This is a genomic window from Pandoraea nosoerga (assembly GCF_902459585.1).
Classification (GTDB): domain Bacteria; phylum Pseudomonadota; class Gammaproteobacteria; order Burkholderiales; family Burkholderiaceae; genus Pandoraea; species Pandoraea nosoerga.
Map to the genome: position 1 here is coordinate 113,730 of NZ_CABPSC010000009.1, position 102,084 is coordinate 215,813.

At 66.0% G+C, this 102,084-nt stretch carries 88 protein-coding genes and 3 tRNA genes (1 of these 91 cut by a window edge); 45 read left to right on the forward strand and 46 right to left on the reverse strand.

The genetic code is table 11. The features are described from left to right. From PNO31109_RS13005 to PNO31109_RS13050, 10 genes are all read left to right on the forward strand, one after another. Window positions 1-463, forward strand: the 3' end of a protein-coding gene (locus PNO31109_RS13005; protein WP_150555928.1) for an ArnT family glycosyltransferase. 1,238 nt of this gene lie to the left of the window's left edge; the window shows 463 of its 1,701 coding nt (coding positions 1,239-1,701); its start codon lies off the left edge, out of view; it ends in the stop codon at window positions 461-463. A 386-nt stretch (window positions 464-849) separates the two neighbouring features. Beyond that, a complete protein-coding gene (locus PNO31109_RS13010) occupies window positions 850-1,221 on the forward strand; it encodes an SMR family transporter (protein WP_150555929.1) in 372 nt (123 codons plus the stop codon). Between the two features lie 101 nt (window positions 1,222-1,322). Then, complete coding sequence (locus PNO31109_RS13015) at window positions 1,323-2,489, forward strand: DegT/DnrJ/EryC1/StrS family aminotransferase (protein ID WP_150555930.1); 1,167 nt, start codon at window positions 1,323-1,325, stop codon at window positions 2,487-2,489. Beyond that, the gene (locus PNO31109_RS13020) at window positions 2,486-3,505 is read left to right on the forward strand and encodes a glycosyltransferase (protein ID WP_241013944.1); all 1,020 of its coding nucleotides are present in this window, start codon (window positions 2,486-2,488) and stop codon (window positions 3,503-3,505) included. The genes PNO31109_RS13015 and PNO31109_RS13020 overlap by 4 nt, the downstream gene beginning before the upstream one ends. Beyond that, the gene (locus PNO31109_RS13025; protein WP_150555931.1) at window positions 3,502-4,407 is read left to right on the forward strand and encodes a formyltransferase; all 906 of its coding nucleotides are present in this window, start codon (window positions 3,502-3,504) and stop codon (window positions 4,405-4,407) included. Before PNO31109_RS13020 ends, PNO31109_RS13025 begins: the two co-directional genes overlap by 4 nt. 7 nt (window positions 4,408-4,414) lie before the next feature. Further along, window positions 4,415-5,458, forward strand: coding sequence for a bifunctional UDP-4-keto-pentose/UDP-xylose synthase (locus tag PNO31109_RS13030; protein WP_150555932.1), 1,044 nt, complete (start codon window positions 4,415-4,417; stop codon window positions 5,456-5,458). A 139-nt stretch (window positions 5,459-5,597) separates the two neighbouring features. Further along, window positions 5,598-6,512 carry a polysaccharide deacetylase family protein gene (locus PNO31109_RS13035; protein WP_150555933.1) on the forward strand — a complete coding sequence of 305 codons (915 nt, stop codon included), beginning with the start codon at window positions 5,598-5,600 and terminating at the stop codon, window positions 6,510-6,512. A 79-nt stretch (window positions 6,513-6,591) separates the two neighbouring features. Then, a complete protein-coding gene (locus PNO31109_RS13040; protein WP_150555934.1) occupies window positions 6,592-7,053 on the forward strand; it encodes a peroxiredoxin in 462 nt (153 codons plus the stop codon). A 311-nt stretch (window positions 7,054-7,364) separates the two neighbouring features. After that, window positions 7,365-9,101, forward strand: coding sequence for a PhoH family protein (locus PNO31109_RS13045; protein WP_150555935.1), 1,737 nt, complete (start codon window positions 7,365-7,367; stop codon window positions 9,099-9,101). A gap of 226 nt (window positions 9,102-9,327) precedes the next feature. After that, on the forward strand, window positions 9,328-10,227 hold the full coding sequence (locus PNO31109_RS13050) for a C40 family peptidase (RefSeq protein ID WP_244958168.1): 900 nt from the start codon (window positions 9,328-9,330) through the stop codon (window positions 10,225-10,227). 475 nt (window positions 10,228-10,702) lie between these two features. Here PNO31109_RS13050 and PNO31109_RS13055 read toward each other — a convergent pair whose 3' ends face one another. The 8 genes from PNO31109_RS13055 to PNO31109_RS13090 form a co-directional block, all read right to left on the reverse strand. Continuing rightward, window positions 10,703-11,713 (reverse strand): inorganic phosphate transporter, encoded by a 1,011-nt coding sequence (locus PNO31109_RS13055; RefSeq protein WP_150555936.1) that lies wholly within the window; start codon window positions 11,711-11,713, stop codon window positions 10,703-10,705. Between the two features lie 21 nt (window positions 11,714-11,734). Then, window positions 11,735-12,361, reverse strand: coding sequence for a DUF47 domain-containing protein (locus tag PNO31109_RS13060; RefSeq protein WP_150555937.1), 627 nt, complete (start codon window positions 12,359-12,361; stop codon window positions 11,735-11,737). A gap of 112 nt (window positions 12,362-12,473) precedes the next feature. Further along, window positions 12,474-13,841, reverse strand: coding sequence for a replicative DNA helicase (locus tag PNO31109_RS13065; protein WP_150556016.1), 1,368 nt, complete (start codon window positions 13,839-13,841; stop codon window positions 12,474-12,476). 306 nt (window positions 13,842-14,147) lie between these two features. Next, window positions 14,148-14,600 carry a 50S ribosomal protein L9 gene (gene rplI, locus PNO31109_RS13070; protein ID WP_150555938.1) on the reverse strand — a complete coding sequence of 151 codons (453 nt, stop codon included), beginning with the start codon at window positions 14,598-14,600 and terminating at the stop codon, window positions 14,148-14,150. A gap of 27 nt (window positions 14,601-14,627) precedes the next feature. Beyond that, on the reverse strand, window positions 14,628-14,909 hold the full coding sequence (rpsR, locus tag PNO31109_RS13075; protein WP_010803800.1) for a 30S ribosomal protein S18: 282 nt from the start codon (window positions 14,907-14,909) through the stop codon (window positions 14,628-14,630). A gap of 2 nt (window positions 14,910-14,911) precedes the next feature. Continuing rightward, window positions 14,912-15,214 carry a primosomal replication protein N gene (gene priB / locus PNO31109_RS13080; protein ID WP_150555939.1) on the reverse strand — a complete coding sequence of 101 codons (303 nt, stop codon included), beginning with the start codon at window positions 15,212-15,214 and terminating at the stop codon, window positions 14,912-14,914. Between the two features lie 46 nt (window positions 15,215-15,260). Continuing rightward, a complete protein-coding gene (gene rpsF / locus PNO31109_RS13085) occupies window positions 15,261-15,638 on the reverse strand; it encodes a 30S ribosomal protein S6 (protein WP_150555940.1) in 378 nt (125 codons plus the stop codon). A gap of 184 nt (window positions 15,639-15,822) precedes the next feature. After that, window positions 15,823-16,734: a LysR family transcriptional regulator gene (locus PNO31109_RS13090; RefSeq protein WP_150555941.1), complete on the reverse strand. Its 912-nt coding sequence runs from the start codon at window positions 16,732-16,734 to the stop codon at window positions 15,823-15,825. A gap of 135 nt (window positions 16,735-16,869) precedes the next feature. On the opposite strand from PNO31109_RS13090, the gene gcl reads away from it, so the two are divergent. From gcl to glxR, 3 genes are all read left to right on the forward strand, one after another. After that, window positions 16,870-18,636: a glyoxylate carboligase gene (gene gcl, locus PNO31109_RS13095; RefSeq protein ID WP_150555942.1), complete on the forward strand. Its 1,767-nt coding sequence runs from the start codon at window positions 16,870-16,872 to the stop codon at window positions 18,634-18,636. Window positions 18,637-18,825: 189 nt separating this feature from the next. Next, a complete protein-coding gene (gene hyi / locus PNO31109_RS13100) occupies window positions 18,826-19,617 on the forward strand; it encodes a hydroxypyruvate isomerase (RefSeq protein WP_150555943.1) in 792 nt (263 codons plus the stop codon). A 228-nt stretch (window positions 19,618-19,845) separates the two neighbouring features. Next, entirely contained in the window at window positions 19,846-20,814 is a 969-nt protein-coding gene (glxR, locus tag PNO31109_RS13105) for a 2-hydroxy-3-oxopropionate reductase (protein WP_277396696.1), read from the forward strand. Window positions 20,815-21,094: 280 nt separating this feature from the next. Here glxR and PNO31109_RS13110 read toward each other — a convergent pair whose 3' ends face one another. The 6 genes from PNO31109_RS13110 to PNO31109_RS13135 form a co-directional block, all read right to left on the reverse strand. After that, the gene (locus PNO31109_RS13110) at window positions 21,095-22,135 is read right to left on the reverse strand and encodes an asparaginase (RefSeq protein ID WP_150555945.1); all 1,041 of its coding nucleotides are present in this window, start codon (window positions 22,133-22,135) and stop codon (window positions 21,095-21,097) included. 238 nt (window positions 22,136-22,373) lie between these two features. Then, window positions 22,374-23,312 carry a CysB family HTH-type transcriptional regulator gene (locus tag PNO31109_RS13115; protein WP_039410720.1) on the reverse strand — a complete coding sequence of 313 codons (939 nt, stop codon included), beginning with the start codon at window positions 23,310-23,312 and terminating at the stop codon, window positions 22,374-22,376. A 145-nt stretch (window positions 23,313-23,457) separates the two neighbouring features. Beyond that, window positions 23,458-24,534 (reverse strand): sulfate/molybdate ABC transporter ATP-binding protein, encoded by a 1,077-nt coding sequence (locus tag PNO31109_RS13120; protein ID WP_150555946.1) that lies wholly within the window; start codon window positions 24,532-24,534, stop codon window positions 23,458-23,460. 57 nt (window positions 24,535-24,591) lie between these two features. Next, window positions 24,592-25,497: a sulfate ABC transporter permease subunit CysW gene (gene cysW / locus PNO31109_RS13125; protein ID WP_241013946.1), complete on the reverse strand. Its 906-nt coding sequence runs from the start codon at window positions 25,495-25,497 to the stop codon at window positions 24,592-24,594. Window positions 25,498-25,517: 20 nt separating this feature from the next. Next, entirely contained in the window at window positions 25,518-26,381 is an 864-nt protein-coding gene (gene cysT / locus PNO31109_RS13130) for a sulfate ABC transporter permease subunit CysT (RefSeq protein ID WP_150555948.1), read from the reverse strand. Between the two features lie 24 nt (window positions 26,382-26,405). Beyond that, window positions 26,406-27,446: a sulfate ABC transporter substrate-binding protein gene (locus tag PNO31109_RS13135; protein WP_150555949.1), complete on the reverse strand. Its 1,041-nt coding sequence runs from the start codon at window positions 27,444-27,446 to the stop codon at window positions 26,406-26,408. A 248-nt stretch (window positions 27,447-27,694) separates the two neighbouring features. Between PNO31109_RS13135 and lexA the strand changes: the two genes are divergently transcribed. Continuing rightward, window positions 27,695-28,348, forward strand: coding sequence for a transcriptional repressor LexA (gene lexA / locus PNO31109_RS13140; RefSeq protein ID WP_150555950.1), 654 nt, complete (start codon window positions 27,695-27,697; stop codon window positions 28,346-28,348). A 233-nt stretch (window positions 28,349-28,581) separates the two neighbouring features. Then, window positions 28,582-29,010 carry a hypothetical protein gene (locus PNO31109_RS13145; protein WP_150555951.1) on the forward strand — a complete coding sequence of 143 codons (429 nt, stop codon included), beginning with the start codon at window positions 28,582-28,584 and terminating at the stop codon, window positions 29,008-29,010. Window positions 29,011-29,168: 158 nt separating this feature from the next. Here PNO31109_RS13145 and PNO31109_RS13150 read toward each other — a convergent pair whose 3' ends face one another. Continuing rightward, window positions 29,169-30,281 carry an enoyl-CoA hydratase/isomerase family protein gene (locus PNO31109_RS13150; RefSeq protein ID WP_150555952.1) on the reverse strand — a complete coding sequence of 371 codons (1,113 nt, stop codon included), beginning with the start codon at window positions 30,279-30,281 and terminating at the stop codon, window positions 29,169-29,171. 253 nt (window positions 30,282-30,534) lie between these two features. Continuing rightward, a complete protein-coding gene (gene typA / locus PNO31109_RS13155; RefSeq protein ID WP_150555953.1) occupies window positions 30,535-32,355 on the reverse strand; it encodes a translational GTPase TypA in 1,821 nt (606 codons plus the stop codon). A 278-nt stretch (window positions 32,356-32,633) separates the two neighbouring features. Between typA and PNO31109_RS13160 the strand changes: the two genes are divergently transcribed. From PNO31109_RS13160 to PNO31109_RS13180, 5 genes are all read left to right on the forward strand, one after another. After that, on the forward strand, window positions 32,634-33,164 hold the full coding sequence (locus PNO31109_RS13160) for a MarR family winged helix-turn-helix transcriptional regulator (protein WP_150555954.1): 531 nt from the start codon (window positions 32,634-32,636) through the stop codon (window positions 33,162-33,164). Between the two features lie 116 nt (window positions 33,165-33,280). After that, window positions 33,281-34,798, forward strand: coding sequence for an efflux transporter outer membrane subunit (locus tag PNO31109_RS13165; protein ID WP_150555955.1), 1,518 nt, complete (start codon window positions 33,281-33,283; stop codon window positions 34,796-34,798). Window positions 34,799-34,890: 92 nt separating this feature from the next. Beyond that, window positions 34,891-36,123 (forward strand): HlyD family secretion protein, encoded by a 1,233-nt coding sequence (locus PNO31109_RS13170; protein ID WP_150555956.1) that lies wholly within the window; start codon window positions 34,891-34,893, stop codon window positions 36,121-36,123. 37 nt (window positions 36,124-36,160) lie between these two features. After that, window positions 36,161-37,711, forward strand: coding sequence for a DHA2 family efflux MFS transporter permease subunit (locus PNO31109_RS13175; protein WP_150555957.1), 1,551 nt, complete (start codon window positions 36,161-36,163; stop codon window positions 37,709-37,711). A gap of 532 nt (window positions 37,712-38,243) precedes the next feature. After that, complete coding sequence (locus tag PNO31109_RS13180) at window positions 38,244-38,738, forward strand: acyl-CoA thioesterase (protein WP_150555958.1); 495 nt, start codon at window positions 38,244-38,246, stop codon at window positions 38,736-38,738. A 224-nt stretch (window positions 38,739-38,962) separates the two neighbouring features. Here the strand turns inward: PNO31109_RS13180 and truB are convergent, their stop codons facing one another. The 7 genes from truB to scpB all read right to left on the reverse strand — a co-directional run bounded on the left by truB (window position 38,963) and on the right by scpB (window position 49,210). Next, window positions 38,963-39,949, reverse strand: coding sequence for a tRNA pseudouridine(55) synthase TruB (truB, locus tag PNO31109_RS13185; RefSeq protein ID WP_150555959.1), 987 nt, complete (start codon window positions 39,947-39,949; stop codon window positions 38,963-38,965). Window positions 39,950-40,187: 238 nt separating this feature from the next. Further along, on the reverse strand, window positions 40,188-40,613 hold the full coding sequence (rbfA, locus tag PNO31109_RS13190) for a 30S ribosome-binding factor RbfA (RefSeq protein WP_150555960.1): 426 nt from the start codon (window positions 40,611-40,613) through the stop codon (window positions 40,188-40,190). An 83-nt stretch (window positions 40,614-40,696) separates the two neighbouring features. Beyond that, window positions 40,697-43,648 (reverse strand): translation initiation factor IF-2, encoded by a 2,952-nt coding sequence (gene infB, locus PNO31109_RS13195; protein ID WP_150555961.1) that lies wholly within the window; start codon window positions 43,646-43,648, stop codon window positions 40,697-40,699. Between the two features lie 80 nt (window positions 43,649-43,728). Then, on the reverse strand, window positions 43,729-45,204 hold the full coding sequence (gene nusA / locus PNO31109_RS13200; RefSeq protein WP_150555962.1) for a transcription termination factor NusA: 1,476 nt from the start codon (window positions 45,202-45,204) through the stop codon (window positions 43,729-43,731). Beyond that, window positions 45,201-45,659, reverse strand: coding sequence for a ribosome maturation factor RimP (gene rimP, locus PNO31109_RS13205; RefSeq protein ID WP_039410682.1), 459 nt, complete (start codon window positions 45,657-45,659; stop codon window positions 45,201-45,203). The genes nusA and rimP overlap by 4 nt, the downstream gene beginning before the upstream one ends. A 369-nt stretch (window positions 45,660-46,028) precedes the next feature. Further along, entirely contained in the window at window positions 46,029-47,789 is a 1,761-nt protein-coding gene (locus PNO31109_RS13210) for a pseudouridine synthase (RefSeq protein WP_370750228.1), read from the reverse strand. A gap of 155 nt (window positions 47,790-47,944) precedes the next feature. After that, window positions 47,945-49,210, reverse strand: coding sequence for an SMC-Scp complex subunit ScpB (scpB, locus tag PNO31109_RS13215; RefSeq protein ID WP_150555964.1), 1,266 nt, complete (start codon window positions 49,208-49,210; stop codon window positions 47,945-47,947). A gap of 542 nt (window positions 49,211-49,752) precedes the next feature. On the opposite strand from scpB, the gene fnr reads away from it, so the two are divergent. Next, window positions 49,753-50,481 carry a fumarate/nitrate reduction transcriptional regulator Fnr gene (gene fnr / locus PNO31109_RS13220; protein WP_150555965.1) on the forward strand — a complete coding sequence of 243 codons (729 nt, stop codon included), beginning with the start codon at window positions 49,753-49,755 and terminating at the stop codon, window positions 50,479-50,481. A gap of 367 nt (window positions 50,482-50,848) precedes the next feature. Next, a complete protein-coding gene (locus PNO31109_RS13225) occupies window positions 50,849-51,283 on the forward strand; it encodes a YybH family protein (RefSeq protein WP_150555966.1) in 435 nt (144 codons plus the stop codon). A gap of 65 nt (window positions 51,284-51,348) precedes the next feature. Here the strand turns inward: PNO31109_RS13225 and PNO31109_RS13230 are convergent, their stop codons facing one another. Then, window positions 51,349-52,296, reverse strand: coding sequence for a LysR family transcriptional regulator (locus PNO31109_RS13230; protein WP_150555967.1), 948 nt, complete (start codon window positions 52,294-52,296; stop codon window positions 51,349-51,351). Window positions 52,297-52,443: 147 nt separating this feature from the next. Here PNO31109_RS13230 and PNO31109_RS13235 point away from each other — a divergent pair, with 147 nt between their 5' ends. Continuing rightward, the gene (locus PNO31109_RS13235) at window positions 52,444-53,460 is read left to right on the forward strand and encodes a zinc-binding alcohol dehydrogenase family protein (RefSeq protein WP_150555968.1); all 1,017 of its coding nucleotides are present in this window, start codon (window positions 52,444-52,446) and stop codon (window positions 53,458-53,460) included. A 220-nt stretch (window positions 53,461-53,680) separates the two neighbouring features. On the opposite strand, the gene PNO31109_RS13240 is transcribed toward PNO31109_RS13235, so the two are convergent. The 5 genes from PNO31109_RS13240 to hrpA form a co-directional block, all read right to left on the reverse strand. Next, the gene (locus tag PNO31109_RS13240) at window positions 53,681-54,520 is read right to left on the reverse strand and encodes a competence/damage-inducible protein A (protein ID WP_150555969.1); all 840 of its coding nucleotides are present in this window, start codon (window positions 54,518-54,520) and stop codon (window positions 53,681-53,683) included. Window positions 54,521-54,667: 147 nt separating this feature from the next. Beyond that, entirely contained in the window at window positions 54,668-55,609 is a 942-nt protein-coding gene (locus PNO31109_RS13245; RefSeq protein WP_150555970.1) for an EI24 domain-containing protein, read from the reverse strand. After that, window positions 55,606-56,643 (reverse strand): sterol desaturase family protein, encoded by a 1,038-nt coding sequence (locus tag PNO31109_RS13250; protein WP_150555971.1) that lies wholly within the window; start codon window positions 56,641-56,643, stop codon window positions 55,606-55,608. The genes PNO31109_RS13245 and PNO31109_RS13250 overlap by 4 nt, the downstream gene beginning before the upstream one ends. 63 nt (window positions 56,644-56,706) lie before the next feature. Continuing rightward, window positions 56,707-57,705, reverse strand: a complete 999-nt coding sequence (locus tag PNO31109_RS13255) for a YVTN family beta-propeller repeat protein (RefSeq protein WP_150555972.1) — start codon at window positions 57,703-57,705, stop codon at window positions 56,707-56,709. 325 nt (window positions 57,706-58,030) lie between these two features. Continuing rightward, window positions 58,031-62,116: an ATP-dependent RNA helicase HrpA gene (gene hrpA, locus PNO31109_RS13260; protein ID WP_150555973.1), complete on the reverse strand. Its 4,086-nt coding sequence runs from the start codon at window positions 62,114-62,116 to the stop codon at window positions 58,031-58,033. A 44-nt stretch (window positions 62,117-62,160) separates the two neighbouring features. Between hrpA and argA the strand changes: the two genes are divergently transcribed. Together argA and PNO31109_RS13270 are read left to right on the forward strand one after the other, a co-directional pair. Continuing rightward, window positions 62,161-63,510, forward strand: a complete 1,350-nt coding sequence (gene argA, locus PNO31109_RS13265; protein WP_150555974.1) for an amino-acid N-acetyltransferase — start codon at window positions 62,161-62,163, stop codon at window positions 63,508-63,510. A gap of 221 nt (window positions 63,511-63,731) precedes the next feature. Next, on the forward strand, window positions 63,732-64,007 hold the full coding sequence (locus PNO31109_RS13270; RefSeq protein ID WP_039410655.1) for an oxidative damage protection protein: 276 nt from the start codon (window positions 63,732-63,734) through the stop codon (window positions 64,005-64,007). Between the two features lie 270 nt (window positions 64,008-64,277). Here the strand turns inward: PNO31109_RS13270 and PNO31109_RS13275 are convergent, their stop codons facing one another. Together PNO31109_RS13275 and rpiA are read right to left on the reverse strand one after the other, a co-directional pair. Beyond that, on the reverse strand, window positions 64,278-65,345 hold the full coding sequence (locus PNO31109_RS13275) for a serine endopeptidase (protein WP_150555975.1): 1,068 nt from the start codon (window positions 65,343-65,345) through the stop codon (window positions 64,278-64,280). 15 nt (window positions 65,346-65,360) lie between these two features. After that, on the reverse strand, window positions 65,361-66,053 hold the full coding sequence (gene rpiA / locus PNO31109_RS13280) for a ribose-5-phosphate isomerase RpiA (protein ID WP_150555976.1): 693 nt from the start codon (window positions 66,051-66,053) through the stop codon (window positions 65,361-65,363). Between the two features lie 228 nt (window positions 66,054-66,281). On the opposite strand from rpiA, the gene tal reads away from it, so the two are divergent. Next, window positions 66,282-67,232, forward strand: coding sequence for a transaldolase (gene tal, locus PNO31109_RS13285; RefSeq protein WP_150555977.1), 951 nt, complete (start codon window positions 66,282-66,284; stop codon window positions 67,230-67,232). Between the two features lie 36 nt (window positions 67,233-67,268). Here tal and rlmB read toward each other — a convergent pair whose 3' ends face one another. Further along, window positions 67,269-68,060 (reverse strand): 23S rRNA (guanosine(2251)-2'-O)-methyltransferase RlmB, encoded by a 792-nt coding sequence (gene rlmB / locus PNO31109_RS13290; protein ID WP_150555978.1) that lies wholly within the window; start codon window positions 68,058-68,060, stop codon window positions 67,269-67,271. A 182-nt stretch (window positions 68,061-68,242) separates the two neighbouring features. Next, window positions 68,243-70,792 (reverse strand): ribonuclease R, encoded by a 2,550-nt coding sequence (gene rnr / locus PNO31109_RS13295; protein WP_150555979.1) that lies wholly within the window; start codon window positions 70,790-70,792, stop codon window positions 68,243-68,245. Between the two features lie 285 nt (window positions 70,793-71,077). Here rnr and PNO31109_RS13300 point away from each other — a divergent pair. The 10 genes from PNO31109_RS13300 to PNO31109_RS13345 all read left to right on the forward strand — a co-directional run bounded on the left by PNO31109_RS13300 (window position 71,078) and on the right by PNO31109_RS13345 (window position 79,669). Then, a tRNA-Leu gene (locus tag PNO31109_RS13300) sits at window positions 71,078-71,162 on the forward strand. 347 nt (window positions 71,163-71,509) lie between these two features. Beyond that, a complete protein-coding gene (locus PNO31109_RS13305) occupies window positions 71,510-72,424 on the forward strand; it encodes a LysR family transcriptional regulator (RefSeq protein WP_150555980.1) in 915 nt (304 codons plus the stop codon). A 115-nt stretch (window positions 72,425-72,539) separates the two neighbouring features. Next, a tRNA-Leu gene (locus PNO31109_RS13310) sits at window positions 72,540-72,624 on the forward strand. A 287-nt stretch (window positions 72,625-72,911) separates the two neighbouring features. After that, window positions 72,912-73,994 (forward strand): AraC family transcriptional regulator, encoded by a 1,083-nt coding sequence (locus tag PNO31109_RS13315; RefSeq protein ID WP_150555981.1) that lies wholly within the window; start codon window positions 72,912-72,914, stop codon window positions 73,992-73,994. Between the two features lie 189 nt (window positions 73,995-74,183). Then, on the forward strand, window positions 74,184-74,750 hold the full coding sequence (locus tag PNO31109_RS13320) for a carboxymuconolactone decarboxylase family protein (protein ID WP_150555982.1): 567 nt from the start codon (window positions 74,184-74,186) through the stop codon (window positions 74,748-74,750). Next, window positions 74,747-75,886 (forward strand): acyl-CoA dehydrogenase family protein, encoded by a 1,140-nt coding sequence (locus PNO31109_RS13325; protein WP_150555983.1) that lies wholly within the window; start codon window positions 74,747-74,749, stop codon window positions 75,884-75,886. The genes PNO31109_RS13320 and PNO31109_RS13325 overlap by 4 nt, the downstream gene beginning before the upstream one ends. 80 nt (window positions 75,887-75,966) lie before the next feature. Next, window positions 75,967-76,737, forward strand: a complete 771-nt coding sequence (locus PNO31109_RS13330) for an ABC transporter ATP-binding protein (RefSeq protein WP_370750244.1) — start codon at window positions 75,967-75,969, stop codon at window positions 76,735-76,737. 72 nt (window positions 76,738-76,809) lie between these two features. Continuing rightward, window positions 76,810-77,994 (forward strand): ABC transporter substrate-binding protein, encoded by a 1,185-nt coding sequence (locus tag PNO31109_RS13335; RefSeq protein WP_150555985.1) that lies wholly within the window; start codon window positions 76,810-76,812, stop codon window positions 77,992-77,994. Window positions 77,995-78,076: 82 nt separating this feature from the next. Then, entirely contained in the window at window positions 78,077-78,847 is a 771-nt protein-coding gene (locus tag PNO31109_RS13340) for an ABC transporter permease (RefSeq protein WP_150556017.1), read from the forward strand. A gap of 102 nt (window positions 78,848-78,949) precedes the next feature. Continuing rightward, window positions 78,950-79,669 (forward strand): pseudouridine synthase, encoded by a 720-nt coding sequence (locus PNO31109_RS13345; protein ID WP_150556018.1) that lies wholly within the window; start codon window positions 78,950-78,952, stop codon window positions 79,667-79,669. 132 nt (window positions 79,670-79,801) lie between these two features. Here the strand turns inward: PNO31109_RS13345 and PNO31109_RS13350 are convergent, their stop codons facing one another. The 6 genes from PNO31109_RS13350 to PNO31109_RS13375 form a co-directional block, all read right to left on the reverse strand. Next, window positions 79,802-80,674 (reverse strand): 23S rRNA (adenine(2030)-N(6))-methyltransferase RlmJ, encoded by an 873-nt coding sequence (locus tag PNO31109_RS13350; protein WP_150555986.1) that lies wholly within the window; start codon window positions 80,672-80,674, stop codon window positions 79,802-79,804. Next, window positions 80,674-81,327 carry a DNA-3-methyladenine glycosylase I gene (locus tag PNO31109_RS13355; protein ID WP_150555987.1) on the reverse strand — a complete coding sequence of 218 codons (654 nt, stop codon included), beginning with the start codon at window positions 81,325-81,327 and terminating at the stop codon, window positions 80,674-80,676. The genes PNO31109_RS13350 and PNO31109_RS13355 overlap by 1 nt, the downstream gene beginning before the upstream one ends. A 303-nt stretch (window positions 81,328-81,630) precedes the next feature. Then, window positions 81,631-82,392: an SDR family NAD(P)-dependent oxidoreductase gene (locus tag PNO31109_RS13360; protein WP_150555988.1), complete on the reverse strand. Its 762-nt coding sequence runs from the start codon at window positions 82,390-82,392 to the stop codon at window positions 81,631-81,633. 95 nt (window positions 82,393-82,487) lie between these two features. Then, entirely contained in the window at window positions 82,488-83,348 is an 861-nt protein-coding gene (locus tag PNO31109_RS13365) for a fumarylacetoacetate hydrolase family protein (protein ID WP_150555989.1), read from the reverse strand. A 46-nt stretch (window positions 83,349-83,394) separates the two neighbouring features. Then, complete coding sequence (locus PNO31109_RS13370; protein WP_150555990.1) at window positions 83,395-84,150, reverse strand: SDR family oxidoreductase; 756 nt, start codon at window positions 84,148-84,150, stop codon at window positions 83,395-83,397. A 54-nt stretch (window positions 84,151-84,204) separates the two neighbouring features. Next, window positions 84,205-84,939 (reverse strand): FadR/GntR family transcriptional regulator, encoded by a 735-nt coding sequence (locus tag PNO31109_RS13375; RefSeq protein ID WP_150555991.1) that lies wholly within the window; start codon window positions 84,937-84,939, stop codon window positions 84,205-84,207. 429 nt (window positions 84,940-85,368) lie between these two features. On the opposite strand from PNO31109_RS13375, the gene PNO31109_RS13380 reads away from it, so the two are divergent. Continuing rightward, window positions 85,369-86,451, forward strand: a complete 1,083-nt coding sequence (locus tag PNO31109_RS13380; protein ID WP_150555992.1) for a calcium:cation antiporter — start codon at window positions 85,369-85,371, stop codon at window positions 86,449-86,451. A gap of 27 nt (window positions 86,452-86,478) precedes the next feature. Here the strand turns inward: PNO31109_RS13380 and PNO31109_RS13385 are convergent, their stop codons facing one another. After that, window positions 86,479-86,706: a hypothetical protein gene (locus tag PNO31109_RS13385; RefSeq protein ID WP_150555993.1), complete on the reverse strand. Its 228-nt coding sequence runs from the start codon at window positions 86,704-86,706 to the stop codon at window positions 86,479-86,481. A 237-nt stretch (window positions 86,707-86,943) separates the two neighbouring features. On the opposite strand from PNO31109_RS13385, the gene PNO31109_RS13390 reads away from it, so the two are divergent. Both PNO31109_RS13390 and xth read left to right on the forward strand, forming a co-directional pair. Further along, window positions 86,944-87,693 carry a riboflavin synthase subunit alpha gene (locus tag PNO31109_RS13390; protein ID WP_150555994.1) on the forward strand — a complete coding sequence of 250 codons (750 nt, stop codon included), beginning with the start codon at window positions 86,944-86,946 and terminating at the stop codon, window positions 87,691-87,693. A gap of 97 nt (window positions 87,694-87,790) precedes the next feature. Further along, window positions 87,791-88,570 (forward strand): exodeoxyribonuclease III, encoded by a 780-nt coding sequence (gene xth, locus PNO31109_RS13395; protein WP_150555995.1) that lies wholly within the window; start codon window positions 87,791-87,793, stop codon window positions 88,568-88,570. A gap of 97 nt (window positions 88,571-88,667) precedes the next feature. Here xth and PNO31109_RS13400 read toward each other — a convergent pair whose 3' ends face one another. The 6 genes from PNO31109_RS13400 to glnA all read right to left on the reverse strand — a co-directional run bounded on the left by PNO31109_RS13400 (window position 88,668) and on the right by glnA (window position 98,276). Further along, a complete protein-coding gene (locus PNO31109_RS13400; protein ID WP_150555996.1) occupies window positions 88,668-89,651 on the reverse strand; it encodes a flagellar brake protein in 984 nt (327 codons plus the stop codon). A 285-nt stretch (window positions 89,652-89,936) separates the two neighbouring features. Further along, a complete protein-coding gene (locus PNO31109_RS13405; RefSeq protein ID WP_150555997.1) occupies window positions 89,937-92,789 on the reverse strand; it encodes a pentapeptide repeat-containing protein in 2,853 nt (950 codons plus the stop codon). Between the two features lie 120 nt (window positions 92,790-92,909). After that, window positions 92,910-93,791 carry a dTDP-4-dehydrorhamnose reductase gene (gene rfbD / locus PNO31109_RS13410; protein ID WP_150555998.1) on the reverse strand — a complete coding sequence of 294 codons (882 nt, stop codon included), beginning with the start codon at window positions 93,789-93,791 and terminating at the stop codon, window positions 92,910-92,912. A 55-nt stretch (window positions 93,792-93,846) separates the two neighbouring features. Then, entirely contained in the window at window positions 93,847-95,421 is a 1,575-nt protein-coding gene (ntrC, locus tag PNO31109_RS13415; protein WP_150555999.1) for a nitrogen regulation protein NR(I), read from the reverse strand. Window positions 95,422-95,483: 62 nt separating this feature from the next. Next, complete coding sequence (gene glnL / locus PNO31109_RS13420; RefSeq protein WP_150556019.1) at window positions 95,484-96,590, reverse strand: nitrogen regulation protein NR(II); 1,107 nt, start codon at window positions 96,588-96,590, stop codon at window positions 95,484-95,486. 270 nt (window positions 96,591-96,860) lie between these two features. Further along, window positions 96,861-98,276: a type I glutamate--ammonia ligase gene (gene glnA / locus PNO31109_RS13425; protein ID WP_150556000.1), complete on the reverse strand. Its 1,416-nt coding sequence runs from the start codon at window positions 98,274-98,276 to the stop codon at window positions 96,861-96,863. Window positions 98,277-98,874: 598 nt separating this feature from the next. Between glnA and PNO31109_RS13430 the strand changes: the two genes are divergently transcribed. The 6 genes from PNO31109_RS13430 to PNO31109_RS13455 all read left to right on the forward strand — a co-directional run bounded on the left by PNO31109_RS13430 (window position 98,875) and on the right by PNO31109_RS13455 (window position 102,083). Further along, entirely contained in the window at window positions 98,875-99,342 is a 468-nt protein-coding gene (locus PNO31109_RS13430) for a rhodanese-like domain-containing protein (protein WP_150556001.1), read from the forward strand. Between the two features lie 89 nt (window positions 99,343-99,431). Beyond that, entirely contained in the window at window positions 99,432-100,049 is a 618-nt protein-coding gene (locus tag PNO31109_RS13435; RefSeq protein ID WP_150556002.1) for a LysE family translocator, read from the forward strand. 380 nt (window positions 100,050-100,429) lie between these two features. Then, the gene (locus PNO31109_RS13440) at window positions 100,430-100,759 is read left to right on the forward strand and encodes a DUF4148 domain-containing protein (protein ID WP_174966382.1); all 330 of its coding nucleotides are present in this window, start codon (window positions 100,430-100,432) and stop codon (window positions 100,757-100,759) included. Window positions 100,760-101,293: 534 nt separating this feature from the next. After that, complete coding sequence (locus PNO31109_RS13445) at window positions 101,294-101,533, forward strand: hypothetical protein (protein WP_039410578.1); 240 nt, start codon at window positions 101,294-101,296, stop codon at window positions 101,531-101,533. Window positions 101,534-101,749: 216 nt separating this feature from the next. Beyond that, window positions 101,750-101,935 (forward strand): hypothetical protein, encoded by a 186-nt coding sequence (locus PNO31109_RS13450; protein ID WP_150556004.1) that lies wholly within the window; start codon window positions 101,750-101,752, stop codon window positions 101,933-101,935. Between the two features lie 72 nt (window positions 101,936-102,007). Next, window positions 102,008-102,083 (forward strand) — tRNA-Lys (locus tag PNO31109_RS13455). Window position 102,084: the final 1 nt, after the last annotated feature.

Consider the following 102,084-nt stretch of genomic DNA (forward strand, 5'->3'; position numbering starts at 1 on the left):
CATGGCGCGGCACAGCGCACGCCGGGCGCTCCTCACGTTCGCCGGCGCGATGCTGCTGCTCGCGACCATCGGCGGACTGGGGCACGAGGTGTTCGGGCGCCAGAGCAGCGGTGTGCTGCTGGTGCCGGCCGTCAAGGCGCAAATGCAGCGCCTCGGGCCGGACGTTCCGTTCTATTCGGTAAACGTGCTCGATCACACCATGCCCTACTACCTCGGGCACACGATGATCATGGTGCAGCATCCGGACGAACTCGAGTTCGGCGTGAAGCAGGAACCGCAAAAGTGGCTGCCGACGCTCGACGCGTTCTACGCGCGCTGGCGGGCCGATCCGAGAGCGCTGGCGCTGGTCGATCCGGACACGTTTGCCAAGCTCGAGGCCCAACATTTGCCAATGCAAATCATTGCGCGCGACGCCCGACGCGTCGTGATCTCGAAACCATCGCCCGAAGACAACGTAAAATAGCGCTTTTATCGTTCGTCGGTTCGTTTCAATCGCCAGTTCTCGAGGGTCGAGCGGCGACCCGCGGCGCACGGACAGAGCCACGCGAAGACAGACAGGCAGATGGCAGGGAGGCAAGATGGGTGGCGCGGCGCGCACGCACGGGGAACGCGGCGCAGCATGCCAGACGACCGGGCCGGGCGGCTCGATCGTGCCGTTGCGGATGGCGGCATGCCGGCGCGCCGGCGCGCCGGCGCGCCGCAGGCGTATCACGGCGAGCGCCGCTGCCTGCGGTTTCGGCAAGGTGCCGAGCGCCGCATCGGTCCGCCCCCCGGCCAAGTGACGTCCATCGCTAATCGCCAGCCAATGGACGGCGTCCATAATTATTCACAAACGTTCACAAACGTTCCATGAATCTCGCTACGTTTTCACTTATTCTCACGGGCGTGCTGCTCAACGCCTGCGCGCAGTTGTTGCTCAAGGCTGGCGCGGGCTCCATCGGCGCACTGGAATTCACGCGCGCCAACATCGTGCCCATTGGCATCAAGCTTGCTACGCAGTTGCCGATCATGGGCGGACTGGTCTGCTATGCCATCAGCGTGGTCGTCTGGATCCTCGCGCTCTCGCGCGTCGAGGTCTCCATTGCCTATCCGATGCTCTCGCTGGGCTACGTCGTGAACGCGATTGCCGCGTGGTACCTGTTCGGCGAAACACTGTCGATGCAGCGGGTCGTGGCCATCGGCATCATCCTTGTCGGCGTCTATATTCTTGCGCGCAGCTAACCCGCGTCGGGGCCTTCGCGCCCGATGCGACCGAATCGAAGAACGCGCGGCGACTCGCGCCGGCGCGTTCGTAACGCTTACCTGAGGCTTCGACCAACATCATGAGCGACTCGGCAACCTCCCAACCGACTCAACCGTTCCTGCCGTTCACGCGGCCGAGCATCGACGACGCGACGATCGCCGGCGTGGTCGACGTGCTGCGCTCGGGCTGGATCACTTCCGGGCCGCAAGTGCAGGCCTTCGAGAAAGCCCTGTCGGAATACTTCGGCGGGCGTCCGGTGCGCGCCTTCAATTCGGGTACCGCCACGCTGGAAATCGGCCTGCGCCTGGCCGGCGTGCAGGCGGGCGACGAAGTCATCACCACCCCGCTGTCGTGGGTGGCCACCGCCAACGTGATCCTCGAAGTGGGCGCCACGCCCGTGTTCGTCGACGTCGATCCGGCCACGCGCAACCTCGACCTCGACCTGCTCGAGAAGGCGATCACGCCCAAGACGCGCGCGATCATCCCGGTCTATCTCGCCGGGCTGCCGCTCGACATGGACCGCCTCTACGACATCGCCCGCCGCCATCGGCTGCGCGTGATCGAAGACGCGGCGCAGGCCATGGGCTCGAGCTGGGGCGGCAAGCGCATCGGGTCGTTCGGCGACCTCGTGTCGTTTAGCTTTCACGCCAACAAGAACCTCACGTCCATCGAAGGCGGTGCGCTCGTGCTCAACAACGAGGACGAGGCACGTCTGGCGGAGAAGTACCGGCTGCAGGGCGTCACTCGCACCGGCTTTGACGGCATGGACGTGGATGTGCTCGGCGGCAAGTACAACCTGACCGACGTGGCCGCACGCGTTGGCCTCGGGCAGATGCCGCACCTGGCCGAATTCAACGCGCGCCGCACCGAACTCGCGCGCCTGTATTTCGATACGTTCGCCGGCGGCCCTGCCGTCGCGCTGGGGCTCGGTCTGCCGCGCGCCGACTTCACGAACTCGAACTGGCACATGTTTCAGGTCGAGCTGCCGCTCGAGCGCCTGACGATCGATCGCGCCGGCTTCATGGAAAGGCTGAAGGCCCGCAACATTGGCAGCGGTGTGCATTACCCGGCCATTCACCTGTTTACAATGTATCGCGCGCTCGGCTTCCGGGAAGGTCAGTTCCCGCACACGGAACGGTTGGGCCGCGCGATTCTCACGCTTCCCCTATTCCCCGCCATGACGAATGCCGACGTCGCGCGCGTTTGCGAAGCCGTCAATGCCATTTGCGCTGAACATCAAAAATGACTTCTCCCCAACTCTCCGTCGTCATCCCGGTCTATAACGAAGAGGCCGGACTCGCCGCGCTCTTCGCTCGCCTGTACCCGGCACTCGACAAGCTGGGCGTGACTTACGAAGTGGTGTTCGTCAACGACGGCAGCCGCGACCGCTCCGCCGCGATCCTGGCCGAGCAGCAGCGCCAGCGTCCGGACGTGACGCGCGTGGTGCTGTTCAACGGCAACTACGGCCAGCACATGGCCATCCTCGCGGGTTTCGAACACACCCGCGGAGAATGGGTCGTCACGCTCGACGCCGACCTGCAGAACCCGCCCGAGGAAATCGGCAAGCTCGTCGACCAGCTCGCCGCCGGTCACGACTACGTGGGCACCGTGCGCATGAACCGCCAGGACACCTGGTTCCGCCGCAACGCGTCGCGCGCGATGAACCGCTTGCGCGAGCGCATCACGCGCATTCGCATGACCGACCAGGGCTGCATGCTGCGCGGCTACAGCCGCCACATCGTGGATACGGTCAACCAGTGCCGCGAAATCAACACGTTCATTCCGGCGCTCGCCTACACGTTCGCGCAGAACCCTACGGAAGTGGACGTCGCGCACGAAGAGCGCTTCGCCGGCGAGTCGAAATACTCGCTCTACAGCCTGATTCGCCTCAATTTCGATCTGGTCACCGGCTTCTCGGTGGTGCCGCTCCAATGGCTCTCGGGAGTGGGCATTACGCTCTCGGCCGCCTCGGGCGTGCTGTTCGTCGTGCTCATGGCCCGGCGCTTCATCTTCGGTTCGGAGGTTCAAGGCGTGTTTACGTTGTTTGCCGTCACGTTCTGCCTGCTCGGCGTGATCCTGTTCGGCATGGGGCTGCTCGGTGAGTACATCGGCCGCATCTACCAGCAGGTGCGTCAGCGCCCGCGCTATCTGGTGCAAGCCGTGCTCGAGAATCAGCCCGCACCGGCCGGCCACGGCGAGAAAGCCGCCGGCGGCGCAAGCCACACGGCCGGCGCGAAGGAACTGGGATCGCACACCTCATGAGCGCCAAAGCCGTCGTCTTCGCTTATCACAACGTTGGCGTGCGCTGCCTGCAGGTGCTGCTCGCGCGCGGCGTCGACGTTGCCCTCGTGGTTACCCACCAGGACAACCCGAACGAGAACATCTGGTTCGGCAGTGTCGCCGGCGTGGCCGCCGAGCATGGCATTCCGGTCATCACCCCCGACGATCCGGCCGACCCGGCACTCGCCGAGCGCATTCGCGCCGTGGCGCCGGACTTCATCTTCTCGTTCTATTACCGTCACATGATTCCGGTGCCGGTGCTGGAAATCGCGCCGCGTGGCGCCTTCAACATGCACGGTTCGCTGCTGCCGAAGTATCGCGGCCGCGTGCCGGTGAACTGGGCCGTGCTGAATGGCGAAACGGAGACCGGCGCCACGCTGCACGAAATGGCCCTCAAGCCGGACGCCGGCGCGATCATCGATCAGACGCCGGTGCCGATCCTGCCCGACGACACCGCCGGCGAAGTGTTCGAGAAGGTTACCGTCGCTGCCGAGCAGACGCTCTGGCGCTGCCTGCCGGGGCTGCTGGCCGGGACGGCCGGGCGGCGCATCAACGATCTGTCGGCCGGCAGCTATTTCGGCGGCCGCAAGCCGGAGGACGGCCGCATCGACTGGTCGAAACCCGCGCGCGACGTCTACAACCTGATTCGCGCCGTCGCGCCGCCCTATCCGGGGGCGTTTACGGAAGTCGCCGGCCATCGCTGGGTGGTGAGCCGCGCGCGCCTTGCCCGCTCGCCGGCCCCCGCCGGTTTGCCCTGCGGACTGCAAGTAGTGGATAATGCGTTCCTTGGCGTTTGCGGGGACGCAAACGCCGTCGTCATTCATGAACTATTACTGGACGGCAAGCCTGTCACGCCGGACCGGTTTTCCCAGCTAAATCACTGACCGCAATATGAAAAAAGTCCTGATTCTCGGTGTCAACGGGTTCATCGGCCACCATCTGTCGAAGCGCATCCTGGAGACGACCGACTGGGAAGTTTATGGCATGGACATGCTCACCGATCGCCTTGGCGATCTGGTCAATCACGAGCGCATGCACTTCTTCGAAGGCGACATCACGATCAACAAGGAGTGGGTCGAGTACCACATCCGCAAGTGCGACGTGATCCTGCCGCTGGTGGCCATCGCCACGCCGGCCACCTACGTGAAGGCGCCGCTGCGCGTGTTCGAGCTCGACTTCGAAGCGAACCTGCCGATCGTGCGTTCGGCGGCGAAGTACGGCAAGCATCTGGTGTTTCCGTCGACCTCCGAGGTCTACGGCATGTGCACGGACAGCGAGTTCGATCCGGAAAACTCGCCGCTGATCTACGGCCCGATCAACAAGCCGCGCTGGATCTACGCCTGCTCGAAGCAGCTCATGGATCGTGTGATCTGGGGCTACGGCATGCAGGAAGGACTGAATTTCTCGCTGTTCCGCCCGTTCAACTGGATCGGCGCCGGCCTGGACTCGATCTACACGCCGAAGGAAGGTTCGTCGCGCGTGGTCACGCAGTTCCTGGGCCACATCGCCCGCGGCGAGAACATCAGCCTGGTCGACGGCGGCTCGCAAAAGCGCGCGTTTACCGACATCGACGACGGCATCGACGCACTCGTGCGCATCATCGACAACAAGAACAACGTTGCCAGCGGCAAGATCTACAACATTGGCAACCCGAAAAACAATTACTCGGTGCGTGAGCTGGCCAACATGATGCTCAAGCTGGCAGCCGAATTCCCCGAGTATGCCGAGACGGCCAAGAAGGTCCAGCTCGTCGAGACGTCGTCGGGCGCCTACTACGGCAACGGCTACCAGGACGTGCAAAACCGCGTGCCGAAGATCGAGAACACGATGCAGGAGCTCGGTTGGGCGCCGAGCACGTCGATGGACGAAGCGCTGCGCAAGATTTTCGAAGCGTACCGCGGCCACGTGGCCGAAGCTCGCCGCCTGGTCGAGTAACGTCCGGGCCCGCCGCTTCCATGCCGCGGGCCGCACATCGCACGGCACGCCCGGTGCGCCCTCGGCGCATCGGGCGTTTTTGACTCGGAAACGAAGGTATCGGACAACGCATCGCCGATACCCGCCATCAAGGACGGCCATGGCCAAGATTGTCCTGAAGATCGACGTCGACACGCTGCGCGGCACGCGCGAAGGCGTGCCCAATCTGCTCGCCGCGCTCGCCGAGCATGAGGCGCAGGCGACGTTCCTGTTCAGCCTCGGACCGGATCACACCGGCTGGGCGCTCAAGCGCGTCTTCCGGCCCGGCTTTCTGAAGAAGGTCTCGCGCACGTCGGTGGTCGAGCACTACGGCTTCAAGACGCTCATGTACGGCACGCTGCTGCCCGGCCCGGACATTGGCCGGCGCGCCGCGGACGTCATGCGCACCGTGCAGGCCGCCGGTCACGAGACCGGCATCCACACGTGGGATCACACCTACTGGCAGGACAACGTGCGCACGCGCGACGCGGCGTGGACGCAACGCCAGATGTCGCAGGCGCACGCCCGCTTCACGCAGATTTTCGGCGCACCGCCGCTCACGCATGGCGCCGCCGGCTGGCAGATGAACAACGACGCATTCCGCCAGATCGACGCGTGGGGCATGAAGTACGCCTCGGACGGACGCGGCACGGCGCCGCATTACCCGATCGTCGACGGCGTGCGTCTGCAACACGTGCAGATGCCCACGACGCTGCCCACCGTCGACGAACTGCTCGGCGTGGACGGGCGCGATGCCAACGGCGTGGCCGAGCATCTGCTTGCCCTCACCCGCGATCCGGCGCAAGATCACGTGTTCACGCTTCACGCAGAGCTCGAAGGGCAGAAGCTCGCCCCGCTGTTCCGTCAGTTGCTGGCCGGATGGCGCCGCCAGGGGCATGATCTGGTGACGATGGGCCAGTTGTATGCGTCGCTCGATCTCGCCTCGCTGCCGGCCCGCCCGGTCGTGTGGGGAGAGATTCCGGGGCGCTCGGGCGACCTGATTCTCGAGGGCGGCGAGCGCCGTGCGGCGGCCTGAATCGCTGGCGGCCCGCCTCCTGCTTGCCCTCAACCCGCTTCCCCGTTCCGGCCTCGCAAGGCCATCCAAGGAGACCATAGTGACGGTAGCCATCGACACCGCCGTGCCAGATTTCACCGCACCGGCCACTGGCGGCGATTTTTCGCTCAAGGCGCATCGCGGCCAGAAAGTGGTGATCTACTTCTACCCGAAGGACAACACGCCGGGCTGTACGACGGAAGGCATGAACTTTCGCGACAGCTATGCGCAATTTCAGGCCGCTGGCGCGCAGATCGTCGGCGTGTCGCGCGACAGCCTGCGCTCGCACGAGAACTTCCAGAAAAAGCTCGGCCTGCCCTTCCCGCTCATCTCGGACGCCGACGAAGCGGTGTGCAGGCTGTTCGGTGTCATCAAGCTGAAAAAACTGTATGGCAAGGAGCATCTCGGCATCGAGCGCAGCACGTTCGTGATCGACGAGAAGGGGGTGCTGCGCAAGGAGTGGCGCGGCGTGCGCGTGCCCGATCACGTGGGCGAAGTGCTGGCCGCCGTCCAGGCGCTCTGAACGCGGTACGGGCCCAAGCGTCTTCCTGCCCGGCGCGGCCCGCGGGGACGCCCGCCGCGCGGCGGCCGGCGTGTTGCACGAGCGCCGCCCGGGCGGACATCCAACGCTATACAAGCACGGCAAGAGACGTTATAGTCGGCCGTAATGATCAAGCGCATTGAACGAGACTATTGCAGGCGTCGCCAAGGCGGCGCCTTCAGCCAAGCCGCCTCTCCGGTGCGTCCGGGCAGGCGGCTTTTTTGTTGCCGGGACGTGTTGTGCCGCTGTGTGTCCCGGCCGAGTAGTGTTGTGTTTTCTTGAACGGGAAATCTATGCCATTGCCATCGGCGCCGACCAAACCGGGCACGCTGCTCGCCCCGGATCAATTCCCCACTCGCCTCAAACCTTCGCGCACGGAGGCCAAGAAACCGATCCCCTCTTCCGAACAACACGCGCTGGGCGACACGTCCGGCGCAGCCGGCACGGCCGACCTGAAGGTCGTTCCCAAGACACCCGCGGTGACGCAGACTGCAGCACAGCCGTCGCCCGTCGCACGTTCGCCGCAATCGCCCGCGCCTGCCGGTTCGAATGGCGCCGCCGCGCCGCTCAAATCCGTGAAGACGACGGCTCAGGGCGCCGGCTCGAAACGTGCGCGCAACAAGGACCAGGAGCCGGCCAAGCTCTTCGTGCTGGACACGAACGTGCTCATGCACGACCCGAGCAGCCTGTTTCGCTTCGAGGAGCACGACGTCTATCTGCCGATGATGACGTTGGAAGAGCTCGACAACCACAAGAAGGGCATGTCGGAAGTGGCGCGCAATGCACGTCAGGTCAGCCGCACGCTCGACGGACTGGTCGCGGAGAGCGGCACGAAATCGATGGCGGAAGGCATTTCGCTGTCCCGCCTCGGCAACAAGGACGCCACGGGCCGTCTGTACTTCCAGACCGATCTGCCCGAAGTGCCGCCGCTCGAGGGCTTGCCGCAGGGCAAGGCCGACAATCAGATTCTGGGCGTCGTGCGCGCGCTGCAGGACAAGTTCCGCGATCGTCAGGTCGTGCTGGTGTCCAAAGACATCAATATGCGCGTCAAGGCGCATGCGCTCGGCCTGCCGGCCGAAGACTACTTCAACGACAAGGTGCTCGAGGACAGCGATCTGCTCTACTCGGGCGTGATGGCACTGCCGCCGGACTTCTGGACGAAGCACGGCAAGGGCATGGAGAGCTGGCAGGACAACCGTACCGGCACGACGTTCTACCGCATCACCGGCCCGCTGTGCGCGAGTTTTCTCATCAACCAGTTCGTCTATCTCGAGACGAACAACGGCGAAGCGCCCTTCTATGCGCAGGTCCGCGAGATCAACGGCAAGACGGCACTGCTGCAAACGCTGCGCGACTACGGGCACCACAAGAACAACGTGTGGGGCATTACGGCGCGCAACCGCGAGCAGAACTTCGCGCTGAATCTGCTGATGAATCCCGAGGTCGACTTCATCACCCTGCTCGGCCAGGCCGGCACTGGCAAGACATTGCTCGCGCTCGCTGCCGGGCTGGCGCAAACGCTCGACGAAAAGCGCTACAACGAGATCATCATCACGCGCGCGACCGTACCCGTGGGTGAGGATATCGGCTTCTTGCCGGGCACCGAGGAGGAGAAGATGCAGCCGTGGATGGGCGCCTTTGACGACAACCTCGAAGTGCTGCAAAAGACCGACGACTCCGCCGGCGAATGGGGCCGTGCAGCCACGCAGGAACTGATTCGCTCGCGACTCAAGGTCAAGAGCATGAACTTCATGCGCGGTCGCACGTTCGTGAACAAGTTCGTCATCATCGACGAGGCGCAGAACCTCACGCCGAAGCAGATGAAGACGCTCGTCACGCGCGCCGGCCCCGGCACGAAGCTGATCTGTCTGGGCAACATCGCGCAGATCGACACGCCGTATCTGACCGAAGGCAGCTCGGGCCTCACCTACGTGGTGGACCGCTTCAAGGGCTGGGGTCACAGCGGCCACGTCACGCTCGCGCGCGGCGAACGCTCGCGTCTGGCCGATTACGCCGCGGAGATTCTCTGAGCGCGGCGGCTTGACGGCCTCTCGACGACGGCGCCTTCGGGCGCCGTTTTTCATGATCGCCAAGCCGCGAATGCAGCGACCACGGCGCCTGAGCGGCAAAATCGCCCGAAAATCGGCGCATTTGTGACATCGATGCCACAGAATGCCCGTATTTCGGCACTTCCGCGGTGCATTCGTGCGGCAAGCGTCGTAAACTCGGCGCATGCGAATCCAGGGCCATCTCCGCATGCCACGATCCTTCGTCCGGTCCTTCGGCCGTCCCGTCGTCCCTGCCCGCAGCATGGCGCTCTCGCCAGAATGGCTGCGCTCGTCGACGCGCTGTGCCGCGGCACTCGCGATTACGCTGCTGGTTGCCGCATGCTCGTCCGGTCCGTCGATCCGCCAGGGTGGCAGCGCCAACTATGGCAATCGCACGATGGGTCCCGAGAACAGCGCCGGCCAGGAAGAGATCACGCTCGAGGCGATGAGCCTCGTGGGCATCCCCTACCGCTATGGCGGCAACACGCCTGATTCCGGTTTCGACTGCAGCGGTCTCGTGCGCTATGTCGTTGCACGCGCGGCCGGGGTCAACTTGCCGCGGACGACGGCCGACATGAGCAGTGTCGGCACGTCCCTCGATCGCGACGATCTCGCCTCCGGCGACCTCATCTTCTTCAATACGACGGGGCGCGCCCACTCGCACGTGGGCATCTACGTCGGCCAGGGGAAATTCGTGCATGCGCCGAACTCAGGCGGCACGGTGCGACTGGAGAGTCTCTACGTCCCTTATTGGGCGCGCCGTATCGACGGTATCCGCCGCGTGGCGGCGAACAAGGCACCGGCGGGCAATACGACCTATGTGAACCGCGCCGCACCGGCCAACGTGGCGCAAACCCAGCCGTCGGCGGCCTCGCCGGCCCCAGGGGCCCCGCCGTCGCCCATGTCGTCGCCCATGTCGTCGCCTGGGCTACCCGGCGCACCAGTGAGCGCGGTCGCGGACTCGCCCAATCGGCCGCTGACGGCCGCCACGCCTTCGCCGCTCCAGACACCGCAGCCCAGCGCACCGCCGAGCAGCACGGCCCGTCTGAACGGGTCCCTGGCGGCCGACGACGATCCCATCGCCCGCTTGGCCAACAGTTCCATGTGAGGCCCCCAGAGGTAAAACACGCCGGCCGCCCGGGGCGTCTGGCGTGTTTCATGCCCTGTCCGTGGCCCCACGTTCCCTTGTTCCCTCGTTCCCTCGTTCCCTTGTTCCCTCGTTCCCTTGTTCCCTCGTCCCCTTGTTCCCGCGTTTTCTTAACGCAGGTGGGTCAGCAGGCTCGCGGCGCCGCCGAGGTTGATCGCCACGCCCATCAGCGTGGTCAGCGGGCGGTGGCGCAAGGCATGGTTGAACAATGCGGTCATCTCAGCCTCCTGTGGTGCTCGTCGAATATCACATGTAAATGATAATCAATATCACTAACAAATTGAAATTGATTCTCCCGATGGCGGCGATATCCCGGCTCAATGTGGGCATGCGGCAAATCTCGGCGGACCTGGGCGAACGTCGAGCATGAAAAAAGCGGCCGAAGCCGCTTTTTCCTGAGTCTGAGGATCGCCGGACGGTCCACCGTCCGACAGGGTTACAGGAACTGCTTGCCGACCCACCAGGCGATGGCGGCAATGAAAGCCGAAGCCGGGATCGTCAAAATCCACGCCCATACGATGTTGCCCGCCACGCCCCAGCGCACGGCCGAGAGCTTCTGCGTCGCGCCGACGCCAACGATGGCGCCCGTAATCGTGTGCGTCGTCGACACCGGCACGCCGAGCCACGAGGCGAAGAACAGCGTGAAGGCACCGCCCGTCTCGGCACAGAAACCGCCCACCGGCTTGAGCTTGGTGATCTTCTGTCCCATCGTGCGCACGATGCGCCAGCCGCCGAACATGGTGCCCAGACCAATGGCCAGATAGCAGCCGACGATCACCCACAGCGGCGGCTCGGCGGCCTGCTGCGGCCACAGTCCGGCGGCGATCAGCAGCATCCAGATGATGCCGATGGTCTTCTGCGCGTCGTTACCGCCATGCCCGAGGCTGTACATGCCGGCCGAAACCAGTTGCAGGCGGCGGAACCAGCGGTCCACGCGGGCGGGCGGCGTGCGAAAGCACAGCCACGACACCACGAGCATGAAGAACGAACCGAGCACGAAGCCGAGCAGCGGCGACACGAAAATGAAGGCCACGGTCTGCAGCAGGCCGCTCGCCACGAGCGAGCCGGTGCCCGCCTTGGCCACCGCCGCGCCGACCAGGCCGCCGATCAGCGCATGCGACGAGCTTGACGGAATACCGTAGTACCACGTGATGATGTTCCAGGCGATCGCCCCGACGAGCGCGCCGAAAATCACGTAGTGATCGACGATCTCCGGGTGAACCGTGCCCTTGCCCACCGTCGCGGCCACTTTCAGGTGAAAGATGAACAGCGCGATGATATTGAACATGGCGGCGAAAGCCACCGCCTGGTGCGGCTTGAGCACGCCCGTCGACACCACCGTGGCGATGGAGTTGGCGGCGTCGTGAAAGCCGTTCATGAAGTCGAACAGGAGCGCCAGCGCGACCAGCAGTCCGACCAGCCAAAGGCTGATGTGCAGCGTTGCCATCGAAAATCTCCGCTCGGGCGCTCAGGCGTTTTCCAGCACAATGCCTTCGATGATGTTGGCAACGTCCTCGCACTTGTCGGTCACCGACTCGAGCAATTCCGACACGGCCTTCTGCTTGATGAGTTCCTTCACGTCGGCCTCTTCGCGGAACAGCTTGGAGAGCGAGGCGCGCAGCAGACGGTCGGCTTCCGACTCGAGTCCGTCGATCTCTTCGCACAGTTTGAGGATCTCGCGCGCCCGGTCCATGTCACCCAGCAGCGCCACGGTGCTTTGCACGCGCTCGCAGCACTTCACGCAGATCTCGCCGAGCGTGCGGGCCTCGGCCGGCACGCGCTTGATGTCGTACATCCAGACGGCCGTGGCGACGTCTTCCATCAGGTCCAGGATGTCGTCCATCGTGCTGATCAACTTGTGGATCTCGTCGCGATCGAACGGCGTGATGAACGTCTTGTGCATCAGGTCGATGGTCTCGTGCGTGATGCGATCCGCTTTCTTCTCGTTGTTCTGCACGGCGACGGTGCGTGCCTCGGCATTGGGCAGATCGTTGAGCATGGCAGACAGCTCGCGACTGCCGGCAACCATGCATGCCGCATGCTGGTTGAACAGCTCAAAGAACTTGCCCTCGGTGGGCATGAAGCGACCGAACATTATTGGAAAACTCCGGGTATTGAGGGGGACGGGTCGACACAAAAACGTCACATTCTACCCTGTGCGGGCGTGCGCCGCCGCACGCCGATGGGCACAGGCAAAAATTTGCGTATCAGTACTGCGGACCGGCCAGATTGTCGAACTTCGTATAGGCCCCGATGAACGCCAGACGCACGTGACCGATCGGACCGTTACGCTGCTTCGCGATAATGATCTCGGCCGTGCCCTTGTCGGGCGTATCGGGGTTGTAGACTTCGTCGCGATAGATGAACAGGATGATGTCGGCATCCTGTTCGATAGCGCCCGATTCGCGCAAGTCTGACATCACGGGGCGCTTGTTCGGACGCTGCTCCAGACTGCGGTTGAGCTGCGAAAGCGCAATGACCGGCACGTTCAGCTCTTTGGCGAGGCCCTTGAGCGAACGCGAGATTTCGGAAATCTCGGTCGCGCGGTTCTCGCCCCCGCCCGAGCCGCTCATGAGCTGCAGGTAATCGATGATGATCAGCCCCAGCTTGCCGCACTGGCGCGCCAGGCGGCGAGCCCGTGCGCGCAGCTCCATCGGGTTGAGCGCAGGCGTCTCGTCGACGAACAACTGCGTCTCGTTCATCTTCTGCATCGCATGCGTGAGCTTCGGCCAGTCTTCGTCGATCAGCTTGCCCGTGCGCAGGCGATGCTGATCCAGACGCCCGACCGAGCCCAGCATACGCATGGCCAGCTGCGTGCCCGGCATTTCCATCGAAAACACGGCGACGGGCAGCCCCTCTTCCACGGCGATGTGCTCGCCGATGTTCATCGAGAAGGTCGTTTTGCCCATCGACGGGCGGCCCGCCACGATGATCAGATCGCCGCCATTGAAGCCCGAGGTCATGCGATCGAGATCGACGAAGCCGGTCGGAATGCCGGTGATGTCGCTGCCGCCCTCGCGGTGATAGAGTTCGTCGATGCGCTCGACCACCTGCGTGAGCAGCGGCTGGAGTTCGAGAAAGCCGCTCGAGCTACGCGAGCCTTCCTCGGCGATCGCGAAGACCTTGGCCTCGGCCTCGTCGAGCATCTGGCGCACTTCCTTGCCCTGCGGATTGAAGGCGTCGGAGGCGATCTCGTCGGCTACCGTGACAAGCTTGCGCAGCACCGCACGGTCGCGCACGATCTCGGCGTAACGGCGAATGTTGGCCGCGCTCGGCGTGTTCTGCGCCAGCGCGTTGAGATAGGCGAGTCCGCCCACCTCTTCGCCCTTGCCGGCGCTCGACAGCGATTCGAAGACGGTAATGACGTCCGCGGGACGATCGGAGGAAATCAGGCGACCGATGTGCTGGTAGATCAGCCGGTGGTCGTAGCGGTAGAAGTCCGACTCGGACACGAAGTCGCCAATACGATCCCAGGCGCTGTTATCGAGCAGCAGCCCGCCGAGCACGGACTGCTCCGCCTCGATGGAGTGCGGCGGCACTTTTAGCGAATCGAGCTGGGGATCGGGCGCGTTCATGCCGGGCATTATACCGTTCCCGCGATCGCGGTCCGAACCGGCATATTCCCGCTTGCGAGACGATTTTTCCGAACGTGGTTTGCTCAGTAGTTTCCCTGGAGGCAACATAAGGCGGAGCTATCGAACGAGACTAACGTGGGACGGCGCGCAACCGGGAGGCGGTCGGCGTTGATCAGTGTAATCCGTGCTTGCGTGACAAGCTGCCGCATCGGAAGGCTTTGAGACAGGCAGACATAAAAAAACGGAAGCCGGTAGACCCGACTTCCGTCCTTTTTATTCGCGTCGGGAAGCTGACGCGGATGCGACTTAGGCGTGCTCGCCCAGCACCGACACGTTCACGTCGACGACGACGTCCGTGTGCAGGGCCACTTGGACCGGGAAGTCGCCCACGGTCTTGAGCGGACCGTTCGGCAGGCGCACCTGCATCTTCTCGATCTTGAAACCTTGGCCGTTCAGGGCTTCGGCGATGTCGTAGTTGGTGACCGAACCGAACAGACGGCCGTCGACACCGGCCTTCTGCGAGATCTGAACGGTCAGGCCAGCCAGCTTTTCGCCTTCGGCTTGCGCGGCAGCCAGCTTCTCGGCGGCAGCCTTTTCCAGCTCGGCGCGGCGAACTTCGAATTCGGCGATGGCGTCCTTGGTGGCACGGCGAGCCAGCTTGGTCGGGATCAGGTAGTTACGTGCGAAACCGTCCTTGACCTTCACGATGTCGCCCAGGTTACCCAGATTGACGACCTTTTCCAGCAGAATCACTTGCATTATCTATTCTCCTTCGTCGACCGGCGATTAAGCACCGTGCAGATCGGTGTACGGCAGCAGCGCCAGGAAACGCGCGCGCTTGATGGCCGTATCGAGCTGGCGCTGGTAGTGCGCCTTCGTGCCCGTCAGACGAGCGGGGGTGATCTTGCCGTTGTCGCCGATGAAGTCCTTCAGCGTTTCGACATCCTTGTAATCGATCTGCTCGACACCGGCAACGGTGAAGCGGCAGAACTTCTTGCGCTTGAACAGCGGGTTCTGCTGTTGACGGCGACGATCAAACTTCTTGTTTTTACCGTTAGGACGCGGCATGTTCAACAATCCTTTTCAAATTCTTGCAATGCTGTGATGTGAAACACCAGGGTGCGGCTATTGCGATGCTTCTTGGCCAGGAATCCCGCCCACTGGGCCGGTCTCCCGAGTCCCAGCGCCGTGACCTTGGCACTGATGGGACCGATCGCAACCGCCGGTATCGAGAACTCGGTCTGACGGGGTACGCCCGCCTCTTCGACTGTTCCCTCGTGCGTCAGCGTGACATCGATCACGGGAAGTCCGGCCGGGGTATAGCGCAGCGTGCCGATTTCGGCGATGCTGGCCTCGAGCCGCAAGCGATTCACGTGGTCGACGTATCCGTTGACACCCTGATGCGTTCCGGTGCGCGACTTACGAAGCGGCGGCTTCGGTGGCGGGCGTCGCGGCAGCCTTCTTGGCTTCTTCGCGGGCCACTTCCTTCATCATCGGCGACGGGGCCGTCTCGGCCTTCTTCATGCGGACCACCAGGTGGCGCAGCACGGCGTCGTTGAACTTGAAGGCGTGCTCGAGTTCGTCCAGGGTTTCCTGGTCGCACTCGATGTTCATGCACACGTAGTGAGCCTTGGCCAGCTTCTCGATCATGTAGGCCAGTTGACGGCGGCCCCAGTCTTCGACGCGATGGATCTGGCCAGCCTTGGCCGTCACCATGCCCTTGTAGCGCTCGATCATCGCAGGCACTTGCTCGCTTTGATCGGGGTGAACGATGAATACGATTTCGTAATGACGCATGTGAGCTCCTTATGGACAAAGCTGCCTGGGCGTCAGAACCAGTGCAGCAAGGTTGCAGAACCCGCGATTCTAGCGGATTTCATGTCGATCATCAACTCCCGCCCTATCGGTGCCAGCGTGCACGGCCGGCCGGCGGCCTTGCCCCCTCTTGCCCCCTCTTGTCCCGTGGCTTCCCGCCCGCCCCTCAGGCGTTCTCCAGCCAGTAGTTCGGGCGCGCGTAGATCTGGCGCAGCTGCTCGATGAAAAGCCGCACGCGCGCCGGCTGGAAGCGTTGCTGCGGGTACACGGCGAGGATGTCGTAGTCGGGCAGCGCGTACTCGTCGAGCACCGTTTCGAGCTCGCCGGAGAGCAGCTCGCGCTGGATTTCCCACGTTGAGCGCCACCCCAGCCCGAGCCCTTCGAGCGCCCAGCGGTGCAGCAGCTCGCCGTCGTTGCAGTCGAGATTGCCAGCTACGCGGATCGTCACGAGCTTGCCCTGACGCTTGAAGTACCAGCCGCGCTGCTGGCCGCCCTGCAGGTTGAACGCCAGGCAATTGTGCCTGGCGAGGTCTTCCAGCGTCCTGGGACGGCCGTGGCGGGCGAAGTATGCGGGCGTGCCGCACACCACGCGCCGGTTCTGGGCGAGCTTCACGGCGACGAAGTTCGGATCGACCGAGCCGCCGATGCGAATGCCCATGTCGTAGCCCTCGCGCACGATGTCGACCACACGATCGGTGAGATTGAACGAGATCTGCACGTCCGGGTGCTGGCGCAGGAAGGCGGGCGCGTGCGGCGCCACATGCTTGCGGCCGAATGCCGCCGGCGCTGACACGATCAGGTGCCCCGACACCGCGTGACGTCCCGCGCTGATCTCGTTTTCCGCCATCTCCCAGTCGCCCAGCAACTGCTTGCACCGCTCCAGGAAAGCGCCGCCCTCCTCCGAGAGCGCCAGGCGGCGCGTCGAGCGGTACATGAGCTTGATGCCGAGCCGCTTTTCGAGAGCGTCGATGCGCCGCCCGAGGATCACCGGCGACACGCCCTCCTTGAGCGCGGCGGCGGCCAGACTGCCCGCTTCCGCGACCTGCACGAAGGTTTCGATCTGCTTGTAACGGTCCATCGCGTCTCCATTCGATACTTTTTGTTCTTAAAAAAACGATCTTTTGTGATCTTATCAAACAAATCGTACCGGCTTACAGTTGGCTCCAACGTCCATATCCCAACATAGCTACCCATTACCCATTGGAGGAGTCACATGGCCAAGATGACCGCCGTAGAGGCCGCCGTCCGAGTGCTCGAGAAGGAAGGCATCACGACCGCATTCGGTGTGCCCGGCGCCGCCATCAACCCGTTCTACTCGGCCCTGCGCAAGGCGGGCAGCGTCGAGCACGTGCTCGCACGCCACGTCGAGGGCGCCTCGCACATGGCCGAAGGCTACACGCGCGCCGAGGCGGGCAACATCGGCGTTTGCATCGGCACCTCGGGCCCGGCCGGCACGGACATGATCACGGGCCTGTACTCGGCCTGGGCCGATTCGATCCCCATCCTGTGCATCACGGGTCAGGCGCCGCGCGCCCGCCTGTACAAAGAAGACTTCCAGGCCGTCGACATCGAGTCGATCGCCAAGCCGGTCACCAAGTGGGCGGTCACGGTGCGCGAGCCCGCGCTCGTGCCGCGCGTGTTCCAGCAGGCGTTTCACCTCATGCGCTCGGGCCGCCCGGGTCCGGTGCTCATCGATCTGCCGTTCGACGTGCAGGTCGCCGAGATCGACTTCGATCCGCAGACTTACGAGCCGCTGCCGGTCTACAAGCCCGCCGCCACGCGCGCCCAGATCGAGAAGGCCATCCAGATGCTGATCGCCTCGGAGCGCCCGCTCATTGTCTCGGGCGGCGGCGTGATCAATGCCGACGCGGCCGACCTGCTCGTCGAATTCGCCGAGACGGTCAACGTGCCGGTCGTGCCCACGCTCATGGGCTGGGGCACCATCGCGGACGACCATCCGCTCATGGCGGGCATGGTCGGCCTGCAGACCTCGCACCGCTTCGGCAATGCCACCATGCTCGCCTCCGACTTCGTGATGGGCATCGGCAACCGCTGGGCAAACCGCCACACCGGCAGCATCGACGTCTTCACGAAGGGCCGCAAGTTCGTGCACGTCGACATCGAGCCGACCCAGATCGGCCGCGTGTTCGGCCCGGACTACGGCATCGTCTCCGACGCCAAGGCTGCGCTCACGCTGTTCGTCGAAGTGGCCAGGGAACTCAAGGCAGCCGGCCGTCTGCCGGACCGCTCGCAATGGGTGGCCGAGTGCCAGAAGCGCAAGCGCACCATGCTGCGCCGCACGGACTTCGACCAGGTGCCGATCAAGCCGCAGCGCGTGTACCAGGAAATGAACGCGTTCTTCGGCCGTGACGTGCGCTACGTGTCGACCATCGGCCTGTCGCAGATCGCCGCCGCGCAGTTCCTGCACGTGAACAAGCCGCGTCACTGGATCAATTGCGGTCAGGCCGGCCCGCTCGGCTGGACCGTGCCCGCCGCGATCGGCGCCAAGGTCGCATCGCCCTCGTCGGACGTCGTGGCGATCTCGGGCGACTACGACTTCCAGTTCATGATCGAAGAACTGGCCGTGGCCGCGCAGTTCAAGGTGCCCTACATCCACGTCGTGGTGAACAACTCGTACCTGGGCCTGATCCGTCAAGCGCAGCGCAACTTCGACATGGACTACTGCGTGCAGCTCGCGTTCGAAAACGTGAACTCGCCGGAAGTAAACGGCTACGGCGTGGACCACGTGAAGGTCGCCGAAGGCCTCGGCGTGAAGGCAATCCGCGTATTCGAGCCGAACGACATCCAGCCCGCGTTCGCCCAGGCCCGCAAGCTGATGGCCGAGTTCTCGGTGCCGGTGATCGTGGAAGTGATTCTCGAGCGTGTGACCAACATCGCGATGGGCACGGAAATCGACAACGTCAATGAGTTCGAGGAAATCATCGACGTGGTGGAGGAAGACAACGCAGTGACCGCCTGAGCGCGGCACCCGCGAGACCGGTTTGCGGGGCGTGTGCGTCCCCTCCGGCTGCGACTAGACCCCGTGACCGGCCAAAGTTCGCGCCCCGCAATCCTTGCAAGACCCCGAGACGCTTTGCAGCACGCCGTCTCACCCTGCTTCGAAATCGTCGAAACCACCCCCCTAAAAAAAGAGAGAGGAGTCAGTGCAATGCCGAAATTTGCCGCCAACCTGACCATGCTGTTCAACGAGGTGCCGTTCCTCGACCGCTTCAAGGCGGCCGCCGCAGCCGGCTTTCGCGGCGTGGAATTCCTGTTCCCATACGCGTTCCATCGCGACCAGATCGCGGACAAGCTCAACCAGTACCAGCTCGACCTCGTGCTGCACAACCTGCCGGCGGGCAACTGGGATGCCGGCGAGCGCGGCATCGCGATCTTCCCCAACCGTGTCGCCGAATTCCGCGACGGCGTTGGCGAAGCGATCACCTATGCCAAGGCACTCGGCGTGAAGCAGCTCAATTGCCTCGTGGGCAAGCAAGGTGCGGATCTGTCGACGCAGGCCGCACGCGAGACGCTCGTGGGCAACCTGCGCTTCGCCGCCGATGCGCTCAAGGCCGAAGGCATTCGCCTGCTCGTCGAGCCCATCAACACATACGACATTCCCGGCTTCTTCGTGAATCGCACGAAGCAGGCGCTGGAGATCTTCGACGAGGTCGGCTCGGACAACCTGTTCCTGCAGTACGACATCTATCACATGCAACGCATGGAAGGCGAGCTCGCCAAGACCCTCGAGACGAATCTGGCGCGCATCGCCCACGTGCAGCTCGCGGACAACCCGGGCCGCAACGAGCCGGGCACGGGCGAGATCAACTACGCCTACCTGTTCGCGTTCCTCGATCGCATCGGCTACGGCGGCTGGATCGGCTGCGAGTACAAACCCGCGACCACCACGACCGAGGGCCTGGGCTGGTTCAAGGCCGCGGGCCTGCGTGAAGCGGCCTGAATCTTAGCGGCCTGAGTCCAAGCGACCTGAGTCCAAGCGGCCCGAGTCTCTCGGGCCACGGCGGACACAGGCCTGCGCACACGCAGGACCCGCGCGTCGCTCCCCCTAGCGACAGGCAGCAAGACATGACGGCGTGCGCGCGCAGGACGGCACGCCGGCCGACGGTGTTTCGACGAGGAGGGCCCCGCCGGCCGCATGCAGGGGGCATGCGGCCGGAGCACGGGGACGATGGCGACAGTCGTGTCGCCGCCCTGCCCGGTTCGCGACATCGCCGGCACACCCCAACATCAAACTTTGGCAACAAGGAGTCTCGAAATGGCACAACTCGGTTTCATTGGTCTGGGCATCATGGGCGCGCCGATGGCGAAGCATTTGCAAAACGCCGGCCACAAGCTGTTCCTGTATGAGCGCCGCACGCCCCCGCAGGAGCTCATCGACGGCCAGGCTACGGTCTGCACGTCGGCCAAGGAAGTCGCCAAGCGCGCCGACATCGTCTTCGTGATGGTGCCGGACACGCCGGACGTGGGCGCGGTGCTGTTCGGTCAGGACGGCCTGGCCGAGGGCCTGAGCGCAGGCAAGATCGTCGTCGACATGAGCTCGATCTCGCCGATCGAAACGAAGGAATACGCCAAGAAGATCAAGGCGCTGGGCTGCGAGTATCTGGACGCCCCGGTCTCGGGCGGTGAAGTCGGCGCGAAAGCCGCCACGCTGTCGATCATGGTCGGCGGCTCGCAAGCCGCGTTCGACGACGTCAAGCCGTTCTTCGAACTGATGGGCAAGAACATCACCCTCGTGGGCGAGAACGGTGCGGGCCAGACCTGCAAGGTCGCCAACCAGATCGTGGTGGCACTCACCATCGAAGCCGTGGGCGAAGCGCTGCTCTTCGCATCGAAGGCGGGCGCCGATCCGGCCAAGGTGCGCGAGGCGCTGATGGGCGGCTTTGCCTCGTCGCGGATTCTCGAAGTGCATGGCGAGCGCATGGTCAAGCGCAATTTCGAGCCGGGCTTCCGCATCGCACTGCACCAGAAGGATCTGAACCTCGCGCTGCAAAGCGCGAAGGCGCTGGGCGTGTCGCTGCCGAACACGGCTACCTGCCAGGAGCTGTTCAACGCTTGCGCCGCCAACGGCGGCGCCGCGTGGGATCACTCGGGCATGGTGCGCGCGCTGGAAATGCTCGCCAACCACACGGTCGCCTGAGGCCCACCGTCGGGGACGCATCACGCGGCGTTTCCCTATCGGCATGACTTGCGCGACAGGGAAACGCCGGCTCACCGGGTAGTTCGCGAGAAGACCGAGAAACGGCGGCCGCATGACCGGCAAAGCCGTCGGCACGGGAGTTGAGAAGACCGGAAGACGGCCAGGACGGCCTGCCCGAGAACGGGCGGCGCGCTGCCGATCGTGACGGCGCCAGTCGAATGACTCGCGCCGTATTTTTTTGCCCCCCGCCAGAACGCGGCGGCCAAAGACGACGGTCGTCTCAGTATTCGTCGAAAAGGCTCTGCATGCGCTCGCGCGGCACGCCGGCCTGAAGCGCGAGCATCAGCAATACGCGCGCCTTGAACGGATGCAGGTTGCCTGCGCTTACGAAACCGTACTGATCGTCGGGCGCCGCGCCGTTGTGCATGACGTGACCGCTGCCCACGCGCGAGGCGCGCACCACGGTCACGCCGCGCTGCACCGCCTCGGCGAGCGCCTGCTGCAGCTGCGAGTGCAGCGAGCCGTTGCCCGTGCCCGCCACCACGATACCCTGTACGCCCGCCTCGACGAGGGCGTCGACGGCGATGCGCGAGACGCCCGCATAGCTCGACACCACCTCGACGGCAGGCAGCTCGCCCGACAGGCCGACGAACTCGCTCTCGACCGTGTGGTACTGCATGGCCGCGCGCTGGAACGCCACGCGCTCGTCCTGCACCCACCCCAGCACGCCGATCTCGGGCGAGTGAAACGCGTCGACCTTGTAGGTGCTCGTCTTGACGACGTCGCGCGCACAGTGGATCTGGTTGTTGATGGCCACCATCACGCCGCGTCCGACCGAAATCGGATCGGTCGCCACGCGCACCGCATTGAGCAGGTTGAGCGGGCCGTCGGCAGACAGCGCCGTTGCCGGGCGCATCGCCGCCGTGAACACCACGGGCTTGCGACTGTTGACGGTCAGATGCAGGTAGTAGGCCGTCTCTTCGAGCGTGTCGGTGCCGTGCGTGATGACCGCGCCCGCCACATCGGGCTGCGCCAGCAAGGCATTGACGCGCGCGGCCAGCTTTTGCCAGAGCGCCACGCTCATGTCCTTGCTGTCGATCTGCGCGACCTGTTCCGCATGGATGTGCGCAATGCTGCCCAGCGCGGGCACCGCCGCGAGCAGATCCTGGATGCCGAGCGCGCCGGCCTGATAGCCGGCCGTGCGGGTGGCGTCGGCCGCGCTTCCCGCAATCGTGCCGCCCGTGGCGAGCAGCGCAATGCGCGGCAGATCGCCTGCCGGCACGGCGTAGTGAGGCGTCGGATGGAAAGTGGTCAAGGTCATGCCAGCGATTGTATCCAATACTGCCGCGCTTCCCAATCGCCGAAAAAAGCCGCTAGAAAATGTCGCTGAAACAAGCGATCGCGCCGGGCGGCGAAACCGCCGCCGGCGTCATGACGATGTCGTGTCCGGCACTGCCGGCGCAGCCCGGGCATGGCCGTGAGCTCGCGCAAGTCGGCACGCGAACTTGATGCAGCGAATTCGGGCAGCGAACTCGGGCAGCGAACTCGGGCAGCGAAGTTCAGGCTGCAAATTCGAGCGCTTCGCGAAGCTGCGTCGAGATGTCCTGTTCCTTGAGCGCCGGAGCGAGCATCTCGATGAAGCGATATGCGTAGGAGCGCAGGAACGCCCCGCGGCGCAGCCCGATGCGCGTGGTGCTCGGCTCGAAGGCGTTGTCCAGCTCGAGCACGGCCAGATCCTGGTCCTTGCGCGGATCGACCGCCATTGCGGCCACGATTCCCACGCCGAGTCCCAGCTCGACGTATGTCTTGATGACGTCCGTATCGAGGGCGGTGAGCACGATGTCGGGCACGAGCCCCTGATCCTGGAACGCCTTGTCGACGTGCGAGCGGCCCGTGAAGTCGCCGTCATACGTGATGATCGGGTATTCGGCGATGTCGGCGAGCGTCACGTTCTCGCGTCCGACGAGCGGATGCTCCTTCGGTACCACGGCCACGTGGTGCCACGAATAGCACGGGAAGGTCACGATGTCGGGGAAGCGGTCGAGCGCCTCGGTCGTGATGCCGATGTCGGCCTCGCCGTCGATGACCATCTGCGCGATCTGGCGCGGGCTGCCCTGGCGCAGCGCGAGATGCACCTTCGGGTACACGCTCGTGAACTGCTTGATGACCTGCGGCAGCGCGTAGCGTGCTTGCGTGTGGGTGGTGGCGACCACCAGATGACCGCTGTCCTGATCGGCGAACTGGCGCGCGACGCGACGCAGGTTCTCGGCGTCGAGCAGCATGCGCTCGATGAGCTGCAGCACGGCCTTGCCCGGCTCCGTGAGGCCCGTAAGGCGCTTGCCGCGACGCACGAACACGTCCACGCCGAGTTCGTCCTCGAGGTCTTTGATCTGCTTGCTCACGCCCGACTGCGAGGTGTAGAGCGCGCTGGCAGCCTCGGTGAGGTTCAGGTTCTGCCGGACTGCTTCGCGCACGTAGCGCAATTGCTGGAAATTCATGATGTGACTCCGCCCTATGGCTTGTCTGTCCGTGTTGACTGTTTTGGTTATGAACGGCTTGCCCTGCCCGGGCGCGCCGGGCGTCCGACCGGCGTTGGCCCGTGCCGGCCCTTGCGCCTATGCACCCATATGCCTGCGCCGCCCCTTATGCCTGCGCCGCAAATACGCGCAGCTGACGCGGCACGGCGCGCAGCGTCGCTCCGGCGTCCGCCTTCAACGCCTGCCAGCCCGAGCGCGTGAGCTCCGCTTCCCATACCGCGTTGCCGGGTGCGGCAAGCTCCACTCGCACGGTGCCGCCGAGCGGGATCGCGCGACGCACGGCCACGTCGACGCCCGGGCCGCCGTCGTGCGCGGGCAGCAGCGCGAGATCGTGCGGCCGCACGTAGGCGATCGCGCGGCCGTCCTGCGGCAGCGCGGGCAGGTCCTCGCGCGGCACCGTCACACGATACGCGCCGGCGTCCGCGATGAAATCGTGCGTGCGCAGCTCGCCCGGGAGCCGGTTGGCCGCTCCGAGGAACTCGTACACGAAGGCGCTCTGCGGCGTGTCGTACACGTCCTGCGGCGCGCCGATCTGCTCGACCTTGCCGCGATTCATCAGCACGATGCGGTCGGCGACTTCCAGCGCCTCTTCCTGGTCGTGCGTGACGAAGATCGTGGTGATGTGCAACTCGTCGTGCAGCCGGCGCAGCCAGCTGCGCAGCTCCTTGCGCACTTTCGCATCGAGCGCGCCGAACGGCTCGTCGAGCAACAGCACCTTCGGCTCGACGGCCAGGGCCCGCGCCAGCGCGATACGCTGGCGCTGTCCGCCCGAAAGCTCGGCCGGATAGTGGTCGGCGAGCCAGTCAAGCTGCACCAGCCCCAGAAGTTCATGCACCTTGGCGCGGATCTGCGCGTCCGAGAGACGTTCTCGGCGCGACTTCACACGCAGGCCGAACGCCACGTTCTCGAATACCGTCATGTGGCGAAACAGCGCGTAATGCTGAAATACGAAGCCGACCTGCCGCTCGCGTGTGCCAACCGAGGCGACGTCTTCGCCATTGAGGACCACGCGCCCGGCGTCCGCGAACTCCAGCCCGGCGACGATGCGCAACAGCGTGGTCTTGCCGCAGCCGGACGGCCCGAGCAGCGCCACGAGCTCGCCCGTGGGGAATTCGAGACTGACGTCGTCGAGCGCCGCGAAATCGCCGAAACGTTTCGAAACCTGTTGTACCTGGATACTCATTCGTCTTGCTCCTCGATGCGTTGCCGCGTTGCCGCGTTGCCGTGCTGCCGCGGCGGCTCAGGCCTGAACGGCGTCTTCGCGCCGCGCGGCCTTGTCCAGCGCCAGCTTGCGCTCGGCCCACAGCTTGAGCGCGAGCGTGGCGAGCGCGAGCAGCGCGAGAATCGATGCCGCCGCGAACGCGCCCACCGTGTGGTAGTCGTTGTATTCGATCTCCACATGTAGCGGCAGCGTGTTGGTTTCGCCGCGAATGTGGCCGGAGACGACCGACACCGCGCCAAACTCGCCCATTGCCCGGGCGTTGCACAGAATCACGCCGTACAGCAGCCCCCATTTGATCTTCGGCAGCGTCACGCGCGTGAACACCTGCCAGCCGCTCGCGCCGAGCACGCGCGCGGCCTCTTCTTCTTCGCTGCCCTGCGCCTGCATGAGCGGAATCAGCTCGCGCGCCACGAACGGGAAGGTGACGAACACCGTCGCGAGCACAAGCCCCGGCAACGCGAACACGATCTTCAGGTTGTTGGCGTCGAGCCAGGCCCATAGCGGCCCCTGACGACCAAAGAGCAGCAGGAACGTCATGCCCGCAATGACCGGCGAGACCGAAAACGGCAGATCGATGAGTGTGGTGAGAAAGCTCTTGCCACGAAATTCGAAGCGCGCAATCGCCCACGACGCCGCCACGCCGAACACCAGATTGAGCGGCACCGCAATGAACGCGATCACGAGCGTGAGACGAATGGCCGAGAGCGCGTCCTCGTTGGTCAGCCCTTCCCAGTACGCGGCAAAGCCCTTGCCGAGCGCGGTGACGAACACCGACACGAGCGGCAGCACCAGGAACAGCGCGAAGAACAGCAGCGCCACACCGATGAGCACGGCCTTGACCGGCGCGGGCTCGTCGGTCGGGTCGGCGCGGCGTGCGGCGCTCGAGTGCGGCAAGGCGGGCGACAGTGCGAGTGAATCGGACATGATGGAAGCGTTCCCTGAAATCACACGCCGGCGGCGCGCCGACCCGAATGGCGGTTCTGCAGCCACCATTGCAGGGTATTGATGAGGAGCAGCAACACGAAGGAGATGCCCAGCATTACCACGGCCAGCGCCGCGGCGCCCGCGTAATCGAACTGCTCGAGCTTGGTCACGATGAGCAGCGAGGTGATTTCCGAGACCATCGGGATGTTGCCTGCGATGAAGATGACCGAACCGTATTCGCCGACGGCGCGCGCGAAGGCCAGCGCGAAGCCTGTCAGCAGCGCGGGCAGCACGGCCGGCAGGATGACGTGGCGCACCGTCTGCCAGCGCGACGCGCCCAGGCACGCCGCCGCCTCCTCCTGCTCGCGTTCGAACTCTTCGAGCACGGGCTGGAGCGTGCGCACGACGAAGGGCAGACCGATGAAGGTCAGCGCCACGAAGATGCCCAGCGGCGTGAAGGCGATCTTGATGCCGAGCGGCTCGAACCAGCGGCCGATCCAGCCGTTCGGCGCGTAGACGGCCGCCAGCACGATGCCGGCCACGGAGGTAGGCAGCGCGAACGGCAGGTCGATGAGCGCGTCGACGAACCGCTTGCCCGGGAACGTGTAGCGCACCAGCACCCACGCCAGGATGAAGCCGAACACGGCGTTGAGCATGGCCGCCGCGAGCGAGATGCCGAACGTGAGGCGATACGACGCGAGCACGCGCGGCGAACCCACCGCGGCGACGAAGCTCGCCCAGTCGAGCGAGCTCGCCTTGATGAAAACCATGAGCAACGGCACCAGCACCACCAGGCTCAGGTACGCGACGGTGTAGCCCATCGTCAGGCCGAAGCCGGGCAAGGCACTCGGCTTGCGCCAGAGAGGAAACAGTGCGGTACTCATGCGAGGGTCTCCTTCGTCGCGCCGTTATTTCTTGGTGTAGATCTGGTCGAAGATGCCGCCGTCGGCGAAGTGCTTCGCCTGCGTCTTCGTCCAGCCGCCCAGGTCGGCGTCGACCGTGTAGAGCTTGAGCTTCGGATATTGCGCCTCATACTTCTTCGCGATTTCCGGCGAACGCGGACGATAGAAGTGCTTCGCGGCGATCTCCTGCCCTTGCGGCGAGTACAGCCATTGCAGATAGGCCTCGGCCACCTTGCGCGTGCCGTGCTTGTCGACGTTCTTGTCGACCACGGCGACCGGCGGCTCCGTCAGGATCGACGAGGACGGCACGACGATGTCGAACTTGTCCGGACCGAGATCCTTCACCGAGAGCAGCGCTTCGTTTTCCCAGGCGATCAGCACGTCGCCAATGCCGCGCTCGACGAACGTGGTCGTCGCGCCGCGCGCGCCCGAGTCGAGCACGCCGACATTCTTGTACAGCGCCTTGACGAACTCCTGCGCCTTCTGCTCATTGCCGCCCGGCTGCTTGAGCGCGTACAGCCATGCGGCGAGATAGTTCCAGCGCGCGCCGGCCGAAGTCTTCGGGTTCGGCGTGACGACGCTGATGCCCGGCTTGACGAGATCGCCCCAATCCTTGATCTGCTTCGGGTTGCCCTTGCGCACGAGCAGGACGATCGTCGACGTGTACGGCGTGGCATTGTCCGGCAGGCGCTTTTGCCAGTCCTTGCTCACGAGGCCGGCCTGCGCCAGTTCGTCGATGTCGGCCGAAATGCCGAGCGTGACCACGTCGGCAGGCGCGCCATCGAGCACGGTGCGGGCCTGCTTGCCCGAGCCGCCGTGCGAGGCCTTCACGTTCACCGTATCGCCCGCGACCTGCCTGTAATGCGCTTCAAAGGCCTTGTTGTAGTCGGCGTACAGCTCACGCGTCGGGTCGTAGGACACGTTGAGCAGCGACACGCTCGCGGCGTGCGCCTGAATGGCAATGCCCGCGGCCAGCGCCACCGCACCCAGTTTCCCGAACGCCCTCACCAGCTGCTTAGCTTTCGATCCCCGTGCTGCTTTGCTCATGACTTGCACTCCTCGTTTGCTTACGCGTGGTAGGAGGCCAGTCTATGGGGGGCACTAAATAATTAAAAATAATTATTTTTCTTTTGTTTATGCCGGAATAAGGATTAGCGATTTCCTGCTGACGGCACGCCCGCGCCCGAGACCGCGGCATTCGCGCAAGCACTTCATGCAGTACATGAAGTTTTCACTTGCCTTTTTGCAAACACTGTACAAAAATACAGTCACCTGTGCTTCCATACAGTGACGCCATGATCAAACTTACCGTCCGTCAACAGCAGGTCTATGAATTGGTCCGACAAGCGATCGAGCGCACCGGCTTTCCTCCCACGCGCGCCGAGATTGCGGCCGAACTCGGCTTCTCTTCGGCGAACGCCGCAGAGGAGCATCTGCGGGCACTGGCGCGAAAGGGTGTGATCGAGCTGGCGGCGGGTCAGTCGCGCGGCATCCGCCTCAAGCGCCTGGACGAAGCGGGTGGCTCGCACCAGTTCACGTTGCCGCACATGGGCCTCATGCAGTTGTCGCTGCCGCTCGTCGGGCGCGTGGCCGCAGGCAGCCCGATCCTGGCGCAGGAGCACATCGAACGCAATTTCCAGTGCGATCCAAACCTGTTCGCCCGGCAGCCGGACTACCTGCTGAAGGTGCGCGGGATGTCGATGCGCGACGCCGGCATTCTCGACGGCGATCTGCTTGCCGTGCAGAAGGCGGCAGACGCCCGCGAAGGCCAGATCGTCGTTGCGCGCATCGGCGACGACGTGACCGTCAAGCGATTCCACCGCATCAAGGGCGGGGTCGAGCTCATCGCCGAGAACCCCGATTTCGAGAATATCCGCGTCGATGAGGGAAGCGGCGACTTCGCCCTGGAGGGAATTGCGGTCGGCCTGATCCGCAATAACGACCTCTGACGCGATATCCAGGCACCCCTTGATGCGGCATTCAAGCGGCATCCAAGGCGGTCGCTAAGCGTCTGTCCGGGCGCGCCGCGGCAAGCGGTACGCCCCGCTCCCTGAAGATTGGCATTTCCGTTTGCGCCGGGCTGGGTCCGGCGCCCGTGCCCTGCTGCGCCCGCAATTTGTGATTTGTGAAGCGATGCAACCGGACACGCCCCTCCGACCCACATTGAAAGAAGGATCGCATCATGGCTCGACTCTTTGGTTTGCTGCGCGCGTCGCTGGGTGAAGCGCGCGTTCGAGTGTCGTCGCAGGCACGGCTGTCCGCGGTGTATGGCCTCTCGGCGCTGTCCGGCCCGTTTGCTGCCGCACCGGCCATGGCCCGCTCATATACCGTGCCGGCCCGCACGCGCAATGCCGCGCTCTCGCGCACGCTGACGTCCGCCGTCGCGGCCACCGCGCGGCGCGCGTGCCCGGCCGGCAAGGCGGCCAAGGCCTCCCGCGACGTCCGCGGCCGAGAAGCGCCAACTGGCAGGCAAGTTCATGAGAAAGACGGCGGCTACGGCGTGCGGGTGTATCGCGACGTGTCGCATATCGTGATGGTGGGCAGCATCGCCGACGTGTGCCGCAAGCTCGATCAGGCGGTCGGCGAGCAGTTCTGCCAGGCCGCCGTGTAACGCGCGAGCGGCACAGCTATGCGGCGCCACGCCGGCGGCTGGCCGCTTGCGACACAAGCCGCCGTGGCAACCATTGAGGCCTGGCGGGCGGCGCCGCCGGCACAACCCAACCCCGGCGGCTGCCGCGCCCGGTTGGCGACGGGCAGCCACCGCCCCGCTCACAGCCCCAGATCGCGCAAGGGGTTATCCGCACCGCGACGTTCTCCGTCGAAGAAGCGCGCCACGTCGGCGCGCGTCACGGCCTCGATGCTTGCGTGCTGCCAACGCGGCTTGTGGTCCTTGTCGACGACGAGAGCACGAATCCCTTCCACGCCTTCGGCGCCCATGCGGCCGTCGAGATTGAAGACGCTGCGCATCATCAGCCACTCCTCGCGCAACTCGTCGGCCAGCGAGAGCTTGCGGGCACGGCGCACCTGTTCCAGCGTGACGCACACCATCAGCGGCGAGCGCTTGGCGCGCAGCAACTCCTCCGTCTCCTGCGCCCAGCCCGAGTATTCGCAACGGGCTTCGTGTTTGAGCGAGCGAAGGACGGCGGGCATGTCGGGCTGCCCGAAATGGTGATCGATGGCGTCGCGCAACGGCGCGAGCTTGCCCGGCGCCAGACCGGCCGGAGGCAGGCTCTCGCGGACAAAGTCGCGGGCGGCGTCGAGCACGGCCTGCGCATCTTGCCACTGACCGTTTGCCAGCAATTCGCACAGTGCGGGCAACGAGGCGCGCGGCAGCACCACGTCGGCCAGGCCGATCTCGCACGCGTCGACTGCGCCGAACACGATGCCCGTCGTGCCGAGATACTCGCCGAGATGGCCTGCGAGGTTCGCGAGGAAATAGCCGCCGCCGACGTCCGGGAACAGACCGATGGCGGTCTCCGGCATGGCCATGCGCGTCGCTTCGGTCACGATGCGCAGCGCCGCTGCCTGCGAGATGCCCATGCCGCCCCCCATCACCACACCGTCCATCAACGCGATGTAGGGCTTCGGGTAAGTGGCGATGGCGTAGTTCAGCCGGTACTCATCGGAAAAGAAATCCATGATGTCGGTGCGTCCCGCGCCGACGGCCTCATGGAAATAGCGAATGTCGCCGCCGGCGCACAGTCCCTTCTCGCCCTCGCCTTGCAACACCACGCCGAGGACGGCGCAATCGTCGCGCCAGCGGTCCAGTGCAGCGGCGATCGCGCGAATCATGTCGTGTGACAACGCGTTGAGGGCCTTGGGACGCGTGAGCGTGATGAACCCAATGCGACCACGGATTTCGGTGCGGACAAATTCGGTCATGGCAGGCGAGTGTTTCAGAATCGTCAATGGAACGAACGCCGTCGTGCGCGGCCACGGACCGCACGGGCGACGGCGCCCTCGGGGGCTATCAACGGCCCGCGGCGCTCACGGCACCGCACGCCCGACAGGACACATCACGGGCGATGGGCCAATAAAAAAAAGCCGGCGCAAGGCACCGGCTTTCTTCCAACCAACGGACGTTGCAGGCGCGCAGCGAACGGACGTCTGCCACGCGCTGTCGCCATCGCCGGGCTTACTTCTCTTCGCGTGCGGCGCGCTTGCGCTCGTGCTCCTTCAGGAAGCGCTTGCGCAGACGAATCGTTTGCGGGGTGACTTCGACAAGTTCGTCGTCGTCGATGAATTCCACGGCATATTCGAGGCTCAGCGCGATCGGCGGCACCAGACGCACGGCTTCGTCGGTGCCCGACGCGCGCACGTTCGTGAGCTGCTTGCCCTTGATCGGGTTGACCACGAGGTCGTTGTCGCGGCTGTGGATGCCGATGATCATGCCTTCGTACAGCGCGTCGCCCGGCGAGACGAACATGCGGCCGCGATCCTGCAGCTTCCACAGGGCGTAGGCCACGGCGGCGCCGTCGTCCTGCGAGATCAGCACGCCGTTGCGGCGCTCGCCCAGCGAACCATCCTTGAGCGGCGCGTATGCGTCGAAGATGTGGCTCATCAGGCCCGTGCCGCGCGTCATCGACAGGAAGTCGCCCTGGAACCCGATCAGGCCACGCGCCGGAATGCGGTACTCCAGACGCGTGCGACCGCGGCCGTCCGAGACCATGTCGAGCATTTCGCCCTTGCGGCGGCCGATTTCTTCCATGACGGCGCCCTGATGATCGTCTTCCAGGTCGATGGTGAGCAGCTCGTAGGGCTCGTGCTTCACGCCGTCGATTTCCTTGAGCACCACACGCGGACGCGACACGGCCAACTCATAGCCTTCGCGACGCATGTTCTCGATGAGAATCGTCAGGTGCAGTTCGCCGCGGCCCGACACTTCGAAGACGGAGTCCTCGGCCGTGTCCTTCACGCGCAGCGCCACGTTGTGGTTGAGTTCCTTGTGCAGACGATCGCGGATCTGGCGGCTCGTCACGAACTTGCCCTCACGGCCGGCCAGCGGCGACGTATTCACGCAGAAGTTCATCGTGAGCGTCGGCTCGTCGACGGTCAGCAGCGGCAGCGCTTCCGGCGTGTCCACGTCGCAGATCGTCGCGCCGATGCCCACGTCCTCGATACCGTTGATCAGCACGATGTCGCCAGCTTCCGCGCCATCCGACATCACGCGCTCCAGGCCCTTGAACGTCAGCACCTGGTTGATCTTGCGCTTGAGCACTTCGCCTTCCGGACCGAAGCGCATGGCGACTTGTTGGCCCGGCTTGATGCGACCGCGCGTGATGCGGCCGATACCGATACGTCCCACGAACGTCGAGTAGTCGAGCGAGCTGATCTGCAACTGAAGCGGCGCGTCCACGTCGGCCTCGCGCACGGGCACGTGCTTGAGAATCGCGTCGAACAGCGGGCGCATGTCGCCCTCGCGCACGTCGGCGTCGAGGCTGGCGAAGCCGTTGAGCGCCGAGGCGTAGACCACCGGGAAGTCGAGCTGCTCGTCGGTCGCGCCGAGCTTGTCCATCAGGTCGAACGTCTGGTTGATCACCCAGTCCGGACGTGCGCCGGGACGGTCGATCTTGTTGACCACCACGATCGGCTTGAGACCGAGACCCAGCGCCTTGCGGGTCACGAAGCGGGTCTGCGGCATCGGGCCTTCGACGGCATCGACCAGCAGCAGCACGCTGTCGACCATGGAGAGCACGCGCTCGACTTCACCGCCGAAGTCCGCGTGGCCCGGGGTGTCGACGATGTTGATGTGCGTGCCTTCGTATTCGACGGCGCAGTTCTTGGCGAGGATCGTGATGCCGCGCTCTTTTTCGATGTCGTTCGAGTCCATCACGCGTTCAGCGATCTGCTGGTTTTCGCGGAAGGTGCCGGACTGGCGCAGCAACTGGTCGACGAGCGTGGTTTTGCCGTGGTCGACGTGCGCGATGATGGCGATATTACGGAGAGCGCGGGTCATGAAAGAGGTGCTCGAAAAGCCTTTGGAGAATCCGCGATTCTATCACTTGCGCATGTCTCACGTCATGGCTTTTCTGCGATGCAACAACGACTTGCGCGGCCATGCCGCCGACTTTGCGCAAACGTCGCTCCCTTGCCCCGCCCTCCCACCGCACCTTCCACTAGAGCGATCCGTCTACATTTCGTTGAAATATTTGCCTAGTCAACTATTGCATCATCTTGCATTTTATTAAGTGGACGCTATAATCGTGACAAGTCAATTATTGCATCAGCACGAAAATGTCAGAGCCGTCCGTTTCCCTCTCCGCCTCCTCGACGCCGCCGCCGGGGGCCGCCGGCAATGCCGGTGCGGCCAGCGCCGCCGCCGAGGCGCCGCGTAACGCCTACGACATCGACGATTCGCTGGGCTATCTCGTCGCTCGGGTGCGCCAGTTGATCATGGCCGAGCTCACGAAGGAGACCTCGCAGTACGGCCTGACCAGCACGCAAGCGACCATGCTCTACAAGGTCGCGACCGGCAAAAGCAAGACGGCGGCGGATCTGGCGCGCGATTACTGTATCGATGCGAGCGCCGTCACGCGTCTGCTCGACCGGCTCGAGGCGCACGGCCTGCTGGTGCGCGAGCGCAGCAAGACGGATCGCCGCACGGTGGAGCTCGGCGCCACCGAAGCGGGCTACGCCATGGCCGACCGCATGCCGGACATCTTCGTGCGCGCCGCCGATCACCTGTTGCGCGGCTTCACCCCCGAGGAAGTGGGTTTTCTCAAGAGCCTCCTGCGGCGCGTGATCGTCAACGGCGAGAGCGGATAAGCGATCTCGACCCGTCACTCCAAGAAAAAGCATGCCGGGTCCACTATTTCATGGACCCGGCATCGCCCGATTCCTGTTTATTGTCAGTAGAAGACTTCACTCGTAAAGGTTTTGCGATGAAAGCGGCCTCACCGTTCCTCCCGCGTCAGCGGGTCCGCTCAGCGATCTCCGCCCTGTGTCTGGCGGCCGTGACGCTGGGCTTTGCCGGCTGTGCGAATTTCGCCGGCATTCACAGCGACAAGCAGATCAGCACGCCGGATCAGTATCAGACCCAGCGCAGCCTTCCCTCGGAAGGCGGCCAGTGGCCGGGCACCGACTGGGCCCGGCGTTTCGGCGATCCGCAGCTCGTTTCGCTGATCGACGAAGCCCTCGCGGGCAACCCCGACCTGGCCATGGCCGCCGCGCGACTGAAGTCGGCGCAGGCCCAGGCCGAAGGCGCCGCCGCGGCGCTGCTGCCGTCGGTCAGCTTCTCGGGCGACGTCTACCGTCAGAAATTCACCGAGAACACGATCTATCCGCCGGGCTACGGCGGCAACTGGTTCACGCAGGGCGACCTGACCGCCGCGCTGTCGTGGGAGCTCGACCTGTGGGGCAAGAACCGCGCGGCGCGCGCGCAGGCCATCTCGGCCGAGCGCGCCGAGCAAGCCGAAGACCAGGAAGTGAGGCTCGCCCTCGCCACGGCCGTCGCCCGCACCTACAACCAGCTCGCGCAGCAATATGCGTTGCATGACGTGCTCGAGCGCACGGCCCGACAGCGTCAGAGCCTCGGCAAGCTGACGGCCGATCGCGTGCGCGCCGGACTCGACACGCAAGTCGAACAGAAACAGGCCGACAGCAACACCGCCGATATCGCCACGCAGCTCGCCCAGCTCGACGGCCAGATCCTGCTCACCCGCCACCAGCTCGGCGTATTGCTCGGCAAGGGGCCGGACCGCGGCCTGGAAATCGAGCGCCCGAAGCTCGCCGAATTGCCCACGCCGGCGCTGCCCGACAACCTGCCGCTCGCCCTGCTCGGCCGGCGTCCCGACATCGTCACGGCGCGCTGGAGCGTCGAGGCGCAGCTCAAGGGCGTCGACGTCGCGAAGGCGCGTTTCTACCCGGACGTGAACCTCAACGCGGCATTCGGCTATTCGACCTTCGGGCTCGGCAAGCTGATCGACCCGAGCAGCCAGAACATCCAGTTCGGCCCGGTCATCTCGCTGCCGATCTTCGACGGCGGACGCCTGCGCGCCAACCTCAAGGGCCAGTACGCCGCCTACGAAAGCGCGGTGGCGAACTACGACTCCACGCTCAACAAGGCGCTGGGCGACATCGCCGATCGCATGTCGTCGATCCGCTCTGCCGACAAGCAGATGGTGTCGCAGCGCGTGGCGCAGGACGCCGCGCAACGCGCCTACGAGCTGGCTGTCGACCGTTACAAGGCGGGTCTCGCGCCGCAGTTGACCGTGCTTGCCGCCGAATCGTCGCTGCTGGCGCAGGAACAGGCGCGCGTGAATATCGAGAGCGCTCGCCGCGATCAGCAGATCGGTCTGATCAAGGCGCTGGGCGGCGGCTTCGACGCCCAGGCTGCCGGCCTCGTCGTGGGGCAGGAGCGCCCCGCCCAGGCCGAGGGCGACGCCGCGCAGACGCACTGAGCGCGGCCCGGACCGACTCGCAAGACACGAAAGATACGAAAGACAGACAAGACAACGTCAAAGCACATTGAGAGATTAGTACGGAGCGAATGATGAGTGAGAACCAACAGCAAGCGCCTGCCCAGCAGCCGGCTCAGAGCAATGGCAAGCGCCGCCGCATGATGCTGACGCTGACGGCCGTGATCGCGATCGCGGCCATTGGCTACGGCGCCTACTACGCGCTGTACGCGCGTTACTACGAAGACACCGACGACGCCTACGTCGCGGGCAACGTCGTGCAGATCACCCCGCAAGTGGCCGGCACGGTCACCGGCGTGAAGGTCGACGACACGCAAATGGTCAAGGCCGGCCAGCCGCTGGTCACGCTCGATCAGACGGACGCGCGCGTGGCGCTGCTGCAAGCCGAGGCGAATCTGGCGCAGACGGTGCGCCAGGTGCGCACGTACTTCGTGAACAACGACGCCTATGCCGCCACCGTCGCGATGCGCGAATCGGAGCTCGCCAAGGCACAGGCCGACGTGAAGCGTCGCGAGATGGCGATCGCCACGGGCGCCGTGTCGCGCGAAGAACTGGCCCACGCGCAGGACGCCGTGAAGGCCGCGCGCGCCGCGCTCGAACAGGCGCGCGCTCAACTCGTGTCGAACAAGGCGCTGACGGACAAGACGTCGGTGACCACGCACCCGAACGTGCAGCAGGCCGCAGCAAAGGTGCGCGCATCGTACCTCGACTACGCCCGCACCACGATCCCGGCGCCGGTCGACGGCTACGTCGCCAAGCGCTCGGTGCAGGTCGGCCAGCGCGTCGCCACGGGCGCCCCGCTCATGGCGCTGGTACCGCTCAACCAGGTGTGGGTCGACGCCAACTTCAAGGAAGTGCAGATCGCGCACATGCGCGTGGGGCAGCCCGTGACGCTCACGGCCGACGTGTACGGCTCGTCGGTCGAATACAAGGGCACGGTCGCCGGTTTCTCGGCGGGCACGGGCAGCGCATTCTCGCTGCTGCCGGCGCAGAACGCCACGGGCAACTGGATCAAGGTGGTGCAACGCCTGCCGGTGCGCATCGCGCTCGATCCGAAGCAGCTCCAGGAGCATCCGCTGCGCGTCGGCCTGTCGATGCAGGTCAAGGTGAACGTGCGCAACACCGACGGCAAGGAACTGGGCGAAGCGCCCGCGCTGCCGGTGTACTCGACCGACGTCTACGACAAGGTCGGGCACGACGCCGACGACATCGTCGCCAGGATCATTACCGAGAACGCTGGCGCCCCGCTCGCTTCGGGCAGCGCCAACGACACGCGCAATCAGCCGGCTCGCGCTCGTCCCCTGTAAATCGGAGGGGGGCGTGCCCCGCCCCCTTTGACATCTCATGGCAACTCAAAACGCTCCTGGCCCCCTGTCGGGGGGCCAGCTGGTCCTTGGCACCATCGCGTTGTCGCTCGCCACGTTCATGAACGTGCTCGACACTTCGATTGCCAACGTGTCCATTCCCGCGATCTCCGGCGACCTCGGCGTCTCGTCGAGCCAGGGCACGTGGGTGATTACGTCGTTCGCGGTGGCCAACGCCATCTCGGTGCCGCTCACCGGCTGGCTGACCGAGCGCTTCGGCGCGGTGCGGCTCTTCATCACGTCGATCCTGCTCTTCGTGCTCGCCTCGTGGCTGTGCGGCATGGCGCCGACGCTCGAATTCCTGCTGGCCGCGCGCGTGCTGCAAGGCGCGGTCGCCGGTCCGATGATTCCGCTGTCGCAATCGCTGCTGCTCTCGAGCTATCCGCCCGCCAAGAGTTCGATGGCGCTCGCGCTGTGGGGCATGACCACGCTCGTCGCGCCGGTCATGGGCCCGATTCTCGGCGGCTGGATCTCGGACAACTACCATTGGCCGTGGATCTTCTACATCAACGTGCCGGTCGGCATCGCGGCCGCTTACGTCACGTGGATGATCTACGCCAAGCGCGAGACGCCGACGCATCGCAAGCCCATCGACACGATCGGCCTCGCGCTGCTCGTGGTGTGGGTGGGTTCGCTGCAGGTGATGCTCGACAAGGGCAAGGAGCTCGACTGGTTCAACTCGTCGACCATCGTGATGCTCGCGCTCGTGGCGCTCGTCTCGTTCTGCTTCTTCGTCGTGTGGGAGATCACCGAGAAGCATCCGGTCGTCGACCTGACGCTGTTCAAGCGAATCAACTTCACCGGTGGCGTGGTGGCTATCTCGGTCGGCTACGGGCTCTTTTTCGGGAATCTGGTCATTCTGCCGCAGTGGCTGCAGATTTATCTCGGCTACACGGCGACGGAGGCCGGTCTCGTGATGGCGCCCGTGGGGCTCTTCGCGATCATCCTGTCGCCGGTGATCGGCAAGTTTCTGCCGAAGCTCGACGCGCGCTGGGTGGTGACCGTCTCGTTCCTGCTGTTCGCGCTCGTGTTCCTGATGCGCTCGCACTTCAACACGCTCGTCGATACACGCACGCTGATGATCCCGACGTTCCTGCAGGGCGTGCCGATGTCGATGTTCTTCATCCCGCTCACGGCCATCATTCTGTCGGGGCTGCCGCCGAGCCGCATCCCCGCGGCCGCGGGTCTGTCGAACTTCGTGCGTATCACTTGCGGTGCGGTGGGCACGTCCATAGCGACGACCGTGTGGGACAACCGGATCACGCTGCACCACGCGCAACTGACCGAGCATCTGACGCCCTACGATCAGCCGTTCAACGCCTCGGTGGAATCGCTCAATCAGCTGGGCATGTCCACGGCGCAGGCGCATGGCTATCTCGATCGCGTTGTCACGCAGCAGTCGGCGATGCTCGGCGCGAACGACATCTTCTGGATCTCGGCGCTGCTCTTCGTGCTGATGATCGCGATGGTGTGGATCACGCGGCCGATCAAGGGCGGCGGTGGCGGCGACGCCGCGGCCGGGGCTCATTGACGCTGTGCGCCGATGCCGCGCGGCCGATTCGCGAATCCCGCGGTTCGTCGCGGCGGCCGATCACGTTGCGCTGATGCCGATGCGCTGATGCAAGGGCTTCCCCCCGAGTGCCCGGCCCTGCTCTGTATTACCGGGCACTTCTTGAACCCCGCTGACGTTGGCGGGGTTTTTTTCGTCCGTTGCGCGCACCAGCGATGTCGATGAGGTCGCGCGAAGCCGCATGCCGCATGCATATCACCGCATAAAGCTGTCTAGAGCCGCCTAGAACTGCCTAGAACTGCCTAGAACCGCCTAGACCCGCCTAGCGCTACCTAAAGCCGTACAAGGCATCGGTGGCGGCAATGCGCGAAGGCGAGCGCAGCATTGCCGCGCACAGACGCATACATGGCAAGGCGCGCGAAAGCGGGCGTCGGCGCCCTACGGAACGACGGCGCGCGTTTCGCGTATTCGCAGTATCATCGTGGCGCGATCGGCCGCGCGCTGCCTGGCGCGAGCCGGCCAAAGACCCTATTCCCCTGCTGAACTGAACGCCATGAACACCCCCCAGAACCAGAGCGAGCGCTCCGAGATCACTTTCCGTTTCCTGGCTGAGCCGGCCGCCGTCAACTTTGGCGGCAAGGTGCATGGCGGCTCGCTCATGAAGTGGATCGATGAAGTGGCCTACGCCTGTGCAGCCACCTGGTCGGGCCGCTATTGCGTGACGGTCAGCGTTGGCAACATCCATTTCCACCGCCCGATTCTCGTGGGCAATCTGGTGGAGCTGCGCGCGCGCATCGTCGCGACCGGTCGCACGAGCATGCATATTCACGTATCGGTCCACGCGGGAGACCCGAAGTGGGGCGAACTGCGCCAGACAACCGACTGCCTGATGGTTTTCGTCGCCGTGGACGAGAGCAATCACCCGGTGAGCGTACCGTCCTTCGAACCGAAAACAGACGAGCAGAAGGCGCTCGCCAAGTACGCCATGGACGTGCGCGCCGCGCTCGGCGCGATCGACGCCATGAAGCCCGGCAACGCCACGATCTGAACGCCACGATTTGAACACCACGCCCCGAGCGTCACGCCCCGAACGTCGGGACTGACGCACGCCGAGAGCGCGGCAGCACAAGGCTGTCTCGTCGCGGCGATCTTCGGTGTCTTCGGCGGTAAGGGTTGCGACGCCCGTCGCCGATCATTGCGAAATGCGGGGCCGGGAGCCGGTCGGCCGGGGCTGCATGCTCCACGGCTGCGCGCGCCCGACGCGGGCGGGTGTCATTGCGTCTTGAGCAGCCGCTGCGGCGTCAGCAGGCCTTCGCCATCGAGCCGCGCCACGCCGAGCAGGCGGGCGCCGGCGGCATCGCTTGCCTCGGCATAGACCTTGACCTCGATCGCGTCGTGCGCCGACGCGCAGGCGCGCAGCGGCTGCGGACAACGCGCGTCGTCCAGGCGCAGGCGCTGACCATGGCTGAAGCGCTTCGTGAGCGTCTCGTCGAGCCATACGGCGGGCAGCGTCCTGAGCAACGCATCGACGGGCGCCAGTCGCTGCACGCGTTGCGCATGGTCGAGGGCGGCCAGCATCTCGAGCGTCACCGCTCCCTCCAGCGTGAGCGGTCCCACCGCCGTGCGCCGCAGCCCGCGCAGGTGAGCGCCACAGCCCAGCGCCTCGCCAATGTCTTCGGCCAGCGTGCGCACATACGTGCCCTTGCTGCATGTCACCCGGAAGGTGAACTCGGCGGCGCCGGGCAGCGAGCACGTCACCAGTTCGAGCGATCGAATCGTGACCTGGCGCGCTTCGCGCTCGAGCGTCTGCCCGGCGCGCGCGTATTCGTAGAGCGGCTTGCCGTCACGCTTGAGGGCCGAGTACATCGGCGGCACCTGTGAAATCGGGCCGGTAAAGCGCGGCAGAATCGCGCGAATCGCGGCCTCGTCCACCGTCACCGGTCGCGTTTGCAACACCTCGCCTTCCGCGTCGCCTGTCGTGGTGGTCTCGCCCAGACGCACGTGCGCCTCATACGTCTTGTCGGCGTCAAGCAAGTCCTGCGAGAACTTCGTCGCCTCGCCGAAGCACAGCGGCAGCAAGCCCGTGGCCAACGGGTCAAGCGTGCCCGTATGCCCGGCCTTCACGGCCTGGAGCAGACGCTTGGCCCTGACGAGCGCATCGTTGGACGACAGGCCGAGCGGCTTGTCGAGCAGCAGCACGCCGTCGAGGGCAAAGCGGGGAAGTTTTTGGCGGGGTGCCTGCGAACGCGGGTCCGTCATGATGCGGGGATGGCTTGATGAGTTCGTGGAAATTCTACCGCGCCGCCGCGCCGCCGCGGCATGCCGGCCAGCTTCGGCGCACGGTCTGCGATCGACTTTCGCCCTTCGGCGCCCTCGGCACCCTTGGGCACCTTTCGGCACTCAATACGTTGGCTTAGGTGCGGTTTGCGCGCGGCTTAGACCCGGGTTGGGCGCGGGTTGGGCGCGGTTTAGGTGCGGTTTTGGCGGCTGAGGCCGCTTACTTGCCGTCGTCCTCGTCGCCGTCTTCCCGGGCGCCGCGCGGTGCCTCCTCGTCCGCCGCGTCCTTCGCGCGCGTGGCGTTTGCCGTATCGATCAGCCGCGACATCTCGATGGCGCGTTCAATCGACTGGTCGTAATGGAAATGCAGGGTCGGCACCGTGTGAATGTGCAGCCGCTTGAACAGCAGATTGCGCAGATAGCCGGCCGCCTCGTTGAGCGCTTCACCGGTCTGCTTCGGATCGCCGGTAAGCGTCGTGTAAAACACTTTCGCGTGCGCATAGTCGGGGGTGACTTCCACGCTTTGCAGCGTGACCAGCCCGATGCGCGGGTCCTTCACTTCGCGTTGGATCAGTTCCGACAGATCGCGTTGGATCTGGTCGTTGATGCGAAGATTCCGACCCGGAACGCCACGTTTCTTTGCCATGACAAACTCGCTGATAATGCAATGGCCCACGCCGCCGGTTTCCCGGCTCGGTGGGCCATTGCACTTCCGTTGGGCAGATCGCGTTACAGCGAACGCGCAACTTCCGTGATTTCGAACGCTTCGAGCTGGTCGCCTTCGGTGATGTCGTTGAAGTTCTTCACCGACAGACCGCACTCGAAGCCGGACTTGACTTCCTTCACGTCATCCTTGAAGCGCTTGAGCGAATCGAGCTCGCCCGTGAAGATGACCACGTTGTCGCGCAGCACGCGCACGTGCGACGAACGCTTGACGAAGCCGTCGAGCACCATGCAGCCGGCCACCGTGCCGACCTTCGGCACGCGGAACGTCTGACGCACTTCGATGAGACCGGTGATCTCTTCCTTCTTCTCCGGCGCCAGCATGCCCGACATCGCTGCCTTCACTTCGTCCACGGCGTCGTAGATGATGTTGTAGTAACGAATGTCGATACCGTTCGACTCCGCCAGCTTGCGCGCCAGTGCGTCCGCACGCGTGTTGAAGCCGATGATGACCGCCTTCGAAGCCGTGGCCAGGTTGACGTCGCTCTCGCTGATGCCGCCCACCGCCGCGTGCACGATCTGCACGCGCACTTCGGGCGTCGAGAGCTTGTTGAGCGACTGCGCCAGCGCTTCTTGCGAACCCTGCACGTCTGCCTTGATGATGAGCGGCAGCGTCTTGACTTCACCTTCGGCCATCTGCTCGAACATGTTCTCGAGCTTGGCGGCCTGCTGCTTGGCGAGCTTCACGTCGCGGAACTTGCCCTGACGGAACAGCGCGATCTCGCGTGCCTTGCGCTCGTCCTGCACCACCAGTACCTCTTCGCCGGCGCCCGGGACTTCGGACAGCCCCTGGATTTCCACCGGAATCGACGGACCGGCTTCCTTCGCGTTCTTGCCGGTCTCGTCGAGCATCGCGCGCACACGGCCGTAGGCCTGGCCGGCCAGCACCATGTCGCCGCGATTGAGCGTGCCCGACTGCACGAGAATCGTCGCGACCGGGCCCTTGCCCTTGTCCAGCTTCGCCTCGATCACGATGCCCTTGGCCGGGGCGTCCACCGGCGCCTTCAGTTCCAGCACTTCGGCCTGCAGCAGCACGTTCTCGAGCAGATCGTCGATGCCCGTACCGGTCTTGGCCGACACCGGCACGAACGGCGAATCGCCACCGTACTCTTCCGGCACCACGCCCTCGGCCACCAGCTCCTGCTTCACGCGCTCGGGGTTGGCTTCAGGCTTGTCGATCTTGTTGATCGCCACGACGATCGGCACGCCGGCCGACTTCGCGTGAGCAATCGCTTCCTTCGTCTGCGGCATGACGCCGTCGTCGGCCGCGACCACCAGAATCACGATGTCCGTGGCCTGCGCACCGCGGGCACGCATGGCCGTGAAGGCCTCGTGACCCGGCGTATCGAGGAACGTCACCGTGCCGCGCGGCGTATCGACGTGGTACGCGCCGATGTGCTGCGTAATGCCGCCCGCTTCGCCCGCCGCCACCTTCGCGCGACGGATGTAGTCGAGCAACGAGGTCTTGCCGTGGTCGACGTGACCCATCACCGTGACGACCGGCGGGCGCGGCAGCGCTTCGGCCACCGACGCCTCGTTGCCCAGTTCCAGCAGCGTCTCCGGGTCGTCGAGCTTCGCGGCAATCGCACGGTGGCCGAGTTCCTCGACCACGATCATCGCCGTTTCCTGATCGAGCACCTGGTTGATGGTTACCATCTGGCCCATCTTCATCATCAGCTTGATGACTTCCGCGGCCTTGACCGACATCTTGTGCGCCAGATCGGCGACGCTGATCGTCTCCGGCACATGCACGTCGCGCACGACCGGCTCGGTCGGGGCCTGGAAGGCCTGACGCTCGTCCTGCGCGTGACGGTCGCCACGACGGCCGCCACGGCCGCCGCTGCGCCAGCCGTCCGCGCCACCGCTCGTGTCGCCGCGCGTCTTCATGCCGCCGCGCTTGTTGCGGTTATCGGCATCCTTCTGCCAGGCACCGCCCTTCTTGTCCTTCTTGTCCGCCGCGCCGGCCGACGTGGACGGCGCCGCCGTGACCGGCTTCTTGTCCGCCGGCTTGGCCGTGGCCGCGCCCTCGGGCTTGGCCGGCTTGTGCAGCGTGCCCTTCGCTTCGGGCTTGGCGCCCGCCGCGGCCGCCGGCGCCGGTTCCGGCGCCTTGAGTACGCGCCGCGGCGCGTTCATCATTTCGCGAATGGCGCGCGCTTCCGCTTCGGCCGCTGCACGGCGCTTGCGAATCGCCTCCTCTTCGGCACGCGCCTTGTCGGCCGCAGCGCTCGCCTTCTCGGCCGCCGCACGCGCTTCCTCGCTGGCCTTGCGGGCCTGCTCGCGCTCGGCGTCCGCCTTGGCAGCCGCCGCCTTCTCCGCGGCAGCCTTCTCGGCCTGCGCGGCCTTTTCGGCGTCGGCCTTGGCCGCCTTGTCCGCTTGCGCGTCGGCCTGCGCCTCGGCAGCCTTCACCTTCTGTTCTTCGGCCGCCTTCGCGGCCGCGGCGCGCTCCGCTTCCTCGCGAGCGCGGCGCTCGGCGGCTTCCTTTTCCTCGCGCTCGCGGCGCTCGGCTTCCTCGCGCTCGAGCTGCTCCTGGCGACGCTTCAGTTCAGCGGCCTCGGCGGCCAGACGCTCCGCCTCGCGGCGTGCGTCTTCCTCGCGCTGGCGAAGCGCCTCGTCTTCCGCAGCGGCGGCCGCGGCGCTCTCGGCGCCTTCCGTGATGTCGTCGCGCTTGACGAAGGTGCGCTTCTTGCGCACTTCGACCTGAATCGTGCGCGCCTTACCGGTCGCGTCGGCTTGCTTGATTTCCGAAGTCTGGCGACGCGTCAGAGTGATCTTCTTTTTGTCGCCGTCGCCAGCACCGTGCGACCGGCGCAGGTGCTCCAGCAGACGGGCCTTGTCGGCTTCCGTCAGCGAATCGTCGGCGCTGAGTTTGTCCACGCCGGCGGCTTTGAGTTGCTCCAGCAACACGCCGGCCGGCATTTTCAGTTCTGCAGCAAATTGGGCTACGTTGATGCTCGCCATTCAAACCTCTTCAAGCAAGGCCACGCGCCTTGCGGTTAACTTCAAAGTTCACTGTTCCATATGCATGCCGGGGCAGGTCATCATTGGAACCAGTGCTCTCGCGCTTTCATGATCAGGGTCTTCGCGGCTTCCTCGTCGACACCGGTCATCTCGGTCAGTTCGTCGACAGCCAGTTCGGCCAGATCATCGCGCGTCTGAATTTCATGCTCGGCCAGCTTGGCCAGCAGCTCGGGCGTCATGCCTTCGAGGCTCTTCAGATCGAGCGCAACACCCTCGACCTTCTCCTCGGTGGCAATCGCCTGCGTGAGCAGCGCGTCGCGCGCACGATTGCGCAGTTCATGCACCGTGTCCTCGTCGAACGCTTCGATTTCCAGCATTTCGTTCAAGGGCACATAGGCGATCTCCTCCAGGCTCGAGAAACCTTCCTCGATCAGGATGTCCGCCACTTCCTCGTCCACATCCAGACGCTGCATGAACAGCGCGCGCAGCGCGCCGCGCTCCTCGTTCTGCTTCTCGGCCGATTCGTCCGGCGTCATGATGTTGATCTGCCAGCCCGTCAACTCCGACGCGAGACGCACGTTCTGGCCGCTGCGGCCGATCGCCACCGCCAGTTCGTTCTCGTCGACGACCACGTCCATGCTGTGCTTCTCTTCGTCCACGACGATCGATTGCACGGCCGCCGGCGCCAGCGCGCCGATCACGAACTGCGCAGGATCTTCCGACCACAGCACGATGTCGACGTTTTCACCGCCGAGCTCGTTGCGCACAGCCTGCACACGCGTGCCGCGAATGCCCACGCAGGTGCCGATCGGGTCGATGCGCTTGTCGTATGCCACCACGGCAATCTTCGCGCGCACGCCCGGATCGCGGGCGGCCGACTTGATCTCCAGCAGGCCCTGCTCGATTTCCGGCACTTCCATGCCGAACAGCTCGATCAGGAATTCCGGCGCCGTGCGCGAGAGTTCGATCTGCGGGCCGCGCGCCGTGCGATCGACCTTCACGATGTACGCGCGAACGCGATCGCCGATACGCAGGTTTTCCTTCGGAATCAACTGGTCGCGGCGCAGCAACGCTTCGACGCGGCCCGATTCGACGATCAGATTCCCCTTGTCGAGACGCTTGACCGTGCCGGTCATGATCTTCTCGCCACGCTCGAGGAAGTCCGACAGGATCTGCTCGCGCTCGGCGTCGCGAATGCGCTGCAGGATCACCTGCTTGGCCGCTTGCGCGCCGATGCGACCGAACTCGACCGACTCGACCGGCTCTTCGATGTATTCGCCGACTTCGAGCGCCGGGTTTTCTTCCTTCGCTTCGAACAGCAGGATCTGCTTGTCCGGCTCTTGCAGGCCGGCCTCGTCGGGCACTACCAGCCAGCGACGGAAGCTCTCGTGCTCGCCCGACTCACGGTCGATGTGCACGCGAATGTCGACGTCTTCGGTGTAGCGCTTCTTGGTGGCCGAAGCCAATGCTGCTTCAAGCGCGCCGAACACGACATCCTTGTCGACGTTCTTTTCGCGCGCGAGCGCATCGACCAACAGCAATACTTCGCGACTCATCGTTTGCGACTCCTAAAATCAATCTGCGGCACAAGGCGCGCACGGTCAATATCCGCGAGGGTGAATTCGAGCAGCGCCGGGCCGCCCTTGCCTTCGAACTCCAGGCTCAGGTTCTCGCCCTGCGGCGCCTGCAGGATGCCGCGGAACTGCTTGCGGCCTTCGAGCGGCACACGCAACGTGAGACTCACTTCTGCGCCGGTGAAACGCTCGAAGTCGCGCAGCTTGCGCAGCGGACGATCCAGCCCCGGCGACGACACTTCGAGTCGGTCGTAATTGACGTTCTCGACCATCAGGACATGCGAGAGCTGACGGCTCACCGTCTCGCAGTCATCGATCGTGATGCCCTCCGGCTTGTCGATGTACACGCGCAGCAAACCGCCGCCGGCGCGCTCAAGATCGACCAGCTCGTAACCCAGGCCTTCGACCGTGGTCTCGATCAGTTCTGGCAATTGCAACTTTACTCACCCTAGAAAAACTCGCGCGCATCAGCAGCGCCCGACATGTTGCGCGCCCCGCATGGGACGTCGCACGATACCCGCCTGGACCGTCCGGGCCGGCGTGCCCGCGTCGACACACCCACTCCCCGACACGGCGGTATCGGCCGCGCAAAACGCTCGCGGCAAAAAAAAATGGGCGAAACGCCCATTTCTTACAGCCTCATTGCGCATGAGGTGCGCGCCGCAACAGAACGTGTGACGCGCAAACCAGCTTATTCGTTGATTTTATATGGTTTTGGGCCAGTTTGCAACGCTTGGCGCGGCAAATGCCCATCGGACGGGCATCGATGCGACATTGCCGCACCGCGGAAGAACACGTTTGCGCGATCAGCGCGAGCGGTTCCCGCCGCGATTTCCCCGGTTGCCTTGATGGCCGCCGCCCGCACGGTTGCCGCCGCGGCTGCGATTGCCGCTCACGTTACCGTTCACATTGCCGCCTCGCGACTGGCCGCCAAAACCGCCGCCGGCGTTGCCGCCGCCAAAGCGACGCCCCTCGCCGCGGGGCGCGGGCGTCTGCCCGGGGTAGCCGCCGCTCGGGCCGACGAACGCCGTGAGCGGGTTGGCGCGCGGGCGCCGCGACTGTCCCGGCTCGCGGGCGAAGACGCCCAACGCCGTTTGCATCGGATCGGGCTGACGACGCGGCTCCTTCGGCGCCCCGGCCTTGCCGCCGCGACCACTCTTGCCTTTCTCGTCCGAGCCCGCCCCCGGCATCTTCATGCCGACCGCCGCGAACAGCGAACGCACCTGTGCGTCGTCGAGCTCTTCGTAGCGACCGCGCTTGAGGCCGCGCGGCAACGTCAGCGGGCCATAACGGGTACGGATCAGGCGGCTCACCATCAGGCCGGCGGCGTCGAACATGCGACGCACTTCGCGATTGCGGCCTTCGGTCAGCGCGACGTGATACCAATGGTTGGAGCCTTCGCCGCCACCGTCCTGCAGACGCAGGAAGTTGGCCTGACCGTCTTCCAGCTCGATGCCGCGCAGCAGTTGCTGGCGCGACGCTTCGCTCAACTGGCCGACCGTGCGCACCGCATATTCGCGCTCGATGCCGTAGCGCGGATGCATGAAGCGGTTGGCCAGATCGCCCGACGTCGTGAGGATCAGCAGGCCCTCGGTATTGAAGTCGAGACGACCGACCGCGAGCCATTTGGCCGTTTTCATCGGCGGCAGACGGTCAAACACCGAAGCGCGGCCTTCCGGATCCGAATGGCTGACGATTTCGCCGGCCGGCTTGTGATAGAGCAGCACGCGCGGCGGCTTGCTCGTGATGCGGCGCTTGACCAGCTTGCCGTTGATGCGCACCTGGTCGGTCGGCAGAATGCGCTGGCCGATGTGGGCCGGCTCGGCATTCACCGACACACGCCCCGCGAGAATCAGCTCCTCCATCTCACGACGCGACCCCATGCCCGCTTCGGCAAGCACCTTGTGCAGTTTCGGCGCCTCGTCGTCGGGCGAGAGCACGCGACGCTCGGCGGGACGGCGGCCGCGCTTGGCCGCAGCCTTGGCGTCAGCGTCGGACTCTTCGCTGTCGAAGCCGCCCGAGGTCACGAAAGCGAACAGGTCGTCGCCGTCGCCCTTGCCTGCCTGGGCGCCATGCGGGCCGCGGGCGCCGCCGGGCGCCCCCTTGCGGCCACGCCCCTTGCCGGCGCCTTGCCCCTTGCCACGCGGCGATGCGCCGTTGGCGCCGTTGGCGCCACTGGCACTATTGGCACTATTGGCACCATTGGCGCCCGCGCCCCCCGCCTGCGGCGATTGCCCTGCGCCGTCGCGCTTGCCGCCACGCGACTTGCGGGCGGCGTTGCGACCACGCCCTTGCGCAGCCTGCGGCGCGCCTTCGTTGAGTGCAGCGCCGCCGTCGAGGCTCTCGCCGGACGACGCATGCTGCGTTGCCTCCGGTGCCAACGACTCGCCGTCGTCGCCCTCGCGCTTGGCTTGCTGGGCCGCACGCCGGCGGGCGATCAGACTGCGCGGACCGCGACGCAAGCCGCGGCGCGACGCCTTTTCATCGCCGCCCTCGCCTTCCGGCGCGCGCGTTTCGGCACCGGCATCGCGTGCGTGCAGGTCCTGGGATTCTTCGTTTTGTTTCAACACAACCTCATTGGAAAACGGGATCGTTGCGAGCAGGCGGTAAGTCGCTGCCCTGATCCGTGTTCGCACCATGAATGCGCGGCAAATGCTTGCCGCGACTTCGTTCTTATCGCAAACGGCCTCGAGCGTGCGCACGGCGCAAGTGCGCCGGCGCCTCAGGTGCCGGTGACGAGATTCTTGTCGTCCCCGCGGTTCTCGTCGTCATTCGTCGTGTCGGACATGGGCTGTCCGGCAGCGGCTTCATTCGCCGCCGAGTCGGCAGCGTGCGGGGACACCTCCTGCGTTGCCGACGCGACGGGATCCGCCGTCAGCGTCGTCACGTTCTGCGCATCTTGCGGCAGCTCGTCACCAGACGGCACCGCAGTTCCCGATTCTTCGGAAAATTCCTCATGCCCGGCGCCCGGCGCGACATCTTCTTGGCCGGCCTCGCCCTCGGCATCCCGAGACGGCTCATCGCTATGCACGGCTTGCGCATCGCGCTCGCCGTCCCTATCGATGTCCGTACCAGCGTGGCCGTTCGCAGCGCCGATCTGCTCACTGACGTGCGTCGCCGGCGCGAGTTCCGCATCGAACGCCGCAACGGCGGAATCTGCCTCGGCGCCCGGCCCATCCGACGCACCCGGCGTACCACCGACAGCCCGCGGGGTCTCGCCCTCGGCCAGCGCGGCGTCGAGCAAGGCCGCTTCGGCGAGCGCGTCGTCTGCCGGCGACGTCACCGGTGCGCGTTGATCTTCGGGCAAGCCCTGCGCGAGCGGCAGGTCGTCCGCGCGGGCCTCGGCCAGACGCGCGAGCGCGTCGGCATCGGCCACGGGGACGTCTTCGGACATTGCCTCATCGCCATCCTCGCCCTCGGCTCGCTCGCCGAACTCGATGTTCTGCTGCGCGAGCAGATCGATCTGCGCCTGTGCCGCGGGGTCTTCGAGCGGCGGCAGCGCGTCGAGCGCGCGCAGACCCAGATCGTCCAGGAACGCCTTGGTCGTCGCATACAGGCCGGGACGCCCCGGCACGTCGCGATGACCGATCACCTCGATCCAGCCACGGTCTTCGAGCTGCTTGATGATCTGCGTGTTGACGGTCACCCCGCGAATCTCTTCGATGTCGCCGCGCGTGACCGGCTGACGGTACGCAATGATCGCCAGCGTCTCCATCACGGCGCGCGAATACTTCGGCGGCTTCTCCGGATTGAGGCGATCAAGGTATTCGCGCATGCGCGGACGGCTCTGGAAACGCCAGCCGGTGGCCAGCGCCACCAATTCCACACCTCGGCCATCCCATTGCACGCGGATTTCCTCGAGCAGCGCGCGCACCGTGTCACTGGACACGGCGTCATTGAAGAGCTTGCGCAGGTCACCGACCTTGAGCGGCTCCTGCGCGCAGATCAACGCGGTCTCGAGGACGATTTTCGCCTCTTGGGTATTCATGTGCGACTAAGCAAACCGGGGGCTTGGCAACCCGGAATCAGGAATAAATGGATGCTTGGAACACGGGAAACGGTCGCAACCGCTTCGCATAAGCGCGCGCCCGTTTGTGTTCGGTCGTAGTGACGGCGGCGCGACCAGGATGCTTCGAAACGACCTGCCGGGAAAACGCCCAGGCCGATAGTGCGGCGAGACGGACGTCCGGTATGTGCGCAATTATTACTGAAACGCCGACGCCCGTAAAGCGTCGTCGAAACCCGGGCCTCGCTCACCCCCTTATCCCATCATCCCCTCCCCCTTATCCCTCCCCCTTATCCCTCCCCCCTTGCGCCACCGTGTCGCACAACCCGCGTCGAAGCGCCCCGGCACCGCGCACCGCATCCGCCGCATCCGCCACCCGGCAAGGGCGTGCGCAGAGGCGGCCCGCGCCAGGCGCAGGCCCCGCGCGCCGTCCACGAATCGCGGGCGCACAGCCGCGCGCCCTGGCGTAGAGACGACAGGTGCACGCCTCATGGTAAACTTCTGAAATAACTTCAGGGGCCTCCATGACCACCGAAAACGATCGCATTCCGATCGCTCAGCCCCGTTGTTCCACATGCTCGCTGGGGCAGTTCTGCCTGCCCGTCGGCATCCCGACGCCCGAGCTGGAACGACTGGATGCGCTCGTCAACGAACGCCGCCGCCTCAAGAAAGGCGAAGTGCTTTATCACGCCAACGATTCGCTCAATGCCGTCTACGGCATTCGCTTCGGCTCCCTCAAGAGCTGCGTTACCGCACCTGACGGCCGCGAGCAGGTCGTCGGCTTCCATCTGCAGGGCGAGCTCATCGGGCTGGACGCCGTTGCCGACAGCCACCATCCGAGCACGGCCATCGCGCTCGAGGACAGCGAACTGTGCATCGCCCGCTTCGGCGAGCTCGAGACGCTCTCGCGCCAGGTGCCGTCGCTGCAGCGCCAGTTGCATCGCCTGATGAGCCAGGAAATCCGCAACGAACACCAGCAACTGCTCGCGCTCGGCACCATGCGCGCCGAGGAGCGGCTGGCCGTGTTCCTGCTCAACCTGTCCGAGCGGCTGGCCGCGCGCGGCTACGCCGCCAACGAATTCGTGCTGCGCATGAGCCGCGAAGAAATCGGCAGCTTCCTCGGCCTCAAGCTCGAGACGGTCAGCCGTCTTTTCTCGCGTTTTGCGCAGAACGGCATGATCGAAATTCGCCAGCGCCACGTGAAGATCATCGACGCGGCCGCGCTGCGCGAGCTCGCCGGCGTACCGTGCTGACGGGCAACCGGGGGCGCCTTCGCCCCCCTTCGCCCCCCCTTCACCGCTCGTCCCATATCCCACACCCCTGCGCCGTCTTCCCCTTTTCCCCATCCCCACGCCCTCCGGCATCGCCAGACAACGCTTCCCCGCGTTTCGCATAAGCTACCGGCCCGCCCGGGCGCCCGCCTTGCGCCAGATCAAGAGTCGCGCCGCGTCGCGACGGCGCTCGCCCGCGCGCGACGCGGCCGGAGCAACGTTCGACAAGCCCGGGCAAACGCTCCATAATCGGCGCGTTCGCCGGGTCGACCGACGCATGCCCCGCTCATCGTCTGCAACGTCGCTCGAACGCACTCCCCGGCGCGTCACACCGACGGAGGCCGCCGTTATGCCCGCAGCCATATACCTGAGTCCGGAAGACGCCGAGCATGCGTACTACGAAGCAGTGCGCGCCGGCGACACCGATGCGCTGATGGACGTCTGGTCGGAAGACGAGGAGATCGTCTGCATTCATCCCGCGGGGCCGCGCCACGTCGGTCCGGCGGCGGTGCGCGCCAGTTGGCGGCAAGTGCTGGCCAACGGCGGCCTGCAGGTCGCCGTCAGCCATCTGCAGGTGGCCCACAATCCGCTTTGCGCCGTGCACAACGTGCTCGAGCAGATCCTGGTCGAGTCCCATCCCGAGGCGCGCTACGCGTTCGTGCTCGCAACGAACGTCTATCTCAAGGAAGCGGACGGCTGGCGGCTCGTCCTGCACCACGCCAGTCCCGCCATCGGCCACGAAGACAGCAGCACGCAGGCCTCGCGCGCGCACCGGCTGCATTGAAAAGGCGCCGCCGGCGCCGCGCTCGGCGTGTGCGGCATCCCGTGCCCCGGCCCTCGCCGGCGAGTTCATACGCCGGCCGCACCGTGCGCCGCGCTGTGGCCACCGTCCCCGTTTTCGACATCCCAGTACGGGACCGGGCCGAACCGCGCCTGCAGGAATTCGATCAACGCGTGCGTCTTGGGCGGCACGAACGCCCGGCTCGGGTAGACGGCCCAGATCGCCACTTCCTCGGCCAGCGGATAGGCCGGCAGCACCGGCACCAGCTCGCCTCGCTTCAGATGCACGCCGACGTCCCACGTCGACTTCAGCGCAATGCCGAGCCCGGCCAGCACGGCGTCGCGCAGCACCTCGCCGTTGTCGGACGCGAGCCGCCCGTTCACGCGCACGCTGAGCGCGCCGCCGGGCGTCACGAAGCGCCAGTCGCGCTGCTCCCCCAGAATCAGGCAATCATGCGCGGCGAGATCGCCCGGATGCCTGGGCACGCCGCGCGCGGCCAGATAGGCGGGAGACGCACACAACGTCCGGCGATTGGGCGCCAGTTTGCGCGCGACGAGTGACGAATCTCGCAACGCCCCCACCCGAATCGCCAGATCCACGCCTTCCTCGATCAGATCGACGACCCGGTCCGTGAGCCGGAAATCGAGCGATATGCCGGGGTACTGCGCCAGGAACACGGGCAGTGCGGGCGAGACGTGCTGGCGTCCGAACGAGGACGAACACGATACGCGAAGGCGCCCCTGCGGCGCCGCGTACCCCTGCCCCACGCTGGCGAGCGCCTGCGCTTGCGCGGCAAGCAGTACCTGCGCATGTGACAGAAACTGCTCGCCTTCCTGCGTCAGTGCAACGCGGCGCGTTGTTCTGTGCAACAGACGCGCGCCCAGCACACTTTCGAGCTGCGCCAGGCGTGTACTGGCGCTCGCCGGCGACAGTCCGCGCTCGCGCCCGGCCGCCGATACGTTACCCAGCGCCGCTACGCGAACGAACAATGCGACCGCGTCGAGGTCCAATGCCATTTGATGGATATTCCAAAAAATCTTTTCGTCATTATGCGGATTATCAAATCAATCGACCAGCCGTAATCTTGCCCGACTCCATTGCGAGCCTCGCAGGCGTCGCCAACGCATCCCCCGGCGGCGCCTATCATCAACAGGAGAAAACCGATGAAAGCCGTAGGACTGACCCGATATCTGCCCATCGACGACCCCAGGTCGCTCGAGGACATCGAATTACCGACGCCGACACCCGCCGGGCACGACCTGCTGGTGAAGGTCGAAGCCATTTCCGTGAACCCCGTCGACACGAAGGTGCGTGCGCCCAAGGACAAGGTCGAGGACACGCCGCGCGTACTCGGCTGGGACGCGGCCGGCACCGTCGCCGCCGTCGGACCGGACGTCAAACTGTTCCAGGTCGGCGATCCGGTCTACTACGCGGGCAGCATTACGCGGCCGGGCACGAACAGCGAATTCCATCTGGTGGACGAGCGCATCGTCGGCCACATGCCGACGTCGCTCGACTTCGTGAACGCCGCCGCCCTGCCGCTCACGACGATCACCGCGTGGGAAGCCCTGTTCGACCGCCTCGGCATCGCGCCGGACGGCGCCGATCAAGGCAAGTCGATTCTGATCATCGGCGGTGCGGGCGGCGTGGGCTCCATCGCCATCCAACTCGCGCGGCGTCTCGCGCAGCTGACGATCGTGGCCACGGCGTCACGGCCGGAATCGAGCGACTGGTGCCGTCAGCTCGGCGCGCAGCACGTCGTCGATCACACGCAGGACATTCCTGCGCAACTGCTCGCGCTCGGTCTGCCGCAAGTGGACTACGTGCTGTGCCTGAACGACACCGATTCGCACTTCCCGGCAATGGCGCAGGCCGTCGCCCCGCAGGGCAAGATCTGCTCGATCGTGGAGAACGCCGGCCCGCTCGAGGTCGGCCTGCTCAAGAGCAAGAGTGCCACGTTCGTCTGGGAATTCATGTTCACGCGAGCGATGTACGAGACGCCTGACATGATCGCGCAGCACAAGCTGCTCACCGAGGTGGCACGGCTGATCGACGCGGGCACGCTGCGCACGACCCTGGGCGAAGTGATCGGCCCGATCAATGCCGTGAACCTGCGCCGCGCACACGCGCAGCTCGAAGGCGGCCGCACCATCGGCAAGCTCGTCCTGGCGGGATTCTGACTGACGAGAAGCGCGACCGACGCCCGATAGCGCAACGGCGCTTGCCCGTCAAAGGCAAGCGCCGCTTTCTTATGCGCCTCATGCTCTCTCGGGCTCTCCCAGACTCTCCCGAATTCTCGCCTGCGCGCTAGCGCCCGGCCGGGCGCAATTCGCTACGAGACGAACACCGCACGTCGATCGGCCGGCGGCCGGAGGGCCCGCACCCGCGAGCCAGCCCCTCCTACTTCGCCGCGCGCGCCGTGCCCTCCGGCACGGCCAGCGCATCGGCCGGGTGAATGATCTCGCCGCCCAACGCGCTCACGCCCGCGAGCAGCCGCTCGAACGCCGCGCCGACCAGCGCGGAATCGCCCTTGACGCCCAGATCGATGTGACGTCGCGCGTACACGCCGCCGCGCTGCGCATCGCCCACGCTGGGCAAGCTGAACACCTTCACCCCCGCATATTCGGCTTCGATGGTTTCCATGAGCGGCGTGAGCGTCGATTCCGCCAGCCCGAAGACGAGCACCGAGCGTTCCGCGTGCTGCGTGAGGTGATGCAGGTCGGCGTAGTACGTGTCGAGCACCCAGGCCATCATCGGCCATGCCATGACCGGGAAGCCGGGCATGAAGTGATGGTGATCGATCGAGAAGCCCGGAATCTTGTTGTACGGATTGGGCAGGATCCGCGCCCCGACCGGGAACTCTCCCATCTTCAGGCGATGCCGGTTGTCGGGCTGGCTCATGTCGGCGCGCCCGTCGGGGCTCGTGTCGGCAATGCGTTCCATGATGAGCGCCTCGGCTTCGGGCGTGAGCACGAGCGGAACGTTGAGCGCCGCGGCCGCGCACTGGCGGGTGTGATCGTCGGGTGTGGCGCCGATGCCGCCGGTCACGAACACGATGTCCTCGCTCGCGAACGTGCGGCGCAGCGTGGCGGTAATGCGCGCCGGGTCGTCGCCGACGTACTCGGCCCAGCCGAGCTGCATGCCGCGCTCGGTGAGCAGTTCGATGATCTTGGGCAGATGTTTGTCCTGGCGACGTCCGGAGAGGATTTCGTCGCCGATGATGATGATGCCGACCGCCATGATGCTTCCTTTATCTGTCGTCAGGGGGCTGGGAGGGACTTGCCGGTTGTGCGCGTCATGCCGTCGTGCGGGTCATGCCGACTACCGCCGTGCGGCGCGGCCCGATAGCCGGAATGACCGGGCCGCGATTCGACGATTGTGCCACTTTCACGACGAACCGTTGGGTGACCCATGCGACCCATGCGGGCCGGAGGCAGACGATGCGGGCGGCAGGTCCTCCGTCTCGGGCAGCGGTGTGCCCGCCATCGGCAGGACCGTCGCGCCGAGCGTCGGCTCGTGCCGCGCCGCGGCCTCCTCCTCGAGCCGCAGCCGCGACAAGGCGCGCAGACAATAGTGGGCGAACCACAGCGCCGAGAACACGAAGATCACCACGTAGAGCCAGATCGCCAGCAGCGCGATGACGGGAAACAGCACGATCATGATGACCGAGGATACCCACAGCAGCGTCGGTAGCGAGCCGAGCAGCCCCGTCGCAACGCCGATCACGAGCAGCGGCAAACGGCGTTCGCGCACGATGCGGCGCCGCTCCTCCGGGCTCGCGTGAAAAGCAAGTGCATCGTAGGTCATCACGCGATACGTGAGCCAGCCCCACAGCAGCGGCGGCACGATCGCGAAGAACGGCGGCACGAGCCACAGCGGCAGCGTCAGCAGCGCTGCGACGAGAAAAACCGCCGTCGCGCCGAGCGACTGCCCGAGGCTGCCCCAGAACGAGCCGCCGCGCCGGGCTTCGAGATGGATGAAGTGACGGCGCGACAGATGCCGCAGCACCGCGGGCATGGACCAGCCGGCAATGAGCAGCAGCGCCGTCACGACGATCAACGGCACGAGCAGCGCCACGAGAATGAACGGTGCGAGCGCCATGCGCACGCTGTCCACGCCGAAGTAGTTGAAGAAGCGGTAGATCCACTGCGTGAACGACCACTGCTCGAGCCACACGCGCAGAAAGTCGGTAAACGGCTCCCAGCCGAACCAGATCACGGCGCCCCACACGAGGCCCGAGACGACGAACGGCATGGCGGTAAGCCACAGCATGCGCGGGTGCAACAGACTCACGAGCGCGCGGCCAAGCGCGCGAAGCATATCGTTCATGCAGATTCGGTACGGTCGGTGCGGGTCGCGGAATCGGCGCCGGGGCCGGCGGCCGGGCGCGGGCGAAGGCTCGCCCAAAGGCGTTGCAGGCCGAGCCACTGTTGGGCCCAGAAGCCCTCGCCGTAGTCGACCAGCCGGCCCGCGGGCGGCGGCAACTGATCGCGAATGCCGGTGGCGACGCCCGCGCGCGAAAAGTCGGCGGTGCCCAACGCCATGTCCCACCACGGGAACAGCACGCCGAAGTTGCAGCCGCGATGGCGCCCCTCGTGGCCGACGCCGATCGCATGATGCCGGCGGTGGAACGCCGGGCTCACGAGCAAACGCTCGCCGAGCCGGCCGAAGCGCAGGCGCGTGTTGGTGTGCTGCAGGCTCTGCAGCCAGTCCGACACCGCCACGAGCAGCACGAACTGCACCGGGCTCACCCCGATCACGATGGCAATGACGGCAAAGAAGGCCGCCTTGATCAGATCGTCGAGCAGGTGGTTGCGGTTATCGGTCCAGAACGACATCTGGCGCTGGCTGTGATGCACGGCATGCAGCGCCCACCACCATCGGAACGTGTGGCTCCAGCGGTGATACCAGTAGCCGGCGAAATCGAGCACCAGCAGATAGACGAGGAAGCTCACCAGCGCATGATCGGTCACGCCCGGCCAGAGATCCTCCAGATTGACGTTGACGAAGCCGGCGAGCCGCAGCCACGCCTGCAGAGCGTCGAAGAGCGGGCGCAACACGAAGAAGAACACCAGATTGAACAGCCCGAGCCGATGCACCAGCGTGTAAATCACGTCTACGCGCACGGCACGTCGCTCGCGCCACCGCTCGGCCGGCGCGAGCCACTCGAGCGGGCGCAGCAGCGCGAGCATCAGCACGATCTGGAGCACGCCGATCAGGAAGAACTGGACGGCGTCGAAGGCATCGTCGGCAAGCGACATCAGCCCGGTGGCGTACAGCACGGGCTGCACGATGCGGGTGTAGATCTCGGTCTGCGCCGCCGAAAAAGCGGCGTAAAAACCGTCGACCAGCGAATCGAACATGTCACGGGGCCGGGCGTCGTGGCGACGCCCGGTCAATAGCGCACGGGCGGCAATGCCCCGATGTTACAGCACTGGTGCGCGGTCGTAGAAATAGATCCCGTGCGGCGAGCGCCCGACCGCAATGGTGTTGACGAGCTTGCGTGAGGCCAGGTCGATGATGCCGACCTTGCGGGCCCAGCGGAACGTCACCCACAGCGTCTTGCGATCGGCCGAGAGCTCCATGTCGTCCGGGCCCGGCAGCAGCCCGGTGATATTGCCGACGTTGGTGAGCGCGTCCTGATCGATGATGCTGATGGTGCTCGACACGCGGTTGGAGATAAGCACGTGCTTGCCGTCGGCGAGCGAGCGGAAGTTATGGGCGCCCCTGCCCGTCGGGATCGTCTTCACCACCTTCTGGTTGCGCCAGTCGACCACGGCGGCGTAGTCCGCGCCTGTCATGCCCACGAGCAGATACTTGTCGCCCGGGGTGAGCCAGACGCCGGCCGGGCTGTCGCCCACCTTCATCTTCCACAGCACCTTCTGCGTGGCCAGATCGATCGCCGCGATCTCGTTCGATTCCTGCAACGAGATGAACACGAGCCGGCTGTCCTGAGTGAACACCAGGTGGCTTGGCATCTTCTTGAGCGGGATGCGCTGGGCAACGCTCAGGTTCTTGCCGTCGTAGCGGTACACGTCCACGCGATCGAGGCGCAGGCCGTTGGCCACGAACCACTTCTTGTCCGGCGAGAAGCCGATCTGGTACGGGTCTTCGATGTTCTCGATCTTGCGCTGAATCTGGCCCGTCTTCGGGTCCAGGAAAACGAGGTTGTTGCCCACCGAGTTCGCCACGATGAGCGACTGGTTGTCCGGCGTCGCCATCAGGTGATGGGGCTCCTTGCCGACCGGGAACGTCTGAATGACCTTCTGTGTGGCCTTGTCGATCAGGCTGACGCTCGCGTCGGCCGAATTGAGCACGACGACCACGCCGTCGCTCGCGGCAGGCGTCGCCGCCGCGGCGGGGCCGGCGAGTGCCGCAAGACCGAAGGAAGCCGCCAGGCCAGCGGCGATCAGAAGTTTGCGCATTGCAGAATCTCTCGGGAGAAAAAGAGGGAGAAGCCTGGGTCGGCAGATCGCCAACGGGGCCGCGCACGGACCGTCGTCGCACGCACACCGCACCTCGCCGTCGCACAAAAAAGTTTCGCTATTGTAGGCCGGGAACGCCCCGCCAGCGCGCCGCGGCGCCGCCTTTTTTGATCTGACGAAACACAATTGCAACACTTGTTGACGTCGCGCAAACCCGCCTGCGCTCGGCGTACCAGAATGGCACCCGCCCCCACGGGGAGCGGGCGCCATCGAGCGTCGAGTCGCCCCGCCGGCGCGCCGCGACGCCCGGCCCGCGCGCCTTGCCTTAACGTTGCAGCGCCTCCCACACCTTGTGCAGGCGCTTGACGGATACGGGCATCGGCGTGCGCAATTCCTGCGCGAAGAGCGATACGCGCAGTTCTTCGAGCAGCCAGCGGAACTCGTCCAACCGGGCGTCGTCGTGATCGCGCCGTTGCGACGTGGCGCGCTGCCAGTTCTGCAACAGCGGCGCGAGCTCGTTCATGGCGCGAGCGTCGCGCGACGGATCGGCCTTGAGCTTGTCGATGCGCGCGGCCATCGCCTTGAGGTAGCGAGGGAAATGCGCCAGTTGCGCATAAGGCGTGTCGATCAGGAAGCGCTTGCCGACCAGCCGCTGCAACTGCGCCATCAGGTCGGCATGGGCCTGCGCGAACGGCCTGGCCTGTGCGAGCTTTTTCTGCAACGCGGCGTACTCGGCGAGAATCTGCCCCGCCAGCCGCGCGATTTCCTGCGCGAGCAGCGTGAGCCGCCCTCGCCCTTCGTCCTTGCGCGCGACGAACGACGCGTTGTCGCTCGGCCAAGGCTGCTGAAGACATGCGCGTTCGAGCGCCAGGTCCACGATCTGCGCACGCAGTTCTTCCTGCGTGCCCAGATTCATGTATTGCATCGCCATCTGTTGCAGGCCCGGAATGTTCTTTTCCAGATACTTCACCTGCTCGCGCAGCTGGATCGCGAAGAGTCTGCGCAGCCCGGCGCGATGCTGACGCTGCGCCTCGTCCGGATCGTCGAACACCTCCAGATCGCAGTGATCGCCGCGATCGACGAGCGCCGGATAGCCGAACAGGATCTGCCCGCCCCGCCGTATCTCGAGCATCTCCGGCAACTCGCCGAAACTCCACGTCGTGAGATTGTCGTAGCGGCCCGGCTCGACAGCCGCAGCCGGCGCCCCCGAAGACGCCTTCTGCCCGCGGGCTGGCACCTTGCCGCCCGCCGGGCCGGCCTGCGGCGCAGATATCCGGGCCTCGCCCGCGACGTTGCCGGTCGGCGTCGTACCACTCCTTGCCGCCAGCGCCTGGAACGTGCGCTGCGCCTGCTGGCCGAGTTCGGCGCGCAACTGCGCGAGATTGCGCCCCATGCCGAGCTGACGCCCGTGCTCGTCGATCACCTTGAAGTTCATCGACAGATGCGCCGGCAGCATTTCGAGCTTGAAGTCGCTCGGCCTGAGCATGACGCCTGTCGCTTCGCGCGCGTCGGCAATCACTGCGTCGAGCAGCGCCCCCTGTCCGAACGTGGCGCGATCGACGAAACCGGCCGCGTATTCCGGCAAGGGCACGAAGTGGCGCCGCAGTTTCTGCGGCAGCGACTTCATCAGCAGATGGACCTTCTCCTTGAGCATGCCCGGCACGAGCCATTCGCACCGGCGCGCATCGACCTGGTTCAGGGCATACAGCGGCACCGCGAGCGTGACCCCGTCACGCGGCGACCCCGGCTCGAAGTGGTACGTGAGCGCCATTTCCACGCCCGCGATCGCCGTCTTCTTCGGGAACAGGTCGGTCGTGACGCCGGCGGCCTCGTGACGCATCAGGTCCTCGCGCTCCAGGAACAGCAACCGGGGCGCTCCCCTGGCCGTCTCGCGATACCAATGCTCGAAGCCCGCGCCGTCGTACAGGCCGGCGGGCACATGCGCGTCGTAGTACGCGTAGATCAGTTCGTCGTCGACGAGCACGTCCTGCCGACGCGACTTGTGTTCGAGCTGCTCGATATCGGCGATGAGCTTGCGGTTGTGCGCATAGAACGGGAGCTTCGTCTCCCATTCGCCTTCCACGAGCGCGCTGCGCAGGAATATCTCGCGCGCGCGGCGCGGATCGCGCGGACCGAAGTTCATGCGCCGGCGCGCGTAGATGGTGAGCCCGTAGAGCGTGCCACGTTCGTAGGCGACGACCTGCGCGGCCTTCTTCTCCCAATGCGCGTCGGACAACGACGTCTTCACGAGGTGCCTGCCCACGCGCTCGATCCATTCGGGCTCGATGCGCGCAACGCAGCGTGCGTACAGACGGCTGGTCTCGACGAGCTCGCCGGCCATGACCCAGCGCCCGGCTTTCTTCACGAGCGACGAGCCCGGCCAGATATGAAACTTGATGCCATGCGCGCCGAGGAAGTGGGGATCGTCGTCGGCCTTGCAGCCGATGTTGCCCAGCAACCCGGCGAGCAGCGCCAGGTGCACCTGCTCATAGGTGGCCTCGGTCTCGCTGATGCGCCAGCCCTGCTCGCGCACGACCGTGAGGAGTTGGCTGTGGACGTCGCGCCATTCACGCAGGCGCAACTGCGAGAGGAAGTTGTCGCGGCACGCCTGCGCGAGCAGGCGGTTCGACTTCTTGTGCGCGATGGCTTGCTCGAACCAGTGCCAGATCTTCAGCCACGAGAGGAATTCGCTGCGCTCGTCGGCAAACTTGCGATGCGCGTTGTCGGCGGCGTCCTGCGCCTCGATCGGCCGGTCGCGCGGGTCCTGCACCGCCAGCGCACTCGCGATGATGAGCACTTCGCGCAGCGACTGGTGATCGCGCGCGGCGAGGATCATGCGGCCAACGCGCGGGTCGAGCGGCAGGCGCGCCAGCTCGCGGCCCAGCGGCGTGAGCTGATTGGCGTCGTCGACCGCGCCCAGTTCGTTGAGCAACTGGTAGCCGTCGGCGATGGCGCGTCCGGGCGGCGGCTCGATGAACGGAAATTCCTCGACCTTCGCGAGCCGCAGCGACTGCATGCGCAGAATGACCGCGGCGAGCGACGAGCGCAGGATCTCCGGGTCGGTGAAACGCGCACGCGACTGGAAATCCGTTTCGTCGTACAGGCGAATGCAAACACCGTCGGCCACGCGCCCGCATCGGCCGGCGCGCTGGTTGGCGGCGGCCTGCGAAATCGGTTCGATCTGCAGCTGCTCGACCTTGTTGCGGTACGAATAGCGCTTCACGCGCGCGGTGCCCGCGTCGACCACGTAGCGAATGCCAGGCACGGTGAGCGACGTTTCGGCCACGTTCGTGGCGAGCACGATGCGCCGGGCGTTCGACGGCTTGAACACGCGCTCCTGCTCGGCGGCCGACAGCCGCGCGTATAGCGGCAGAATTTCGGTGTGCGGCGGATGGTGCTTGCGCAGCGACTCGGCGGCCTCGCGAATTTCGCGCTCGCCGGGCAGGAAGACCAGCACGTCGCCGGGGCCTTCGCGGCAGAGTTCGTCGACGGCGTCGACGATGCCGTCCATCAGATCGCGTTCGCGGTCCCTGGCGCTCGCCCGGCCGGCCTCGCGCCCATCACGTCCATCCCGCCCCTGCGCGGCGGCGATGCGCGCATCGTCCTGGATTGGCCGGTAGCGCACTTCGACCGGGTAGAGACGGCCGCTCACCTCGATGACGGGCGCCGGGCGCAGATTGTCCCCCTCGCCCGTGCCGAAATGGCGCGCGAAGCGCTCGGCGTCGATGGTGGCCGAGGTGATGATCACCTTGAGATCGGGTCGGCGCGGCAGCAGTTGCTTGAGATAGCCGAGCAGGAAGTCGATGTTCAGGCTGCGCTCGTGGGCCTCGTCGATGATGATCGTGTCGTAGGCGCGCAACAGCGGATCGGTCTGCGTCTCGGCGAGCAGAATGCCGTCGGTCATGAGCTTGACCGAGGCACCTCCCGAGAGCGTATCGTTGAAGCGGACCTTGAAGCCGACGATTTCGCCCAGCGGCGTGTTCAGTTCCTCGGCGATGCGGCGCGCGGTGGCCGAGGCCGCGATACGGCGCGGCTGCGTGTGGCCGATCAGGCCGGTGCCGCCCGCGCCGAGGCCGCGGCCGAGTGCGAGGCAGATTTTGGGAAGCTGCGTGGTCTTGCCCGAGCCGGTCTCACCGCTCACGATCACGACCTGGTGCCCGGCAATGGCGCGCGCGATTTCTTCGCGGCGGCCGGACACGGGCAGCGCCTCGGGGAAGGTGATTTCAGGCACGCGATTGGCGGCGGCCTGCCGGGCGGCGAGTCGTTCGGCCTCGCGCGCGGCGCGCTCCGCCAGCGTGGCGCGAGTTCCGGGCGCCGCCGCCGTTTGCCGTGCGGGACCGCGCGTGTGCCCCGGCGCCGTCACTTTCGGCTTCGGGGGCTTCGATTGTCGATTTCGTTCATCACTTGCCATGGGCGCGCATTATATAATCTGCGCATGTTTGCGCACGTACACTCATGCTGACCGAACCCGACCCCGCCGTACAAGACGAAGAGACCGCCCGCCAGGCCCAGTTCGTGGACTGGCTGCGCTCGGTTGCCCCCTACATCCACGCATTTCGCGACAAGACGTTCGTCGTCGCCTTCGGCGGTGAGCTGGTCGCCGCCGGCGGGCTCGACTCCCTGATCCAGGACGTCGCCCTCCTGTGCGCCATGGGCATGCACATCGTGCTGGTGCACGGCTCGAGGCCGCAGGTCGAAGAGCAGATGCGCCTGCGACATATCGAGTCGCACTTCGCCCAGCAAATGCGCATCACGGACGCCGCGGCGCTCGAGGCGGTGAAGGAAGCGGCGGGCGAGTTGCGGCTGGACATCGAGGCGTCGATCAGCCAGGGCCTGCCGAACACGCCCATGGGCAACGCGCGCATCAGCGTGGTCTCGGGCAACTTCGTCACCGGCCGACCGGTCGGTATCGTCGACGGCGTCGACTTCCAGCATACGGGCGTGGTCCGCAAGGTGGACGCGGAATCGATTCGCCTCTCGCTCGCCAACGGCAAGATCGTGCTGCTCTCACCGCTCGGCTTCTCGCCGACGGGTCAGTCGTTCAACCTCACGATGGAAGACGTGGCTTCGTCGGCGGCCATCGCGCTGCGCGCCGACAAGCTGATCTTCATTACCGAGACGCCCGGCATTCTCAACGAATACAACGAGCTGCAGCGCGAGCTCACGCTCGAAGACGCGCAGCGCATGCAGTCGCAAGGCACGCTGGACCGCGATTCGGCGTTCTACCTGAAGTACGCCACGCGCGCTTGCCGGGCCGGCGTGGCCCGCGCCCATATCGTGCCGTTCGCGCTCGACGGCAGCATGCTGCTCGAACTGTTTTCGCACGACGGCGTGGGCACCATGATCTCTTACGAGAATCTCGAGAGCCTGCGTGAAGCGACGATCGACGACGTCGGCGGCATTCTCCAACTGATCGAACCGCTCGAAGCGGACGGCACGCTCGTGCGCCGCGGCCGCCACCAGCTCGAGCGCGATATCGACCACTTCTCGGTCATCGAGCACGACGGGCGTCTGTTCGGCTGCGCCGCGCTCTATCCGTACCCGACCGAGCGCATCGGCGAGATGGCCTGCCTCACGGTCGACCCGGAAGCGCAGGGCTCCGGCGACGGCGAACGGCTGCTCAAACACATCGAGCAGCGCGCCCGGGCGCGCGGACTGGAACGCCTGTTCGTGCTTACCACGCGCACCGAGCACTGGTTCCTCAAGCGAGGCTTCGTCAAGGCCGGCGTGGACGACCTGCCCGCCGACCGCCGCCGCCTCTATAACTGGCAGCGCCGCTCGCTGGTGCTGATCAAGAAACTGTAACGGTGAACGGGGCGGCCGGCACGCGCGATGCAACGCGTCTCTTGTGTTGCGCCTCGCTGCCCCCATATCCCGCTATCGACGATCGACGGACAGATCCACCGGCCGATCGGGAATGACACACCCGCGCGGGCAGGCGCGGCCAGTCTGCACCGCCACCGCCCGATAACGCGGCAACCCACTTTGTTGCCATCCGGCATACCACGATTACGAAGGAGTTCCCCATGGCCCGCATGGTCCAATGCGTCAAACTCGGCAAAGAAGCCGAAGGTCTCGATTTCCCGCCGATGCCCGGCGAACTCGGCAAACGCCTCTGGGAAAGCGTCTCCAAGGAAGCGTGGGCCGGGTGGCTCAAGCAACAGACGATGCTCATCAACGAGAATCGCCTGAACATGGCCGACCCGCGCGCACGCCAGTACCTCGTCAAGCAAACCGAAAAGTACTTCTTCGGCGAAGGCGCCGACGTCGCGCAAGGGTACGTACCGCCGGCGTCGGAATAAACCAGGGCCGGGCATCGTCTAGCTACCCAGCCCCGAAGGCCTCCCCCGGACATCAGCCGGACATCAACCGGACTCGCGGCAAAAAGGACTGCCGATCGGGGGCGATCGGGGGGCGATCGGGGGGCGATTGAGGAGCGATTGACGAGCGATTGAGGGCGCCGATCCGTCCCCGCACTCGCACACAGCGCCTTCCGTCAAAAGCAAAAGGCTGAGTTCCCGGATTTCGGGCTCAGCCTTTTGCTCTGCGCTCGATCGCCTGGGGCGGCGTCGCTATGCGGCGCTCACTGCACCTCCTGCGCCACTACCCGCCGAACGCGCCCCGCAGTGATGGCAGAAGTGCGCGAACGCGTTCTTTCGCGTGGTGCACGTCCCGCAACGATCGAACAAACAGATGCCGCAGTGCACGCAGAAGTCGCGCTCGACATCGTCGAGCTTTACCGGCCGCTCACAACCCGGACACACCGATTTCGCCAGACGCGCTTGCGCCAGATCGTATGACAACGTCTTGCGCCGCTCCTCGTCCGGCAACTGCTCTTCCGCCTTCTGGCGCGCCAGATATCGCTGCAGCGAGACGATCGCATAGCGGCCGATCAATACCGTCAGCACAATCCCCACAAGGTAGCGCACGTAGCCGCCATAGTCCGGCAGATACGGCACCAGCTCGACGAAGAATGCGAACAGCGCGAAAAAGATGAAACCCCAGACGAACGGCCACCACGTGCTCTTGCGCTGACGCACGAACAGCCAGCCCGCTACCGCCAGCAGCGGCAAGGTCAGCGCCAGACGAATGCCGAAGACCTTCAACTCCCGCGCGTGCTGCATGGCGGCCAACTGCTCACCGGCCGCCGTGTTGAGCGCATCGCGCGCATTGCGCGCCGACTGGACGCTGCGTTGCGCATCGAGCTGTTTGGCTTCAAGACCGTCGACCTGCGTCTGCGCATCGCGCTCGGCCGCCTTGAGCGCGTCGAGCGCTCGCGTGCGCGACACGAGCTCGGCATCCTGGCTGGCCTGCGCCGTGGCCGTGCGCGTGGCGACCCAGTCGTTGAACGACTCGCGCGCGTTGCGATACGCCGTGCTGCGCGCCTTGAGCTGAAGACGCGCCGTCTCCAGTTGGCTCGCCACATCTTCGAGCTGCGTCTGCGCCTGCCTGATGGCCGCATCCGCGCGCCGCGCCTGCACCGGGTCCACGAAGGATTCGAGCGTCGGCGCCTGCGCCACGCCCGGCAACTGATCGACGACGAGACCGCCAAGACCGATCAGGAACGCCGCAAACAGCACGGCAATCAGCCACAGTCCTCGACGGAACCAGGTTTCGGGAAGACGACGCGATCCAGCCATCCTGCCCTCCGGCGATCAGCTCTTGTAGTCGATGGTGCGCACGCCTTGCGGCGTGCCCATGAGCGTGATGTCGGCGCCGCGCTGCGCGAAGAGGCCGACCGTCACCACGCCCGGGATCTGATTGACCTGCGTCTCGAACGCGACGGGGTCGAGGATCTGCAGACCGTGCACGTCGAGGATCGCGCAGCCGTTGTCGGTCACATACGGGCTGCCGTCGGCCCGCACGCGTGCCTGCGGCTTGCCGCCGAGCGCCGCCAGCGCGCGCGCGACGCTCGCCTGCGCCATGGGGATGACTTCGACGGGCAGCGGGAACACGCCGAGCACGGCCACTTCCTTGGAAGCGTCGACCACGCAGACGAATTCCCTGGCCACGGACGCGACGATCTTCTCGCGCGTGAGCGCGCCGCCGCCGCCCTTGACCATATGGCCGAGCGCGTTGATTTCATCGGCCCCGTCCACATAGACGGGCAGGCTCTCGATCTGGTTGAGGTCGAACACTTCGATGCCATGCTTGCGCAGGCGCTCGGTGCTCGCTTCGGAACTGGAGACCGCGCCGCGATATCGGCCCTTGTGCGCGGCCAGCGCGTCGATGAAGCAATTGGCCGTGGAGCCGGTGCCCACGCCGATCACGCTGCCCTCGGGCACGTGTTGGTTCACATAGTCGGCGGCTGCCTGGCCGACCAAGCGTTTGAGTTCGTCCTGGGTCATGGGGAATTCCGGCAAAGTTTGGTAAAGTCGGAAGTTTACCGGAGTCGGACGGGACGCGCCGTATTTCGTGGCCCCGCGCCTCTCGCACGTCAGCGGCAGGCCGCATTTGGCCAGCCCCCGTCATCGAGACTCGACGCTCGACTCCTGCCGTCCCGCGCCGGTCGCGTCCCCCTCTGTCGGGTGCGCTCGGCATCATGTCACGCAATGCACTGTCGCAAGGCCGCTCTCATGAACCTGCTCGACCAGCTCAAACGCCACACGATCGTCGTCGCCGATACGGGTGACTTTCAGGCGATGGCCGCCTACAAGCCGCAGGACGCCACCACAAACCCCTCGCTGATTCTGGGCGCGGTGCAAAAGGACGCCTACCGGCCGATCCTCACGCGCGTGGTCGGCGAGCATCGCGCCGAGTCCACCGACGAAATCATCGACCGTCTGCTGATCGCGTTCGGGCGCGAAATCCTCGACATCGTGCCTGGGCGCGTGTCGACCGAGGTGGATGCACGGCTGTCGTTCGACACTGCGGGCACGGTCGCCCGCGCGCGCAAGCTCATCGCAATGTACGAAGCGCAGGGCATCGAGCGCGAACGCGTACTCGTCAAGATTGCGTCGACGTGGGAAGGCATCCGCGCGGCCGAAATCCTCGAGCGCGAGAACATCCGCTGCAACATGACGCTGCTCTTCTGCCTCGTGCAGGCGGCCGCCTGCGCCGAAGCCGGTGCGCGGCTGATCTCCCCGTTCGTCGGCCGCATCTACGATTGGCACAAGAAATCGGCAGGCGCGAATTGGGACGAGGCGGCGAACGCCGGCGCGAACGATCCCGGCGTGCGCTCCGTCTCGGCCATCTACCGCTACTACAAGCACTTCGGTTACGAAACGGAAGTCATGGGCGCCAGCTTCCGCTCGACGGGGCAAATCCTCGCGCTGGCCGGCTGCGATCTGCTCACGATCAGCCCGGCGCTGCTCGAACAACTGCACACGACCGAAGGCGAAGTCAAGCGCGAGTTGGATCCGAAGGCAGCCCGCGAGGCCGTGATCGATCGCGTGAAGACGGACGAGCCGTCCTTCCGCTTGCAGCTCAACGACGACGCGATGGCCACCGAAAAGCTCGCCGAAGGCATTCGCGCATTCGCCGCGGACGCCATCAAGCTCGAAGCGCTGATCGACGCGGCACGCTAGGCGCACCCGCCGCTCACGCGGCGTGCGCGGGCGAGCTTACTTCGCCGGCTTGATCGCCGCGGCTGCCGCGCTCACCGTCGCGCGCTGGCGCACGGCCTCATACAGGCAAACGGCGCTGGCCACGGAGACGTTCAGGCTTTCGCAGCCGCCGGCCATCGGAATGCGCATCAGCGAGTCGCAGTTCTCGCGCACGAGGCGGCGCATGCCCTCGCCTTCCGCGCCCATCACGATGGCCATCGGGCCCCTCAGATCGGTGCCGTAGATGTCGGCTGGCGCGTCGTCCGACGTTCCCACCACCCAGATGCCGCGATCCTTGAGCTCGCGCAGCGTGCGCGAGAGATTCGTCACCATGATGTACGGCACGGTCTCGGCCGCCCCGCTGGCGACCTTGGCCGCCGTGGCGTTCAGGCCGACGGCGCGATCCTTCGGCGCGATGACGGCGTGCGCGCCTGCCCCGTCGGCCACGCGCAGGCACGCCCCGAGGTTGTGCGGATCGGTCACGCCGTCGAGCACCAGCAACAGCGGCGGCCCCGAAATGCCGTCGAGCAACTCGTCCAGATTGAGCGCCAGCGACACTTCCTGCGCCCGCGCGACCACGCCCTGGTGCCGCGACGATCCCGCCATGCCGTCCAGACGTTTGCCGTCGGCCTGAATCACCTTGATCTTGACGCCCGGCGCGCCCTTGGCCGATTCCACATGCTTCAGGAAATCCGTCATGCGCCGATCGCGGCGGCTCGGGTCGTAGTAGATCTCCTCGATGCTGCCGGCATCGTGGCGCAGGCGTGCCGTCACGGCGTGAAAGCCGAACAGCAATTTCAGTTGACTCATTTCACATCCTCAAAATAGCGTGTGCGCGGCTCGCTCGGGCAACGTGGCACTCGAGCGGCACAAAGCACGACGGCGGCGGTGCCCGGTAGGACAACCGCCGCCGCATCAGACTCGCGGGCACCACATGCCGCCCGCCGCCGGCACAAGGCGCCCATCTTACTGCAAACATCGCATTGCGCGGTTTATCCGCGCCGCGGCTTCTTCGCCGGACCTCCCGAATGCTTCGCCGGCGCCTTGCCGCCGCTGCGCTTGGCCGGCGCCGCGCCTCGCTCGGCGCGCGCGGCCTTTACCCTCGCCGACTTCGGCTTGGCGGGGCGCTTGCCGACCGGCGCCGGCTGCACGCCGTTGAGCAGCGCACCGCCCTTGGGCAGTTGACGGATGCTCGGGCCGGCGCCGGCCGTTCCGGCGAGACCCGGCGTGCCCGCTGCCGGCGCCGGGACCGGTGCACCGCCGCGCTCGGCGCGTCCCGAGGTCTTCGCGAGCGAGCGGGCATTCGGTTCGCGCACGAGCCGGAAGTCGATCTTGCGGGCGTCGAGATCCACGCGGCTCACCTGCACGCGCACACGGTCGGTCAGACGGTAACGGATGCCGGTGCGCTCGCCGCGCAGTTCGTGACGCACTTCGTCGAACTGGAAGTAGTCGCTGCCGAGTTCGGTCACGTGTACGAGGCCTTCGATGAACAAATCGTCGAGCTGCACGAAAATGCCGAACGAGGTGACGGCGCTTACCGTGCCGCCGTACTCCTCGCCGAGCTTGTCGCGCATGAAGTAGCACTTGAGCCAGGCCTCGACGTCGCGCGAGGCTTCGTCCGCGCGGCGCTCGTTGGCCGAGCAATGCAGACCGAGCTCGTCCCAGATGGCGTCGCGCTTCTTCGCCGAAGGCGCCTTCTTGCTCTTCGCGGCCTCGTCGTCCTTCTGCAGCTTGCGCGCGTGGGGCGAGAGGCCGGTCGTCATTTCGACGCCCTCGGGAATGATCGGCTCGTACTTCTTGCCCGCGAGCACGGCCTTGATCGCACGGTGCGTGAGCAGATCGGGGTAGCGGCGAATCGGGCTGGTGAAGTGCGTATAGGCCGGATACGCGAGGCCGAAGTGACCGATGTTGTCCGGACTGTAGACGGCCTGCTGCATCGAGCGCAGCAGCATGGTCTGCAGCATGGGCGCGTCGGGCCGCGCTTCGATCTGCGTCATGAGTTCCGCATAGTCGGACGTGGCGGGCTCGTCGCCGCCGCCCAGCGTGAGGCCGAGCGTCTTGAGGAACGTGCGCAGCACCTGGAGGCGCTCGCCGGACGGGCCGGCGTGAATGCGATACAGGCCCGGCTGCTTGTGACGCTTGAGGAAGTCCGCGGCGCATACGTTGGCCGTGAGCATGCATTCCTCGATGAGCCGGTGTGCGTCGTTACGGGTGCGCGGCAGGATCTGCTCGATCTTGCCTTGCGCGTTGCAGACGATATACGTCTCCGTCGAATCGAATTCGATGGCGCCGCGCGTCTTGCGCGCCTTGGCGAGCACCTTGTAGAGATCGTACAGATTCTGCAGATGCGGCAGCAGCGCCGCGCGGCGTTGGGCTTCGGCGCCCTTGGTGTTGCCGAGGACCGCGGCGACTTCCGTGTAGGTGAGGCGCGCGGCCGAGTGGATGACTGCCGGATAGAACTGATAGGCCTTCACGTCGCCGTTCGCGGCCACGAGTGCGTCGCACACGAGCACGCAGCGATCGACGTCCGGGTTGAGCGAGCACAGGCCGTTCGAGAGCTTCTCCGGGAGCATCGGGATGACGCGTCGCGGGAAGTAGACGGACGTGCTGCGCGTGAGGGCGTCGGCGTCGAGCGGGCCGCCGGGAGTGACGTAGTGCGAGACGTCGGCGATGGCGACGATCAGGCGAAAGCCGTTCGTTCGGCCGACCTTGGCCGGCTCGCAGTAGACGGCGTCGTCGAAGTCGCGGGCGTCTTCGCCGTCGATCGTGACGAGCGGGACGTCGCGCAGGTCGATGCGATGGCGCAGGTCCGGCGCGCGGACCTCGTCGGGCAACGCGCCGGCGGCGGCGAGCGCCTCGGCCGAGAACTGGTGGGGCACGCCATACTTGCGCACGGCGATCTCGATTTCCATGCCGGGGTCGTCGATGTCGCCAAGCACTTCCGAGACCCGGCCGATGGGCTGGCTGTAGCGGCTCGGGTAGTCGGTAAGTTCGACGGAGACGACCTGCCCGACCTTGGCCTTGCCCTGGGCGCGGGGCGGGATGAGGATGTCGTGGCCGATGCGCTTGTCTTCCGGGGCGACGACCATGACGCCGTTCTCGTTGAGAAGCCGACCGATGACGTGGGTGTTGGCACGGCTGACGACCTCGACGATATGGCCCTCGGGGCGACCGCGGCGGTCGTAGCCGGCAATGCGCAGGAGGACGCGGTCATTGTGCATGACCTTCTTCATTTCCTCGTTGGGCAGGAAGAGATCATCGCCGTCGTCGTCGCGCACGGCGAAGCCGTAGCCGTCGCGGTGGCCGATGACGCGGCCTGCGATGAAGTTCGACGGGTGGGTCAGTTGATAGTAACCGCGCCGGTCGAGACGGATCTGGTCGTCGCGTTCCATGGCGGCGAGGCGTTTGAAGAAGCCTTCGCGTTCCTGCTTCTTGATGGCCAGGGATTCGGCGATATCGTTGGCGGACAGCGCGGAGTCTGCGGTGCGCAGGACACCGAGGATCTCTTCGCGACTCGGGATCGGATAGGGATATTTGCTCAAAGGTCGGTAGCGTTGCTGTGCCGGTTGAGTCCGGCCGAGTGGCGCACCATGCGCCCGACGGTCCGTGGTGTCGTGCGGCCCGCGATTGCGTGGCAGCACGAACAGGGACAATCATACGGCAAACCTCGCGAAATCTGCCACCTGTGCGGATTTCGAGCGTGGGAGCGCATGAGGGTGACGGAAACAAAATTTTTTTCGCCCGAACTGTTGACACTCCCGCATCGCATCAGCATAATTTCACTTCTTCGCAGCGAGCACACAAAAACAGGTGTGCGAGTTGACGGGGCCCAGATGGCGGAATTGGTAGACGCACTAGTTTCAGGTACTAGCGGGTAACACCGTGGAGGTTCGAGTCCTCTTCTGGGCACCAAAAATATTTGAAAAGCCGATGATCGATGATCATCGGCTTTTTTCATGCTTGCCCGGAAAGCAATGCGCCCGCGCACATAGCCCGGGGACTGGAAAGGCATCGCTTGCCGGCGACGCCGGGGGCGCGGCACATGACCGGATCCGCGCGACGTCGCAGATGCCGCTGCCGTATGCGCCGTAGGCCCGATGCGCCATATGCCCCGTATGCCCCATATGGGGCCTGGCGTATTGCCGCGCGGCGTCCACAGCCAACGCGGTGGACTCGAGATGGAAAATAGGTAGAATTTTGCTCATAAAAAAATGAATATTATTCAATGAGCACTTAATCCGTTACCTGTTGGAAACTACATGCCAGCCTTTACTCGCGGCGAGCTTGCCGACCTGAACGTTTTTGTCACCATTTGTCGTCGTCAGAGTTTCCGGGAGGCCGCTGCGGAGTTGGGCGTGACGACCTCGGCCCTGAGTCACGCGATGCGCAACCTGGAGGCGCGTCTGGGAGTGAAGCTGTTGAATCGGACGAGCCGTTCCGTGTCGCCGACGGCGGCGGGCGCCGCGTTGGCGAAGGAGTTGGAGCAGGGTCTGGAGCAGATCGCGTCGGCGATTGGGGCGTTGGACCGGTATCGGGCAGCGCCGGCGGGCCGGTTGCGGTTGAATGTGCCGCGCGATGCCGCGCGTTTGCTGCTCGATCCGATATTGCCGCGGTTTGTGGCGTCGTATCCCGACATCGAACTGGATGTGACGGTGGACGACCGGATGCTGGACATTGTGGCGCAGGGTTATGACGCGGGCATGCGGTATGGGGATACGGTGCCGGGCGACATGATCGCGACGCCGTTGACGCCCACGTTGAAGTGGATCGTGGTGGGGTCGCCGGCTTATCTGGCGCGGCGCGGTCGGCCGCGGGTGCCGCAGGACCTGATGTCGCACAACTGCATCCGGATGCGCCTGGGTGATAACACGTTATACAAATGGGAGTTGGGCAACGGTCCAACGGCCATCGAGCTGGACGTGCCGGGGGCGTTGAGCATCAACGAGAGTGACGGGGTGATTGCGGCGGCGGTCGGCGGGCTGGGGTTGGGATATGTGCTGGAGCGCAATGTGTCGGGGCAATTGGCGCGGGGCGAGCTGGAGGCGGTGCTGACGGATTGGGCGGTGGACGGGCCGCCGTTGTCGATGTATTACCCGAGCCGACGGCAGACGCTGCCGGGGTTACGGCATTTGATCGAGATGATACGAGCCGAGCATTTGGGGGTAGCGGCTTGAGTCGGGGGTGCCGCATTCAGATTTTTGAGCAAACGTATTGACAGCATCAGACGCCCCATGCATAATCCCACTTCTTCGCAGCGAGCACACAAAAACAGGTGTGCGAGTTGACGGGGCCCAGATGGCGGAATTGGTAGACGCACTAGTTTCAGGTACTAGCGGGTAACACCGTGGAGGTTCGAGTCCTCTTCTGGGCACCAAGAATATTTGAAAAGCCGATGATCGATGATCATCGGCTTTTTTCATGCCTGTCCGAAAAGCAGCGCACCCGCGCACATTGCCCGGGGACTGGAAAGGCGTCGCTTGCCGGCGACGCCGGGGTCGCGGCACGTGACCGGGTCCCCACGGCGCCACCTCCCCCAATCAGTCATAAGCAATCAACAAAAAAATAGTTGCCCACTCCGATGTGCGTAGGGAGCATGGATGTTTTGCCGGGGCGGTCGAACCGGGACCTGGGGGTACTGAAATGCCGGACGAGGAACGGGCGATGGGAGATTGGGCAGATAACCGCGATTGGGGCGGGCGTCGGGCGGACGCCATCGCCGCTTCCGACCCTGACCGCGTTGCTGACTGGTTGCTCGCCGGGCTCGAACTGAAGAGCACGCTCTTTCATGTCGGGGAGTATTGCGGGACGTATCAGGCGAGTACGGCAGGGCATCAGCGCGCGAGCTTCCATCTGGTGTTGGGCGGCAGTTGCCACCTCCATGTCGGCGCCGCCGCCGGCCGCCCTGCGCGCAGCGTCCCTCTGCATACCGGCGATGCCGTATTTCTGCTGTCGGACATTGCACACTGCCTGTCGCCGGATCCCGAGCCCCCCGCCGATCTGAGCGCCCGCGCGGGCACGATGTCGCCGCTGCCGCCCCTCCTGCCCCTCCCGCCCCTCCTGCCCCTTCCAACCGCCTCGCAGGTGCCCACGCCGCGCGCCGTCTCTCTGGCATGCGGATTCTTCGAATTCCGAACCGATCTCGACGCGCTGGCCCTGGGCATGCTGCCGAACCCGATCGTGGCACGCCGCGACAGCGGCCGCCTTGACGGGATGACACAAGTTTTCGGGCTGATCCAGGCGGAGGCGCGACGCCCGGGCGAAGCCCCGTCGCCCTTGCTCGCGCGGCTCACCGATCTGCTGTTCTATTACGCGTTGCGCGAAGCCGTCCACGCCGAGGACGTCGCACCGGGGATGTGGCGCCTGATGCGCCGCGACGCGTTCGGCCGCCTGGCCGCGGCGATCATCGAATCACCCGGGGAGCGGTGGACGACGGATGCGATGGCCGCGTTCGTCCACATGTCGCGGGCACGCTTTTGCAAGCAGTTTGCGGAGATTGGCGGGCAGCCGCCGGCGCAATTCGTGACACTGGTGCGCATGAAGACGGCGGCCGCGCTGTTGCGCGCTGGCGTTCCCGTGCCCGAAGCCGCGGAGCAGGTCGGCTATCAGTCCGAGTCCGCGTTTGCGCAGGCGTTCAAGCGCGTGACGGGCATCCAGCCGGGCGCGTGGCGGCGCCAGAGTCAGGCCTCCGATGGCCGCCTTGTCGCGCCCGCCACCGGCGCGGTGCAGCCGTACCCGCTGCACTGACGCTCACCGGGCGCGTTGCCGGGCCCGCCCCCGCCCCCGTCGCCGTCTCCCCTTCCCGCCAGCAACCGATGCCGCGATGGGCCGTGGCCGTCGCCCAATGAGACAAATCCGCATATTTTGCAGACGGGCGCGCATTGAGCCGGCGTCCAGGCTTGCGCACAATGGATGCTCGACTGTAAGGAGCCCGATATGAGCCGACTGCCATTGCATACCCTCGAGACCGCCCCGGAGGCGAGCCGTCCGTTCCTGGAGAAATCGCTCGCGGCGAACGGGTTCCTGCCCAATCTGGTGGCGTCGCTGGCCAATGCCCCGACCGCACTGGAAACATATCTGACGGTCGGCGCCATCAACGGCCGTGCGAGCCTGACGCTCGCCGAACGCGAAGTCGTGCAGATCACGGCGGCAGGCATCCATGGTTGCGGCTTCTGCGTGGCCGGCCACACCGCCGTGGCGCTGAAGAAGGCGCAATTGCCCGAGGCGCTCGTCGACGAAATTCGCGACCAGCGCTCCCTCTCCGACGCCAAGCTCGACGCGGTTGCCGTGTTCACCCGCGCGGTGATCGCCACGCGCGGCGCCGTATCGGACGCCGAACTCGCTGCCTTCAAGGCGGCCGGCTACAGCGACGCGGCCGCGCTCGAAGTCGTGCTCGGCATCTCGCTGGCGACGCTTTGCAACTTCGCGAACAACCTGTCGCAGAACGAGCTGAATCCGCAACTGGCGGCGTACCGCTGGGCGCCGAAGGAAAAAGCGGCATGAGCGCCTCAGCCAGTCAGCGCGGGCTAGCGGTGCGTGCGCCGGGACTGGCGTCCTGGCTCGACGTCAATGCCGAAACGCTGGACACGGACGCCACGCTGTGCGGCGCCGTCGTGCCCCACCTGGCCGAAGCCGGGCTGCTGCGCATCGGCGTACCGAGCGAATTGGGTGGCGACGGCGGCACCATCGGCGACGCGATCGACAGCGTGGCCGAGGTTGCCGAGCACTCGTTCGCCGCCGCCTTTGTGCTGTGGGGACAACGCACGTTCATCGAGTACCTGCTGCAAAGCCCCAACCGCGGGCTGCGCGAGCGCCTGCTGCCAACGCTGCTCTCGGGCGAGCTCGCCGGGGCGACCGGATTGTCGAACGCCATGAAATATCTCTCGGCGATCGAGCCGCTGCAGATCCGGGCGGTCGACGCCGCCGCGCCCGCCGACATGGCAAGCGGGGGGCGCGCCTGGCGCGTGAGCGGCGGCCTGCCGTGGATCACGAATCTGCGCAAGCAGGGTTTCGTGGCCGCCGCCGCCGTCGATCACGCGTCGGGCGGTCCGCCGTCGATCTTCGCGATTGCGCACCACACGCCGGGCGTCACGCGTAGCGACGACCTCGATCTGGTCGGCCTGCGCGGCACCAACACCGCGGCGTTGCAGATAAAGGAAGCGCTGGTGACCGAGGACGACCGGATCACCGACGACGCACCTGCGTGGCTGACGCATGTGCGCCCGGCGTTTCTCGGCCTGCAGTGCGGGATGTCGCTGGGACTCGCGCGCCGCAGCCTGGCGGGCGCCGACGAAGGGGGGCCCGGCGCGAGCGCCGCCCTCGCCGACGAAGCCGCGGCCTTGCACGAACAGTTGCACGCCCTCGCGGCGCGACTGAAGTCGGGCGTCCTGCAGGGCGAGTTCGTGGCATCGCCCGCGCGCCTGTTCGAACTGCGCATTGCCCTGGCGGGCGTGGTCCACGGCGCCGCCACGCTCGAGGTGCAGGCAGGCGGCGGGCGCGGCTATCTGCGCGGCCTGTCGGGCGTTGCCCGGCGTCAGCGCGAGGCGGCGTTCGTGCCTATCGTGACGCCGAGCCTCGTCCAGTTGAAGAACCAGCTCGCGGCGCAGCGCGCGCAGCGCAAGACCGGAACGGCCTCATGACTCGACCCGCAGCGACGCAACGCGCGCACACCGACACGTTCATCGCCACCGCGCGCGAGGAAGCCTCGCGCGCATCGTCATTGGCTTCATCGTTCCTGACGCTGCGCGACATCGGCTTGTCGTATGGCGAGCGCGCAATCCTGCGCGGCGTCGACCTGTCCGTGGCACCGGGGGAACTCGTTGCCGTACTGGGCCCGAGCGGGTCGGGAAAGTCGACGCTGCTGCGCATTGCCGCTGGCCTGCTGCGTCCGAGCCGGGGCACCGTCACCGTCGCGGATGCACCGCTCACGGGACCGCGCCCCGACGTGGCACTGGCATTCCAGGATCCGTGCCTCCTGCCGTGGCTGTCGGTCGAGCGCAACGTCGCATTCGGCCTGACGTTCTCCCGTCAACCGGCGTTGTCACGCGAAACGCGCCGTGCGCGCATTGACGCGGCGCTCGCCGAGGTGGGTCTGGCCCATGCGCATGGCTTGCATCCGCGGCAGCTCTCGGGCGGCATGGCACAGCGCGTCGCGCTTGCCCGCTGCCTCGCCCGGCAGCCACGCGCGCTGCTGCTCGATGAGCCGTTCGGGGCGCTCGACGAAGTGACGCGCGCCGACATGCAGCGACTGCTCGTCACCGTCGTGCATGACACGGGCGCGGCGACCGTGCTCGTCACGCACGACATCGACGAGGCCCTGCTCATCTCGGACCGCATCGTGCTGTTGGGCAACCAGGGACGCACGCTGGCCCAATGGCAAGTGGACGTGCCCGCGCCGCGCGAGGCGCACGTCGAAGCGATGGGCACGCTACGTATCGAAATCCTGCAGGCGTTGCAGCGCGCGATGTCGCGCGAGAGCACGCCGGCGTGACGGCTCGCAGCGGCTCATCGTCCAACGCACACGACAGACCACACCGACCAGACTTACGGGGATTCCCAGACCATGTGCCAAATTTCCCGCCGTGAATGGCTCAAGCTTGCTTCGATGATGACGGTCGCGGGCGCCGCACCGCTGCTGGCCTCGGCCGCCGCGCGCGCTGCGGCCGAGCCGGATGCGCCGTTGCGCATCGGCTACCTGCCGATCACCGATGCGACGCCGCTGCTCGTCGCGCACAACAACGGCTACTTCGAGCAGGCCGGCGTCAAGGCCGAAAAGCCGACGCTCCTGCGTAGCTGGGCACAGCTCATCGAGGCATTCCTTTCAGGGCAGGTCAACGTCGTTCACCTGCTCTCTCCGATGACGGTCTGGGCGCGCTACGGCAGCCAGGCGCAGGCCAAGGTCGTGGCGTGGAATCACGTCAACGGCAGCGCCATTACCGTCGCGAACGACGTGAACAAGGTAAGCGAGCTCGGCGGCAAGACGGTGGCCGTCCCGTTCTGGTACTCCATTCATAACGTGGTGCTGCAAGGGCTGCTCGCCGCGGCCGGCCTCACGCCCGTGCTCAAGAAAACCGGCACGCCGGCGGCCAACGAGGTCAATCTGGTCGTCATGGCGCCGTCCGATATGCCACCCGCACTCGCGGCCAAACAGATCGCGGGCTACATCGTGGCCGAACCGTTCAACGCCGCTGCCGAGAATCTGAAGGTCGGCAAGATCCTGCGCTTTACAGGGGACGTATGGAAAAACCACGCGTGCTGCGTCGTCACCATGCACGAGCGCGACTTGACGTCGCGCCCGGCGTGGTCGCAGAAAGTCGTCGACGCCATCGTGAAGGCGCAGGCATGGACGCGCGCCCACCCGGAAGACGCCGCGCGCCTGCTCTCGAAGGAAGGCGAAAATCGCTACACGCCGCATCCGTTCCAGGTGTTGCAGCGCGTATTGGCGCCGGCCGCATCCGAGCAGGGCCGCTATCTCGCCGACAAGGCGATCGTGCACGCGGATTGGCATGAGAAGCGCATCGATTTCCAGCCCTACCCGTATCCGAGCTATACCGAAGCGTTGGTGCGCCACATGCAGAAGACGCAGGTCGAAGGCAGCGCACCGTTTCTTGCGAAGCTCGACCCGGCTTTCGTCGCCCGCGACCTCGTGGACGAGCGCTTCGTGAAGAAGGCCATCGCCGCGGTGGGCGGCATGAAAGCGTTCGGCCTGCCGGACGGCTTTACCCGGGAGGAGACGATCGTTGTCTGATATCGCGTCCGATACCGCAGTCGAGCGCACGGTCGCCGGAGCCGTCACCCCGCGCGGCGCTAGCGTGCCTTCCCGGCCCGGCATGGCGACACGCGCAGTACGCCGTGCATGGCTCGGCGTCACCGGGCTCGCCGCCATTGTTGCCATCTGGTGGCTGGGCATCGCGCTTTTCACGGTGCCAGGCTCGCTCGCGGCGCAATTCTCGCCATCGGCCGCCCTCGGCGCCCTGCCCGAGCTGATTCGCGACGAGCAACTCGGCCGGCACGTGCTCGCAAGCCTGCGACGGATCGCTGTGGGCCTGGCCTGGGCCGTCGTGCTAGGCGTGCCGCTCGGCTTTCTCATCGGGCGAATCCGCTGGCTCGACCGGGCGCTCACACCGTCGCTGCAATTCCTGCGCATGGTCTCGCCGCTGTCCTGGATGCCGATTGCCGTGATGTCGCTCGGCGTTGGCGACCCGGCGGTCTATTTCCTGCTCGCGTTCGCGGCGCTGTGGCCGCTCGTGATGAGCACGGCCGCCGGCGTGACGCATATCGACCGGCGCTGGGTGCAGCTCGGCGAGAGCCTCGCCGCCACGCGCTGGGAAATGCTCTGGCATGTGTACGTGCCCGGCATCGCCGCACACGTACTGACCGGCGTGCGACTGGCCATCGGTATTCTATGGATCGTGCTGGTGCCCGCGGAAATGCTCGGCGTCAACGCCGGCCTCGGCTACCTGATTCTCGACACGCGCGACCGGCTGGCGTACTCGGAGCTGACGGCGGTCATTCTCGTGATCGGCGTGCTCGGCTTCGCGCTCGACTGGGCCGCCCGCTTCGTCTACCGGCGTTTTGGCGGCGCACAGCACGACGAGTAAGCCACCGCCGGGCATTCGCTGACACGGTCGCCGCAGGGCATCGTCCGCGCGAGGCCGCTACAATAGCGGCCTGATTTCACGATGCCAGACGGAGAGCGGATCATCGAGCTAGAACGTTTATTGCAATCGCAGGGCTTCGGCAGCCGCAAGATGTGCCGCAAGCTCATTGCCAGCGGCGCCTTCGCCATCGACGGCGTGGTGCACGACAACCCGCGCGAGTCGGTCGACCCCACGGGACTGCAATTCACGCTCGACGGCCAGACGTGGGAGTACCGCGAGCACGTCTACATTCTGCTCAACAAGCCCGCCGGCTACGAGTGCTCCACCAGCCCGACGCACCACGAGGGCGTCCATTCCCTGCTTCCGCTCCCGCTCGCCGTGCGCGGCGTGCAGCCGGCCGGGCGGCTCGATCAGGACACCACCGGCATGCTTCTGCTCTCCGACGACGGGCCGTTCCTGCACGCCATGATGTCGCCGCGCCGGCACGTGCCCAAGCGCTATCTGGCGACGACCCGGCACCCCGTGACACCGGAAATGCTCGAGGCGTTGCGCGACGGCGTCATGTTGCGCGACGAAACCGAGCCGCTCGCGGCCACTGACGTGGAGAGCCCGTCATCGCACGAGATTGCGCTGACGATCACGCGAGGCAAATACCATCAGGTCAAGCGCATGATCGCGGCGGCCGGCAACCGGGTGGAGGCACTCGTCAGAACCGCCATCGGCGGACTGCCGATGGGAAACCTCGCCCTGGGCGAGTGGCGTTATCTGTCGCCGGACGAGTTGCTGTCGCTGCCATACGAAGCCCCGGCAGCCCGCAAGTAATGCCGTCGGCGCGCGGGTAGCGAAGGTGGCGAAGGTGGCGAAGGCCGATCGCGAGCATCGCGGCACGTTCGGCAAACGCCAATGCGCCAATGCTCCGACGCCCGGCAATGACGCCGGGCGCCCGACGTCGCGTCAGGCCTGCTTGCCTTCGAGCAGGAATTGCGCGCCCTTGTCCTGACCCAGCGTCTTGACGAGGTACGGCAAGGTTGCTTTCAGGGTGTCCTGCAGCGTGTATGGCGGATTCACGATGAACATGCCGCTGCCATGCAGCCCCAGCCCGCCCGGCACGGGATTGCATACGGTCAGCGCCGCGTGGACCCAGTTCTTGATCGGCTGGCCGTTGATGGTGAGTCGCTTCATGCGCTCGGGCAGTTGTGCCGCCTCGCGGCGCTGAACCAGCGGATACCACACGGCGTACATCCCCGTCGGGAAGCGGTCGAGGCCTTCCTGCACGGTCTGCGTGGCCCGCGCATAATCGCGCTTGTCCTCGTATGACGGATCGATCAGCGTGAACGCGCGGCGCGAAGCCGGCGGCAGAATCGTCTTGAGTCCCGCGAAACCATCGGCGCCGAAGATCATGGTGCGACGCGCGACCGCCCGGCCTTGCGCCTCGAAATTCTCGCGCAATACGTCCTGCTCCGTCGGGTGCGCCTCGAACAGACGCAAACGATCGCGATCGCCCAGCAATTGCAGGGCGAAGTACGGCGAGCCGGGGTAGTAGGTCAGCTTGCCGTCCGGGTTGAACTCGCGCACGAGTGTGACGTAATCGGCCAGCGCGGCAGGCAGATCGTTGCGCGTCCACAGTCGCCCGATGCCGGTCTCGTACTCGCCCGTCTTGTCGGCCCATTTGCCGTCGAGCGCATAGCCGCCTGCGCCCGCATGCGTGTCGATGTACCAGAACGCCGTATCTTTCTGGCGCATGTAATCGATGCATTCGACGGCGATGAAGTGTTTCAGTACGTCGGCGTGGTTGCCGGCGTGAAAGGCGTGGCGGTAGCTGAACATTAGGCAGATCCTGATTCGTCAGGCGCGATTGTAGCCGACGCTGCACCCCCATGCCGTTTCGGCGCCTGCGCGCGCGCCGCGCCGCCGGCCAGACGCCTTACGGCCTTGTGGCGCGCACACGCGACGAGATGGTCGTTCACGAGCCCTGCCGCCTGCATGAACGAGTAGCAGATCGTCGAGCCCACGAACGTGAAGCCGGCCTTCTTGAGCGCGCGGCTCATCGCGTCGGAGACCGCCGTGCTCGCCGGCACCTCGGCAAGCGACGCCCAATGATTCTGCAGCGGCTCCCCACCGACGAACTGCCAGACGAAGTCGCTAAACCGCGTGCCCGCCGCCTCCATCGCCAAATAGGCCCGCGCGCCCCTGATCACCCCGTTGACCTTCAGACGATTGCGCACGATACCGGCATCCGCCATGAGCCGCGCCTCGTCCTCCGGCCCGTATGCCGCGATGCGCACCGGGTCGAAGCCGTCGAATGCCTTGCGGTAGCTCTCGCGTTTCTTGAGGATCGTGGCCCACGACAAGCCCGCCTGCGCGCCTTCGAGCATCAACAGCTCGAACAACGCGCGCGAATCGCGCAACGGCACGCCCCACTCTTCGTCGTGATACCGACGGTACAGCTCGAAACCTTCACTCCACGGACACCGTTCCATTTGCCCCTCGATGGTTGCGTCCGGTCAGCCCTCGTCTCGATGCGGGCCCGTGCGGACGAATGAGGCAAGTGTGCCAGCATTCGCGCACGAAGCGAACCCGTGAGCGTGCGCCGGGCCAAACTTTGCGCCGCCCGGCAATACGCACGCGGAATTTTCCGGGGACGTTGCAGCATCGGCCCAGGCCCACGGCGGCGACATCCCGCCCCTCTCCCGCCCCTCTCCCGCCCCTCTCCCGTCCCTCTTCCGTCCATCCCCGCCACCCGCACCGCAGCGCCCACGGCGATCGCGGGCTGCCGCGCCGGATCAAACCATCAGCTGACCGCCGTTGACTTCGATGATCTGGCCCGTCACGTAGCTCGCGAGCGTCTCGGATGCAAGGTACAGGAACGCGCCCGAGCACTCGTCCGGCTCGCCCAGACGCCCCATCGGAATGCTCTGACGGAACGCGTCGATCTGCGCCTGCGTGCTGAATTGCTCGTGAAACGGCGTCATGATCACGCCCGGCGAGACCGCGTTCACGCGGATGCGATCCGGCATCAGTTCCTTGGCCATGCCGCGCGTGAGCGTGCTGACGAATCCTTTGGCCGCCGCATATATGAGCGCGCCGGGGCCGCCGCCATGGCGCGCGGCGATCGACGTGACGTTGACGATGGCGCCGCCGCCCTGCCGGCGCATGGCCGGCACGACGGCGCGCGAGAACGCGAGCACCGAGCGCGCATTGACGTTGAGCACTTCGTCGAAGTACGCGTCCGTCACCTCGGTAAAGGGCGTGCGCTTGACAAGGCTGCCGGCGTTGTTGATCAGCACGTCGATGCGCCCGAAGCCGTCGAGCACGTGCGCGACGGCGGCATTCACCGCGTCCGAGTCGGCGGCGTCGGCGGCCACCGTCATCGCCTTCACGCCATGCGCGCGCACGGCGGCGGCCACCTCGTCGGCCTTCTGCGCCGAGCGGTTGTAGTGAATGGCGACGTTCGCTCCCTGCGCCGCGAACGCCTTCGCGGCCGCCGCGCCAATGCCGGTGCTCGCGCCAGTGATCAGAACGAATTTGCCTTTCAGGTCTTGCATGGTGAATGACTCCCGGTACTGTCGATGGCCGAAGCGGCAGCGCACGGCGCCGCCGCAAATCCGTCACCGTACAGGATGGATGTGAAGAGAATCGGTCAGTCGAGCCAGCGCGTGTCGTAGGCGTGCACGGTCTGCGTCTGCTCGCCCAGCCCGTCGATACCCAGCCGCATGACGTCGCCCGGCTTGAGGAAGATCGGCGGCTTGTGGCCCATGCCCACGCCCGGCGGCGTGCCCGTGGTCACGAGATCGCCGGGCTTGAGCGTGGTGAACTGGCTCAGGTAGTGCACGAGATAGGCGACGCTGAAAATCATCGTCGACGTGTTACCCGTCTGACGCCGCGTGCCGTTCACGTCGAGCCACATGCCGAGCTTCTGCGGATCGGGAATTTCGTCGCTCGTGACTAGCCACGGCCCGACGGGGCCGAACGTGTCGAAGCCCTTGCCCTTGTCCCACGTGCCACCGCGCTCGATCTGGTACTCGCGCTCGGACACGTCGTTGACCACGCAATAACCCGCCACGTAGTCGAGCGCGCGCTCGAGCGGCACGTATCGCGCCGTGGTGCCGATGACGAAGCCGAGCTCCACTTCCCAGTCGCCCTTGACCGAATCCCGGGGCAGGACCACGGGGTCGTTCGGGCCATTCAGACAGTTCTCCCACTTGGTGAAGAGCACCGGCTCCGCAGGCACCGCGAGACCAGCCTCCGCGGCGTGGTCGCTGTAGTTCAGGCCGACGGCGAGAAACTTGCCCACGCCGGAGAACGGCACGCCCAGGCGCCCGGGCGACGCCACCACCGGCAGCGTATTCACATCGAGCGCACGCAGCGCCGCCAACCCTTGCGGCGTGAGCGTCGCGGGCGTGATGTCGGCGAGCACGCCGGACAGATCGCGCACCTTGCCGTCGGCATCCAGCAGTCCCGGCTTTTCCTGGCCCTTCGGGCCGTAACGCAGCAGTTTCAAAACGGTTCTCCTCGTAGATTGAAAAAAATGGTTCGCCGCGACAAGGTCAGTTGGACCAGCCGCCATCGATCAGGTGAATCGCGCCGGTCGTGAAGGCGGACTCGTCCGAGCCCAGGTAGACGGCCAGCGCCGCGATCTCCTGCGGCGTTCCCACTCGCCCCATCGGCTGACGGGCGACGAATTGCTCGCGCACGGCCGCCAGCGTGCTCCCCGCCGCGTCGGCTTGCGTGGCGATGCGCTCGCGCAGCGACGGCGATTCGACCGTGCCGGGGCAAATCGCATTGCAGCGAATGCCGCGCGCCACGAAATCGGCGGCAACCGACTTCGTGAGCCCGATCACCGCTGCCTTGCTCGCGCCGTAGACGCAGCGGTTGGCCACCCCCTTCACGCTCGACGCCGCCGACGACATGTTGATGATCGACCCGCGTCCGGCCGCGAGCATGGCGGGCAAGAAGGCGCGCGTGGTGCGGTACATGCTCTTCACGTTCAGGTCGAACGAGAAATCCCACGCGGCTTCGTCGCAGTCGAGAATCGAGCCGTGGTGAACGAAGCCTGCGCAGTTGAACAGCACGTCGACGGCGCCGAGCTCCCCGGCCAGCGCCGTCACGGCCGCCGCGTCCGTCACGTCGAGGGGACGTCGCACGAGATTGGGATGGTCCTCGAGTCGCGACAGTGTCTGCGCGTTGAGGTCGGTTGCGATGACGCGCGCGCCTTCGCGCAGATACGCCTCGGCGCTCGCGCGTCCGATGCCTTGCGCGGCAGCGGTAATGACGGCGGTCTTGCCCGCCAGTCGGCCAGTCATGAATGTCTCCTCCAGGGCCAGGGAAAGTGTCTTGAGCGTTGGATCGGGGGGGCGTCACGCCACGGCGTTGCCGTCGGCTTCGACCTCGGCGCCCGCCGCCTGGGACGCTGCGTAAGCGTCGCGCACCCGGCTCAGGTGTTGGCGCATGGCTTGTGCCGCTCGCGCGGGATCACGCGCTTCGAGCGCCGCCACGATGCCGCGATGATCCTCGAGGCTGCGCCGCAGTACACCGTCGATGCGCGAGGTCACGCCGCGGCTTTTCTTGCCGAGCAAATAGAGGCTGTTCGCAATGCTCTGCAGAAACGGGTTCCCGCAGGCGTCGATGATCGTTTCGTGAAAGGCCATGTCGAGCGCCGAGAACCGTTCCGGGTTGCCAAGGAGCGCTTGCTCGTCGTCGACGAGAGCGTGCAGGCGCGCGAGGTCGGCCTCGCTCATGTGCGTGGCGGCCTGCGCGGCCACGCCCGGCTCGATGACGAGACGCGCGTCGAACAGCGCTTCGAGGGTGCCCGCGTTGAGCTCGATGACCATTTCGAGCGGCTCGAGAAGTTCGCGCGTCTGCAGCGATCCGACGAAGGTGCCCTCGCCCTGACGGATGCGCAGCAGGCCAAGCAGCGCCAGGCCGCGGATCGCCTCGCGCACGGCCGGGCGCCCGACGCCGAGCATGCTGGCGAGCTCGCGCTCGGGCGGCAACTGCTGCCCGGGCTTAAGCAGCCCCGTGCGGATCATCGTGAGCAGACGCTGCGCCACTTGCTCGGAGACGGAAACCTGGACGATCGGATCGAAGGACATGGCGGCAAGCGAGATGACGAACCCAAGGAATCACTGAACGACAGTGCGACTCCGTGTCGTTTAGTGGTAAGACCATTGAACGAACATTACCCGCGTCGCTCGCCTGTTGTCAACGTGGCGGCCTTTGCGTGTCGTTCGTGCGCCATCTCCGGTCTCCCTGGGAATTTCAGGACGCGCCCGCGCTCGAAGCCGGCTCGGGCCAGGCGCCGTTGGCGGCTGTGCAGGTCAGTCCGTGCGCGACGCACGCACGGATGCGTCCGATGACGCGCCTTTCTGTTGTCGGGGTGTCACTTTTCTGCGACCATGAATCGCCGCTTCGGCGTTCTTGCCGGGGCAACGTTCCCGCCGCAACCCATTCAGCCGTACCGCACCGTCCGTACCTCGAGTCACGAGTGGTACGCCGTTTTCTGAATTCTGGAGTCTCCGACGATGTCCTCCTCAAAGACCGCCAAGCTGGGCCACTGGACCGTGTACATGCCGATCGTGGCACTTATCGTGCTCGGCATTGCCGACTTCCTGCCGTATGGCGCGGCGCTGGCGCTATGCGCCGCCGCGCTTGCCGGCGCCGTGTTCTGCGCCGTGCACCATGCCGAGACCGTCGCGCACAAGGTCGGCGAGCCGTTCGGCACGCTCGTGCTTGCCGTGGCGGTGACCATCATCGAAGTGGCGCTGATCGTGTCGGTCATGCTCTCCGGCGGCCCCGACAAGGCGGGGCTGGCGCGCGATACGGTCTTCGCGGCGATCATGATCGTCTCGACGGGCATCGTCGGCCTGTGCCTGCTCTTCGGCGGCGTGCGGCATCACACGCAGGGCTTTACCGTGGAAGGCGCCAGTGCGGCGCTGGCCGTGCTGTGCGTGCTCTCCGTTCTCACGCTGGTGCTGCCCAACTACACGAGTTCGGTGCTCGGCCCGGGACTCACCGCGTCGCAACTGGCCTTCGAGGGCATGATCTCGCTCGTGCTGTACATGGTGTTCGTATTCGTGCAGACGGTGCGCCATCGCGACTATTTCCTCTCGAAAGCGCCTGGCGAGGAGGTGCACGTGCCGCCGCCGTCGCGCCGCACGGCGGTGTTGAGTCTGGGGTTGCTGATCGTCGCGCTGCTCGCCGTCGTCGGCCTTGCGAAGAAGCTCTCGCCGGCGGTGGAAAGCGCGGTGGCCGAAGCGGGCGCGCCGAAAGCCGTGGTGGGGATCGTGATTGCGGCGCTGGTCCTGTTGCCGGAGGGGCTCGCCGCGCTGCGCGCGGCCCGTGCCAACAAGCTTCAGACGAGCCTGAATCTGGCGCTGGGCTCCGCGCTGGCGAGTATTGGCCTGACGATTCCGACGGTGGCCGCGGTGTCACTGCTGCTCGGCCAGCCGATCGAACTCGGCCTCGCGCCCAAGGAGATGGTGCTGCTGGCCGTCACGCTGCTCGTGGGGGTGATCACGCTGGGCACCGGACGCACCACGGTGCTGCAGGGCGCCGTCCATCTGGTGCTGTTCGCGGCCTTCCTGTTCCTCGCGATCGTGCCCTGAGCGGCAGCGCCGCCCGCTGCGTAGCGCTCAGTCCTGCTTGCCGCCTTGCGGGTCTGCCGCTGCGCGCGGATCGCCCTCTTCCGGCGTCGCCTGCGCATCGACCGGCGTGCCAAGCAAGGCGCCGAGCAGCTTGCTCCCGCCAGCACCACGTTTGCCTTGTGCGCCGACGCGCCTGCCCGTGGGCGGGCCGCGACGCACGCCGGCGTCGATCTTCAGGCCGCGGCGCTTCTGAAGTTCAAATTTTGTCTGCGTCATGATGCTTTCCGTAGGGGCGGCCTGCGAGGTGCGAGGCGCGCCGTATGAATTCCGCGCTCAGAGGGGTCGATGCCGGGGCCGCCGTCGTCCGCCGGCAGGCAGCCTTCGAAACCCATGTCGATCCCGTGAAAAGGCGGCATCGTAGCACGTTGCGCGACGAGCGGCATCTCGCCTTGAGGCAGTAGAATACGGCGGCATAGCAATCAGGCTTATCCGACTCTCTTTACCGACATCACGATGTTTACCGGAATTGTTCAAGGCACGGCCACGCTGTCGTCCATCGAAGCGCGCGACGGCATGCGCACGCTGACGCTGGCCTTTCCCGAAGGTTTTTGCGACGAGCTCACGCTGGGCGCCAGCGTCTCGGTCGACGGCGTCTGCCTTACGGTCACGCAGTTGATCTCGCCGACGGCGGCGTCGTTCGACGTCATCCTCCAGAGCCTGAACGTGACCACGCTGGGCGGCTTCGGCGTCGGCGCGAAGGTCAACGTCGAGCGCGCTGCGAAGGATGGCGCCGAGATCGGCGGGCACCCGCTGTCCGGACATATCGATTTTTCGACCGAGATCCTGAGCGTTCGCACGTCCGACACGAACCGCGTACTGCGCATTGCGATTCCGGAGGCGTTTCGCAAGTACGTGTTCGCCAAGGGGTACATCGCGATCAACGGCGCGAGCCTCACCGTCTCCGAAGTCAATCGCCAGGAAGGCTGGTTCGAGGTTTGGCTCATTCCGGAAACGCGCCGCATGACGACGTTCGAAGAGAAGGCGGCGGGCACGCGCGTCAATATCGAGATCGAGCGCAGCACGCAGGTGGTGGTGGACACGGTGCGCGAAGCGGTTCAGGAAAGTCTCGGGCGCCTGCAACCGGTGCTCGAAGCGCTGCTCAGGGAGAAAGGTCTTTCGCTCGACGACTTCGTCGGCGTGCCGCGGCTGCCGGCAGGCAACGAGGCAGCCGCCGATGCCGCGGCGCAGCGCGAGAAGCGCTGAGCCGGCGCCCGCCCTGTCGCGCCCTATGCCCGTTGCGCTCTATCACGCGCCCTATCACGCGCCCTATCACGCTCCGTAAAGAAGAGAACCGATTTTCATGCAACTCGCCACCTGGAACGTCAACTCGCTCAAAGTTCGCCTCGCTCACGTGCAGGATTGGCTGCGCGGCAATCCGGTCGACGTCCTGTGTCTGCAGGAACTGAAGCTCACGGACGAGAACTTTCCGATCACGGAGCTCGCCGCGCTCGGCTATACGTCCCACTTCACCGGGCAGAAGACCTACAACGGTGTTGCGCTGCTCATCAATCATGCCAAGGTGGGCGAGGCCACGGACCTCGTGAAGAACCTGCCGAACTTCGTCGACGACCAGCGGCGCCTCATTGCCGCCACCGTCGCCGGGGTACGCATCGTGTGCGGGTACTTTCCGAACGGACAGGCCGTGGGCTCGGAAAAGTTCGCATACAAGCTGAACTGGCTCGACGCCCTCACCCACTGGATCTCCGACGAAATGGAGCGCCACCCCCAGCTCGCACTGCTCGGCGACTACAACATCGCGCCGGAAGACCGCGACGTGCATGATCCGGCGAAGTGGGAAGGCGAGAACCTGGTCTCGCCGCAGGAGCGTCAGGCATTCGCCCGCCTGCAGGGACTGGGCCTGCGCGACACGTTCCGCATGTTCGAGCAGCCCGAGAAGACCTTCAGCTGGTGGGACTACCGCATGGGCGCGTTCCGCCGCAACGCCGGGCTTCGCATCGATCACATCCTCGTGTCGTCGACGCTCGCCGAACGCTGCACGGCCTGCGAAATCGATCGCGTGCCGCGCACGTGGGAACAGCCCTCCGATCACGCGCCGGTCGTCGCCACGTTCAAGGACTGAACCGCCGCCGCACCGTAGCGCATTGCGCGTCGCCCCCCGGTATCCACAGGAACGGCACCCGGCGCGGGCGCCGTTCTCTTTTCCTTGAAGCCGCGAGTCACTGTCCCGTGCGCGGATCCGTCAGGCGGGACTCGTAGACGAAGCAGCGGATCGCCGCCTTGTTGCGCATATCCATCTGCATGAATTCGAGCCCGTACACCCAGGTGCCGTCCGCGCGTGGACCATCGGCACTGCGCACGGCCGCCATGCCGAGAATGGGCACGACGTCGGCCCCGACCGGCACGCGAAATTGCAGCGCGACCAGGTGACAGCCCTCGGGCAGCGGCGCCTTCGCCACGATCCCGGCACCGTCGGCGCTGATGTCGCGCACGAGCACGAGCCACTCCGGCGTGTCCTGCGGGTCGGCCAGCATGCGCGTGAACGACGCGCGCGAGGTTTCATCGAGCGGCGACAGCCGCGCCACCAGCCGCGTGTCGACGCGCGGCGTGCGCCGCACCGGCGTCTCGCGCACCTGCGCGGGGCGGGACAGGACCACGTAATCGAACGGCCCCTGGTGAATGCTGTGTACGTCGCACATGAACTCGTACAGGTTGTCGCCGGGGAACGTCCACAGCGCCAGCGTATCGCCCGCCACGACGGGCAGTCGTGCCTGCGCCGAGGACGGCGGCGTGATGATCAGCATGCCGTTGGGCGCACGCCCGATCAGGCGCGCGCGCACGCGCGTGGTCTCGGCCTCCGGCGCGACGCGCACCTGCAGCCAGGCGCCGATCGGCAGCGGCACGGGCAAGCCTTGCAAGTAGACGGTGGATGCGGGCGCGCTCAGCGGCGACGCGGCGTTGGCGGCCTCGCCCCGGCCGGCAGCCTCGCCTGTCACTGCCGCCTCGGGCAGCGGCCGGTGCGGCGCGAACATCGTGAAAAGCCAGTCGAGGTCGGCTTCGGACGGTAGCCGTTCGCCTGCGGCCAGCAGGGGCGTGCCGTCGGCGTCGAACAACGGCCATGAAAGCGGAGCGCGCGCGTCAAGCTCGCGGCGGTTGACCGCCACGAACCCCGGATAGCCTGACGCAGTACTAGTCGAATGCATGATGCCTGGGAGGGTGCGAGACCCTTGAGAGCCTGGGAACGAGGCGTCGGCCTTCCCAGCACTCCAGCATGCGGGGGCGCATCCTAGGCGCCCCTCTTCGTGCTGTCATGCGAGACCAACACCCCTGCAAATGTCGCCAACCACACAAGCCGCCCGTTCGCCCGATTTCGACCGGCCCCAAACGGCTTGGATGCGTATTCCGTCGAAAGGAAACGTCATGCGCGTCCGTATTTTTACCACGAAAGCCGAGGCGCCCTGACGGCCAAATACGGGCCAAAAACGGTGTCAATCCGAACGGTGTCGATCCGTCCGCTCCCCATCGGGCGGCAATGGCCGCGGCTCGATAACGCGGCGCAAGGTCGCGGGCGGCAACGGCAGGCGCATGGCCCAGTCCCATGGCAGCGTGTGACGGCACGCGTCGGCCAGCCCGCGCAGGCCGCGCACGGGGGAACTCGCGAGCCAGCCGAGGAGGTGAGCGCCAAGCTGCTCCGGCGAGACCGCATCGGCGCCGGACGCCGCGAGACTGCCGCGCAACGCCTCGACTTCCGCCATGGGCGCCGCCGCGCCGGTCCCTGTCGTCCCTGGCCTTCCCACCAACCCCGCCATCGATTCGTTGAGCAGGGCGAGCGCGTAGCTGCGGTAGAGCGCCTGACGCGCGCCGTTGGTCGAAGAAATGCCTGTGCCCCCCGGGGCGCCGCGTGCCTTCGCCGGCCGGTCGGGCTGTGTGGAAAGCCACGCAAGGCCGGCCGCGAGCGCCGCCAGCCACGCGCCACGCGATATCGAGACGTCCCGGCACGCACCGCCCCCTTCGGCCAGCCGCGGCGCATGGCTGAACACTTCCTCGATATCCCGATGGGCTTCGCGACGCAGCCATGGCATCATCGACGCGCCCTCCCAGCGCACCGTCGCGTCGAATCGCTCGGCGATCGCCAGCGGAAATTCGGACGGAGCCGCCTGCGCCCATGGCGCCGGTGAGCCGGCGGCGGGATGCGGCCGGTTCCGAATGATCGCATGCGCGTCACTGGCCAGCGCGGCGCCGACCCAGCGTCCCAGCAAGCGGACGAAGCCGTCGAGCGAGCGCTGCGTCGGCCACAGATCGGCCAGGCAGCCGGACTCGCGCAACAATGCCTGCACCTGTGACGGCGTGGCCGGCAGGAAGTCGTCAGAGGCGTCGGTGGCATCGGTGGCATCGGAGTGGCCGGAGACGGCGCGGACAGCGCGGACGGCGTTGCGGGCCACGGCGCGCGCGCCCAGCCAGTGCAGGTCCGGCACCGTCGCCGGCGAGGCGGCGTGCCGGGCGTCGAACACCATCGCAAGACAGCGCGTCGGCACACGCAGGGCCACATCGCCATTCGTCAGCAGCACGAACGACGGGTCGAAGGCGTCCACGCCATCGAGCGAGAGCGCCGCATGCAGCGGCGCGGGCAGCACGCCGAACCAGGCCGCGCGAAGACGCCGGGCGCGCGCGGCGCCGATGCCGCCGGCCCCCTCGCCCGCCCAGAACAGCGCCTGGCACATCGGTGCGGCGAGCGCGCGCACCTCGGCCGGCGACGCCGTATTGCAGCGTGTCTCCAGCGTCGCCATGAGCGCCGGCAAGATCCATGCGGCCTGCTCGCCGGTGAGCTTCACTTCCGCCAGCCGGCGCAGCGTCCGCGTCAGCCATTGCCGCCGCAACCCGGCAAATGCATCGTGATCGCCCACGCCGCCCACATCGCCTCCCGCCGTCAGCAGCCTGCCGAGCCATTCGCTGCATTGCACATGCAACGGCAGACGGGGCAATGCCGGTGCGCGCGCGGCGTCTGCACCCAGGACGGGCCCCGCGCTTATCGCCCTGAGCAGCTGCGCGAAGACGTCGGCGCGCAGTGCAGGCGCGTCGGCAGGCAACGTCATCCACGATCGCGCGACCTTGTCGAGTTGCTCGGGCGGCAGGCTGCGCAGCCAGTGCGCATCGAGCCGCAGTCGCGCGCCTTGCCACTGCGTGCCGGCGAGATTGCAATCTGCCCCGAGCCGGACGTCCGTGAGCCTTGCGCCGCAAAACCGTGCGCCGCGCAGGTCGCACGCCACCCAGGACGCACCGGTGAGCTTCGCCCCACGGGCCTGCCAGCCCGTGAGATCGCATTCGCGAAATTCCGCACCGCGCAAGTCGGCCCCGCACGCATTGCACTGCGGCATGGCCATCGCCGTCCAGCGCGTCTGCCTGGCTTGCGCCGCCGTGAGCCGCATGCCGCGCGCGCTCCCGCCCTCGAAGCTGGCGCCGTGAAGGCGTGTGCGCTGAAACGAGGCCTCATCGAGCCGGACGCGGCGGAACGTCAAGCGCTGACACTTCGCCTCGCCGAGATTCGCATCACGCATCACCGTGTCTTGCAAGGTCGCGCCCCGCAGGTCCGCGCGAAAAAGCCGGGCGCGGGTCAGGTCCGCCGCGCTGAAGACCGCGCCTCGCAAATCGGCCGATTCGAAGTCGGCATCGACCTGATGCGAATGATCGAATCCGGCGTTGCGCAGCGATGCACCGCTCCACCAGGCGCCGTTGCCATTGACGCCGGCGAGGTGGGCGCCGTCGGCCACGATGCCACGAAGGTCGCCGGCCGGTAGCGAAAGATCGGACAGATTCGCGCCGCGCAGGCGCGAAAGCGACAGCACCATCGCGACAACCGGGGCGGGCCATTCGCGCAACGGGGTCCCGCGGTACGCCGCCGGGTCGTGGAACGGTTCGCCGGGAAGGGCGAACCAGCGCCACGCCGGCTCGGACCGCCAACGCGCCGCCTTGCACCACTTCACGAGCTCGCCCGCGACGTCCGCGGCCTTGCCCGCCTCGCACAAATGGGCGAAGCGCACCCGCCAGACGCGTGCGGCCGCGGACCTGGCAAGCGGCAACGTTTGCGTGACGACGTCGGCACGCGCGCTGTGTCTTTCCTCACGCGAGTCCGCGGCCATCATGTGGGTGATCCAGGCGACCTGCTGTGCGATCTCGCGCCGCTCGCTCACACTCGCGCGAAGCATCGCGAGCTGCAGCGCCCGGGGCGGTGCGCCGGGTTCGTTCGCCGGCCCGGCCGGGTCAATGGCCGATGCTGCTGCGACCGCCGACGGCAACGCCATCGGATGCCGTGCGTCGGGACTCGCGTTCGGGAATCGCATCATGCGTAGCTCCTCGTCGCGCGCTCACGCCCGCGCGCAAAAAGCCATCATGTTGCAGAAAGCCGTGGAGGCCGCGCGCTGAGGAATTTCCGAATCGACGTGCGGCCCCGGTGGGAAGGGGTCTTATGCGAGACAGAGCGTCAGCGCATCGCGCCAATCAGGCGCGCGCACGCCGAACGTGCGGGCCAGTTTGTCGTTGTCGAGCACCGAATAGGCCGGGCGTTTAGCCGGCAGCGGATAGGCAGAAGTCGGAATCGCCACAACGCTCGGACGCTTCTGCGTAGCGCTGCGCTCGAGGATCGCCTCGGTGAAGCCATGCCAGGTCGTCTGTCCGCCCGCGCTCAGGTGATAGAGGCCGCCGTGCTCGCGCCAGAAGTCGGTGTCCACGCCCTGCTCGGTCAGTCCCTGCGCGAGCACTTGAGACGTAAGCTCCGCAATCGTGCGGCACCACGTCGGCGCACCGTACTGATCGGCCACGATGCGCAGTTCGTCACGCTCTCGCGCGAGCCGCTGCACCGTCAACAGGAAGTTGGCGCCGCGCGAACCGTACACCCAGCTCGTGCGCAGCACCAGATGGTTTGCGCCGCTCGCGGCAATCGCCGCTTCGCCGGCCAGCTTCGTGCGGCCGTAGGCGTTTTGCGGATGGGTGGGGTCGTCTTCGCGATACGGCGTCCGCGAGGTGCCGTCGAAAACGTAGTCGGTGGAGTAATGCACCATCAGCGCCCCGCGGCGCGCGGCCTCTTCGGCCATGACGCCCGGCACGATCGCGTTGACCTGATGCGCCGCGGCTTCTTCGGTTTCCGCGCGGTCCACCGCCGTATAGGCCGCCGGATTGATGATCAGGTCCGGCGCGAAATCGCGCACCGTGCGCACCACGCTGTCGGTGTCGAGCAGATCCATCTCGGCCCGGCTCGGAGCATGCACGTCGCCCATGCCCTGCAGGCAGCGTGCCAGTTCCCAGCCGACCTGCCCCGTGGCGCCCGTCAACAGGATGCGTCTTGCCATGATCCGACTCCCTCGTCGTTGATTGGTGAAACGAGGGAGCCTACCGCGATTGCCCTCAGCTTTCCAGTCCCAGCTCCTGAATCTTGCGGGTGATGGTGTTGCGGCCGATGCCCAGACGGCTGGCCGCTTCGACCTTGCGCCCGCGCGTGAAGTCGAGGGCTTCGTTGATCAGCGCCGTCTCGAAACGGCGCGTGAGCTGGTCCATGACATCGGGCGACGCCGAGCGCAGCAGGCGTGCCACCTCGCGGCGCAGAATGGGCTCCCAGCTCTCGCCGGCAGCCGTCTCCCCCGTTGCCGCGAGCGCGCCGCTGCCCGACGGCATACCGCCGGAGGGCGGCGCCCCGAACGACGAAGTCGGCACCACCGTGCCATAGCCGGAAGACGGCATCCCGGGCGCGGCGCTCGCCGGCGAGGCGGCGGCGGTGTAGGTCGGCACCGGATTGGCCGCGCCGGCGGGCGCTGGCGCCGATGCGGGCGCCAGCGACTGGAATTCCGGCGGCAAGTCCTTGATCTCGACGGTCTGCGCGGGCGCCATGACCGTGAGCCAGTTGCTCAGGTTCTCCAGTTGCCGCACGTTGCCCGGAAACGGGAAGCGCGTGAGATGCGCCAACGCCGCCTCGCTGATGCGCTTGGTCTCCACGCCAAGCTCGCGCGCACTCTTTTGCAGGAAGTGCCGCACGAGCAGCGGAATGTCCTCGCTACGCTCGCGCAGCGACGGCAGGCGCAGGCGAATCACGTTCAGGCGGTGATACAGGTCTTCGCGGAACAGCCCCTGGCGCACCCGGTCTTCGAGGTTCTGGTGCGTGGCGGCAATCACGCGCACGTTCGCCTTGATCGGGCTGTGGCCGCCCACGCGGTAGTAGTTACCGTCCGAGAGTACGCGCAGCAAACGCGTTTGCAGATCGAGCGGCATGTCGCCGATTTCGTCGAGGAACAACGTGCCGCTTTCGGCCTGTTCGAAGCGCCCGCGGCGCGTGGCCTGGGCGCCGGTAAACGCGCCGCGCTCATGACCGAACAATTCGGATTCCAACAGATCCTTTGGAATCGCGGCGGTATTGAGTGCAATGAACGGGCCCGACGCACGCGGCGAATGGCGATGCAGCGCGCGCGCGACGAGTTCCTTGCCGGAGCCGGACTCGCCGGTGATGAGCACGGTCGCGCTCGAATGGGACAACCGGCCGATGGCCCGGAACACATCCTGCATCGCGCTCGCCTGCCCGAGGATTTCGGGCTCTTCGGTCATGCGTTCGTCGTCGGTCGCCTCGCGCAGGCTCTCCTCCACGGCACGCAGAATCAGCTCGACCGCGCGGTCCACGTCGAACGGCTTGGCGAGATACTCGAAGGCGCCGCCTTGAAACGCCGCGACCGCACTGTCCAGATCCGAGAAGGCCGTCATGATGATGACCGGCAACCCCGGGTGGCGCTGCTTGGCCGCCTGCAGCAATTCGAGGCCGGAGCCGCCCGCCATGCGGATGTCCGAGACCAGCACTTGCGGCGAGTCGTGTTCGAGCGCCGCGCTCGCTTCGCGCGGTCCCGTAAAGCTGCGTACCGGCAAGTTGGCGCGCGTGAGCGCCTTTTCCAGCACCCATCGAATCGATTGGTCGTCGTCTACTATCCAGATCGGCTTCATTGTTCACCGTGTAACGTCTATGCCCGGCCGCAGTGACTACGGCCGACGGCGTAAGGGCCGCATCAGCCCAGGGGCAGCAGGATTCGGAAATCCGTCCGTCCAGGCCGGCTTTCGCATTCGATCAGACCGTCGTGGCGCTGCACGAATGACTGCGCCAGCGTGAGTCCGAGGCCGCTTCCGCCATCGCGTCCGGAGACGAGCGGATAGAAGATGCGGTCACGAATGTCGGCGGGAATGCCGGGCCCGTTGTCGATCACATGCAATTCCAATGCCAGCTTGTGCAGTCGTTTGGCAATCGTGATCTTTCGCGCCACTCGTGTACGCAGCACGATGCGTGCGTCGCCCCTCGCGATCTGCTCGCGCAGCGCCTCGGCGCCGTTGCGCACGATGTTGAGCAGCGCCTGTATGAGTTGCTCCTTGTCGCCCCGGAAGTCGGGCAGGCTCACGTCGTAGTCGCGCTCGATCGACAGGCCCTGCGGAAACTCGGCCAGCACCACCGAACGCACGCGCTCGCACACCTCGTGGATGTTCACGTCCGTGGCGATGTACGGATGCCGGTGCGGCTCGAGCAGGCGATCGACGAGCGTCTGCAGCCTGTCGGACTCCTTGATGATGACCTGCGTGTACTCGCGCAGCTCGCGCTGCTCGAGCTCGAACTCGAGCAGTTGTGCGGCGCCACGGATGCCGCCCAGCGGGTTCTTGATCTCGTGCGCCAGATTGCGAATGAGCTGCTTGTTCATCAAGGCCTGATCGATGATGCGCTCCTCACGCTCGTTCTTGAGCTTCTGCTCGTTCTCGATGAGCTCCACGATCACGAAGTCAGGCGCCGCTTCCGGTGCGGCCACGATCGCGTGCGTGTGCAGCGGCTCCTGCGCGGTGCGTTCGAGCACCAGATCGAGGCGCGTCGACTGGAAGTGATTGCCGATGAGCTCGGACATCGTCGACGCGAGCACGTCGCCGTTGGTGAACACGTCGTTCCACGTCATCTGCGAGAGCGAGCGGCGCGAGAGCGCGAGCAGCGCTTCGGCCGCCGGATTGGCGAAGACGACGCGCAGCGTGTACTTCTCCAGCACCAGCAGCACGGTGGGCAAGGCTTCGAGGCCGGGGAGCATGCCGGTCGCCGCGAGGCGCGCTTCCCACAGCTCGGCGGCGTCCGCCGCCGCGCGCAGATCGGTCGTCTCGGGGGACGCACCCGCCGCCCCGGCGAGCGCGGAGTCGTCGGACGCCGACGGCGAGCCGTTCCCGGCCGTTCCCTTCGCAGCAGCGCGAACACTTTTCATCAGGGATCCAGGCGATAGGTTCATGAAGGGCTACATGGTCTATAACGCGCCGCAGACAAAAAAGGGGGACGGCCGCGGCCATCCCCCCGTGCTTGTCGAGCATGACGGTCGGCCGCTGGCGTTCCGTCATGCCGGCGCATTCCCTGCGCGGCGATTCGCTTACAGCGAGTAGTACAGTTCGAACTCGAGCGGGTGCGTGGTCATGGCCACACGACGCGCTTCGTCCGTCTTCAACGCGATGTACGAATCGAGCATGCCGTCGGTGAACACACCGCCGCGGGTCAGAAATTCGCGGTCTTCGTTCAGGTACTCCAGCGCCTGCTCGAGGCTCGAGCACACGGTCGGGATCTTGGCATCCTCTTCCGGCGGCAGGTCGTACAGGTTCTTGTCGGCAGCCTCGCCCGGGTGGATCTTGTTCTGCACGCCGTCCAGGCCGGCCATGAGCATGGCGGCAAAGGCCAGGTACGGGTTGGCCATCGGATCCGGGAAGCGCGCCTCGATGCGGCGGCCCTTCGGGTTGGCAACGTAAGGAATGCGGATCGAGGCCGAACGGTTGCGGGCCGAATAGGCCAGCTTCACGGGCGCTTCGAAGTGCGGCACGAGGCGCTTGTACGAGTTCGTCGACGGGTTCGTGATCGCGTTGAGCGCGCGGGCGTGCTTGATGATGCCGCCGATGTAGTACAGCGCGAACTCCGACAGGCCGCCGTAGCCATTACCGGCGAACAGGTTCTGACCATCCTTCCAGATCGACTGGTGGATGTGCATGCCCGAGCCGTTGTCGCCCACGACCGGCTTCGGCATGAACGTGGCCGTCTTGCCGTAGCTGTGGGCCACGTTGTGCACGACGTACTTCAGGATCTGCGTCCAGTCGGCGCGCTGAACCAGCGTCGAGAACTTCGTGCCGATTTCGTTCTGGCCCTGACCCGCCACTTCGTGGTGGTGCACCTCGACCGGCACGCCCAGTTGCTCGAGCAGCAGGCACATTTCCGAGCGCATGTCCTGGAACGTGTCGACCGGCGCCACCGGGAAGTAGCCGCCCTTCGTGCCCGGACGGTGGCCGGTGTTGCCACCGTCGAATTCCTTCGACGACGACCACGGCGCTTCTTCCGAGTTGATCTTCACGAACGTGCCCGACATGTCCGTGTTCCACTGGACCGAGTCGAAAATGAAGAACTCCGGCTCCGGACCAAAGAAGGCGGTGTCGCCCAGCCCCGTGCTCTTCAGGTAGGCTTCGGCGCGCTTGGCGATGGAGCGCGGATCGCGGTCGTAGCCCTTGCCGTCGGCCGGCTCGATCACGTCGCAGGTCAGCACCAGGGTGCTTTCTTCGTAGAACGGGTCGATATAGGCAGTGTTGGCGTCCGGCACCAGCAGCATGTCCGAGGCTTCGATACCCTTCCAACCGGCGATCGACGAACCGTCGAACGCGTGGCCGCTCTCGAACTTGTCGGCGTCGAAGTGCGACACCGGCACCGAGACGTGTTGCTCCTTGCCGCGCGTATCGGTAAAGCGGAAGTCGACGAACTTGACGTCTTCTTCCTTGACCAGATTCATCACATCTGCCACAGATTTGCTCATGCTATCTCCCGAAAGATTCAATCTGGCGCTGCTGGCGCTCGTCGCCCGCATCGCCGCACCCTCTTAACGAACTCCGTGTTCGGATTCGCCAGTGATAAGCAGGAAGCGTGCCACCCCCTCACCTCTGACCGGATGTCCGGTTCGCCGCGCGCCGTCCCCCTGATTTCTAAAGGAATAACCGGGCGAGGGCGCGCTCGCCCGAATTCCCTGCTCGCGGACCGGCATTCCCCACTTGTGTGCATTTCCGGTTCCCATATCCCCAATATGGTGCATATTGCGATTATGCACCTTTTTAGTGCCGCCAGACGACATTCGCGACCCGTCATCGTGCATTGCGACGCACCGCTTTGATGCCTTCGTCCTGAAACGCCGTCGTGTCGAAACGCGGGCCGAGCCCGTCCGCGGTGCGCCGTATCTGGCATATCCGCCGTCCGCCGTATCCGACGCTCAGACGTATCGCACGTATCGGACGGCCTCGGCACGTAGCGGACGGCCTCGTGACGTATCGGGAGACGACCGGGTGTCACGCAAAGCGCATCTCGCTGCGAGGGCACGCTAGAATGCAGGACAAACCATCGACCAACGAGATCACAGCAATATGACAAGCGCCAAAGCCATTCTCGAGCAAGCCGCCCAACGCCGCGCCAGCGGCCAGCTCGCCTACGCGGGTGCCGTGACGCCGGAAGAGGCGCTGGCCCTGCTCAACGCCGATCCCAACGTGCGTCTGATCGACGTTCGCACGCGCGCCGAACTCGACTGGGTCGGCCGCCCGCAAGTCCCCGACGGCCAGTACGCCAACGTCGAATGGGTGCGTTACCCGGGTGGCGTGCCCAATGAGCATTTCCTCGAGCAACTCGCGTCGCAGGCGCAGGACAAGAACACGCCGCTGCTGTTCCTGTGCCGCAGCGCTGCGCGCTCGAAGGCCGCGGCGAAGGTGGCTTACGAAGCGGGCTACACGCAGTCGTTCGACATTCTCGAGGGCTTCGAAGGCGACAAGGACAGCGCCGGACACCGCAAGCAAGTGAGCGGGTGGTGCTTCCGCGGTCTGCCGTGGATCGGGGCCTGAGGCGAAACGGATCGATGTGAGCATCGAGCGCACGGCGCGGCCGCGCTCTCGTGCATGATGACTTGTCGTCGAAGCGAGGAGACGCGCTGATGGACTGGACACATTTGCTGACTTTTGCGCTGGCCCTGCTCGTGGGCGCCGGCACCCCGGGGCCCGGCATTGCCGCGATCGTCGCGCGCGTGCTCGGGCGCGGCACGCAGGGCGCCATCGCCTTCACGGCCGGCGTGGCGATCGGAGATGTCGTGTGGCTCACGCTCGCGGTGCTCGGCGTCGCTGCGCTGGCACACACGTTCTCGGGCGTATTCCTCGCGATCAAGTACGCGGGGGCGGCGTATCTGCTCTATCTCGCATGGAAGATGTGGCACGCCCCGGCGATTGCGCCGACCGAGCCGATGGCCGCCGTGCCGCGCGAACGATCGTGGCGCCTCTTTCTCGGCGGCCTGTCGGTCACGATGGGCAATCCGAAAGTGGTCGTGTTCTATTTCGCGCTGCTGCCCAACCTGCTGGATCTCCAGCGCGTGACGGCGCTCGGTTATCTCGAAGTCGTCGGCGTCACGTTGGCGGTGCTCACGCTCGTGTTCGGCACCTATATCGTGCTCGCCGCCCGGGCGCGACGCCTGCTCAGTTCGGCACGCGCGGTGCGACGCCTGAACCGCGCCACCGGCACGGTCATGGCCGGCGCGGCCGTCGCCATTGCGACACGCTGAGTATCGCGCATCTGTCTCAGCCCGGCCGGCCACGTACCGACGCCACCTTCGGGTGGCGTTTTCGTGTCGGCTTCGGATTGCCGCGAGCGCAATGTCCGTCCGGCTCGGCCGCCTTCCCGACCGCCCCCCCCCCGCCTTCCCCCGCCTTCCCCCGCCTTCCCCCGCCTTCCCCCGCCTTCCCCCGCCTTCCGGTGGGCGCCCACCCGATAGCCGCGCCTCGATTGTTGCGATTCGCGTAATTATTTATTGGCTCAATTGCCGTTTTTCTGCGATAGCCCCAGGCCTACACTGCCTTCAACGGTCGCGCACAACGCATACCGGCAAAGCCGGTACCCATGCATTGCGCGCCCCCGCAACACAGAAGAACAGGAGTTATCGCCATGAATCGCAAGCTCATCGCTTCGGCGCTCGTCTCGGCCATGTTGGCTGCCGCCGCAGGTTCGGTTTTCGCCCAGGCCGCACGCACCAGTGACGCCTATCCTGAAGGTTCGCAACTTGCGTGGGTGCCGCAAACCTCGCAGATCACCCGTGACCAGGTACGGCAGGAACTGGCCGACGCCCGGGCTCAGGAACTGATCCCGCAAAATGACTACGAGTATCCGGCCCTTGCCACGTTCAAGAGCCAGGCGCCGGCCAAGAGCCGCGCTCAGGTCTATCAGGAACTCGTGCAGGCGCGCCAGAACGGCGAAATTCGGCGCTCCAATCCGTAAGTTCACGCGGCCGCATGGCGCAAGCCTGACGTCGCGGTGCGTGGTCCCGGCGATCGTTGCCGCACGCGCAGCGCGTCGATGGCATCGCGTGCGCCGCGCGAACGAATCGCATCGGATGTCTGGATGTTCCCGCGGCCGTCCGGCGCGAGTCACACCGCCCCTCGCCGTGTTGCCGTGATCCGGCAATGCGGCATGACGCGCGCAAGCAGGAGGCATCGCCTGCCTGCGTTGCGTCACCTTGTCATCTTGCGACCTCGCCACTTCATCGTTTCATCCCTTCGTATCGTCCCACCGACAGGCGCGCGCCCACGCCTTATCGGGCAACCGGGCCGCACGCCGTACCCGCTCACTTCCCCTCGGGTCCGGCATGCCGTACCGGATTGCCTACGGGCGCATCTCCTGTCCCCATGCGTTCCCCGTTATCGCATGGGACTTTCGCCCGCTCCCCGCCCAGGGAGCGGGCTTTTTTCGTTGGTGCGCGCAGGCTGCGTGCTACCATGCAGCCGTTTCAATTTGCATAAACAGGATCATCCGGTGAGTCAGATCGAATTCGATATCGAGTGGACGGAGCGCGCAGCGAAGAAGGCCGAACGTCTCGTCCCCAAGGGCACCCCTCTCGCCCTGCCGCCGATCGAATGCATGCCGGCCGAGGGCGACGTGCTGTTCCTCGGTCAAGGCGACAAGAAGCAACCGTTCATCGTGGTCGAGCGTCAGTATCATCACGAAGGCGAAGACGCCTGGACGATCATCCTGATTCTCGATCTGCCGGAATAACGCGCTCACGGCGATGACGATCCACGCGCGGCGTCCGGCAGGCCCGGGCGCTCGCGTGCGACGTCAGCACAGCGCGAATTCGGATACATCGCATCGCAGCACCGCACGGCGCGGCACTGGGGAAATCCCGGTTGCCGCGCCGCTTTGCTTGGAAAGGGCCGCTTTCTATACTTGAAACGCGTTCCAACTCGCGTGATTGCGGCAGGGAGATCGGCAATGATCATGCCCCACCTTTCCAACGCTCAACTCGTCAGCATGTTCGCGCTTGCCGTGTTCGGCGCGATCGTCGTGGGTGCGATGCCCTGCAAGGGGGCCATCCGAATGTGCTGGCGCTCGCTTCTCGTTGTCGTTGGCGCCGTCCTCGCCGTGCTGGCATTCGAACTCGTTCCGCTGCTCGCCTAGGGCCTTTTTCGCGGATTTTCACCATTAAGGGTTGACCCCATGCATAAGAGCCGATATTATCTCGGTCTCGTTGGGGCGTTAGCTCAGTTGGTAGAGCAGCGGACTCTTAATCCGTAGGTCGAGTGTTCGAGTCACTCACGCCCCACCAG

What these genes read in the sequence shown, in the direction of transcription:
- PNO31109_RS13010 (WP_150555929.1), top strand. Translation starts at nt 850, where the DNA reads ATGAATCTCGCTACGTTTTCACTTATTCTCACGGGCGTGCTGCTCAAC.
- PNO31109_RS13015 (WP_150555930.1), top strand. Translation starts at nt 1,323, where the DNA reads ATGAGCGACTCGGCAACCTCCCAACCGACTCAACCGTTCCTGCCGTTC.
- PNO31109_RS13020 (WP_241013944.1), top strand. Translation starts at nt 2,486, where the DNA reads ATGACTTCTCCCCAACTCTCCGTCGTCATCCCGGTCTATAACGAAGAG.
- PNO31109_RS13025 (WP_150555931.1), top strand. Translation starts at nt 3,502, where the DNA reads ATGAGCGCCAAAGCCGTCGTCTTCGCTTATCACAACGTTGGCGTGCGC.
- PNO31109_RS13030 (WP_150555932.1), top strand. Translation starts at nt 4,415, where the DNA reads ATGAAAAAAGTCCTGATTCTCGGTGTCAACGGGTTCATCGGCCACCAT.
- PNO31109_RS13035 (WP_150555933.1), top strand. Translation starts at nt 5,598, where the DNA reads ATGGCCAAGATTGTCCTGAAGATCGACGTCGACACGCTGCGCGGCACG.
- PNO31109_RS13045 (WP_150555935.1), top strand. Translation starts at nt 7,365, where the DNA reads ATGCCATTGCCATCGGCGCCGACCAAACCGGGCACGCTGCTCGCCCCG.
- PNO31109_RS13050 (WP_244958168.1), top strand. Translation starts at nt 9,328, where the DNA reads ATGCCACGATCCTTCGTCCGGTCCTTCGGCCGTCCCGTCGTCCCTGCC.
- PNO31109_RS13055 (WP_150555936.1), bottom strand. Translation starts at nt 11,713, where the DNA reads ATGGCAACGCTGCACATCAGCCTTTGGCTGGTCGGACTGCTGGTCGCG.
- PNO31109_RS13060 (WP_150555937.1), bottom strand. Translation starts at nt 12,361, where the DNA reads ATGTTCGGTCGCTTCATGCCCACCGAGGGCAAGTTCTTTGAGCTGTTC.
- PNO31109_RS13065 (WP_150556016.1), bottom strand. Translation starts at nt 13,841, where the DNA reads ATGAACGCGCCCGATCCCCAGCTCGATTCGCTAAAAGTGCCGCCGCAC.
- rplI (WP_150555938.1), bottom strand. Translation starts at nt 14,600, where the DNA reads ATGCAAGTGATTCTGCTGGAAAAGGTCGTCAATCTGGGTAACCTGGGC.
- rpsR (WP_010803800.1), bottom strand. Translation starts at nt 14,909, where the DNA reads ATGCCGCGTCCTAACGGTAAAAACAAGAAGTTTGATCGTCGCCGTCAA.
- rpsF (WP_150555940.1), bottom strand. Translation starts at nt 15,638, where the DNA reads ATGCGTCATTACGAAATCGTATTCATCGTTCACCCCGATCAAAGCGAG.
- PNO31109_RS13090 (WP_150555941.1), bottom strand. Translation starts at nt 16,734, where the DNA reads ATGGACCGTTACAAGCAGATCGAAACCTTCGTGCAGGTCGCGGAAGCG.
- gcl (WP_150555942.1), top strand. Translation starts at nt 16,870, where the DNA reads ATGGCCAAGATGACCGCCGTAGAGGCCGCCGTCCGAGTGCTCGAGAAG.
- hyi (WP_150555943.1), top strand. Translation starts at nt 18,826, where the DNA reads ATGCCGAAATTTGCCGCCAACCTGACCATGCTGTTCAACGAGGTGCCG.
- glxR (WP_277396696.1), top strand. Translation starts at nt 19,846, where the DNA reads ATGGCGACAGTCGTGTCGCCGCCCTGCCCGGTTCGCGACATCGCCGGC.
- PNO31109_RS13110 (WP_150555945.1), bottom strand. Translation starts at nt 22,135, where the DNA reads ATGACCTTGACCACTTTCCATCCGACGCCTCACTACGCCGTGCCGGCA.
- PNO31109_RS13115 (WP_039410720.1), bottom strand. Translation starts at nt 23,312, where the DNA reads ATGAATTTCCAGCAATTGCGCTACGTGCGCGAAGCAGTCCGGCAGAAC.
- PNO31109_RS13120 (WP_150555946.1), bottom strand. Translation starts at nt 24,534, where the DNA reads ATGAGTATCCAGGTACAACAGGTTTCGAAACGTTTCGGCGATTTCGCG.
- cysW (WP_241013946.1), bottom strand. Translation starts at nt 25,497, where the DNA reads ATGTCCGATTCACTCGCACTGTCGCCCGCCTTGCCGCACTCGAGCGCC.
- cysT (WP_150555948.1), bottom strand. Translation starts at nt 26,381, where the DNA reads ATGAGTACCGCACTGTTTCCTCTCTGGCGCAAGCCGAGTGCCTTGCCC.
- PNO31109_RS13135 (WP_150555949.1), bottom strand. Translation starts at nt 27,446, where the DNA reads ATGAGCAAAGCAGCACGGGGATCGAAAGCTAAGCAGCTGGTGAGGGCG.
- lexA (WP_150555950.1), top strand. Translation starts at nt 27,695, where the DNA reads ATGATCAAACTTACCGTCCGTCAACAGCAGGTCTATGAATTGGTCCGA.
- PNO31109_RS13145 (WP_150555951.1), top strand. Translation starts at nt 28,582, where the DNA reads ATGGCTCGACTCTTTGGTTTGCTGCGCGCGTCGCTGGGTGAAGCGCGC.
- PNO31109_RS13150 (WP_150555952.1), bottom strand. Translation starts at nt 30,281, where the DNA reads ATGACCGAATTTGTCCGCACCGAAATCCGTGGTCGCATTGGGTTCATC.
- typA (WP_150555953.1), bottom strand. Translation starts at nt 32,355, where the DNA reads ATGACCCGCGCTCTCCGTAATATCGCCATCATCGCGCACGTCGACCAC.
- PNO31109_RS13160 (WP_150555954.1), top strand. Translation starts at nt 32,634, where the DNA reads ATGTCAGAGCCGTCCGTTTCCCTCTCCGCCTCCTCGACGCCGCCGCCG.
- PNO31109_RS13165 (WP_150555955.1), top strand. Translation starts at nt 33,281, where the DNA reads ATGAAAGCGGCCTCACCGTTCCTCCCGCGTCAGCGGGTCCGCTCAGCG.
- PNO31109_RS13170 (WP_150555956.1), top strand. Translation starts at nt 34,891, where the DNA reads ATGAGTGAGAACCAACAGCAAGCGCCTGCCCAGCAGCCGGCTCAGAGC.
- PNO31109_RS13175 (WP_150555957.1), top strand. Translation starts at nt 36,161, where the DNA reads ATGGCAACTCAAAACGCTCCTGGCCCCCTGTCGGGGGGCCAGCTGGTC.
- PNO31109_RS13180 (WP_150555958.1), top strand. Translation starts at nt 38,244, where the DNA reads ATGAACACCCCCCAGAACCAGAGCGAGCGCTCCGAGATCACTTTCCGT.
- truB (WP_150555959.1), bottom strand. Translation starts at nt 39,949, where the DNA reads ATGACGGACCCGCGTTCGCAGGCACCCCGCCAAAAACTTCCCCGCTTT.
- rbfA (WP_150555960.1), bottom strand. Translation starts at nt 40,613, where the DNA reads ATGGCAAAGAAACGTGGCGTTCCGGGTCGGAATCTTCGCATCAACGAC.
- infB (WP_150555961.1), bottom strand. Translation starts at nt 43,648, where the DNA reads ATGGCGAGCATCAACGTAGCCCAATTTGCTGCAGAACTGAAAATGCCG.
- nusA (WP_150555962.1), bottom strand. Translation starts at nt 45,204, where the DNA reads ATGAGTCGCGAAGTATTGCTGTTGGTCGATGCGCTCGCGCGCGAAAAG.
- scpB (WP_150555964.1), bottom strand. Translation starts at nt 49,210, where the DNA reads ATGAATACCCAAGAGGCGAAAATCGTCCTCGAGACCGCGTTGATCTGC.
- fnr (WP_150555965.1), top strand. Translation starts at nt 49,753, where the DNA reads ATGACCACCGAAAACGATCGCATTCCGATCGCTCAGCCCCGTTGTTCC.
- PNO31109_RS13225 (WP_150555966.1), top strand. Translation starts at nt 50,849, where the DNA reads ATGCCCGCAGCCATATACCTGAGTCCGGAAGACGCCGAGCATGCGTAC.
- PNO31109_RS13230 (WP_150555967.1), bottom strand. Translation starts at nt 52,296, where the DNA reads ATGGCATTGGACCTCGACGCGGTCGCATTGTTCGTTCGCGTAGCGGCG.
- PNO31109_RS13235 (WP_150555968.1), top strand. Translation starts at nt 52,444, where the DNA reads ATGAAAGCCGTAGGACTGACCCGATATCTGCCCATCGACGACCCCAGG.
- PNO31109_RS13240 (WP_150555969.1), bottom strand. Translation starts at nt 54,520, where the DNA reads ATGGCGGTCGGCATCATCATCATCGGCGACGAAATCCTCTCCGGACGT.
- PNO31109_RS13245 (WP_150555970.1), bottom strand. Translation starts at nt 55,609, where the DNA reads ATGAACGATATGCTTCGCGCGCTTGGCCGCGCGCTCGTGAGTCTGTTG.
- PNO31109_RS13250 (WP_150555971.1), bottom strand. Translation starts at nt 56,643, where the DNA reads ATGTTCGATTCGCTGGTCGACGGTTTTTACGCCGCTTTTTCGGCGGCG.
- PNO31109_RS13255 (WP_150555972.1), bottom strand. Translation starts at nt 57,705, where the DNA reads ATGCGCAAACTTCTGATCGCCGCTGGCCTGGCGGCTTCCTTCGGTCTT.
- hrpA (WP_150555973.1), bottom strand. Translation starts at nt 62,116, where the DNA reads ATGGCAAGTGATGAACGAAATCGACAATCGAAGCCCCCGAAGCCGAAA.
- argA (WP_150555974.1), top strand. Translation starts at nt 62,161, where the DNA reads ATGCTGACCGAACCCGACCCCGCCGTACAAGACGAAGAGACCGCCCGC.
- PNO31109_RS13270 (WP_039410655.1), top strand. Translation starts at nt 63,732, where the DNA reads ATGGCCCGCATGGTCCAATGCGTCAAACTCGGCAAAGAAGCCGAAGGT.
- PNO31109_RS13275 (WP_150555975.1), bottom strand. Translation starts at nt 65,345, where the DNA reads ATGGCTGGATCGCGTCGTCTTCCCGAAACCTGGTTCCGTCGAGGACTG.
- rpiA (WP_150555976.1), bottom strand. Translation starts at nt 66,053, where the DNA reads ATGACCCAGGACGAACTCAAACGCTTGGTCGGCCAGGCAGCCGCCGAC.
- tal (WP_150555977.1), top strand. Translation starts at nt 66,282, where the DNA reads ATGAACCTGCTCGACCAGCTCAAACGCCACACGATCGTCGTCGCCGAT.
- rlmB (WP_150555978.1), bottom strand. Translation starts at nt 68,060, where the DNA reads ATGAGTCAACTGAAATTGCTGTTCGGCTTTCACGCCGTGACGGCACGC.
- PNO31109_RS13305 (WP_150555980.1), top strand. Translation starts at nt 71,510, where the DNA reads ATGCCAGCCTTTACTCGCGGCGAGCTTGCCGACCTGAACGTTTTTGTC.
- PNO31109_RS13315 (WP_150555981.1), top strand. Translation starts at nt 72,912, where the DNA reads ATGGGAGATTGGGCAGATAACCGCGATTGGGGCGGGCGTCGGGCGGAC.
- PNO31109_RS13320 (WP_150555982.1), top strand. Translation starts at nt 74,184, where the DNA reads ATGAGCCGACTGCCATTGCATACCCTCGAGACCGCCCCGGAGGCGAGC.
- PNO31109_RS13325 (WP_150555983.1), top strand. Translation starts at nt 74,747, where the DNA reads ATGAGCGCCTCAGCCAGTCAGCGCGGGCTAGCGGTGCGTGCGCCGGGA.
- PNO31109_RS13335 (WP_150555985.1), top strand. Translation starts at nt 76,810, where the DNA reads ATGTGCCAAATTTCCCGCCGTGAATGGCTCAAGCTTGCTTCGATGATG.
- PNO31109_RS13340 (WP_150556017.1), top strand. Translation starts at nt 78,077, where the DNA reads ATGGCGACACGCGCAGTACGCCGTGCATGGCTCGGCGTCACCGGGCTC.
- PNO31109_RS13350 (WP_150555986.1), bottom strand. Translation starts at nt 80,674, where the DNA reads ATGTTCAGCTACCGCCACGCCTTTCACGCCGGCAACCACGCCGACGTA.
- PNO31109_RS13355 (WP_150555987.1), bottom strand. Translation starts at nt 81,327, where the DNA reads ATGGAACGGTGTCCGTGGAGTGAAGGTTTCGAGCTGTACCGTCGGTAT.
- PNO31109_RS13360 (WP_150555988.1), bottom strand. Translation starts at nt 82,392, where the DNA reads ATGCAAGACCTGAAAGGCAAATTCGTTCTGATCACTGGCGCGAGCACC.
- PNO31109_RS13370 (WP_150555990.1), bottom strand. Translation starts at nt 84,150, where the DNA reads ATGACTGGCCGACTGGCGGGCAAGACCGCCGTCATTACCGCTGCCGCG.
- PNO31109_RS13375 (WP_150555991.1), bottom strand. Translation starts at nt 84,939, where the DNA reads ATGTCCTTCGATCCGATCGTCCAGGTTTCCGTCTCCGAGCAAGTGGCG.
- PNO31109_RS13380 (WP_150555992.1), top strand. Translation starts at nt 85,369, where the DNA reads ATGTCCTCCTCAAAGACCGCCAAGCTGGGCCACTGGACCGTGTACATG.
- PNO31109_RS13385 (WP_150555993.1), bottom strand. Translation starts at nt 86,706, where the DNA reads ATGACGCAGACAAAATTTGAACTTCAGAAGCGCCGCGGCCTGAAGATC.
- PNO31109_RS13390 (WP_150555994.1), top strand. Translation starts at nt 86,944, where the DNA reads ATGTTTACCGGAATTGTTCAAGGCACGGCCACGCTGTCGTCCATCGAA.
- xth (WP_150555995.1), top strand. Translation starts at nt 87,791, where the DNA reads ATGCAACTCGCCACCTGGAACGTCAACTCGCTCAAAGTTCGCCTCGCT.
- PNO31109_RS13400 (WP_150555996.1), bottom strand. Translation starts at nt 89,651, where the DNA reads ATGCATTCGACTAGTACTGCGTCAGGCTATCCGGGGTTCGTGGCGGTC.
- PNO31109_RS13405 (WP_150555997.1), bottom strand. Translation starts at nt 92,789, where the DNA reads ATGATGCGATTCCCGAACGCGAGTCCCGACGCACGGCATCCGATGGCG.
- rfbD (WP_150555998.1), bottom strand. Translation starts at nt 93,791, where the DNA reads ATGGCAAGACGCATCCTGTTGACGGGCGCCACGGGGCAGGTCGGCTGG.
- ntrC (WP_150555999.1), bottom strand. Translation starts at nt 95,421, where the DNA reads ATGAAGCCGATCTGGATAGTAGACGACGACCAATCGATTCGATGGGTG.
- glnA (WP_150556000.1), bottom strand. Translation starts at nt 98,276, where the DNA reads ATGAGCAAATCTGTGGCAGATGTGATGAATCTGGTCAAGGAAGAAGAC.
- PNO31109_RS13430 (WP_150556001.1), top strand. Translation starts at nt 98,875, where the DNA reads ATGACAAGCGCCAAAGCCATTCTCGAGCAAGCCGCCCAACGCCGCGCC.
- PNO31109_RS13435 (WP_150556002.1), top strand. Translation starts at nt 99,432, where the DNA reads ATGGACTGGACACATTTGCTGACTTTTGCGCTGGCCCTGCTCGTGGGC.
- PNO31109_RS13440 (WP_174966382.1), top strand. Translation starts at nt 100,430, where the DNA reads ATGAATCGCAAGCTCATCGCTTCGGCGCTCGTCTCGGCCATGTTGGCT.
- PNO31109_RS13450 (WP_150556004.1), top strand. Translation starts at nt 101,750, where the DNA reads ATGATCATGCCCCACCTTTCCAACGCTCAACTCGTCAGCATGTTCGCG.